We start from the raw sequence: 110664 nt of genomic DNA, 5'->3' as shown, positions 1-110664 counted from the left end.
GCCGACACCTCGGTGGTGATGGCGGCGGCGTCCGCCTCGGCCGCTTCCGCCAGCTCCGGCGACGGCGCGGCCTCCGCCTCGCCGACCAGGTCGGCTACCGGCGGTTGCGTTTCAACCGTGTCGTCTGGCAACATCCTTGCCGCCCCGGAATGCTTAGACCTTGTTCTGGTAGACGTAAGCTTGTTGCTTGATGGCCGATTTCATCTGGCGCTCCTGCTCGTCCAGCGATACCGGCGGACGGTCCCACAGCAGCGCGCGGCCTTTTTGCTGGCCTTCTTCCATGCCCGGATTCTTTTCCTTCAGCGCCTTGATGAACAGGGTGTGATCGGATTCGTACATCGAATGTTGTTTAGAGAGTTTCATATTTTCTAAGTGGGTGGATCAGCAACTTGTATTTTACCGCGCCGCGGCGGCCGGGCGCTAATTCTATCGCCGGCCTTCAGCCGGAAACGGCGGAATCGGGTATGCTCGGGACGTAATGTTGCATAGTTATCACGAAAAAATAGAAAAATGACCCATCGCCTGACGCCCAAAACCGTTTTCCTGCTGACTTTGCCTCCGCTGCTGTGGGCCGGCAACGCCATCGTCGGCCGCCTGGTGCACGACATGCTGCCGCCGGTGCTGCTCAATTTCCTGCGCTGGCTGATCGCGTTTTGCATCCTGCTGCCGCTGGCCGGGCCGGTGTTCCGGCGCGACGCCGGCATGTGGCGCTACTGGAAGCAGTACGCGCTGCTGGGCCTGCTCGGCATCGGCATGTACAACGCGCTGCAATACATGGCGTTGCAGAGTTCGACGCCGATCAACGTCACGCTGGTGGCGTCCGGCATGCCGGTGTGGATGATGCTGACCGGCTGGCTGTTCTTCGGCGTGCCGGTGAGCCGGCGCCAGGTGGCCGGCGCCGTGCTGTCGATCGCCGGCGTGGTGCTGGTGCTGGCGCGCGGCGAGTGGCGCCACGTGCTGGAACTGCGGCTGGTGGCGGGCGACCTGTTCATGATCCTGGCCACCATCGCCTGGTCGCTCTACAGCTGGCTGCTGACCCGCGCGAAGGAACCGGCCGCCATCCGCGCCGACTGGGCCGCCTTCCTGCTGGCGCAGGTGGCGTTCGGCGTGCTGTGGTCGGGCGGCTTCGCGGCCGGGGAATGGGCGCTGGGCGCGATCCCGGTGCAATGGAGCTGGACGCTGGCGGCGGCGCTGGTCTACGTGTCGGTCGGGCCGGCGGTGATCGCTTTCCGCTGCTGGGGCGCGGGCGTGCAGGCGGCCGGGCCGTCGGTCGGCGCGTTCTTCGTCAACCTGACGCCGCTGTTCACGGCCTTGCTGTCGTCTGCCTTCCTGGGCGAGGCGCCGCATGGCTACCATGTGGCAGCGTTCGCGCTGATCGTCGGCGGCATCATCGTCTCGGCGCGACGCTAGAATCCACTAGCCCGCCGCCGCCTTCAGCGCGTCGATAAACACCCGCACTTTCTGCGGCAGATGCGGCGAAGCAGGGAACACCGCGTGGATATCGCCCTCCGGCAGCGACCACTCGGGCAGCAGCCGCACCAGCCTGCCGGCGGCCACATCCTCCCGCACCGAGAACCAGGTCGCGCGCAGCACGCCGCCGCCGGCCAGCGCGGCGGCGCGGCAGGCATAGGCGGTGTTGGTCGAGAACACGATATTCTGCATCCGCACCTCGCTATGATTGCCGGCGCCGTCCTCCAGCGTGAACGTGGCCGGTTGCCGCAGCACCGTCAGCGCGATGCAGGGCAGCGGCGCCAGCGCCTGCGGGTTGGCCGGCATGCCGTGCCGCGCCACGAACTCCGGGCTGGCGACCAGCAGGCGCACCATGCCGCCGACGCGCGCCGCCATATAGCCCGAATCGGCCAGTTTGCCCAGCCGCACCGTCACGTCGATGCCCTCGGCGATCAGGTCGATCAGGCTGTCGCCGCAGACCAGCTCCACCTTCAGCGCCGGATAGCGCTCCCGCAGCTGCGTCAGCACGGGCGCCACCACCATCACGCCGTAGTCGATCGGCGCGGCCACCCGCAACGTGCCTTGCGGGATGTCGCGTCCGGTGCGGGCCTGCTCGATCGCCTGTTCGGCCTGCCGCAGCAACTGTCGGCTGGCTTCGTAGAATGCGCGGCCGGCCTCGGTCAGCGCCAGTTTGCGGGTCGAGCGCAGCAGCAGGCTGACGCCGACTTCGGTCTCCAGCAGCTGCATGTGCTTGCTGACCATGGACTTGGCCAGGCCGAGCCGCTCGCCGGCGGCAGTCAGCGAGCCCGATTCCACCACGGCGACGAAGGTGATCAGGCGGTTCAGGTTGATGGTGCTTAAATCGGCCATGGTGCGTGCGGAGAGTGATTGTCCACTTAGAGTGAACTGAGATTCCTGTTTTGTCCAGCTTATCAGCACGAAGCCGTCTGAATATACTGGCTGCATCTGTCCATCCACATAGGAAATCCATCATGAAGCTCTACGGCACGCCGCTTTCCGGCCACACCCACCGTGTGCGCTTGTTCCTCAGCCTGCTGAAGCTGCCCTACGAATTCGTCCAGATCGACATGAGGGCGGGGCAGAACCGCTCGCCCGAGCATCTGGCGCGCAGCCCGTTCGGCGAGGTGCCGGTGCTGGAGGACGGCGACGTGGTGCTGCCCGACTCGACCGCGATCCTGGTCTACCTGGCGTCCAAATACGACGACAGCGGCCGCTGGCTGCCGCGCGAACCGCTGGCGGCGGCCCAGGTGCAGCGCTGGCTGTCCAACGCGTCGGGCAAGATCGCCTACGGTCCCTGCACGGCGCGGCTGGTGACGGTGTTCGGCGCGCCGCTCGATCATGAGCGGGCACTAGCCATCTCGGTACGCCTGTTCGACGTGATGGAGGCGGAGCTGGCCGGCCGCCGTTACGCGGTGGGCGACCACGCCAGCATCGCCGACATCGCCGCGTTCAGCTACGTCGAGCACGCGCCGGAAGGCGGCGTGTCGCTCAAGCCGTATCCGAACATCCGCGCCTGGCTGGCCAACGTGCGCGCGCTGCCGGGCTTTGTGGCGATGCCCGCCACCAAAGCCGGCGTGGCGCCCGAAGGCATTTAAGCGAGGCCGGCCATGGACGCGTCCCCATTTCATGCCGGCGAGCTGACCATCCAGCAGCGCGTGGGCGTGCGCGAGCAGATGGCCGGTGCCGGCGCGGCCGGGGTGCGCGACTACATGCCCGATCAGCATCGCCAATTCTTCAGCGAGCTGCCGATGTTTTTCATCGGTGCGCTCGATGCTGAAGGGCAGCCGTGGGCCACGGTGCTGGCCAGCGATCCCGGCTTCGTATCGACGCCCGACGCGCGCACGCTGCACATCGCCGGCGGCATGCTGGCCGGCGATCCGTTGCAAGACCAGTTGGGCGTCGGCGTCCACTTCGGGGGATTGGGACTGGTGCCGTCCACGCGGCGGCGCAACCGCGTCAACGGCGTCATCACGTCGGTGGACGAGGGAGGCATGCGGGTGGCGGTGTCGCAAAGCTTCGGCAACTGCCCGCAATACATCCAAGACCGTGCCGCGACGCCGGCGCCGGCCGCGCGCGAAGTGCATGTGCTGCGCGGTGCCCAGCTGAGTGCGCAGGACCGAGAGCTGATCGCCCGCGCCGACACCTTCTTCATCGCCAGCGCCAATCTGGATGACAAGGCGGGCAAGGGCAAGGGGGCGGATGTCTCGCATCGCGGCGGACGTCCGGGCTTCGTGCGCATCGACGACGACCGCACCTTGACCTCGCCCGAATTCGTCGGCAACTTCTTCTTCAACACGACCGGCAACCTGCTCAGCCATCCGCGCGCGGGCTTGCTGTTCATCGACTTCGAACGCGGCGACATGCTGCACGTGGCGGTGGAAGCGGAGATTATCTGGGACGGTCCGCAAGTGCGGGCCTTCGCCGGCGCGGAGCGGCTGCTGCGTTTTCATGTGCGGCAAGTGGTGCGCAATGTCGGCGCGCTGCCGTTCCGCTGGAGCGCACCCAAACCCGCCGCGCAGGTAGCACGCACCGGCACCTGGGCCGAGGCGGACAGTGCGCTCGACGCCGCCGCGTTGACCGGCAAGTGGCGGCCGTTCACCGTGACCGAGGTTGTGCGGGAAAGCGACACTGTGCGTTCGTTTTACTTCGAACCCGCCGACGGTGTGGGCTTGGCCGCGCACGTGCCGGGCCAGTTTATTTCTGTACGCCTGGCTGCAGGCGCTGCGGGATCGGCCATGCCGCTGGTACGCAGCTACACCTTGTCCGATGTTCCGAATGGCCGCCGCTACCGCATCAGCGTCAAGCGCGACGGCGCCGTCTCCGCCTGGCTGGACGATCATCTGGCACCGGGTGCGCGCATCGAGTTGATGGGCCCCGGCGGCGACTTCACGTTCGAGGAGGGCACGCGACGCCCGGCCGTGCTGCTGTCGGCAGGCATCGGCATCACACCCATGATCGCCATGCTGAACGGCTTGCTGGTGAACGGCAGCCGCACGCGCCATCGGCACCCCATCCATTTCTTCCACGGCGCCCGCAACCGCCGCGAGCAGGCGTTCGGGGAGCATTTGCAAGCAATGGCGGCCGGACACCGCAATCTCAACGTCCACATACGCTACAGCGGCGAGGGCGACGCTGCCGCGTTCAACGGCGACATCGCCAACTGGAAGGCCAGCGCCGGTCGCATCGACCTGGCGTGGCTGAAAACGCAACTGCCATTCGACGACTACGATTTCTACCTGTGCGGTCCTGCGCCGTTCATGCAGCAGATGTACGACGGCCTGCGCAGCCTGAATGTCGCCGACGAACGCATACGGTTTGAAGCCTTCGGTCCGGCCAGTGTGCGGCGCGATGCAAGGTCGCCGGAGGTGGCCGCGGCCGTGCCGGTACAGTTCACCAGGTCGGGCATTTCGGCATTGTGGGACGGCAGCGCGGGCAGCCTGCTGGAGCTGGCCGAGTCCAAAGGCATACCGGCGGAATTCAGTTGCCGCTCCGGCGCGTGCGGTACCTGCGCGGTCGGCATCGGGTCCGGAGCGGTCAAGTACATCCGGGACTGCGGCGCTCAGGCGGATGCAGGGCAGGTGCTGATATGCTCCGCCATCCCGGCCGCCGGTAGCGCGGCCATCGCGCTGGACCTCTGACCTATAGCGACTTGATATAGCGCGGATCGACTTGCGCGCAGTAGCTGGCGCAGGCCTGGCGGGCGGCGTTGGCGGCGGCGTGCACCAGCATCTCGGCGTTTGAATGGAAGCACATCGAGACGATGATCGAAGGCGGTTCCGGCTGCACCGGCAGCTCGATAAACTCGCCGCTCTTGAGCGCGTCGACCACGAACAGGCTGGGGATGGCCGCCACGCCGTAGCCGTCCTTCACCAGCTGCACGATGGCCGCCACCGACGGCGAGCAGGTGATGCGCGTCTGCTCCAGCGGCACCATCGCCAGGTTGGCCATCTTGCTGACGATCTCCTCGATCATGCGCTGCGGCGCCGTGCCCCGTCCGAAAGTCAGGATGGGCAGCGCCAGCAGGCGCTGGTTCAAACCTTCCTTGCGCGTGTCGATCAAGCCCTTGCGGGCGATCCAGTGCAGCGGATACACCGCCAGCGCCTCGGAGACGATATCGCTGCTCTCCACGCCTTCCACCTGTATCACCAGATCGAGCTCGCGCGCCCGCAGGCGCCGTTCCAGCACGTTGCTCATGTCGACCGCCAGGTCCACTTCCAGCTCCGGGTACATCGTGTTCAATTCGCGGATGTACTGCGCCAGCCAGCTGTGCACCACCGATTCGATCACGCCGACCCGCAGGCGGCCGCGTATCGCGCTGTCCTTTTGCGCCGCCGCCACCAGCCGGCGCGTGGCGTCGACCACCGCCTTGGCCGGTGCCAGCAGATATTCGGCGTTGGCGGTCAGGCGGAAGTCCTTGCTGCTGCGGTCGATGAGTTCCGTCTGCAGTTCCTCCTCCAGCGTCTTGATGCGCAGCGAGATGGCGGCCGGCGTCGCATGCAGCGCGCGGGCCGTGGCGCGGAAGCTGCGCAGCTGGGCGAGGGTGACGAAGGTCTCGAGGAAGCGGGTATTCATGGGAAACAAGAATACCTTAACCGTCCGCACCAAGATAGCGCGGAGTGGTAAGAAAAACTATACAACAACAGCAAAAATAACTAGATGGCGTGTAGGGGTATTCAAGTTTATTCTTAACTCATGTAATTTTTTTACTGAATAAGCGAGCCACCCAATGACCCCACTTGAATTACGTCACAAGGTACGCAGCGGCGAATTCCGCCTGCCGACCGCCGGCTATTGCGGCCCGTACGCCCAGGCCAACCTGGTGATCCTGCCGCAGGCGCATGCCGACGATTTCCTGCTGTTCTGCCAGCGCAATCCGCGCGCCTGCCCGTTGCTGGCGGTCGGCGAACCGGGGCAGTGGAACGTGACCCGTCTCGGCGAGGACATGGACCTGCGCAGCGACACTCCCGGCTACAACATCTATCGCGGCGGCCAGCTGGCGTCGCAGACGCATGCGCTGCACGACGTCTGGCGCGACGACCTGGTGGTGTTCGCGATCGGCTGTTCGTTCTCGTTCGAGCAGATGCTGATCGAGGCCGGCATCCCACTGCGTCACATCAAGCAGCGCAAGAACGTCGCCATGTACCGCACCAATATCCGCAACCAGGGCGCCGGCCCATTCGGCGGCGAGATGGTGGTGTCGATGCGGCCGATGAAGGCCGCCGATGCGATCCGCGCGATCCAGATCACCAGCCGCTACCCGGCGGTGCACGGCGCTCCGGTGCACCTGGGCGACCCGTCGCTGATCGGCATCGCCGACATCGACCATCCAGAGTACGGCGATCCGGTCGAGATCATGCCTGACGAAATACCGGTCTTCTGGGCATGCGGCGTCACGCCGCAGGAAGCCATCCGCCATGCGCGCCTGCCGCTGGCGATCACCCACCAGCCGGGCTACATGCTGGTGACCGACATACTGAATTCATCCTTAGCAGCGTTCTAACTTAAAACCAAAGTGGCACCCAGGACGGACCCGCAGCGCGTGTCCGAACGGGGATTGCTACGCCAAACAAAAAGGGGAGCACCATGAATACCAGAGCACTAGCAACCACCCGGGAGGAGGGATTTTTCTCCTGGTTCCACGCATTGACCGGCAAGGAGCGCCGCACCTTCTGGAGCTGCAAGATCGGCTATGCGCTCGACGCGATGGACACGCAATTCCTCAGCTTCGTGATCCCGACGCTGATCGCCACCTGGGGCCTGTCCAAGGGCGACGCCGGCTTGATCGGCACCGTCACCTTGCTGACCTCCGCCGCCGGCGGCTGGATCGCCGGCATCCTGTCGGACCGCATCGGCCGCGTCAAGACGCTGCAGCTGACCATCCTGTGGTTCGCCTTCTTCACCGTGCTGTGCGGCCTGGCGCAGAACTTCCAGCAGCTGCTGGTGGCGCGCGGCCTGATGGGCTTCGGCATGGGCGGCGAATGGACCGCCGGCGCCATCCTGATCGGCGAGGTAATCCGCGCCAAGGACCGCGGCAAGGCGGTCGGCATGGTGCAGGCGGGATGGGCCATCGGCTGGGGCGTGTCGGCGCTGTTGTATGCGCTGATGTTCTCGCTGCTGCCGCCCGAATGGGCATGGCGCTCGCTGTTCCTGCTGGGGATACTGCCGGCGCTGTTCGTGATCTTCATCCGCCGCTTCGTCGATGAGCCGGAACTGTTCGTGGCGCAGCAGAAGGCGGTGGCGCCGGAAGACCGCGCCTCGTTCGCCCAGATCTTCGCGCCGAAAATGCTGAGCACCACCTTGCGCGCCGTCCTGCTGACCACCGGCGCCCAAGGCGGCTACTACGCCATCACCACCTGGCTGCCCACCTTCCTCAAGACCGAGCGCCACCTGACGGTGCTGGGCACCGGCGGCTACCTGGCGATGGTCATCGTCGGCTCGTACGTGGGCTACATCGTCAGCGCCTTCCTGACCGACTACCTGGGCCGCAAGAAGAACTTCATCCTGTTCGCCACCGGCTCGATGTGCATCGCCCTGGCCTACACCCGCCTGCCGGTGACCGACGGCGTGATGCTGTTCCTCGGCTTCCCGCTCGGTTTCTGCGTGTCCGGCGTGTTCAGCGGCATGGGCGCCTTCCTGACCGAGTTGTTCCCGACCTCGATTCGCGGCTCCGGCCAGGGCTTCAGCTACAACATGGGCCGCGCGATCGGCTCGCTGTTCCCGCTGATGATAGGCATGAGCAGCCAGTCGATGGCGCTGGGCGAGGCGATCGGCATCTTCGCCGGCACCGCCTACGGCGTGATGATCCTGGCCGCGCTGACGCTGCCTGAAACCGCCGGCAAGAAACTCGAATCCTGATTTAGACTGTAGAGGTAACACCATGAAAAACGACATCCCCGCTCAACAACTTCGCTGGCAGTTCTGGGTCGACCGCGGCGGCACCTTCACCGACATCGTCGCGCGTCGTCCGGACGGCAAGCTGGTGACGCACAAGCTGCTATCCGAGTATCCGGAGCGCTACGACGACGCGGTCACGCAAGGCATGCGCGACCTGCTCGGACTGAAGACGGGCGATCCGCTGCCGGCGGACCAGATCGAAGTGATCAAGATGGGCACCACCGTGGCCACCAACGCGCTGCTGGAGCGCAAGGGCGCGCGCACCGCGCTGGCGATCACGCGCGGCTTTGCCGACCAGCTGCGCATCGGCTACCAGGACCGGCCGGACATCTTCGCCATGCGCATCGACCTGCCGGACCTGATCTACGAGGAAGTGATCGAGATCGACGAACGCATCGGCGCGCGCGGCGAAGTGCTGGAAGCGCCGGATGAAGAGCGGCTGCGCGGCCAGCTGATGGCCTTGCGCGCAAAGGGCATCGACGCCATCGCCATCGTGCTGATGCACGCCTATCGCTATCCTCAGCACGAGCAGCGGCTGCGGGCGCTGGCGGAGGAGACGGGCTTCACGCAGATCTCCGTCAGCCACCAGGTCAGCCCGTTGATGAAGATCGTCGGCCGGGGCGACACGACGGTGGTCGATGCCTACCTGTCGCCGGTGCTGCGGGACTACGTGTCGCGGGTGTCGGCCGACACGGGCGACGTGCGCATCATGTTCATGCAGTCCAACGGCGGCCTGACGGACGCCGGCCGCTTCCAGGGCAAGGACGCGATCCTGTCCGGCCCCGCCGGCGGCATCGTCGGCGCGGTCAAGAGCTGCGAGGCGATCGGCCTGAAACAGGTGATCGGCTTCGACATGGGCGGCACCTCGACCGACGTCGCCCACTACGACGGCGCGTACGAGCGGGTGTTTGAAACCGTGGTGGCCGGCGTGCGGGTGCGTGCGCCGATGATGCACATCCATACCGTGGCGGCCGGCGGCGGCTCGATCTGCAGCTTCGAGAACGGCCGCTTCAAGGTCGGCCCGGAATCGGCCGGCGCCAATCCGGGGCCGGCCAGCTACCGCAAGGGCGGGCCGCTGACTGTCACCGATTGCAACGTGATGCTGGGCCGTATCCAGCCGGAGCACTTCCCGCACGTGTTCGGCCCCAACGGCGACCAGCCGCTGGACCGCGACGTGGTGGTGCGCGCCTTCGGCGAACTGTCCGAGCGCATCGCCCGTGAAACCGGCACCCGCCTGTCGCCATCGGCCGTGGCCGACGGCTTCCTGGCGGTGGCGGTCGACAACATGGCGCAGGCGATCAAGTCGATCTCGGTGGAGCGCGGCTATGACGTCAGTCGCTACGCCATGTGCTGCTTCGGCGGCGCCGGCGGCCAGCATGCCTGCCGCGTGGCCGACGTGCTGGGCATGACCAAGATCGTCATCCACCCGTTTGCCGGCGTGCTGTCCGCCTTCGGCATGGGTTTGGCCGATATCCGGGCGATGCGCGAGGGCGCCGTCGAGCAGCTGCTGAGCGAGGCGACGCTGGACCAGCTGGGTCCCAAGCTGGTGGAACTGGCGCGCGATGCCGCCACCGAACTGCTGGAACAGCAGGTGGCGCAGGACGATATCCGCGTCGAGCTGTGCGCGCGGCTGAAGTACCAGGACAGCGATTCGGCCTTCGTCATCCCGCTGGGCAGCGTGACCGAAATGGGCGAGGCCTTCGCGGCGCTGTACCGCGGCCGCTTCGGCTTCGTGATGGAAGGCCAGCCGCTGGTGATCGAATCGGTATCGGCCGAGGCGATCGGCGCCGGCGACGGCGCGGACTTCGTCATCGAAGTGCCGGCCGGCGGCGGTGCCGACTCGGCGGGCCGCGTCTACAGCTACGTCGACGGCCAGACCGTGCCGATCGCGCTGCACGTGCGCGCCGAGCTGGCGGTCGGCAGCCGCGTGACCGGTCCGGCGCTGATCCGCGAGGAGATCGCCACCACCGTGGTGGACGCCGGCTGGACCGCGCGCGTACTGCCCGACCACACGCTGATGCTGGAGCGCAGCGTGGCCGCCGGCAGCGCCCACAAGATGACCACCGCCGTGCATCCGATCTACCTGGAGATCTTCAACAACCTGTTCATGTCGATCGCCAAGCAGATGGGTACCACGCTGGAGAACACCGCCTACTCGGTCAACATGAAGGAGCGCCTGGACTTTTCCTGCGCGATCTTCGACCGCCACGGCAACCTGATCGCCAACGCGCCGCACATTCCCGTGCACCTGGGCTCGATGAGCGACAGCGTGCTGTGCGTGATCCGCCAGCATGCGGCGACGATGGCGCCGGGCGACGCGTATGTGCTCAACGTACCGTACAACGGCGGCACCCACCTGCCGGACATCACCATCGTCTGCCCGGTGTACGGAGACAGCGAGGCGCCGCTGTTCTACGTCGCCGCGCGCGGCCACCACGGCGACGTCGGCGGCATCACGCCCGGCTCGATGCCGCCCAACAGCACCAGCATCCTGGAAGAAGGCGTCCTGCTGGATAACATCAAGATCGTCGACCGTGGCGTGTTCCTGGAGCCGATGGTGCGCGAACTGTTCGCCGCCGGCCCTTGGCCGAGCCGCAACATCGACCAGAACATCGCCGACCTGATCGCGCAACTGGGCGCCTGCGAAACCGGCGCCAACGAGTTGCTGAAGGCGGCTTCCTGCTACGGCGAGGACGTGGTGCTGGCCTACATGCAGCACGTGCAGGACAACGCCGAAGCGGCGGTGCGCAAAGCCATCGGCGGCCTGCGCGACGCCAGCTTCTCGTACGAGATGGACGATGGCGCGGTGCTGAAGGTCAAGCTGACCATCGACCACGCCAGCCGCAGCGCGACGGTGGACTTCACCGGCACCAGCGGGCAGCGGCCGACCAACTTCAACGCGCCGCTGTCGGTCTGCAAGGCCGCCGTGCTGTACGTGTTCCGCACGCTGATCGACAGCGACATTCCGATGAACGAGGGCGTGCTCAAGCCGCTCAACCTGATCATCCCGGAAGGCTCGATGCTCAATCCTCGCTATCCGGCGGCGGTGGTGGCGGGGAACGTAGAGGTGTCGCAGTACGTCACCGACGCGCTGTACGGCGCGCTGGGCGTGATGTCGGCCTCGCAGGGCACGATGAACAACTTCACCTTCGGTAACGAGGAGCACCAGTACTACGAGACCATCGCCGGCGGTTCCGGCGCCGGTCCCGGCTTTGACGGCACGGCCGCCGTGCAGACCCACATGACCAACTCGCGCATGACCGATCCGGAAGTGCTGGAGTGGCGCTTCCCGGTGCTGGTTGAAACCCATGCGATCCGGCGCGGCAGCGGCGGCGAGGGAACGCAGCGCGGCGGCGACGGAGCATTGCGCCGCATCCGCTTCCTGGAGGCGATGACGGCCAACATCCTGGCCGGCCACCGCCGCATCGCGCCGTTCGGGCTGGAGGGCGCGGCGCCCGGCGCGCTGGGCCGCAACTGGGTCGAACGCGGCGACGGTTCGGTCGAGGAGTTCGGCGCCACGCACACCGCCGAGATGCAGGCCGGCGACGTGTTCGCGATCGAGACGCCGGGCGGCGGCGGCTTCGGTTCATAAGCTTTAAATAAGGCGGGATAGCCAGGGCTCGTTATCCCGTCTCCAACATCAGAGCCTATTCAAACGGGGATAAAAATGAAAAAGACTATGCTTGCGCTCATGCTGAGCGCATTGGCAGGGACGGCTGCAGCCCAATCCAACGTGACGGTGTACGGCATCGTCGACATGGCGGTGGTGCGCGAAAGCGGCGGTGTGGGCGCGGCCGCTTCCGCCACCAAGCTGACCAGCGGCGTGGAGTCCGGCTCGCGCCTGGGCTTCAAGGGCACCGAAGACCTGGGCAACGGCCTGTCGGCCATCTTCCTGCTGGAGAACGGCTTCCAGGCCGACACCGGCGCGATGGGGCAGGGCGGCCTGCTGTTCGGCCGCCAGGCCTACGTCGGGCTGCAGAGCAAGACCGCCGGCACGCTGACCCTGGGCCGCCAGTACACGCCGCAGTACCTGGCGGTGGCGGCGGTCGATCCGTTCGGTTCCGGCACGGCGGGCGACACCAAGAACCTGATGGCCTCGACCGGCAACAGCGCCAGCCGCATGGACAACGCGGTCAAGTACGCGTCGCCGGTGGTCAACGGCTTCAGCGCGGAAGTGGTCTACGGCGCCGGCGAAGTCGCCGGCGACAGCACGGCGCAGCGCCAGTTCGGCGGCGCGCTGGCCTACACCAACGGCCCGCTGGTGGTGCGCCTGGCCCATCACAACCGCAACAACAACACGGCCACGCTGAAGAACACCAGCAGCGCCAAGAACACCGTGCTGACGGCGCTGTACGACTTCGGCGTGGCGAAGGCGCACTTCGCCTACGGCGTCGACAAGGGATTGAACAGCGCCTTGCCGCGCAACCTGAACAACCCGTTCGGCTACGCCGTCGCGCCGACACCGACCACCGACAGCAATGTGGTGCTGCTGGGCGTGACGGTGCCGCAGGGCGTCGGCACCTGGCTGGCCTCCTACATCCGCAAGAACGACAAGACCAGCTTCAACCAGGATGCCGAGCAACTGGCGGCCGGCTATCGCTACAACCTGTCCAAGCGCACGGACCTGTATGCGGTGTACGCGTACATCCGCAACAAGAACGGCGCCGGCTACACGGTCGGCAGCGCAATCGAGGGCGGCACCGGCAACCGTGGCCTGAACCTGGGCATCCGCCACATCTTCTAGGCGGCCGCCATGCGCTCACCCGCCCATACCATCCACAGCTATTTGCTGGCGAAGGATGGCAATCGCCCGCACTTGATGGCCGAAGCGTTCAGCGAGGACGCCATGCTGTCGATGCAGGTCAACACTGAAAGCATCGCGTTTCCGCCGTTGTCGCAGGGACGCGAGGCCATAGCGGACGTGCTGGTGCGCCGCTTCGGGCAAAGCTACGAGAACGTCTATACGTTTTGCCTGACGCCGCCGCCGGGACAGCCGATTCCTGTCTTCAGTTGCGAATGGTTGGTGGCGATGACGGACAAGGGCAGCGGCAATGTGCGGGTGGGCTGCGGGCGCTACGACTGGCATTTCGAGGACCTCACCGGTCTGGCCGAGCGGCTGGCGATCACCGTGGAGGTGATGCAGATACTGCCGCCGGCCGCCCAGGAGCGGGTCATGAAATGGGTGGCTTCGCTGCCTTATCCGTGGTGCGCCACCGAAGCCGTCATCGCCCGCGCGGCGGATGTTGTCGGCGTGGGACCGGTGCTGGCCTGGCTGGCATCCAATAATCGACTTTTAAGAGATCGACTTTTAACCGAGGGAGTTGAAAAATGAAGAACCTGCTGAAATATCTGGTAGTGGGCTGCGCTGCGCTGATGTTCAATGGTGGCGCCGGCGCAGCGGAGAAGGGTACCGCCGACGAAGCGGTGGCGATGGTCAAGAAAGCCGGCGAGTTCCTGAAGAAGAACGGCAAGGAAAAGGCCTTTGCCGAGTTCAATAATCCGAAGGGACAGTTCATCCACAAGGATTTGTACATCTTCGCTTTCGGCGCCAACGGCGACGGCGTCGAACTGGCCAACGGCGCCAACATCAAGTTGGTGGGCAAGAACGTCAAGGAGATGAAGGATGCCGACGGCAAGTACCTGATCAAGGACATCCTGGCCTTGGGCACGGCGGCGGAGGGCAAGGGCTGGGTCGACTACAAGTGGCCCAACCCGGTCACCGGGCAGATCGACGGCAAGCGTACCTACGTGGAGCGGGTCGATGACGTGATCATCGGCTGCGGCGTCTACAAATAAGCGATGCTGGCGCTGAAGGTATTGCTGGTGCCGGTGTTTCTGCTGGCGCTGTCGCTTGCCGGCCAGCGCTGGGGACCGGCGGTGGCCGGCTGGCTGGCCGGGCTGCCGGTGGTGACCGGTCCCATCCTGTTCTTCCTGGCCGCCGAGCAGGGCACGGAATTCGCTGCCCACGCGGCATCGGCGGCGCTGTCGGCGGTGTTCGCGTCGGTGGTGTTCAGCGTCGCGTATGCGCACGCGGCGCGCCGCGCCGGCTGGCCGGTGGCGCTGCCGGCAGCCTTGGCGGGATGGGTGGCGGCGGCCTGGGGGCTCTCGTGGCTGCCGGTGTCCGCGGCGGCATCGCTGCTGGTGGCGCTGGCAACGCTGGCGGCCGCGCCGCGTCTGTTCCCGGCGGTGGCGGCGCCCGGCGCCCGCTCGCTGGCGGCGGCCGAGCTGCCGCTGCGGATGCTGGCCGGCGCGCTGCTGACGCTGGCCGTGACGCTGGCCGCGCGTATGCTCGGCGCGCACTGGAGCGGGCTGCTGGCGGTGTTTCCTATCCTGGGCATCGTGCTGGCCGTGTTTTCGCATCGGGCCCAAGGCATGGCCTTCGCCGCGGCGCTGCTGCGCGCCATGGCGGCGGGACTGTACTCGTTCGTGGCCTTCTGCTTCACGCTGTCGGTGACCCTGCCGCGACTGGGCCTGACGGCGGGTTTTGCGGCCGCCGTGCTGGCCGCGTTGGCGCTTCAGCTGGCGACCCGCCGCAAGCTGCCGGCCGCGCCTGCCGCCGGCTGAAGTGTCCAGCGTACCTGCCTGCCCGGTTTATCGCCACCCGGCTTGCCAGCATGCGTTGAATTCAATCGGCATGCCTGGGGATTCAGTGCTTGAGCGAACGGCGCATCACCAGCGGCGGCGGCTCCATCGGATTGGCGTGCGAGTATTCGAGTTCCTCGGCCAGTTCGAATTCGAAGGCGGTGTAGAAGTCGATCAGCTTGGGCTGGTCGCTGCGCACGGCGAGCCGCACTTCCTCGACGCCGGTGGCCAGGCCGTGATGGATCACCGCTTCCAGCAGGTGCTGCGACAGGTTGCCGCCCCGGTACTCGGGCAGCACGCCCATGCGGCAGATTTCCCACACGTCGGCATCCGAATCGAGCGGCAGCCAGCGCACCGAGCCCACCGGCCGCTCGTCGACCAGCAAAACAAAACCGCCGCCATCGCGCAGGTGTTCTGCGACGAGGACGGCGGTTTCGCGGTGGCCGCTGGAAGTGACGTTGACCTTGCCGGCCCACGCGGCGCGCGTGAGGTCGGCAATCAGCTTGGCATCGTCATTCGTTGCTTCACGTACCACGATGTTCATGCAGACGCCCTTAGCGGATACGCATGCCAGGCTCAGCGCCCGGCCACGGATTGAGGATGTAGATGCCAGGGTTGGCTTTTTCGTCCTTGGCCGAACCGGCCAGCACCATGCCTTCGGACACGCCGAACTTCATCTTGCGCGGCGCCAGGTTGGCCACCATCACGGTCAGCTTGCCGACCAAGTCTTCCGGCTGGTACATCGATTTGATGCCGGAGAAGACGTTGCGCAAGCGGCCTTCGCCGACGTCCAAGGTCAGCCGCAGCAGCTTGTCGGAACCGTCGACGTGCTCGCAGTTGACGATCTTGGCCACGCGCAGGTCGATCTTGACGAAGTCATCGATACTGATCTGCGGCGCCAGTTCTTCCACGCCTTCCGGCATCGGCGCGGCCGGCACCGCGGCCACGGCGGCAGGCTTGGCGGCCTTGGCTGCGGGAACCGGGGCCGCTGCGGCGGCCGCCTGCTGCGATGGGGCGTCGAACAGGTCTTCGATCATCTTGGCGTCGACGCGTGTCATCAGGTGCGAGTAGGCGCCGATGGTGCGGCCCAGCATCGCGGCCGAGACCGCGCCGCTGGCCACATCGGTATCGGCCCACATCAGCTGCTCGTCGTTGAGGAACTTGGCGACATTGGCGGCAACGCCCGGCAGCACCGGAGACAGCAGGATGGTCAGCTGGCGGAACAGGATCAGCGCGGTGGTGCAGACGTCGTGCAGTTCGGCCAGCTTGGCCTCGTCCTTGGCCAGTATCCACGGCTTGTTCTCGTCGACATACTGGTTGGTGATGTCGGCGATTTCCATGATCTCGCGCAGCGCCTTGCCGTATTCGCGCGCATCGAAGTTGGCCGAGATGCTGGCCTGGCGTTCGACGCCTTCAGCGGTGACCAGCGCGCGCTTGATCCAGCCCTGCGCGCCCTCGGACAGCGAGGTGGCCAGCTTGCCGTCGAACTTCTTGGCGATGAAACCGGCGCAGCGCGAAGCGATGTTGACGTACTTGCCGATCAAGTCGCTGTTGACACGGGCCACGAAATCGTCGCCGGTGAAGTCCAGGTCTTCCACTTTCGAGTTCAGCTTGAAGGCGATGTAGTAGCGCAGCCATTCCGGGTTCATGCCCAGGTTCAGGTAGCGCAGCGGCGAGATGCCGGTGCCGCGCGACTTCGACATCTTCTCGTTGTTGACGGTCAGGTGGCCGTGCACGTTGACCTTGAGCTTGTCGATCACCGGGTGGTTGGCGAAGTTCAGCATCGCCGGCCAGAACAGCAGGTGGAAGGACACGATATCCTTGCCGATGAAGTGGATCTGCTCGGTGGCCGGATCCTTCAGCAGCGCCTCGTAGTCGATGCCTTGCTTTTCGCAGTAGTTCTTCAGGCTGGCCAGGTAGCCGACCGGCGCGTCCAGCCAGACGTAGAAGAACTTGCCCGGCGCGTCGGGAATCGGGATGCCGAAGTAGGGCGCGTCGCGCGAGATATCCCAGTCGGCCAGCTTTTCGCCGGCTTCGCCCAGCCACTCGGACACCTTGTTGACCATCTCCGGCTGCAGGCGGCCCGGCGTATTCAACCAGTCCTTGAGGAACTGGTAGCAGCGCGGGTCGGACAGCTTGAAGAAGTACTGCTCCGAATCCTTGAGGATGGGCGTGGCGTTGGTGAACACCGAGAACGGGTTGATCAGTTCGGTCGGCTGGTAGGCCGCGCCGCACACTTCGCAGTTGTCGCCGTACTGGTCCTTGGCGTGGCACACCGGGCACTCGCCCTTGATGTTGCGGTCGGCCAGGAACATGCCTTTGACCGGGTCGTAGAAGCGCGGCACGATCTTGGTCTGGATCAGGCCGTTGTCGCGCAGCTTGCGGTAGATGCCCTGCGACAGCTCGACGTTTTCCGGCGAATCGGTCGAATACCAATTATCAAAGGCGATATGGAAACCGTCCAGGTACTGGGCGCGGCCGGCGGCGATCTTGGCCACGAATTCCTGCGGCGTGATGCCTTCCTTTTCGGCGGCGATCATGATCGGCGTGCCGTGGGTGTCGTCGGCGCCGACAAAGTGCACCACGCGTCGCGCGTCGCCGTCGCGCTGCATTCGCTGATACCGGACCCAGATGTCGGCCTGGATGTACTCCATCATGTGGCCAATATGGAAAGCGGCATTTGCGTAGGGCAGGGCAGTGGTGACAAACAGCTTGCGGGTCATGGTTGATGCACTTTGTGGGTGGAAAAAGAGCATTTTAACAGTGGAAGCGGCAAGCGCGCACTATGCGCTAGAATGAGGGCACATTTTACGGAGAGTTACATGAGCATCACAGTAGAAGACGTCAAAGCCGCGCTGTCCCAAATTATTGACCCAAATACAACAAAAGACTATGTCAGCGGCAAGGCCGTGAAGAATTTGAAGGTGGAAGGCGACGCCGTCTCGCTCGATATCGAGCTGGGCTACCCCGCCAGGAGCCAGTTCGACGCTGTTCGCGCCAGCGTGATCGCCGGCCTGCGCGCGCTGCCGGGCGTCGGCAACGTCAGCGTCAATGTCACGAGCAAGATTATTTCGCACACCGTGCAGCGCGGCCTCAAGCTGATGCCGAACGTGAAGAACATCATCGCCGTCGCCTCCGGCAAGGGTGGCGTCGGCAAGTCGACCACGGCCGTCAACCTGGCGCTGGCGCTGGCCGCCGAGGGCGCCTCGGTCGGCCTGCTGGACGCCGACATCTACGGCCCGTCGCAACCGATGATGCTGGGCGTCAGCGGCCGGCCGGAAACCAAGGACGGCAAGACCATGGAGCCGCTGGAAAACCACGGCGTGCAGGTATCGTCGATCGGCTTCCTGATCGACCCGGACGAGCCTATGGTGTGGCGCGGCCCGATGGTCACGCAGGCGCTGCAGCAGCTGCTGGAGCAGACCAACTGGCGCGACCTCGATTACCTGATCGTCGACATGCCGCCCGGCACCGGCGACATCCAGCTGACCTTGTCGCAGAAAGTGCCGGTCACCGGCGCCGTCATCGTCACCACGCCGCAGGACATCGCGCTGCTGGACGCGCGCAAGGGTTTGAAGATGTTCGAGAAGGTCGGCATTCCGATCCTCGGCATCGTGGAAAACATGAGCACCCATATCTGCTCGAACTGCGGCCACGCGGAGGAAATCTTCGGCGCCGGCGGCGGCGCGAAGATGTGCAAGGATTTCAACGTCGAGTTCCTCGGCGCCTTGCCGCTGACCATGGCGATCCGCGAGCAGGCCGATTCCGGCAAGCCGACCGTGGTTGCCGAGCCGGACGGCCAGGTCGCCGCCATCTACAAGGATATCGCCCGCAAGATCGCGGTGCAGGTCTCGGAGAAGGCCAAGGATATGACCAGCAAGTTCCCCAGCATTGTTATCAAGAACGACTAACCCCGGAGATTCAATATGAAATTGAAATCAGTAGTGGTCGCGGCCTTCCTCGCCGTTAGCGCCAGCGCGTTCGCCCAGCAGTCGGTATCGTTCGTCGAACCGGCGGACGGCGCCACCGTCAGCAGCCCGTTCAAGGTCAAGTTCGCCGTCAGCGGCATGGAAGTCAAGCCGGCCGGCGACATGACGGCCAACACCGGCCACCACCACCTGCTGATCAACGCCACGCCGGTCAAGGCCGGCGAGGTGATCCCCGCCGACGAAACCCACATTCACTTCGGCAAGGGCCAGACCGAGACCGAAGTCAAGCTGGCGCCGGGCACGTATACCTTGTCGATGCAGTTCGCCAACGGCCTGCACCAGTCCTACGGTCCCGGCATGAGCAAGTCGATCAAGGTCACCGTCAAGTAAGGGCAATGCAGCCCGACGCGCTCCGCATCCGCAAAGCCCCGCGCCAGCGCCGCGCCGTCCACACGGTCGACGCACTGCTGGAGGCGGCCGCGCTGGTGCTGGAGGAGGACGGGCTGGAGGGCTTCAACACCAACGCGGTGGCGCGCCGGGCCGGCGCCAGCGTCGGTTCGCTGTACCAATATTTTCCCAGCAAGGATGCCTTGACCCTGGCGCTGCTGCTGCGCGAGGACCGCGCCTTTCATGACGCGGCAAGCGCCACGCTGGAACTCCCCACCTTCCGCGAGGCGCTCACCGCTTTCATCGGCGTCACCGCGCGCCAGCAGCTGGCCCGGCCGCAGCTGGCGCTGTTGCTGGACCAGCAGGAAGACCGTCCCGAAATCCGTGCGGCGCTCAGCGGCAAGTTCCGCTTCCGCGCGCTGCTCAAGGAGATACTGGGCAAGCCTGGCGGCCCCGGTCACTTGCAAGACGAACAGCGCAGGGACTTCGCCGCCGCCGATCTGCTGGCGATGATGCGCGGCATGACCGATTCGGCCGGCGGCCGTGGCGAGCGCGATGTGGACGACCTGGCGTACCGCGTCGGCGCCGCCGTCTTCGGCTATCTGGACGCCGCGCCACGCCAAATGTGAGCAAACCTGTCGCCGCCACCTTCCCCGGCGCCTAAGTCCCTGTTTGTTCAACGGTTTTCCTGTTGCGCGACGGCGCCGGAAAGCGAGTTGATGGCGCTGTTTTCGGGCCGTATTCTGTTGTCTTCACAACAGGAGAAACACCATGAAATTCAACCATCTCAGCTTCCCATCGAACGACGTCGCCGCCACCACTGCTTTCTTCGTGGACCAATTGGGCTGCATGGCCGAACGTCACGGCGCCTTCACGGCGCTCAAGCGGGCCGGCTTCGACATCATCATTGAAGACGCCCGCGAGCGCGCCGTCGCCTGGCCGCACAACTTTCACCTCGGCTTTGAATTGTCCGCCGTCGAAGACGTGCGCGCATTGCACCGCCAGTTCAAGGAGGCGGGCGTGACGATGACAACCGATGTGTTCCATCACGAGCGCGGCTCGCGCTTCTTTTGCGAGGCGCCGGGCGGCCTGCTGTTTGAAATTAACACCCGGGCCGACGCGGAAGAGCGCTTCCGTGCCGGCTTCGAGCGCCAAGGACTCGCCGACGCGGTAAAATAGCTTCTTTTACACACTGCATTCCTACTTCGATGACTATTGCAACAGCCAAGCCAGTCCGCACCCGTTTCGCACCCAGCCCGACCGGCTACCTCCACCTCGGCGGCGCCCGCACGGCGCTGTACTCCTGGGCTTATGCCCGTCACTTCGGCGGCACCTTCGTGCTGCGCATCGAAGACACCGACCTGGAGCGCTCGACCCCGGAGGCTGTGCAGGCCATCATCGAAGGCATGGAATGGCTGGGCCTGAGCCACGACGAAGGCCCGTTCTACCAGATGCAGCGCATGGACCGCTACCGCGAAGTGGTGGCGCAGATGCTGGAGGCGGGCACCGCCTACCATTGCTACTCGTCGCCGGAAGAGGTCGAGGCGATGCGTGAGCGCATGCGCGAGGCGGGCGAGAAGCCGCGCTACGACGGCACCTGGCGCCCGGAGCCGGGCAAGACGCTGCCGGCCATTCCCGAAGGCCGCAAGCCGGTCGTGCGTTTCAAGAACCCGCTTGACGGCGAAGTGACCTGGGACGACTTCGTCAAGGGCACCATCACCATCGGCAACAAGGAACTGGACGACCTGGTCATCGCCCGTCCGGACGGCACGCCGACCTATAACTTCTGCGTGGCCGTCGACGACTGGGACATGCAGATCAGCCACGTGCTGCGCGGCGACGACCACGTTAACAATACGCCGCGCCAGATCAACATCCTGCGCGCGATCGGCGCGCCGCTGCCGCTGTACGGCCACCTGCCGATGATACTGGGCGCCGACGGCCAGAAAATGTCCAAGCGCAAGGACGCGGTCAACGTCATGGACTACCCGGCGCAGGGCTATCTGCCGGAAGCGATCCTGAATTACCTGGCGCGCCTGGGCTGGAGCCACGGCGACGACGAAGTGTTCTCGATGGAGCAGGTGATCGCATGGTTCGACGGCACCCACCTGTCGAACTCGGCGGCCCAGTTCAATATCGAAAAACTGAACTGGCTCAACAACCACTATATCAAGCAGGCCGACAACGAGCGCCTGGCCGCTTTGGCCAAGCCGCGCATGCTGGCAGCAGGCGCCATGTTCGACGGCGCGCCGGCGCTGCCGGCCGTGCTGGCGCTGATGAAGGAGCGCGTCAATACCGTCAACGAGCTGGCCGATGCGGCGATGCTGTTCTACCGCGAACCGCAGCCGGACGCCGCGCTGCTGGCCCAGCACCTGACCGACGCCGTCAAGCCGGCGCTGGCGCAGTTTGCCGACCGCTGCAAGACGGTGGAGTGGAGCAAGGAAGCGTTGGCCGCGATGATCAAGGAAGTGCTGGCCGCGAACACGCTGAAGATGCCGCAAATCGCCATGCCGCTGCGCCTGATCGTCACCGGCCAATTGCAAACGCCGGCCATCGATGCGGTGCTGCAGATCTTCGGCCGCGAGACCATCGTTGCGCGTCTGGCGAAGTTTTTGTAATAGTGAATTGATCCCTGTGCAAAGTTGCAAAAGGGTATTTGCATAGTACGGCATCCCTGCTATAATCTTGTCTCTCGCGCAAACGGGGGTATAGCTCAGCTGGGAGAGCGCTTGCATGGCATGCAAGAGGTCAGCGGTTCGATCCCGCTTACCTCCACCAGTTTGCAGAGATTTGTAGTGCCGTAGTTCCAGGGTCCCCATCGTCTAGAGGCCTAGGACATCACCCTTTCACGGTGAGTACGGGGGTTCGAATCCCCCTGGGGACGCCAGCGATGGCAAGCAGTAAAAATGTTTTTGCGCCCGGGGGGTATAGCTCAGCTGGGAGAGCGCTTGCATGGCATGCAAGAGGTCAGCGGTTCGATCCCGCTTACCTCCACCATCGCGCAGAAACGACGCAGTAACCGTAGTGCCAAGGTCCCCATCGTCTAGAGGCCTAGGACATCACCCTTTCACGGTGAGTACGGGGGTTCGAATCCCCCTGGGGACGCCAGCCTTGCCAGCTGACGAAACAGTAGTGCAGTGAACGTAGTACGACAGAAGACTTTCTGCGCCCGGGGGGTATAGCTCAGCTGGGAGAGCGCTTGCATGGCATGCAAGAGGTCAGCGGTTCGATCCCGCTTACCTCCACCATTAGCGCAGAGAGCACCGACATGTCCCCATCGTCTAGAGGCCTAGGACATCACCCTTTCACGGTGAGTACGGGGGTTCGAATCCCCCTGGGGACGCCAGGATTGCAAAAGCCGCCTCGAGCGGCTTTTTTGTTGCCCATTCGTTGTGTGACGGCCAATGTTTCGGGTTTTTCCTGTAAAAACAACGGCTTGGTATTGCCTTTGGCGAATTTCACTGCTATGATTCGCGCCTTGGAAAAGTCCCCATCGTCTAGAGGCCTAGGACATCACCCTTTCACGGTGAGTACGGGGGTTCGAATCCCCCTGGGGACGCCAGGATTTTTCCAGCAAGGTCAGTAACTCGGACAGATTTCTGTCCCCATCGTCTAGAGGCCTAGGACATCACCCTTTCACGGTGAGTACGGGGGTTCGAATCCCCCTGGGGACGCCAAACATGCAAAAAGCCGCCTTGAGCGGCTTTTTGCATTTCAGGGCCGGTGCCGCGGGATCACCACATGATGGGATTGTAGGGCGCCGGTATCGGCCAGCGGCCCACATGCAGCTGCGGCCATTGCGAGCCGTAGGCCATCTGCGACCTCGCCACGTCCAGCCCCAGCGGATCGTAGACCGCGCCGCCGCCCATCAAGCCGGCCATATTGCCGCCGAATTGACTGCCCAGCTGGCTTCCCAACTGCGCGCCCAGCTGAGACCCCAGCGTCGTCGCCGACATCGGCGCCATCACGCCGGCCTGCTGCGGCGCCACGGCTTGCGCCGGCTGTTGTACCGCCTGCGCCTGCAGGCCGACCGCCACCAGCACATCCGGCAAGCCGTAACCGGTGCGGCTCTGGTCGGCCAGGCTGACACGGTGCGCGCTGGCGCGGATGATCTGGAACAAGCGCTCGACACGCTCGGCGCCGCGCGCCTTGTACTGCGGGGTCTGGAAGTCCGGGTGGTGCGCCAGCGTCAGCGCGGCCAGTCCCGTCACGTGCGGAGTCGCCATCGAGGTGCCGTCCCAGGCCGCGAAATTATTCGGCGGCACGCAGGACGTGATCGCCACGCCCGGCGCGCACACCGCCACCTGCGGTCCGAAGCAGCTGAACTTGGCGGTGAAAAAGCCGTAGGCGTCGACGTTCTGGTCCAGCGTCTGCGCGTGGTAGCTGTCGGCCGGGAACTCGTCGAGCTTGCCGACCGCCGCCACCGCCAGCACATTCGGCGACGACGCCGGATACTGCACCGCGCCGCCCGAATTGCCGGCCGCCACGATGCAGGCGATGCCGGCCCGCTTGGCGCGCACGATCTGCTGCTCCAGCGCCTCCGACACTTCGGCCCCGCCCAGGCTCAGGTTGACCACGTCGATCTGCTTGTCGATGCAGTACTCCAGCGCGTCGATCAGCTGGCTGACCTGGCCACCGGGGAACAGCTTGCAGGCGTGCACTTCCGCCTCTGGCGCGAAGCCGCGGATGCCGGACGCGATGTCGGCCGCCGCGATCACGCCGGCGCAGTGCGATCCATGGCCCAGCGTGTCCTGGTCCCAGCCCTCGGGATTGGTTTTCTTGTTCAGCACGTCGAAGCCGGCCCGGATGCCGCGCAGGTTGTCATGCGTGGTGGCGGCGCCCGAGTCGATGATGGCGATCTTGATGCCCTGGCCCCGATAATTGCCGGGCAGCTGGTCCAGCCGCATCGCCTTCTGGCCCCAGCCGTAGGCGCGCTGGCGCGGGAAGCCCGCCAGCGCCGGCCAGTCCGACAGCGCGCGCAGCACCACCACATTGGCCTCGTCGGTGCTGATGTCGGGATCGCGCTGGTAGAAGCTCCAGTAGTCGGCCTTGGGCTTGACGTACAGGCCGCTCACCGATTCGGGTGTTTCGCCGAACAAGGTCAGCGTGACCCGGCCGTTGGCGTCGGTCACGCCGCTGGCCGGCAGCATGCTGCCGAACAGCGACACTTCGGCGTCGGCCAGCGGCACGCCGTCCTTGCCGGTCACGCTGATGGAGGCGTTCAGCACCGGACCGCCGCCCATGGTCGGCGTCACGCCGGTCACCAGCGAGGGCTGGCGCATCAGCGACGGTTCCATCAGCGCCAGGTGCTGGTCGCGTTCGACCAGCAGGCGGCCCTGGCCTTGCTGATGCAGCACGGCCGCTTTCTGTTCCGTCATGCGCGCCACCAGGACGCCCTGGCTGCCGCCCATGCCGTCGGCCAGCGCGCCCAGCACGGATTTCGGGCCGACCGTGTCGACCACCTCGATATCCTTGCTGCTGCGCAGCGCCTGTTCCAACGCCGAGAACTGCAGCGGTTGCAGGCCCAAGGTCTGCAAGCCTTCTATCTGGCGCGGGGCGATGACGAATTGTTTTTTGCGGGCGCCGACCACACGGCCGGTGCTGCTGGGGGCATCGCCGGCGCTATCGGCGGACGCGCGCGCTTCGTTGCCGCCGGCGCCGGATCCGCTGATCGAGCCGGAACTGCCGGCGGCCGAACTGCGGCTGGAGCGTCCGGCGTTTTCAGCCGGCGCGGCGGAGGGTTCGCCGCCAGAGGCGGCGGGGTCCGACGACATCGATGCGCCGTCGTTGGGAGTCTTGGCCATGGGTATTCCTTTCAAATCGGGTCGGCCTGCGCGCGGTCGAACATCGACAGCGGCTGGTCCGGTTCTATCGTCAATTGCTGGGAAGGCGTGCTGGCGCTGCTGAAATGCAGCGCCAGCACGCGGGCTTTGTCGGGACTGATTTCAACGACGGCCGTGTGCGGGCTGTCGCGCGGGCCGATCACGTCGACCACGGTAATTTCCGGGTCGACGTCGGCCAGCGCCAGGAAGTCGGTCAGCGGCGCACCGCCGGGGGCGTGGATCAGATAGCGTGCTTTGCCCGGTGTGGTCGGCGCGGCTTGCGCTTGTGTCATGGAGTTCTCCTTGAAAGTGCAACGCCCTCCGCGGCCGCAGCCGTCGGAGGGCAGGGGTGGCGCCCTGTGCGCCACCTCGTCATCATCCCGGGCCGGGCTTAGTGCAGCGTTTGCGGGCCGCCATACTGGGCGGTGTTGCCGGCGTTGGCCAGTTGGGTCTGCTGTGCCAGCTGTGCCAGTTGCGCCTGCTGCTGCGCATAGGCCGCCGTCACCGGATCGACGCCGAACGGCAGCATGCCGCCCAGTTGGCCGGCGATGCCGCCGATGGTGTTGCCCAGGCCGGCGTTACCGAACGCGCCGCCGATCGCGCCACCCAGCGGCTGGGCCACGCTCTTGATGATGTTGCCGAACCAGCCCTGCGGCGCCAGGCCTTGCAGTTGCGCCTGTTGCTGGGCATACGCCTGCGTGACCGGATCGGCACCGAACGGCAGCAACGGCGGAACGATGCCGCTGTTGCCGATGCCGGGGCTGCCGATGGTCGGCGTGGGACTGAAGATCGGCGGGCTGATCAACCCGCCGTACGGACGCTGCTGGTGCAGCAGGTTGCTGAAGAAGCCTTGCGGCGCCAGCGCCTGCTGCAGTTGAGCCTGTTGAGCTTGTTGTGCGTAGGCCTGCGCCACCGGGTCGGCGGAGAACGGCAGCATGCCGCCGAGCTGGCCGGCGATGCCGCCGATGGTGTTGCCCAGGCCGGCGTTACCGAACGCGCCGCCGATGGCGCCGCCCAGCGGTTGGGCCACGCTCTTGATGATGTTGCCGAACCAGCCCTGGGGGGCCAGTTGTGCCTGTTGAAGTTGTTGTAGTTGCTGCAGCTGAGCTTGTTGAGCGTAGGCCTGTGCCACCGGGTCGGCGGAGAACGGCAGCATGCCGCCAAGCTGACCGGCGATGCCGCCGATGGTGTTGCCCAGGCCGGCGTTACCGAACGCGCCGCCGATGGCGCCACCCAGCGGTTGGGCCACGCTCTTGATGATGTTGCCGAACCAGCCCTGCGGGGCCAGGCCTTGTTGTAGTTGCTGAAGTTGTTGTAGTTGAGCTTGTTGAGCGTAGGCCTGTGCCACCGGGTCGGCGGAGAACGGCAGCATGCCGCCAAGTTGGCCGGCGATGCCGCCGATGGTGTTGCCCAGGCCGGCGTTACCGAACGCGCCGCCGATGGCGCCGCCCAGCGGTTGGGCCACGCTCTTGATGATGTTGCCGAACCAGCCCTGCGGGGCCAGTTGCGCTTGTTGCAGCTGCTGTTGTTGCTGCGCTTGTTGTGCATAGGCTGCCGTCACGGGATCCACGCCCAGCGGCAGGAAAGAACCACCGATGCCGCCGGCCGCCTGGCCGATCTGGCTGCCCAGATTGGCATTGCCGAACAGGCCGCCGATGCCGCGGCCGATCAGGCCTCCCAGCGGCGCGCCCAGCAGGCCGCCCAGGAAACCCTGCGGCGCCAGGCCGCCCAGTTGCTGTTGTCCGTAGTATTGTTGATACTCGTTCATGACATCTCCTTTTGTTTGTGGTGTTGGCCAGCGCCGCCATGGCGTGTGCGCCCGCGCTGGAAGAATTTGGACCGGGAGGCGGGAGGATTAGTTTTGGTATTCTTGGTGGCTCCCATGCCTTAATCAGGTATCATCCGGCCTCACCATCAACACAGCGTTCCCATGACTTTCCGCCGCCTCGATCTGTTCTGCCGCGTCGTCGACAACTACGGCGACATCGGCATTTGCTGGCGCCTGGCCCGCCAACTGCAACGTGAGCACGGCCTCGCCGTCACGCTGTGGGTGGACGACCTGGCCAGCTTCCGCCGCATCTGTCCGGCGGTCGATGCCCATGCGGACAGGCAGCAGGTGGACGGCGTCCAGGTGCGCCACTGGCGCGATCAGGACGGCGTGTTCAGCCCGGCCGACGTGGCCGACATCGTCATCGAGTTCTTTGCGGTCGACATCCCGCCCGGCTATATCGAAGCGATGGCGCTGTGCGAGCCGCGCCCGGTGTGGTTCAACCTCGAAGGGCTGACGGCGGAAGAGTGGGTCGAGGGCTGCCACCGCCTGACGTCGCCGCATCCGCGCCTGCCGCTGACCAAGCATTTCTTCTTCCCGGGCTTCACCGAAAAAACCGGCGGCCTGCTGCGCGAGGCGGAACTCGAGGCCGAGCGCCTGCGCTTCCAGTCCGATCCGGCCGCCATGGCCGCCTCGCTGGCGCGCTTTGGCGTCGCGCCGGCCGAACTGGGGTCGACCAAGGTGTCGCTGTTCTGCTATCCGCACGCGCCGGTGTCGGCGCTGCTGGACGTGTGGCGCGACGGCGCCGAAGCCATCACCTGCCTGGTGCCGGAGGGCGTCGCGGCCGAAGCGGTGCAAGCCTTCCTCGGCGCCGACCCGGTGGCCGGCGCCAGCGCCACGCACGGCGCGCTGACCTTGCGCGTGCTGCCGTTCGTGCCGCAGCCGGACTACGACCGCCTGCTGTGGGCCTGCGACCTGAACTTCGTGCGCGGCGAGGATTCCTTCGTGCGCGCGCAGTGGGCCGGCAAGCCCTTCGTCTGGCACATCTATCCGCAGGACGAGGACCTGCACCACAAGAAGCTGCGCGCCTTCCTGCAGCGCTACGCCGGCGGGCTGGAGGCGCTGGCCGAATTTTCGCTGCGCTGGAACGGCGCGCCGGCGGCGGGGGAGCCGGCCGGCTGGTCCGCGCTGTGGCGGGACTTCCGCGCGCAGATGCCGCAAATGGCCGCGCACGCCGCCGCGTGGGAACGGCAAATGCTGGCGCACGGCGATCTGGCCGGCAACCTGATGCAATTTGCCGCCACGCTGAGATAGGCGCAGCGGGAAAAGCACGGTATAATGCCGGGTTAATCTCTAGCGCATTTTTACCCGATCAACCGTGAGCTGATGGCTTCCCGCCTGGCGACAGATGATTTTTACGCAACCTACTTTTTACGTACACTCTCTATGAAACCTGCAAAAGAAATTCGTGTTGGCAACATCATCATGGTTGACAGCAAGCCTATGATCGTTCTGCGTTCCGATGTGAACGGTTCGAGCCGCACGGGCTTCACGTACAAATGGAAGATGAAGAATCTTCTGACCAACACCCCGATGGAAAACGTCTTCCGCGGCGACGACAAGTTCGACGTGGTCGTGCTGGACAAGAAGCCGGTGACCTACTCGTACTTCGCCGACCCGCTGTACGTGTTCATGGACTCCGACTACGAACAGTATGAAATCGAAGAAGAAAACCTGGGCGACGCCCTGAGCTACCTGAAAGACGGCATGGAATGCGAAGCCGTGTTCTATGACGGCAAGGCCATCTCGGTCGAACTGCCGACCACCATCCAGCGCCAGGTCGTGTACTCGGAGCCTGCGGTCAAGGGCAACACTTCGGGCAACGTCCTGAAAGAAGCCAAGATCGAAAACGCCATCGAATCCAAGCAGCACACCGTTCAAGTGCCGCTGTTCGTGAGCCAGGACGACGTCATCGAAATCGACACCCGCACCAACGAATACAAGCGTATCGTTCGTAACTGATCGCTTTTCCTTGCAAAAAAAGCACGCTCGCGCAAGCCGGCGTGCTTTTTTTATTGGAAATAGGTAATTATTTGCCGATTTGTAATAATTTTTGTGGTGTAGGTTGCAACACGCTGATATATTTATGGCACGCAATAAATTGCGACTATTGGTGATCAGAGACTAACCACTCACGAGGATGGCATGGATCGCAGGGATTTCGTTCGAATCGGCTTGGCGGCGGGTGCGGCGGCCGGCGGCAATCGGGTGCTGGCGGCGCCGGGCACGAGTGCCAAGCTGGGCACCGGCGGCATCCTCGACGCCGGCGTGTGGGAACAGCAGCAGATGATGGAGGCCGGCAAGCTGACCTCGCACGCGCTGACCTCGCAATACCTGGCCCGCATCAAGACCATCGACAAGTCCGGCCCCCGCCTCAACGCCATCATTGAAATCAATCCCGAAGCGCTGAAGATCGCGCTGGAGATGGACCGCGAGCGCAACCTCAAGCGCGTGCGCGGCCCCCTGCACGGCATCCCGGTACTACTGAAAGACAACATCGCCACCGGCGACCGCATGAGCACCACCGCCGGCTCGCTGGCGCTGAACGGCGTGCGCGCCGCGCGCGACGCCCACGTGGCCGCGCAGCTGCGCGCGGCCGGCGCCGTCATCATCGGCAAGACCAACCTGAGCGAGTGGGCCAATATGCGCTCGACGCACTCGGTCAGCGGCTGGAGCGGTCGCGGCGGGCTGACGCTCAATCCCTATTCGCTGGACCGCAACTGCAGCGGCTCCAGCTCCGGCTCGGGCGCGGCGATCGCCGCCGGCCTGGCCACGCTGGCGGTCGGCACCGAGACCGACGGCTCGATCGTCTCGCCGGCCTCGATCTGCGGCCTGGTCGGCATCAAGCCGACCCTGGGGCTGGTCAGCCGCAGCGGCATCATCCCGATCGCGCATTCGCAGGACACGGCCGGCCCGATGGCGCGCAGCGTGGCCGACGCCGCGCTGATGCTGGCGGCGATGACGGGCGTGGACCCGAGGGACCCGGTCACGCAGGAAGGCGCAGGCAAGGCCGGCGACTACCGCGCCGCGTTGCGCACCGGCGCGCTGCAGGGCAAGCGCATCGGCGTGGCCCGCAATTTCTTCGGCAGCAACGACGAGCTGGACGCGGTGATCGAGAAGGCGCTGCAGGAACTGAAGGCGCAGGGCGCGGTGCTGGTCGATACCGAGGTGCCCAACACCAGCAAATACGGCGACAGCGAAACCGAAGTGCTGCTGTACGAATTCAAGGCCGACCTGGCCGCCTACCTGAAGGAATACGCGCCGGACGCGCCGGTGGCCAGCATGGCCGACGTGATCGCCTTCAACCAGAGAAACCACCAGAAGGAATTGCCGTTCTTCGGCCAGGAATACCTGGAGCGTTCCGAGGCGAAAGGCGACCTGGACACGCCGGCCTACCGCGAAGCGCTGGCCAACAACCATCGCTATGCGCGCGCCGAGGGACTGGACCAGGTCATGAAGGAGCACCGGCTCGACGCGCTGGTGGCGCCCACCGGCGGCCCGGCGTGGCTGACCGACTTCATCAACGGCGACCATTTCGGCGGCAGCTTCTCGTCGCCGGCGGCGGTGGCCGGCTACCCGCACATCACGGTGCCGGCCGGCTACGTGCACGGCTTGCCGGTGGGATTGTCGTTTGTGGGGGCGGCGTACACTGAAGCGTCCTTGATCGGCATGGCGTACTCGTACGAGCAGGCCACGCTGCACCGGCGCGCCCCGCAGTTCCCTCCTAGCGTTTCTCTGGCAGTTCGATAGCGCCGGCGATTTCCTCGGCCCCCTTCCAGGAGAGGCTTCTTTAATAAAAGTTATTATTAATACTCAATAATTATTTCCAATATTGCATTTCTTAATTTACAATGAAGTTGTTGGCGCGATATTTTTTTTGCGGCTGCCCAACCCATCAAAGTAAAAAGGAGGGGAAATGCATTTCACCACATCAATACTGCGCGCCATACGCGGTGGCATCCTGTCACTGGGCTTGGCAAGCGCTGCGCTGATGGCCGCGCCTGGCGCCAAGGCCGGCGTACTGATCGACTTCGAAAATATTCCATCCGGCACATTCAACCTGACCAGCATGCCGCTCGGCTACGATCTCAAACTCGGCAACCAGTACACGGAAATGGGGCCTTTTGATCCGTCCGTGATCTTGGGTGAAATCAAGAATTTCAACAGCGCGTGCGCGGATTCCAGTTGCCCGGCCGCGAACACCGGCCACTATTTTTCCACCGACCTCAGTAATGGAATGCAGATTTATTCGATGAGCCCGAATCTGGTGATCTCGTCGCTGGATGCCGCGATCACCGAATCGGCCACGTTCAATGGACAAGCCGCGGCGGGGTATATGTTGCAGGTCAGCGGCTTCACGATCTTCCCTGTGGAATCGAACACGGTCTTCGCAGCGCCATCCGCCAGCAGTTTCCAGTTCAGCCATTTCAACGTACCAAGCCTGACGACAGGACCGTACGGCACCTATGCGGTGACCATACGCGCCTTCGCTTGCGCCCAGGCCGGTTGCTCGCCGTATGCCGATGGCAACGTCTATCGCTGCGAGTCGGACAGCCCCGCCTGCAGTAATCCGGCTTACTTCAAGGAGGTCGCCGTGGCTATCGATAACGTTTATGTATCCAGCGTGCCGGAACCTGAAAGCTATGCCATGCTGCTTGCCGGCCTGGTGGGCATCGGTATTGCCGCGCGTCGGAAAAAGTTTTTTACACCACTGAAGGGGAAATAATGCAATTATTTAAAACGATGTTGTCCAACGCGCGTAGCAAACTATTATCGGTGACCGTGGCAGCCATGGCGGCGGCAGTTTTGCCTGCCGCGCATGCCGGTGCGGTGTTTGACTTCGAAAACGTTCCGCTGGGTTCGTTCACTGCTCCGAGCCTGGATCTGGGCTATGGACTGAAAGTCGGCAATGCGTATGCTTCCTACCCTGGTTTTCCAACCGATACGGTACTGGGTACGATCAAAGGCTTCAACAGCGCCTGCTCTGGTAGCACTTGCCCGGCCGCAAACACAGGCCACTACTTCTCGACCGAAGAGAGCGGCGGCATGACCATCTACGGCGGATCGCCTAACCTGGTGATCGCCTCGCTGGATATCGCGGTCCTGCAGTCGGCCACGTTCAACGGCGTGGCCGCAGCCGATTACATGGTGCAGATTAACGGCTTCACTATTTTCCCGGAGATCAGCGCGCGGGTGGTCCAGGGGCCGTCGACCGGTGCCTTCCAGTTCAGCCATGTTAACCTTACCGATCTGACCGCTGGACCCTATGGAACCTCGGGCATTACCGTTACCGCTTACGCTTGCGCCAAGGCGGGTTGCGTCTCAACGAGCAACGGACAGACCTACTACGCGGATGGCCAGGCCTACCGGTGCGACAGCGCGGTTTGCGGCAACGCGGCTGACTTTGTCCGGGTCTCGGCGGCGATCGACAATGTGTACGTCAGCAGCGTTCCGGAGCCAAGCACCTATGGGATGCTGGTTGTCGGGCTGATGGGTGTAGGTGCGCTGGCGCGCCGTCGCCGGAACAGCTGATCTGCGCGCAATTCAAAAACCGGCTTGCCGGTTTTTTTTCGTCAAATCACGACGCCCAGCTCGCGCAGGATCTGCTCCTTCATTTCCTGGAACTCGGGGCGGGACAGCTTGCGCGGGTGCGGGTGCGGCACTTCGAACATCGCCTGTATCTTTGTCGGACGCGGCGACAGCACCAGGATGCGGTCCGCCATGAACAGTGCTTCTTCCACGTCGTGCGTGATCAGTATCACCGTATGGCGTTCCTCTGAAAGGATGCGCAGCAGCTCGGTGCGCATCTTCAGGTTCATCAGCGCATCCAGCGCGGAGAACGGCTCGTCCATGTACAGGATCTCCGGCTTGACGACGAACGCCCGCGCCAGCTCCACCCGTTTCAGCATGCCGCCCGACAGTTCGTGCGGGTAGCTGTTTTCGAAGCCCTTCAAGCCCACCATGGCCGCGTAGTGATCGGCCAGCGCCGCCTTGTCGCCGTGGCCGTCGCCGTTCAGGCCGAACATCAGGTTCTGCTGCACCGTCAGCCACGGGAACACCGAGCCATGCTGCGAGATCGAGATGCCCTTGGGGCTCGGGCCGCGCCGCACCGTGCCGTCGATGCGCACCTCGCCCTCGCTCGGCGGCTCGAAGCCGGCGATGATCTTCATCAGCGTCGACTTGCCGCAGCCGGACGGGCCGACGATGGCGACGAATTCGCCATCCTTCACGTCCAGGCTGACGCCGCCGACCACCGGCAGTTCCTTGAAGTTTTTCTTGATGTCGTTGACGACGATTTTAGCGTCCATAGTTTTAGCGTCCATAGCGCCACCTTACCGATTTGAGGCCTTCGAGTTTGCGCATCACCGCGTCCAGTATCAGGCCGATGATGCCGATGATGATCATGCCGGCGATGACCAGGTCGTAGCGGTTGCCGGCGTTGCGTGAATCCATGATCAGATAGCCCAGGCCGGAGCGCAGCGCGATCATCTCGGCCGCCACCACCACCAGCCAGGCCACGCCCAGCGAGATGCGCATGCCGACGATGATCTCCGGCAGCACCGCCGGGATGATCACCTGGCGGAACAGCACCGTCTTCGACACGCCGAAGTTCTCGGCCGCCCGCAGGTAGCGCCGTTCGATGGTGTGCACGCCGGCGGCCGTCTGCACGATCATCGGGAACACGGAGGCGATGAAGATCAGGAAGATCGGCGACAGGTTGCCGACACCGAACCAAAGGATCGCCAGCGGGATCCAGGCGATCGGCGAGATCGGGCGCAGGATCTGGAAGATCGGATTGAGCGTGATGTAGGCGCCGTCCACGCGCCCCATCCACAGGCCCATCGGAATGGCGACCAGCGCCGCCAGGCCGAAGCCGGTGCCGACGCGGAACAGCGACGCGCCGATGTGCTCCCACAGCGTGCCGTCTTCGGCCAGCTCCAGCGTGCCGGTCACCACTTGCAGCGGCGTCGGGAAGATCACGCTTTCGGTCTGTACCACGACCACCCACCAGAGGGCGATCAGCGCGACCAGCACCGCCAGCGGCGGCAGGATTTTTTTCAGTTTTTCCATAACGTCCAGTTCATGTTGAGGGAATGTGCCGCCCGCAGCGCGCGCCACTTCAGGCGCGGCCAGCCGGCGGCCGGCATGGCGTCCACCACCACGCGCATTTGCCCGCTGGCGTGCGCGGTGCAGGCGAAGTCGTTGATGGAGACGGTTTCGAACGGCAGCCGGAAACTCTGCCCCGGCATGATCAGCACCGGTCCGAAGATCTGCGGCACGCTGTCCTTGTTGCGCAGCAGGAGCACGTCGTTGGCGCCCTGCGTCAGATGGATTTCGGACGGTAGGATCTCCACCTTGTCGCCGGCCATGCGGCGCGCCCAGGTGCCATTGGGGATTTCAAACAGTTCGTCGCGCGAGGGCAGGACGAGCGGCGCCAGCGCGGCCCAGATGCACAGCGCGGCAGCAGCCGCCAGCAGCAAGGCGGCGCCGGCCAGCGGCCAGCGATAGCGGCGGCGCGGCGGCGTACTCAATTCTTCAGCAGCAGTGTAGTGTCGTGCACCACGTCGGCGGCGGTGCGGCCGAACGGCAGCAGCGCGCGCAGGTTGCCCTTGCGATCGACGAAGTACAGATACGAGGAATGGCCGACGACGTAATCGGTCTTGCTCCCCTCGATCATCTTTTTGGTGGCGGTGATGCCGTAGTCCCGGCGCACGCGCTCCATCTGCTGTGGCGTGCCGGTGGCGCCGATGAAGGTCGGGTCGAAGGCGCGCAGGTAGTTCTTCATGCGTTCGGGCGTATCGCGCTCCGGGTCGACCGTCACATAGATCACCTGCAGCTGGGCGGCCTGCTCACCGAGCTGCTTGCGCGCGTCGGCCAGCATCGCCAGCGATACCGGGCACACATCGACGCAGGAGGTGTAGCCGAATTCCAGCAGCACCAGCTTGCCGCGGTATTGGCTCAGTTTCAGCTCCTTGCCGTCCGAGCCGCGCACGGTGAAGTCGGGCGCCATGCGCGGCGGATCGAATACGCCGGCTTTCAGTCCCAGCGTGTCGGCGGCATGGGCGCTCAGCGAGGTCGCCGCCATCGCCATCAGCAGCACGAGAGTCTTGATCATATGTTGATGGCCACCGGTTTGATGGCCTTGACGAAGCTCTCGTCCACATAGGATTCGTAGGGAATAGGGTGCTTGATGGTGCCGGCTTCGATCGACAGCTGCATCAACTCGTCGAATTCGGCGCGTATCATGCGCAGGTCGCCGTAGGTCACGCGGTCGGTCGGATTCTGCATCACGAAGCGCAGCACGTTCGGATCCTGGTTGAAGTACTTGCGGCCGGCGGCGATCGTGACCGCCTTTTCGCGGCTGGCCGGCCCGGAATCGAGCCAGTTGCCGGACGCCTGCACGAAGTTGACCAGCTCCTGCACCAGCGGGCGGTTTTCCTTGATCAGCTCTTCACGCACGGTCAGCACGCAGCAGATGTAGTTGCGCCATTCGTCGCGCGTCATCGCCAGCGGCCGCGCATAGCCGGCGCGCTGCGCCGCTGCGCCGAACGGCTCGCCGGTGCAGTAGCCGTCGACCGCCTTGGCGTACAGCGCGGCCGGCATGTCCGGCGGCGCCATCTCGACGATCTCGATATCCTTGGGCGTCATTTTTTCGCGCGCCAGCATTTTGCGCAGGAACAGGAAGTCCACCGCGAAGCGGCTTGGAATGGCGATGCGCTTGCCGCGCAGGTCGGCGAATTTCTTATAGGCGGAATCGGTGCGCACCATGATGACGGCGCCCGAACGGTGGCCCAGCGAGACGATCTTGACGGGGATGCGCTTGTCGGCCAGGTCCATCACCAGCGGCGCCAGCATGTAGGCGGCCTGGATGCGGCCCGTCATCAGCGATTCCTTGATCTCGGGCCAGCCGTTGTACTTGCTGTACTCGAAACCGCGCGGCAGCGCGCCCGGCTTGCCGGCGGCGGCGGCCTTCGCCATGCAGGCCACCGGCAGCGTCAGATTGCAGGTGACGGGCAGGCCGCCGACCTGGATCGGTGCATCGGCCGCGCGGGCGCTGGACGGCAGGATCAGCGGCAGCGCCGGCACGGCGGCCGACAGCAGGCCGCCCAGAAGTTGGCGCCGCAGTGGCGAATCGGGAGAAGAGTGGTCTTGGTTATCCATAGCGCTCAGCCGTGTGTAATACCGCAGTGTAATACATTATGTAATTGTACTACACCGGCTGAGGGTGTTTCAGGCTTAAAGTGCTTTTCTGACCAGTACGGGGTCGGCGCGATACACATCCGGCGCGATCCGCTTCAGGTTCTCGACTTTCGGCAGGTCGTTGAAGGCGATGTACGGATGGCTGGGATGCAGCGTCAGGAAGTTCTGGTGATAGGTTTCGGCCGGATAGAATTTCTTATCCAGTTCGATCTTGGTCGCCAGCGGCTTCTTGAATACGTGCGACGCATCGAGCTGCGCGATGTACTTTTCCGCCACGCTGCGCTGGACCGGCGACTGCGGGAAGATCGCCGAGCGGTACTGGGTGCCTGTGTCGGGCCCCTGGCGGTTCAGCTCCGTCGGATTGTGCGCCACCGAGAAGAAGATCTGCAGCAGCTTGCCATAGCTGATCTGCGTTGGATCGTAGGTGATTTTCACGGTTTCCGCGTGGCCGGTGTCGCCGCCGCTGACGGCGTCGTAGTTGGCGGTGCGGCTGTCGCCGCCGGCATAGCCGGAGACCGCGTTGCTGACGCCTTTGACGTGCTGGAACACGCCTTGCACGCCCCAGAAGCAGCCGCCGGCGAAGATGGCGGTGGCCGAGTGTTCGGTGGTTGCCGGTTCATCGACCGTCGGCGGCGCGATGACGACGGCGATTTCCGCCGATTCCGCCGGCTGTTGCCATAACGCGACACCGAAGATGCTGGCGCCCACCAGTACCAGCGGACCGCCCCAGTTTTTCAAGATGCTGTTCATATGTACTCCGTTTCAACCAAAGGTGAAGGCGTAGGCTTGTACGCCGGGATCGAGGAATTCAATGCTGAAGGTGCGGTCGGCGATGCTGCCGGACTGGCGCACCAGCTGGTACAGGCGCTGGCCGGTGATGGTGCCGGTGCCGTCGACGCCGACGTCGGTGCCGTGGTCCTTGCCCGGTGCGGCGCCGTCGATGGTCACGCGGAAGCGCACCGGCTTGCCATCCTTGCCGGGACCGAGCACCAGATGCAGGTCGCGGGCGTGGAAGCGGTAGACGATGCTGCCCCTGGCGTCGTTCAGCGTGACCTGGTCGGGCTGCGACAGCCAGTTGCCGGCCAGGCCCCACTGGTTCAGCGCCGGCTTGGCTGGTGCCGTGTACAGGCGGGCTTTGTCCGCAGCCTGTTTTTCAGCCGAGGCGAAGTTTTGTGCGCGCTCGTATCCCAGGTAGGTTTCCGGCGAAGCGACCTGGCTCATGTCGGCCGCCTGCTGGACGCCTTTCGCATCCTCCGCGCTGACGACGGTGTTGGTGACGTCCTTGCGGCCTGCCTCTTCCAGCAACTGCTGGATCACTTGTTCCGACTGGGCGTATTCGCCTTCGCCGAAATGGTGGTGGCGGATCTGGCCTTTGGCGTCGATGAAGTAGTGGGCAGGCCAGTACTGGTTGCCGAATGCGCGCCAGATGGCGTAGTTGTTGTCGACGGCGACCGGATAGGTGATGCCGAGATCCTTGATCGCCTTGCGCACGTTGCCGAGATCGCGCTCGAAGGCGAATTCGGGAGCATGCACGCCGATCACCACCAGGCCCTGGTCGCGGTATTTCTCCGCCCAGGCTTTCAGGTAGGGCATGGTGCGCAGGCAGTTGATGCACGAGTAGGTCCAGAAGTCGACCAGCACCACCTTGCCCTTCAACTGGGCGGCGGTCAGCGGCGAGGAGTTCAGCCACTCGACGGCGCCGGTCAGCTGCGGCAGTGTGCCTTCGACTTTGAGCGCGTCGGCATCGGCCGCCGCGCCGTGCATCGCCATCATGGCGGGGCCCTTGCCGGTCATCGCCGTGCGCGACATCATGGCGCCGCCGCTCATCATGGCTCCACCCTCAGGCGCCGCGCTGCGCGACATCATCGCCGCGCCTTGGCTGGCGGCTTGCTGCTGGTCGCGCGGCGACAGCGCATCGATCAGCTTCTGCTCCAGGCCCGCCGTCGCCACCGTCGACACCTTGGTCAGCAGGCCGGTATCGAGTCCGGTGGCGATCGCCGCCACGCCGCCCAGCATGGCCACGCCCAGACCGCGGCGCACCCATTCGCCGGCGCCCAGCGAGCGCTTCATCGCGCCGAAGACCTTGCCGCCGACGAGCAGCGCCAACGCCAGCGAAGTCGCCGCGCCTGCCGCATAGGCCAACAGCAGCAGCGTGGTGCCCACACTGGCGCCGTTCAATGCTGCGCCGGTCAGCACCAGGCCAAGCACCGGACCCGCGCAAGGCGCCCACAGCAAACCGGTCGCGATGCCGAGCAGGAACGACGCGCGTACGCCGGACCAGGCGCCAGCCATCGCGTCGCCGGACGCCGGGGCATTCGCCTGCTGCGCCTTGCTGGACAGCTTGTCGCCCAGCGCCACCAGCGGCTTGGTCAAGCGGTCCGCCAGGTGCGGGAACATCAGCGTCACACCGAAGAAGGCCATCAGCGCCATCGCCAGCCAGCGGCCGTACTGATTGGCCTGCACCACCCAGCCGCCGCCGACGGCGGCCAGCGTCGCCACCAGCGCGAAGGTCAGCGCCATGCCTGCCAACATCGGCAAGCCGCTGCGTACAAAAGGTTGTCCGGTACGGGCAAATACAAACGGCAGCACCGGCAGGATGCACGGGCTGAGTATCGTCAGCGCGCCGCCCAGGTAGGAAAGAAGGATCAGTAACATGGCATCCTCCGGTCAAGCCGCGCCGGGCGTGAAGCTCAGCGCCAGGCCGTCGATGCAATAACGCAGGCCGGTCGGTTCCGGGCCGTCGTCGAACACGTCGCCGAGGTGGCTGCCGCAGCGGCGGCACTGCACTTCGACGCCGCGGAAGCCCAACGCTGTGGTGCGGGCGGTGTAGACGCCGCGTTCCAGCGGCTTCCAGAAACTCGGCCAGCCGGTGCCGCTGTCGAATTTCGCGGCGGAAGAGAACAGCGGGTTTTGGCAGCCGGCGCAGAAGAATTTGCCGGCGCGATGTTCCTTGTACAGCGGGCTGCTGAACGGGCGCTCGGTGCCGCCGCGGCGCAGGATGTCATACTGGGCCGGAGTGAGGCGGGCGCGCCATTCGGCGTCGCTCAGGTTCACTTCCCAGGCGGGGGCCGGCGCGGCCTGCACCGCGCGCCATTTTAAAGCTGCGGCGCCTGCCATCAGGGCGGCACCGCTAGTCAGGAGAAATTTGCGTCTGGAAGTCATGAGAAGCTCCAAAGTTGGAATGTCGATGCAGCCATTGTTGTCCAGAAGGGCTGGCGAAATCCTCACGTAAACTTCAATTAATTGTGATACTTTCCAGGCCAGAAATCCCGCACAATGGCGCATTCCGACTTTTTCCGGCTCGACTGACCATGGATTTACCAAAACGCGTCCTGATCGTAGAAGATGATATGCCTATCGCCGATCTGCTGCGCCTGCATCTGCAAGACGAGGGCTATCAGGTCACCCATTGCGCCGACGGCAACCAGGGGCTGGCCCAGCTGCGCAACGGTGGCTGGGACGCGCTGATCCTCGACCTGATGCTGCCAGGCGTCGACGGCCTGGAAATCTGCCGCCAGGCGCGCGCCATGAAGACCTACACGCCGATCATCATCACCAGCGCCCGTTCCAGCGAGGTGCACCGCATCCTCGGGCTGGAGCTGGGCGCCGACGACTACCTGGCCAAGCCGTTTTCGGTGCTGGAGCTGGTTGCGCGCGTCAAGGCGCTGCTGCGCCGGGCCGACGCCATGGCCAAAAACCAGCGCAACGAGGGCGGGGCGCTGGAGCTCAACGGCGTGCGCCTCGATCCGGTGACGCGCCAGGCCGCCGTCGAAGGCCGCCCGCTGGACCTGACGCCGCGCGAATTCGACCTGCTGTACTTCTTCGTCAAGCATCCGGAAAAGGTGTTTTCCCGGCTCGACCTGTTGAACCAGGTGTGGGGCTACCAGCATGACGGCTATGAGCACACGGTCAACACCCATATCAACCGCCTGCGCGCCAAGATAGAAGCCGATCCGGCGGAGCCGAGCCGCATCCTGACGGTGTGGGGCAAGGGCTACCGTTTCGCCACAGGCGGCGCGGCATGAAGTCCGGATTTTCGCTGACACTGTCGCAGCGGCTGTCGCTGGTGTTCGCGGTGCTGCTGCTGGCTTGCTGCGGCGCGTCCGCGTGGCTGCAGATCCGCGCCAATATCATGCATGAGAAGGAAGTGGTGCAGGGCTTGTCGCGCGGCCTGGCGCGCAGCATCGCGCTCGATGCGCAACTGATGAACGCCGACAGCGATGCCGTAGCTTCCCCTGCGCCCGCGCCCGGCGCACCCGCCAGCGAAGGTCTCGGGCCCGAGGCCGTGCGCCGCCTGTTCGGCCAGCTGATGGTGGTCAATCCGAATGTCGAAGTCTACCTGCTCGACATGGAAGGCATGGTCGTCGGCCATGCCGCGCCGGCCGGCCACTTGCGGCGCAATCGCGTCGACCTTGAGCCTATCCGCCGCTTCCTCGACAAGCAACCCCTGCCGATACAGGGCGACGACCCGCGCAGCGAGAACGGCCGCAAGGTGTTCAGCGCCGCCGTGCTGCGCATGGGCGAGCGCAAGGTGGGCTACATCTACGTGGTGCTGCAAAGCGAGGAGCACGACCGCCTGGCGGCGCGCGCCGCCGCCAGTTCGGTGCTGCGCACCACGCTGTGGTCGATGGCGATCGTGGCCCTGCTTGGCCTGCTGGCCGGTTTGGTCGCCTTCCGCCTGATCACGCGGCCCTTGCACCGCCTGGCCGCGACCATGCAGCAGCTGGACACCAAGGCCGAGCAGCTGGTGCTGCCGCCGCCCGTCAGCGGCGGCCGGCGCGACGAGATCGCGATCCTGGAGCGCTCCTTCGGCGAGATGGCGGACCGCATCAACGAGCAGTGGCAGACGGTGCGCCAGCTCGATCACGACCGCCGCGAAATCGTGGCCAATATCTCGCACGACCTGCGTACGCCGCTGGGTTCCCTGCACGGCTACCTGGAGACGCTGTCGCTCAAGGACGACACGCTCGATGCGGCGGGGCGGCAGCGCTATCTCGGCATCGCGCTGGCGCAAAGCCGCAAGGTCGGGCGGCTGGCGCAGGCGCTGTTCGAACTGGCGCGGCTGGAGCATGGCTCGGTCGAACCGGAGATCGAAGCGTTTTCGCTCAGCGACCTGATACAGGATGTATTCCAGAAGTTTGAATTGCAGGCCGAGGAGCGCAAGGTGCGCCTGATGGCGACGCTGCCGCATCCGGCGCCGATGGTGCAGGCCGACCTGGGCATGATAGAGCGCGTGCTGACCAATTTGCTGGACAACGCGCTGCGGCATACGCCGGCCGGCGGCGAGGTGGAAATCGTCGTAGAACCGGCGCGTGATGGCAAGGTGCAGGTGACCGTCGGCGATACCGGGCCGGGTATCCCGGAGGCGATGCAGGAAGTGCTGTTCCGCCGCCCGTTCGCCTTGCGCGGCGAGCGCAGGGAAGGCGGCTTGGGCCTGCTGATCGTCAGCCGGGTGCTGCAGCTTCACGGCAGCAGGATCGAACTGCTCAGCGAACCGCAGCGCGGCGCCGTGTTCCGCTTTGCATTGGACGCGCAGGGCTAGCCGCGCGCCAGCATACAGCTCACATACAGCTTACGCGTCGATGAAGCGCATCTTGAAGTTGCGGCCCTTGATCGCGCCGAAGTCGCCGCCCAGCGGGTTGTTCTTGCTCAGGCGGTCGAACGCCTCGTAAGCGACGCGGCGGTCGATCGCCACATAGGTCTGGAATTCGAACACGTTGATCTTGCCCACTTGTTCCTTGGACAGGCCGGCGTCGCCGGTCAGTGCGCCCAGCAGGTCGCCGGGACGCAGCTTGTCCTTCTTGCCGCCCGAGATCACCAGCGTCATCATCGGCGCCGGATCGACGCCGTAGTCGTTTTCGTCCAGGCTGTCCAGGTCGAACCACTGCACCGGCGAGCCCTGGTATTCCTCGATCAGCTTGACCCACTTCTTCTCGTTCGGCGCGCACAGCGACAGCGCCAAACCTTTTTCATTGCCACGGCCGGTGCGGCCGACGCGGTGGATGTGGACTTCGGTATCCTTCGATACATCGACGTTGATCACCGCTTCCAGGTTCTGGATGTCCAGGCCGCGCGCGGCGACGTCGGTGGCCACCAGCACGGAACAGCTTCGGTTGGCGAACAGCACCAGGATCTCGTCGCGCTCACGCTGTTCCAGTTCGCCGTACAGCGCCAGCGCGGAGAAGCCTTTCGACTGCAGCTCCTCGACCAGTTCGCGGCACTGCACCTTGGTGTTGCAGAAGGCGATCGCCGACACCGGCTTGTAGTGGCCCAGCAGGCGGCTGACGGCGGTGTTGCGCTGGTCGAAGCCGATCTCGAAGAACAGCTGTTCGATCTGGCTGTTGTCGTGCTGCGCTTCGACCGTCACTTCGACCGGATCGACCAGGAAGGAATCGGTGGCGCGGCGGATGTCGTCCGGGTAGGTGGCCGAGAACAGCAGCGTTTGACGGCGTTTCGGGCAGGCGCTGACGATGCCGGCGATTTCGTCGTAGAAGCCCATGTCGGTCATGCGGTCGGCTTCGTCGAGCACCAGCGTTTCGACTTTCGACAGATCCAGCGTGGCGCGGCCCAGGTGGTCGCGTACGCGGCCCGGGGTGCCGACAACGATGTGGGCGCCGTGTTCCAGCGAGGCGATCTGCGGGCGCATCGGCGAACCGCCGGTCAGCACCAGCACCTTGACGTTGCCGGTGGCGCGGGCCAGGCGGCGCAGCTCATTGGCCACCTGGTCGGCCAGTTCGCGGGTCGGGCACAGCACCAGCGCCTGCACCGCGAACCATGCCGGATTCAGCTTGGCCAGGATGCCGATGCCGAAGGCGGCGGTCTTGCCGCTGCCGGTCTTGGCCTGGGCGATCAGGTCGCGGCCTTCCAGCACCGACGGCAGGCTTTGCGCCTGGATGGTCGTCATCTCCTTGTAGCCGAGCGAGTCGAGGTTGTCGAGGAGGGCGGGGGCCAGCGGCAGGCTGGAGAATGCAGTCGATGTCATGGTGTCGGACCTGTTCAAAAGGACGTAAGCACAGTCTAACAGGCTCCGTGCCGGCCCTGACGCTGTGAGGTGATTCGGATTTAGTTCGGAGCCCAGACCGGCAGGCCGGTCAGGTCGAGGGAGTCGTCGCGCACCCAGACCGGCAGGCCGGTGGTGTCGGTCGGCTCCAGCAGTTCGAGCTGCTCCTGCTTGAGCGTGGCGCGTTTGCCGCGCGGCGCCGGCGGGCGCTTTGCCTCCGGTTCGAGCGGCGCGGCGGGACCGAAGCCGGGCAGGTCGAACGTGGCGTTATCTTTTTTATCTCTCATCTGGAAAAAAACAAAAGCCCGGCTGCGGCAGTCGGGCTCAGTAAAATGTAATGCTTCAATGCGTGGGCGAAGTGTAACACAAAGCTTAAATCCAGCCCAAACTCAACGGAAGCTCAGCGTCCCCGTCAGGTCGCCCGGCGGCAGCGCATTGCGGGCGGCGAAGGCTTCGTTGCGCACCTTCAGGCCTTGCAGCAGCGGCAGGTCGTGCAGGCGCGTGATGAAGCGCAGGATCGAGGTGGTGTCGTAGAAGCTGTGGTCGACGGCGCCTTTTTTCGCGTACGGCGAAATGACGATGGCCGGAATGCGCGAGCCCGGGCCCCAACGGTCGCCTTTCGGCGGCGCCACGTGGTCCCACCAGCCGCCGTTTTCGTCGAAGGTGACGATGACGACCATGTCCTTCCACTGCGGCGATTTCTTCAGGTGCTCGATCACGTTGGCGATGTGGGCGTCGCCGGACTCCACGTCCGAATACCCGGCGTGCAGGTTCAGGTTACCTTGCGGCTTGTAGAAGGTGACCGCCGGCAGTTTGCCGGCCAGCGCGTCGGCGATGAATTTGTTCGAGATCGGGCTGTCGCCCAAGCCACCGTCGCGCAGGTGCTCGGCGCGGGCGGCGGTGCCCGGCGCGAACTGCTTGAAGTAGTTGAACGGCTGGTGGTGATACTGGAAGTTGGGCTTCTCGCCGCCGCCGCGCGCGTCCAGCGCCGCCTGCCACGCGCCGCCGTACCACGCCCAGCTGACCTTCTTGGCCGACAGCAGGTCGCCGATGGTGTCGTAGGTTTGCGGCGGCAGCGTGCCGGCGTCGTGCGGATCGGCCAGCAGCGGGTCGCCGTCGAAGGCGGGGCGGATGTAGCTCGGCTGGTAGGGCGGCGCCATGGTGTTGACCGCGTAGCCGTCCGGCGTGATCGCGCCGTTGTTGACGTAATGCGGATGGCCGTCCATCGCGGAGGCCGGGCTGTCCTTGGCGACGGACAGGCGGTAGCCCGTCGGGCCGTCGTCCAGCACGGCGATCTTTTTCTTGGCGGCGGTGTCCTTGGCGTTGAAGTATTCCGGCGTGCGGCCGGAGACCAGGAACTGGTGGTTCAGGTAGGAGCCGCCGAAGGCCGCCATGAAGAAGTTATCGCACAGCGTGTACTGTTCGGCGATCTTCCACAGGCCGAGGTTCTTGCTGGTTTCGCCGTAGTAGCCCATGACCATGCCGCCGGTATTGCCCCAGGCGGCGAAGCCGTCGTTTTTGCCCCCGTTGATCTGCATCTGGTTCTGGTAGAACAGGTGCCACAGGTCGCGCGTGATGACGGCTTCCGGCAGCGGCTTGCCTTCGGCGTCGACCAGTTTGAACGGGCCGTTCGGCAGGTTCTTGATGTCGTCTTCCTTGAGCGCGTACTTCTTGCCGCCGACATCCTGGGTATTGGGCACCATGCCGCCCCAGACCTTCGGCAGCGCCGGCAGCACCGAGCCGTCGAAGTCGCGCTGAAGGCAGGCGGCGGGCGGCACGGCCGACAGTGGCGCGGCGGTACCCGGGAAGTTGGCGAACAGGTTGTTGAAGCTGCGGTTTTCCAGGTAGATCACGACCACGTTCTTGACGCTGGCCTTGAGCTTGGCGTCCAGCGAACCTTTGGCCGGCTGTTTGGCCGGCGCGGCGGTGGCCAGCGTGGGCAGGGAAGCGGCCATGCCGGTTGCGGCTGCGGCCTGGAAGATGCGTCGGCGTGAAGGGTTGGCGGGAACGTCCTGATCCTGCTGTGCTGCTACCTGAACTTGATCGTTCACACACGCCTCCTAGGCTAACCAAAAAGGACAATTGTGACAGTTTTATGACAACTTGTGTACATCAAGGGAGGAGCAATTTGATACGATTGCTGACGTCATGCGCGCATTGCGCTGTGACCTCGGCGAACTTGCTGGCGTTGCGAGCACGCCAGTCAACGGACCGAACATGGTCGGCCAAAACAACGCCGGTCACATGATGATGGGGGGCGGCCACGGTGGGTACTTCGAATGGATAGCCTTTGGTCTGATTGGTGACGGGGCAGCAGATGGCCCGGCCGGCTGCCGCATTGTAGCTGGCGACCGAAAGTACCAAGGCTGGCCGGCGGCCTGCCTGTTCATGTCCTGCCTGGGGCGTAAAGTCCAGCCACACGACATCGCCGCGATCGGGGATGTAGGCCTTTGTCACCATGCTTCGTTCCCTGTGGCCTGATCCTCCAGCAAAGGGCTGTGGCGATTCTCGGGAGTTATCCGTGCGATCAGGTCTTCAAGGTTTTCGGCGGCAGGTTCGAGAAGCAGTCGCCCGGGCTCTGTTTTTAAATCGAGCTTCTGGCCTATCTGAAGACCCGCCTCCTTCAATGCCGCGGCAGGAATCCGCAGCGCGGCGCTATTGCCCCATTTTTGAATTTCAACCAGCATTTCCGCCTCCGTCAAATGTTTCTACATTGTAGATACAGTCGGGCATAAATTTCGAGACTGAAAAAGAAAAAGCCGTTGATTCTTGAGAAGAATCAACGGCTTACCGAATCTGGTTGCGGGGACAGGATTTGAACCTGTGACCTTCGGGTTATGAGCCCGACGAGCTGCCAGACTGCTCCACCCCGCGTCTGAGGCCCGAATTATACACAGCCCTTTTGCATTCCGCAAGGGTCAAAATAAGAGCCACTTATATTTCGATAATTTTTTTAAGTGGCCCTTATGTTTATCGCATTCTACGCGGCCGCCAGGCGCCACAGCGACGTCACCTCGGCGGCACGGGCGGCGTGCAGGGGATCGGTGGTGTCGGCGGCGCGCGGGTGGGTCGGGCGGACGTCGTGGCGGTCGACGACCTTCAGGCCGGCGGCGGCGATCCATGCCATCAGTTCCTCGCGCGGGCGCAGGCCCAGGTGCTCGGCCAGGTCGGACAGGATCAACCAGCCTTCGCCGCCCGGCGTCAGGTGCGCCGCCAGACCGGCCAGGAAGCCGCGCAGCATGCGGCTGTCCGGATCGTAGACGGCGTATTCGATCGGCGAGCTCGGACGCGCCGGCACCCACGGCGGATTACACACCACCAGCGGCGCCCGGCCTTCGGGAAACAGGTCGGCTTCCAGCAGCTCGACCTGGCCGTCCAGGCCCAGCCGCGCCAGGTTTTCGCGCGCGCAGCTCAGCGCGCGCTGGTCCTGGTCGGTGGCGATGATGCGCGCCACGCCGCGCTTGGCCAGCACCGCCGACAGCACGCCGGTACCGGCGCCGATGTCGTAGGCCAGCTTGACGCCGGCCGGCAGCGGCGTGTTCGCCACCAGTTCCACGTATTCTCCCCGCACCGGCGAGAACACGCCGTAATGCGGATGGATGCGCGCATCCAGCGCAGGAATCTCGACTCCGGTGCGGCGCCATTCATGCGCGCCGATCAGACCAAGCAGCTCGCGCAGCGAGGCGACGAAGGGCTCCTCGAAGCGGCCGTAGGCTTCGTTGCAGGCCAGTTGCACGTCCGGCGCGCGGCGCAGGGGGATGGTGTAGCCGGCGTCGAACGGAATCAGCAGCATGGCCAGCGTACGGGCGCGCTGCGATTGCGCCTGGCGGTGCAGGTGGAACGCTTCGGTCGGCGTGGCGGGTGTCTTGGCCGGCTTGGCTTTCTTGGCCGGCTTGCTTTTGTGGTCGGCGCGGCGCGCCAGGGCCTGCAGCAGCTGGCGGGCGTTCTGGAAGTCGCCGCGCCACAGCAGGGCGGTACCTTCGCAGGCCAGGCGGTAGGCCACGTCCGCGTTGGTGCGGTCGTCGGCGATCATCACCCGTTTCGGCGGCGGCATGCCGGCTTCGGAGCGCCAGCGGGCGCTGTGCTGCACGCCGTTTTCCTCCCAGTGGATCTGTTGCTGCGTCGGGGAGGCGGTGGTTTGTGCGGGCATGTCGGGGCAATCGGTAGGAAGAATAAGCGGCAAAAACACCGGCGACGGGACTCATCCCTGCCGGTGTTCTTGTAATGAGGTGCTTATTATACTTGGCGGTCAGGCTGTGGCGGCTTTGGCGTCCGGCGTGGCATCGCTGGCGGCGGGCGCGGCGACCGGATCGGCGGCCTGCGCGCCGTAGGCGTCGGCGGCGGACTTGGCCTTGTCGGCGCTGGACGGGGCGCTGTAGGTATTGGTGTCCTTGCTGTCGACCAGGTTGAGCAGGCGCAGCGACAGGTTGCGCAGCGTGTTGCGGTCGATGCCGTTGCTGGTCTGGCTGTTCTTGTCGTCGCCGGTCGACAGCGCGGTCTGCAGGTCGCGGCCGATCAGTTTGAACAGGTCGGCCAGGGTGCCGGGGAAGTCGATATTCGGTACCTGCACGGTCGGCAGGTTGTCGCTGCCGGCGCTGTTGGAGGCCACCGGCTTGTTGCCGGCGGCCTGGGTGTCCGGCTGCTGGGCCGCGCCGGAGGACTGGCTGGCGCCGGCGGTCAGGTCGTAGTTGTACTGGACTTCCACCTCGAAGTCGAATTTGCGGCCGTCGGCCGTGGTGATCGTGCCCTTGCCGATGAAGTGCGAGCTGTCGCTCAGCTGGAAGGCGGCGGCGTCGCTGCTGCCGTTCGGGCCGGAACTGTGCTGGACCGCCACGCCGAAGCTCGATTCGGTTTCAAGGCTGGCCGAGTCGAAATCGATGACCGCGCCCTTGGCGGCGTCGCCGAACAGCGAGTTGGTGAAGCTGCTGAGGAAATTCTGGGCGAAATCGACGGTGGCATTGCCTACCGACGCCACGTGTTTTTGCAGGTCGAGGCCGTCGCTGGACAGCGAAGTCGGCGCCGAATCCGTGCTCTTGGCCAGCTTGCCGGCGCTCGTGGCGCTGCTCTTGCTATCGCCGTATGGATTGGCGGCGTGGGTGGACGCCGGCAAGGAGCGGGCGCCAAGGGCGGGGATGGTAGACATGGCAAATTCCGTTTGATATTACTTCTATAACGGTATCCCCGCCGATTTCTTGAGGGCCGCGTGCAGATTTAATGATGGTGGGTCCAGCCTTCCGGCGCCGCCAGGTAGGAGGCGACGGCTTCTTTCTGGCCGATGGCGTGGTGTTTGACCTCGCCGCACTGGCAAATTCCCAGGTAAGGCTGGATGTGCGAGCAAGCCGATACTTTTTGCAGGCGGACTTGGACGGCCTTGGCGCATTTGGCGCATTTGAAGGTCAGGGTGCGTGGTGCTTTTAACATGATTGCGCTTTACGGGTGACGGCAAAGGCGGGATTTTATCACTCAGGCGTAGATGTCGAGCTTGGGCGGCACCAGCGGTTCCTGGCCATAGGTCCGCTGAACTTTGGACGTGGCCTGCTCGACCTGCTGCGTCGCCAGTTCGGCACGGGCCTGCAATTCCAGTTGCGCCGCCTGCGCCGCGACGGCGCGGTCGGCGCCGGACGGATCGGCCGGCGCCAGCGCTGCGGCCTGGATGGTGCGGGCGCGCTCGATGGCCTCTTGCGGCGTGCGCCCGGGCGAGGTGTCGATATGGACTTCGCCGCCGATGGCGTAGTCGACGCCGTTCGGCCCGCGCTGGTAGGTGTAGGAGGCGCCCGAAGTGGCCAGTCCGCCCGCCGTCGCCAGGTGGGCCTGTTCGTGCTGGCGCACTTCGGTGTCGCGGGCCTTGAGCTGGGAAACCAGGGCCAGCGCCTCGGGCGTCAGGTTGGTGGCCGTGTCGCTGCCGGAGAAATTGGTGTTCGGCGAGGAGGCGGTCGACGCCGAGGCCGGCCCCGCCGGCGTGATGGACGACGGCACCTGCGCCGGCTGCTTTTCGCGGGCCGGTGGCGGGCTGGCGGAACTCGGTGATATGGCGCCGATGCTCATGATGCCTGGATGATAGCGCAATTTTTTATGGACGGCTTCGCGTCAACTGATTTGGCGCCGCCGCGTTGAAGGACTACCTAGGGATTAATCTTCCACACAAGAGGCAAGACCATGGACCAGAAACAGCAGCCGAGCAAGGAAACCGTACGACAGTGGTTGCAGACGCAGATAGAGGAACGGCGTCCTCCGCCGGACGCCAAGCAGATCCGGCGCGAGCTGGGTTGGGAGATGTTAAAGATGGAACGTCGCGACCAGGATCTCAGTCGCTGATGGTGGCGATCAGCGTGTGCAGCAGCTGGTTGACTTTGGCGCCCATCGCATCGGAGCCGTAGTCGCCGGCGGTGACCACCACCGTCAGGTCCAGCTCCGGCACGATGAAGATGCGCTGGCCGCCGTTGCCGAAGGCGGCGCTCCAGGCGGTGCGATGGCCGTGCCAGGCGGCCGTGCCGGTCCACCACTGATAGCCGTAATGCAGTTCGTCCGGCTGGTTGCCCGGACTCTTGAAGCCCACGCTCAGGCGCGGCTTCAGCGACTCCGCCACCCATTCCTCGGCGACGATCTGCCTCCCGTTCCAGCGGCCCTGGTTCAGCATCAGCCGCCCCAGTTTGGCCATGTCGCGCGGACGCATGCGCAGTCCGGCAAACGGCATCGGCCTGCCGCGCAGGTCGGTCACCCATTCCCAGCGCGCGATGCCCAGCGGCTCGAACAGCTCGGTCCTGGCGACGTCGACCCACGACAGGCCGCTGACGCGCGCGACGATGTCGGCCAGGATGTTGGTGCCGCCGCCGTTGTAGTTCCAGACGGTGCCGGGCGGCGCGACGATGGGCCGCTCCAGCACGTAGCGCACGCGGTCGGATTTCCAGAACAAGCGCAACTCGTTGTTGGGTTGCGCGCCTTCGTCCCATTTCCAGCCGCCGCTCATCGTCAGCAGGTGCTCCACGTTGATGGCGCTCAGCTGCGGTGAGCGCAGGTCCTGGTCTTCGGGGTAGTAGTCCAGCACAGGCGTGGAGAGCGAGGCGATTTTGCCGCGCTGTTTTTCGATGCCGACCAGCAGGCTGATGACGCTCTTGCCGATCGAGCGCGTGTCGTGCAAGGTGTTGGGTCCGAACTCCACGGTTGCCGCGAACGGCGGCCAGACGCCCAGTCCCCGTTGCAGCGAACGGTCCTTGCCGCTGCGGTACATCTCCGCCACCAGCTTGCCGTGGCGTTCGATGACGATGCTGTGAATATTGTCCCGGCCCCGATCCAGCGCGGTCAGCGTGACGCACAGCGCGTTGGCGTCGAAACCCGATGCGCCGGGCACGGACAGTTCCCAGCCATCGGTCTGCAACGTCGGGGCGTAACAGGCCGCCTCGCAGACCGCCGGCAGCGCGATCGACAGACAGCAGCACAGACGAAGCAGCAAATTCATGGATGGCCTTGAATTATCAATAAAGCACTATTCTACTGCACGGTGACTGAACTTTTGCCGCCTGCGGACGGTTGTACCAATATTTTTGTGGAAATACGCTCAGTCATTTCCTGCACGTGCGAGATCACGCCGACCTTGCGGCCCATCGCCTGCAGCCCGTCCAGCGCATCCATGGCGACGCGCAGCGTCTCGGCGTCCAGGCTGCCGAAGCCTTCGTCGATGAACAGCGACTCGACGCGCACGCGGTTCGACGACAGCGACGCCAGTCCCAGCGCCAGCGCCAGCGAGACCAGGAACGATTCGCCGCCGGACAGCGAATGCACCGAACGCATTTCGCCGCCCATGTCCTGGTCGCGAACCAGCAGCGCGAGGGACGGGGCGGCGGCATTCTGGATGCGCTCCAGCTGGTAGCGGCGCGCCAGATGGTTCAGGTGCGCGTTGGCATAGCCGAGCAGCACGTCCAGCGTGAACTGCTGCGCGTAGTTACGGAACTTCTTGCCGTCGGCCGAGCCTATCAGCTCATTCATGCGCGACCAGCGCTGTTCGATCGCTTCCTGTTGCGCGATGTCGGCCAACATCGCTTGCGATTGCCGGCGCTTGGCGTCGTCCTGCGCCAGCGCGAGCTGCAGGGCGGCGGCGCTGTCGTGGGCGGTCTTGCGTTCGGCCGCCAGCTGGTTGAGCGCATCGGCCAGCGCGGCGATGGGGTTTTGTTCGGCGTCCAACTGCGGGGCCGGCGGTGCGGAGAGCTGGTGCTGTTCGCGCTGGCGCAGACGCTCCTTGAGGATGGTGGCGGCGTTGTCGGCGTTGCGCTCTATGGCCTGCAATGCGGTGCGTTCGGCTTCGATGTCGGCGGTCGTATGCGACAGCAGTTCGTGCAGATGGGCGAGGTCGCGCAGGTCGGCATCTGGCTGGCGCTGCTGGAATGCGTCGAGCCAGTCGGACAGTCTGGCCGCAGCGGCGGCAGCGCCCGCATGCAGCGTCGTCAGGCGGTTGGCGGCTTGCGCCAACGCTTCGTCGGCGCGGGTGCGGGCCTGCGCCGCTTGCTGCGCGGCCGTTTGCAGATCGGCCAGCTGCGACTTCGCGGCATCGATGGCGACGTTGAGCGCGGCTTCGACGTCGCGCACTTCCTTGCCGCCCCAAAGCGCCATGCGCTGCTGCTGCATGTCCTTGAGTGCATCGTCGGCGGTTTTATAGGCGCCGCGAGCGGCCAGGGCATCATGCCCGGCCTTGGCCTGTGCGTCTTTCAGCGCCTTCAATTCGATGTCGAGGTTGGCGAGGATAACGGCGCGTTCGTCGTGCGCGGCGCGTTGGCCCAGCCATTGTTTGCTCTCGGCCCGGCGCGCCTCATGGAATCGGGCGGGGCCGGCTTTCCATTCGTCCTTCCAGTCTTCGCTGGGGAGGTCGCTCCCGCTGAAGGCCGCGTCCAGGTCGGACAGCAAACCGCTTAGTGTGAGCGCCACCTCGATGCGCTGTTCGTCCAGGGCCTTGTGCTCGGTGTTCGCGAGCGCCAGCGCGGTCTGTGCGTTCGACGCCACGCCTTGCAGGCGCGCGTGTTCCGCCGCCGCCGTGTCGCAGGCGGCTCGCGCCTGGTCGCGGGCAATGCGGGCGGCGTGCAGCGCGTGCTCTTGCCGTTCGATGGCTTGCAGTTCGTCGCGCACCAGTTCAAGTTGCGCGACAAACCAGCCGGTACGCTCAGGCTCGGGCGGCAACGCCGTCGTCGACATTGCGTGGGCCTGCCACGCGGCGGCGATGCGCTCCAGCGCCTGTCCCACGGTGCGGCTCTCGGCGGCCAGCGCGTTCAGCTGCTCCAGGCAGGCTTGTTTGGTCGCCCGCTGGGCCGCCTGCTGGTTGACGTTGGCCTCCATCCGCCGGCGGCAGCGTGTGACTTCCGCCTGCAGTTCGGCCAGCATCGCGTGCAGGCCGCCGTCGTCGTGCCGGTATGGATGCTCGTGCGCGCCGCACACGGGGCAGGGCGTATCGTCCTCCAGCGCCGCGCGCAGCGTTTCGACCGTCTCGCCGCATGCGGCTTCCGCCAGTTTCAGTGAGCGTTCAGCCTGGGAGAACGTGGCGAGGATGGCGACGCCTTCCTGTTCCGCCGTCGTGAGCTGAACCTCGGCCGCCGCCATCGCCTCGCGCAGCTGTGCGGACTGCGATTCGATGTGCGCGCTGCGCGTCTGCCGCGCGTCCAGCTCGATCCAGATTTTCTCCGCGCCGGCCAGCAGGTCGCGGCGCTGTTCCATGTTGTGGCGCGATGTCTGCAATTGCTCGGCGGAGAACGCGGCCAGCGCGCGCACTGCTTCCTGGCGCTGCGCTTCCAGCGTCTGCAGGGTGGCGGCCGAAACCGCCAGTTTGGCGCCGGCCTCGGTCGCGTCGTCATGATGCGCCTTGGCGTTGCGCTGCACGCGGGCCAGCGCGGCGGCCAGCTTTTCCGCCTGCGATGTGGCTTGGCCGGCCTGCGCGAACAGTACGTCCCAGCGCTCCCACGACTGCGCCAGCGTTTGCCATTGCTTGTGCTGCGCAAGCCAGGCGAGTCCGGCGTCGTGCTGCGCCGACAGGCGGTCGCGTTCATCCTGGCGGGATTGCAGCGCGGCCCGCGCGGCGGTGTCGGCATGATCGGCCGCTTCACCGGCGGCGGCCGCCTGGCGCCAGGCCGGCAGCATCGCTTCGATGCGGGCATCCAGCGCCTTGGCGCGGTCCAGATGCGGCGCTGCGGCGCGTTGTGCCGTTTCGGCTTCCTGCAGCCGCGCGGCGGCCTGAGTCTGCGCCGCGGCGGCGTGCTCCAATGCCTGCGCCGCTGTTGCCGCATCCCGGGTGCCGGCGTCGATGGCGCCTTGCGTGCCGGCGATCTCGGCGTCGATGCGGCGGATATCGTCAGCCAGCGGGCGCGCCGGCTGCACGGCGGCGATGCGGGCCAGCGCCGCGCGCCGTGGCGCGGCCGCATCGACATCGGCGATAGCCGTCTGGCTGGCTTGTTGCGCAAGCTGCTCGTCTTCCGCCAGTTGGCCGGCCTGCTTGTGCCAGCGCAGTTCGTGTTCCAGCTCCGTCTTGCGCTGATCCAGTGCCTGCAGCGCCGCAGTGGCGGCGGCGCCTTGCGCCTCCAGTTCGGTGCGCTCGTCGGTGCTCATCGGTTTCTGGTCGGCCAGCCGCACGTTGAGCCGCAGCAGGGCCGCCTGTTCCAGCTTGGCGCGCTCGAACGCGCGCATCGAAATCTCGGTGTAGACGGTGCTGCCGGTCAGCGTTTCCAGCAGTTCGCCGCGCTCGTTGTCCTCGGACTTGAGGAAGGCCGAGAATTCATTCTGCGCCAGCAGCACCGCGCGCGTGAACTGTTCGAACGACAAGCCGATGCGTTTTTCGATTTCCGCTTTTACTTCGGTCTTGGTGCCGCCGATCGGCTGCAGCGCGGGCAGCAGGTGCAGCGTCATGGCGGTGGGCTGCAGCGCGCCTTCGGCCTTGGTGCGCGAGCGCCGCACGCTCCAGCGCGCGCGGTAGGAGGCGCCGTCGTTGCCGACGAAATCCACTTCGGCATGGCCTTCCGCCGTGCCCCGGCGCAGCAGCGTGCGGGTGTCCTGCGTCGACACGGTTTCCGCGCCGACGTCGGTCAGCATGCTGCGGCCTGCGACCTTCAACAGACGCGGCGTGGCGTCGTACAAGGCCAGGCACAGCGCGTCGAGCAGGGTGCTCTTGCCGGCGCCGGTCGGGCCGCTGATGGCGAACAGGCCGGTCGATGCCAGCGGCTCCTGCTCGAAGTCCACACTGAATTCGCCCGCCAGCGAGGCCAGGTTCTTGCCGCCGATTTTCAGGATTCTCATGGCAGCCTCGGTGGCAGCATGAGCTCCGCGAACGCGCTCAGTTGATCGGGCGGGGCATCGTTGTCGAAGCGCTGCCGGTAAAGCTGGCGGAAAATGTCGTCCGGCTTGAGCTGCTCCAGCTGGTCCAGCGTCATCACGTCGTCGTCGATGGACGAGCCGCGCGCCGCGCTGGACGTTTCGATCTTGGCCAGCCGCACCGGCTTGCCGTCCAGCGCCGCCTCGATGCGCGAACGCAGGCCTGGTTCCGGCGCATCGAGCAGCACGCGCACTTCCAGGAAGGGCTGGCGCTCCGGCGGCGCTTCGTCGACGGCCAGCGCCGCCAGTTCTTCCAGCACCTGCGGCAGCAATGCCGGCTTGGCCGGAACCCGCAGCAGCTCGACCGCGCGCGGCACCGGCAGTGGCACGATCTCGCGCACGGCGGCGCCGTCGATATCGATGCGCAGGACCTGGTGCTGGTAGCCCACCTCGGCGAACGACAGCGGAATCGGGCTGCCGCAATAGCGGATGTGCTGCTGCTTGCCGACGCTTTGCGCCAGGTGCAAATGGCCCAGCGCCGCGTAGACGATGGCCGGATCGAAGATCCCGGCCGGCAGCATCTCGGTGCCGCCGATGACGATGCGGCGCTCGGAATCGTTGGACATCTGGCCGTCGACCATATGACAGTGGCCCATGGCCAGTATCGCCTGGCCGTCCTGGCGCCTGGCCAGCGCCAGTTCCAGCGCCTGGCGGTAGAGTAGGGCGATGCCGGCCAGATAAGGATCGGCGGCGGTATCCTCGATGCGCGGCACGTCGCCGGGACGCAGGAAGGGCACGGCCAGGCACCAGGCCTCGACCGCGCCGCTACGGCCGGTCAGCGGCAGCACCAGCTGTTCCAGGTTGATATCGCCGTCGGCGTCGCGCTGCACGGTGCCGACCACGCGCGTGCCGTGCGCTTCCAGCAGTGGTCCCGGCGCCTCCAGCCGGCTCGGCGAATCGTGGTTGCCGGCGATGACGATCAGGTTCAGGTGCGGCACCCGCTCCCTGGCCTGCTGCAGGAAACGGTACAGCTGCTTTTGCGACGCGGACGACGGATTGGCGTTGTCGAAGATGTCACCGGCGATCAGCAGCGCGTCCGCCTGTTCGGCGACGAGCGTGTCCAGCAGCCAGTCGAGGAAGCGCTGGTGCTCGTAATGACGCTCGAAATTATGGAGGGATTGGCCAAGATGCCAGTCGGAGGTGTGCAGCAGACGCATGAAAATGTGTAATCAAAACAGCCGGGAAGCGCACAATATAGCGCAAGACGGGTCCGGATGAGTTGATAAAGATGGACTACCCGCCATCTATGCCGCATTGGTGGCCGGCGGCGGCATCACCGCGCCGGCGCGATAGGTGTTGCGGCCGGCCTGTTTGGCCTCGTACAGCAGCATGTCGGCGCGGTTCAGCAGCTCGGCCGGCGACACTTCCTCGTCGCGGTAGTAGGTCAGGCCGATGCTGGCCGACACCGATACCACCTTGCCATCGAGGTCGAACGGCGCCTGCATCGCGCTGACGATCTTGGCGGCCAGCGCGGCCGCGTCGTCGACCCGCCCGATGCGCTCCATGATGATGGTGAACTCGTCGCCGCCGAGGCGGGCGATGGTGTCGCTGGCGCGCATGGTGTGCGTCAGCCGCGCCGAGAATGCCTTCAGCAGGGCGTCGCCGACGCTGTGGCCATAGGTGTCGTTGACCGGCTTGAAGCGGTCGATATCCATGTACATGACCGCCATCAGGCCGCCGTGTTCGCGGCTGGCGTTCATCGCATCGTGCAGTTTTTGCAGAAAGCCGGCGCGGTTGGTCAGACCGGTCAGCGCGTCGACCTGCGACAGCTTGAGCAGGCGCTGTTTCTCGCGCTTTTGCGCCGTGACGTCCTGGCGCATGACGTGGAAACCGATCACGCTGAGGCCTTCCTCGTCCATCTGCGGGATGTAGACCACTTCGAAGGTGCGTTCGGTGATGCCGCTGATGTCGTCCTCCTCGAACGTCAGCGTCTCTCCGGCCAGCGCGCGCTTGACGTAGGGCTCCAGGAAGGCGTAGCGCTCGGCGCCCATGGTCTGCTCGACGGTCTTGCCCAGCACGGCGACGCCGGTGCGGTTGAATTCACGCTCGTAGGCCAGGTTGTGGAAGCGGTAGATTTCCTCGGAATCGATATACGCCACCATCGCCGGCAGCGTGTCGGCGATGGTGCGCAGGCGCGACTCGCTTTCGCGCAGCGCCATGACCGACTTGCGTACGTGGGTGATGTCGTCCACCGTGCCGACGTAGCCATAGACCTTGCCGTCGACCACCATGGCGGCGATCTTGAACGAGACCCAGATGATCATGCCGTCCGGGTGCACGCAGCGCACCGTATCCTGGTAGGGCACGCGGGTCTGCGCCATGTGGTTCAGCGCCGCCTTCAGCACCGCGCGGTCGTTGGGATGGATGGCGCGCATCCAGGAATCTCCCAGCGCTTCCTGGCGCGTCAGGCCGGTGATGAATTCGAAGGTGCGGTTGACATAGGTGCAGCGGCCGGCGGCGTCGGCGCGCATCAATCCCAGCGGCGAGGCGTCGTTGACGGCGGCCAGCTCCGCCTGGTTTTTGCGCATGGCCAGCTCGGCCTCCTTGCGCGGCGTGATGTCGCGCGTGGTCACGGCGACGCCGTCGTCGATGGCGACGATCTGGTGGTGCAGCCAGTGGTGGCCCGCCGCCGGCAGGAAGTCCGCCTCGAACTCCTCTTCCAGCGGCCGGCCGCTGGCCAGCACCTTCTTGAATTTCTCCACGAAGCCGTGGCTGTGCAGCGCCGGCAGCACCTCGAGCAGCCGCTTGCCCTTGAGCTCTTCGCTGGTGCTGCCCAGCAGGACGGCGCCGCGCTCGTTCAGGTCGGTGATGGTGAAATCGACGATTTCCTTGCCCGGGCCGCGCACGTGGCAGGCCTTGAACAGGTACACCGCGTCCATGCTGGCGTCGGCCGCCGCGCGCAGCATGGTCTGCGCCTCGCTGATCATGCGGGTGCTGCGGCGCAGCCGGCGCGCCTGCTGCATCAGCAGGCCGCAAAACAGCAGCACCAGCAGCGAGGCCACCGTGACGGCGGCGTAGTACATGTCGCGGTGGTGTTCGAAGCGCGTCAGCGCCGAGCGCACCGGATTGCCGACCACCGCCATCAGCAGGTAGCGCGGCATGTCGGTGTAGCCGTAGATGCGGTCGACGTTGTCGAAGGGCCGGGTCGGCACCAGCTCTTCCTGCGCGTGGCTGCCTTGCCGCACGGTGAAATCGATGGCGTCGCTGATGATGAGCTGCTCGTCGACGCGGGCGGTGGACATGCCGTTGTCGCGGCTGATCAGCATCACCGCGCCGCCGGGATCGACGTTCAGGCGGTCGTAGTCCTCGACGAAATTGGCCGGGTCCATCATCACCAGGATCACGCCGGCGAACGCGCCGTTGCGGTCGTTGAGCCGGCGCGAGATCTGGATCTGCCATTTCTTGGTCCGCGGCTCGACCACCGGCGTGGCCACCTGCGGCGTATCGGCCGGATTGTCGGCATGCTTGCGGAAGAACGGCTGGTCGGCCATGTTCGGCGGGAAGTAGGCGTTGCGGCTGTCGAGCAGGCGGCCGTCGGACCCCAGCAGCGCCAGCGGCAGCTCCAGCTTGGACGGCAGCAGCGAATCGAGCAGGCCGTTCTTGCGGGTGAACTCGGCCAGCCGCAGCGCGCCGCCGGTTTCCTCGAACTTGAGCTTGAACAGCTGGGTGGCGTGGTCGGTCTGGCGCAGCAGGTGGTTGGTGTGCTCGGCCAGCGTGCGCGCCAGCGACTGGCTGTGCAGGCCGGCCTCGTAGCGGGCGGTTTGCAGTTCCTGGCCGAGCTGGTAGTCCACCGCCGTCCACATCGTCGCCAGCAGCGCCAGCGCAAACACCGGCAGCAGTATCGCGCGATACAGTTTGCGTAATAAGACCAGCGTCGGGCGTGCGGAAGTGCGATTCATCTCTGGCTTGTTTTCCTTGCGAGGGGAGCATGAACGCCATGTGTGGATATTCTGCACGGAAATATCCGGTTTGTGGCCCGCCAGTCAAAAAAAATCGTCTTCCGTTCACAGGCAATGTTGATTTCTTTATTAGAATAGCGCTCATGACAGAATTGATAATCAGCCTGGCGGCCGCGCGGGCGTTGCATCTGGCGGCGCAGGGCATGCTGCAGCCGCGCCGCCGCAAGGCGCGCAAGGCCGACGTGTTGGAAACGATACGCCAGATGGGCGTGCTGCAGATCGATACCATTCATGTGGTCGCGCGCAGTCCCTACCTGGTGCTGTGGAGCCGGCTGGGCGATTATCCTCAGCCGTGGCTGGAACAGTCGCTGGCCGAAGGTGAATTATTTGAATACTGGGCGCACGAGGCTTGCTTCGTGCCGGTCGAGGACTATGGCCTGTACCGCCACCGCATGCTCGATCCGGAGGCGATGGGCTGGAAGTACTCGGCCACCTGGATGAAGGAGCGCCGCGCCGACGTCGACAAGGTGCTCGAGCATATCCGCGCCAACGGCCCGACCCGTTCGTCCGACTTCGAGCGCACCGACGGCGAAAGCGGCGGCTGGTGGAGCTGGAAACCGGAAAAACGCTCGCTCGAGGTGCTGTTCACCACCGGCGCGCTGATGATCTCCGCGCGCCACAACTTCCAGCGCATCTACGACCTGGCCGAGCGTGTGCTGCCGCACTGGGACGACGGCCAGCTGCCGGCGCTGGACGACACGCGCCGCGCGCTGGTGCTGAAGGCGGTCAAGGCGCTGGGCTGCGCCCGCGCGCCGTGGATCAGCGACTACTTCCGCACCAGGCCGCCGCGCCTCGATCCGGAAACCCTGGTCGAGGAGGGCGCCCTGCTGCGCGCCTGGGTCGACGACTGGGACGATCCGATCTATGTCCATCCCGATCACGCCGGGCTGCTGCAAGCCGCCGCCGCCGGCACGCTGGCGCCGACCCTGACCACCATCCTGTCGCCGTTCGATCCGGTGGTGTGGGACCGCCGCCGCGCGCAGGAGCTGTTCGATTTCGACTACCGGCTCGAATGCTATACGCCGGCCGAGAAGCGCCGCTACGGCTACTTCACGCTGCCGATACTGCGGCGCGGAGCGCTGGTCGGCCGGGTCGACGCCAAGGCGCACCGGCGCAACGGCATGTTTGAACTGAAGTCGCTGGCGCTGGAGCCTGGAGTGCGCGTGAGCGACCGCTTCGTGCGCGACGTCGCCGGCGCGCTGCAGCGGCTGGCCAACTGGCACGAGTGCCCGGAGGTGCGGATCGCGCAGGCCACGCCGGACAGCTTCGCGCCGCTGCTGCGGGCCGCGCTCAATAATGAAAATGACAAGGAAGCCGCATAATGACTTTGCCCACCGCGCCCGCCAGCCTGCTCGGCCCCGACGGCCAGCCGCGCTTCGGCCGCTACGCCGGACAGGTCGGCCGCATCGACTGGAGCGAACTGGCCGCGCCGTTCGCCCGCAGCCGCCTGTGGCGCCGCTTCCATCACAAGCGGTGGCACTACGTCGCGCTGTGCACCGAGCGGATCTTCTGCGCGGTCGCCATCGTCGACCTGGGCTGGACCAGCACCGCCTTCGCCTACGCCTTCGACCGCGACGACGGCGACATGCTGGCCAATTTCTCGCAGGACGGCTTGCCTGGCCTGTCGGCGCGGCTGGCCAACCACGCCGGCGAATCGAGTTTGTTCAGGACGCGCAAGAGCCGCATCGCCATCGACAGCAACGGCGACGGCAGCTTCAACCTCGAACTGCGCTGCGAATACCTGGAGATCGACGCCAGCTTCGGCCCCGGCGCTTCGCCGTTGCTGCTGGCTTCCGGGCCGATCGCCCGCGGCTCGGTGCATGCGACGCAGAAGTCGTCCGGCCTGCCGCTGAGCGGCGAAGTGCGCACCTTCCGCGACGACTACGACCTGGCCGGTGGCGTGGCCAGCTTCGACTACTCGAACGGCCTGCTGGCGCGCAACACCGACTGGCGCTGGGCTTCGGCGCATAATCTGGAGATGGGTTTCAACCTGCAGGCCGGCTATTTCGGCGGCCACGAAAACGCGCTGTGGCTGGACGGCCAGGTGCATGCGCTGGCGCCGGCGCATTTCATCTATGATAAGAGCGACGCGCTGTCGCAGTGGCACATCTTCACCGAGGACGACTTGCTGGAGCTGTATTTCGTGCCCGAAGGCGCGCGCCGCGACAACAAGAACCTGGTGGTGGCGGCCAGCAAGTACCTGCAGCCCATCGGCACCTTCACCGGCTGGGTGCGCAGCGCGCCGGACCAGCCCAAGCGCGTGGTCACGCAGATGATGGGCGTGACCGAGGACCATACCTCACGTTGGTAGACTGCCGGAGGCGCCAGCCATGAGCATCAGGAATCTCGACCATTTGTTCCAACCCGCTTCGGTGGCGGTGATCGGCGCGTCCGATAATCCACAGCGCATCGGCACCAAGGTACTGGCCAACCTGGTGGATGCCGGCTTCGGCACGGTCTGGCCGGTCAATCCCAAGCACCAGTCGCTGCGCGGCATGCCTTGCTACGCCAGGGTGGCGGCGCTGCCGTCGGCACCCGACCTGGCGATCCTGTGCACGCCGCCTGCCACCATTCCCGGCCTGATCGCCGAACTGGGCGCGCGCGGCACCAGGGCCGCCATCGTCATGACGGCGGGGCTGGGCCAGATCAGGAACGGTAGCCGCACCATCGAGCAGGCCATGCTGGACGCGGCCAGGCCGCACCTGCTGCGCATCCTCGGTTCCGGCAGCGTGGGCCTGCAATCGCCGGCGCTGGGGCTCAACGCCAGCTTCACCCACATCGCCGCCGACAGCGGCAAGCTGGCCTTCGTATCGCAATCGGGCGCGCTGGGCACGGCGGTGCTGGACTGGGCCAGCCTGCGCGGCATCGGCTTCTCGCGCTTTGTCGCCATGGGCGATGGCGCCGACGTCGATTTCGGCGACCTGCTCGACTACCTGGCGGCCGACGCCGGCACCGAGGCGATCCTGCTGTGCATCGAGCATGTCAGCTGCGCGCGCAAGTTCATGTCGGCCGGCCGGCTGGCGGCGCGCGGCAAGCCGGTGATCGTGCTGAAAGTGGGGCGCGACGCCGCGCCCGGCGCCGACCTGGTGTTCGACGCCGCGATCCGCCGCGCCGGCATGCTGCGCGTGTACTCCACCGAGGATTTGTTCGACGCCGTCGAGACGCTGGCGCGCCAGCGGCCGCAGCGCGGCGAGCGGCTGGCGGTGCTGACCAATGGCGGCGGCCTGGGCCTGATCGCCGCCGATGCGCTGGCATGCGGCGGCGCGCAACTGGCGCCGTTGTCGGACGACACCCTCAAGCGCCTGAAGCTGGCCGAGGCGCCGCAGGCCAATCCGGTCGACCTGCTGGCCGACGTGCCGGTCGAGCGCTACACCGGCGCGGTCGAGGCGCTGCTGCGCGAAACGCAGGCCGACGCGCTGCTGTTCCTGCACGCGCCCACCGCCATGGTGTCGAGCACTTTGATCGCCGAGGCGGTGGCGCCGCTGATGCTGGCGGCGCGCAAGAACGTGCTGTCCTGCTGGCTGGGCGGGCGCTCGGTGGCCGCCGCGCGCAAGATCTTCGCCGATGCCGGCCTGGCCACCTACGACACGCCGGAAAAGGCGGTGCACGGCTTCCTGCAGATCGCCCAGTACCGCCGCAACCAGGAGCTGCTGATGGAGGTGGCGGCCGCTTCCGCCGCCACCGGCGCGCCCGAACGCGCGGCGGCGCAGGCGCTGGTGGCGTCGCAACTGGCGGCCGGCCGCAGCGAGTTGTCCGACAACGATGCGCGCGCGCTGCTGTCGGCGTACGGCATCGCGCTGGCCACGCCGCAGCAGGCCGCGCTGGCCGGCCAGACGCTGGCGGTGGCGCGTATCCAGATCGTCGCCGATCCGGTGTTCGGGCCGGCGGTATTCTTCGGCCAGGGCGGCATCGCGGCGGAAGTGGCGGCCGACCGCGCCGCCGGGCTGCCGCCGCTGAACATGGTGCTGGCGCGCGACATGGTCGGCCGCACGCGCGTGGCGCGCCTGCTGGCGCAGGGCCAGACCGCGGCCGACGCCGAGGCGCTGTGCCGCACGCTGGTGCAGGTGGCCGACATGGTGGCCGACCTGCCGCAACTGGCGGAACTGGACCTGAATCCCTTGCTGGCGCTGGGCGGCGGCGTGGTGGCGCTGGCCGCGCGGGTGCGCCTGGCGCCGGCGCGCGCGGAAAAGACGCTGGCGATCCGCCCGTATCCGCAGGCGCTGGAACAGCCGCTGGACTGGCGCGGCAGCCGCATCCTGCTGCGGCCGATCCGGCCCGAGGACGCGCCGCAGCATCAGGTGTTCTTCAACGCGCTCGATCCGGACGACGTGCGGCTGCGCTTTTTCTCGGCGATGCGCGAGCTGCCGCCGGCCCAGCTGGCGCGGCTGACGCAGATCGACTACGACCGCGCGATGGCCTTCATCGCCACCCGCACCGGCGCCGACAACAAGCCGGAAACGCTGGGCGTGGTGCGCGCCATCGCCGACGCCGACAACCAGTCGGCCGAATTCGCCATCATCGTGCGCTCCGACCTGAAAGGGCAGGGGCTGGGCTATATTTTGTTCCAGAAGCTGGTCGATTACTTCCGCAGCCAGGGCACTGCAGAGATCGTTGGCGACGCCTTGTCGGAGAACCTGGGCGTGCAAAAACTGGTGCGCGATTTCGGCGGCGTGGTTTTACCGCATCCTGAAGCGGGAATGGTGCGGCTCCAATTGCCTTTACGATAGCATTCCTGCCGAGCTTGATATATATTGGGCATGTCGGCTATACACAAATCATATAAGCGCAGGCCAAGTTTGTTTTAGGTCAAAGCGCACCTGTCGGGTTTATTTACACTTTCACTTCCGCTTGTGCCGCCCAATCAGGGGATGTGCGTAACTTCAGCTTTGGGAGTCAGAATGTTAACCGCCACATATACACTGGTAGCACTGTCGGTCGAGCACTCGAGTGTTCGCCTCAGTCTGCAGTCTTTTCAAAAATATGTGCGTTCGACATTGATGCATCAGAACAGCATCTCTTTGTCGCAACTGGAGTATGCCTGCGAGAATTTGAACACGCTGTACCAGGCCTGCCATTGGCGCAAGACCGAGATGTACCTGATCCCCGCGCTGCGCGAGGCGACCGAGCGCGCCGATCATTTGCTGGACGAACTGAACCGGCTGAACCAGTCGGCGCTGGCGGCCATCCGCACGCTGCAGGAAAAACTGGGCACGCTAGCCGACGTGCGCGACGAGCACGTCAACCAGATTTGCGAAAGCATCGAAACGTTTTGCACTTCGCTGCTGAAGCGGCTGGAGAAGGAAGAGCAGGAACTGTTTTCCATCGCCCGCAGCGCGATCGCCGGCGAAACCTGGTTCTCGATCGCCAATCAGTTGATGATGCATGACAAGCACCTGGAAGAAATGAAGCGCACCGGCGTACCGTCGGCCGAGGCCGCCAAACCGAAGGCCAGGGTGGCCGCCGTGCGCACGCTGTCCAGCGGCTTGCGCACCGATAAGGATGGCCAGATCAGTATTCCTGGCCTGCAAGTATTGCCGACTATAAGCCTGGAGCCCAGCCCGGACCATCTCCGGCCGCAGCCGGTTACCGCCAAATAGCACACGCTTCGGGCAAATTCCCATTGCTTTGCTATGATGGTGGTTTTAGCCATTTCATAGCGCACCATGTTCGAATTCATCTTCAAGCGCACTAACGACCAGACGGCCGATCCGCAGGCTGACGGCGCAGCATCCGGGCAGGGCGCCGGCGAGGCCGCGTCCGCCGCATCGGTGAGCCGCCGCGACGAGCAGGCGCAGCTTGCCGCCACGCTGGCCGGTGACGAGGCTGCGGCCGTGGCGCTGATCCTGCACAGCGAATTCGCCGGCGTGCGGCTGGCGGCGGCCGAACATGTGCGGTCGCAGCAATTCCTCGAGCAGGTGCAGCAGGCGATGCGCAATACCGACCGCCGCGTCGCCAAGCTGATGCAGGGCCGGCTGGAAGCGATCCGCTATCAGCAGGCCGAGCAGCAGAAGGCGCAGGCCTGCCTGGATCTGGCGAATAAATTGTTGCAGGACGAAAAGTTGACACCGAATCAGGTGGCCGAGCTGGACCGGCAGTGGAAGATCACCGCGCCGGTGCCGTCGCTGGCCGAGCCGTACGCCGTCGCGCGCGCCGCGCTGGCCGCCCGGCTGGAGGCGCAGGTCAATCTGCAGCGGACCATTATCGATGCGATGGCCGCGGTGCGCCAGTTGCCGTCGGCCGGACTGCCGCAGGACGAGGCCCTGCAGGCGCTGGAACTTCACACCGTCGCCCTGGCGGACTACCAGGCCGCGCCCGAACACAATGCGCTGCCCAAGCATCTGCTGAGCGACTATGCGCAGGCGGTCGAGCAAAGCCGTGCAGCCCTGGCGGCGCCGGTGCCGCGCGCCGCCGCGCCGGAAGCCCCGGCAGCGCCGGAGGCCGCCGACGGTGCCGCCGCTGCTTCTCCCGCAGCCGCCAATACGCCACCGGCCGCGCGCGAGCCGAAAAAGGATAACCCGCGCAATCCGGCCAAGGCCGCCGCGCCGAAGGAAACCGACAAGAAGTTCCTGGAAACGCTGGATGCGATGGAAGCCGCGCTGGAGCAGGGCCATCTGCACGCCGCCGCCGACCACGACAAATGGCTCAAGGAGCACAAGACCCGCTTGTCGCCGGCCCAGACCGACCGCCTGAACCACGTCCGCGCCGAGCTCAAACGCCTGGGCGACTGGGCGCGCTGGGGCGGCAACGTCTCGCGCGAGGAACTGGTCAAGGCGGTGGAAGACTTGCCGGCGCTGGGCCTGGCGATGAGCGAACTGGCCAAGAAGGTCGGCAGCATGCGCGACCGCTGGAAGGCGCTGGACGCCGTCTCCGGCCACGCGCCCAAGAGCTTGTGGGAGCGTTTCGACAACGCCTGCACCACCGCCTACGCGCCGGCCGCCGCCCACTTCAAGCAGCTGGCCGAGGAACGCCACGCCAACGCCGCCAAGGCCCAGGCGCTGATCGATGAGACCCGCGCCATGGCCGCCAGCGCCGCCGGCGAAGGCGCCGACCTGAAGAATGTCGCCGCCGCCGGCCAGCGCCTGCGCCAGGTGTGGGGCCGCCTCGGCACCATCGACCGCAAGGAAAAACGCAAGCTCGACCAGGCCTTCGACAAGGCGCTGGCGCAGATGCTGGCGCCGTTGGCCGAACAGCGCAAGGTCGAGACCGCCAAGCGCGAAGAGCTGATCGCCGAAGCGGAGCAGATGCAGGCCACGGACCGCCACACGCTGGACAACCTGCGCCGCCTGCAGGAACGCTGGCAGGAACAGGCCAAGGCGCTGCCGCTGGAACGCAAGGCCGAGCAGGCGCTGTGGCAGCGTTTCCGCGCGGCCTGCGACGCGATCTTCGCCAAGCGCAAGGAGACCGCGCACGCCGCCGATCACGAGCGCAAGGCGCACCTGCACGCGCGCGAGGCGATTTGCAAGGAACTGGAAAGCGCCACCTTCACCGGCGACGACAAGGCGCAACTGGCGGCCATCACCAAGGCGCTGCGCGACGCCGCCTCGGCCTGGAGCGGGACCGGCAGCGTGCCGCGTTCGGCGGAAGCCCGCATCACCCAGCGTTACCAGGCCGCCGTGGCGTCGGTGCAGAGCCAGGCAGACGCCATCAAGCGCCGCGCCGGCGCCGCCCAGGCCAACGCGCTGCGCGACAAGCTGCGGCTGTGCCAGGCGCTGGAAAGCGCCATCGGCGCGGGCGAGACCGCCATCGACGGCGCCGACTGGCAAGCACGCTGGGCCGCGTTGCCGCCGCTGGCCGCCGATTACGAACGCGCGCTGCATGGCCGGCTCAGCGCCGCCCTGGGCGCGCTGGATGGCAAGCTTGGCGCTTACGCCGAGCAGCTGGAGCGCAACCGCGCCAAGCTGCTGGACGAAGTGCTGCGGCTGGAGATCGTGGCCGGCGTCGACAGCGGCGCCGAATTCGCGCGCGAACGCCTGAAGATGCAGGTCGAGGTGCTGCAATCGTCGCTGAAATCCGGACAGAAACCGCAGGGCGCCGGCGCCGCTTACCTGCAGCTGTGCGCCATGCCGGCGCTGGCCGACGATCGCACCGCCAGCCGCATCGAGCAGCTGTTCCGCCGCATCGGCGCCTCGGAGCGTGCATGACCGCGACCGGTAACCAGGTCCAGGTACGCATCCAGACCGAGGATTTCGACCTCTCCACCGAGTTGGCGCAACTGCGCGCCGCCAACCCCAAGATTGGCGCTATCGTGACGTTTGTCGGCACCGTGCGCGACCTGAACGACGGCGCCAGCGTGGCGGAGATGGAGCTGGAACACTATGCCGGCATGACCGAGCAGTCCATCCAGGCCATCATCGAGCAGGCCTCCCGGCGCTGGCCGCTGTTCGGCGCGCTGGTGATCCACCGGGTCGGGCCGCTCAAGCCGATGGAGCAGATCGTGCTGGTGGCGGTGACGTCGGCGCATCGCGGCGAGGCCTTCGCCGCCTGCGAATTCATCATCGACTACCTGAAGACCGAAGCGCCGTTCTGGAAAAAAGAGCAGACGCCGGACGGCGCGCGCTGGGTCGACGCCCGTGTCAGCGATGACGCGGCGCTGAAAAAATGGAGCACACCGAGCTGATTTGATGTAAGTCATGGATTTGTTGAATAAATAGGTGTCTCCTTGAAAACTGATCGCACATCCCTATGTATGCGATAAGTTAAATATATCGGAGCAATTCCATGCGGCAAGACAAACTCACCACCAAACTCCAGGAAGCCCTGTCGGACTCGCAGAGTCTGGCCGTGGGCAACGACAATCAATACATCGAACCGGTCCACCTGCTGACGGCGCTGCTGAACCAGAGCGACGGCAGCGCGCGTTCGCTGCTGCAGCGCGCCGGCGTCAACGTCGGCGGCCTGACCAAGGCGCTGGGCTCCTCGCTGGAGCGCCTGCCCAAGGTGTCCGGCACCGGCGGCGACGTGCAGGCCAGCCGCGAGCTGGTCTCGGTGCTGAACCTGGCGGACAGGGAAGCGCAGAAGCGCGTCGACCAGTTCATCTCCAGCGAGATGGTGCTGCTGGCGCTGACCGACGACAAATCGGACGCCGGCACGCTGGCGCGCGAGAACGGCCTGACCCGCAAGTCGCTGGAAGCGGCCATCGACACCGTGCGCGGCGGCGCCAAGGTCGATACGCAGGAGGCCGAAGGCCAGCGCGAGGCGCTGAAAAAATACACGCTGGACCTGACCGAGCGCGCCCGCGCCGGCAAGCTCGATCCGGTGATCGGCCGCGACGACGAGATCCGCCGCGCCATCCAGGTGCTGCAGCGCCGTACCAAGAACAATCCCGTGCTGATCGGCGAACCCGGCGTCGGCAAGACCGCCATCGTCGAAGGCCTGGCGCAGCGCATCGTCAACAACGAGGTGCCCGATTCGCTCAAGGGCAAGCGCGTGCTGTCGCTGGACATGGCGGCGCTGGTGGCCGGCGCCAAGTACCGCGGCGAGTTCGAGGAGCGGCTCAAAGCCGTGCTGAAGGAACTGGCGATGGACGAGGGCCAGACCATCGTCTTCATCGACGAGATGCACACGATGGTCGGCGCCGGCAAGGCCGACGGTGCCATGGACGCGGGCAATATGCTCAAGCCTGCGCTGGCGCGCGGCGAGCTGCACTGCGTCGGCGCGACCACCCTGGACGAGTACCGCAAATACATCGAGAAGGATGCCGCGCTGGAGCGCCGCTTCCAGAAGATCCTGGTCGACGAGCCGTCGGTGGAAGCCACCATCGCCATCCTGCGCGGCTTGCAGGACAAGTATGAGCTGCACCACAAGGTCGCCATCTCTGACGCTGCCATCATCGCGGCGGCGGAACTGTCGCACCGCTACATCACCGACCGCTTCCTGCCCGACAAGGCGATCGACCTGATCGACGAGGCCGCGTCCAAGATCAAGATCGAGATCGACTCCAAGCCGGAGGTGATGGACAAGCTGGAACGCCGCCTGATCCAGCTGAAGATCGAGAAGGAAGCCGTCAAGAAGGAAAAGGACGAAGCCTCGCGCCGCCGCCAGGACCTGATCGACGAGGAGATCGTCAAGCTGGGGCGCGAACTGAACGACTACGAGGAAATCCTCAAGGCCGAGAAGGCGGTGGTGCAGGGCAGCACCCACATCAAGGAAGAGATCGACCGCATCAAGCTGCAGATGGAGCAGGCCACCCGCGAGAGCAACTGGCAGCGCGTGTCGGAACTGCAGTACGGCCGCCTGCCCGAGCTGGAAGCGCAACTGAAGCAAGCCGAGAGCGTGAGCGCCAAGGAAGGCGAGGCGGCCAAGCCGAAACTGCTGCGCACCGAAGTCGGCGCCGAGGAGATCGCCGAGGTGGTGTCGCGCGCGACCGGCATTCCGGTGTCGCGCATGATGCAGGGCGAGCGCGACAAGCTGCTGCACATCGAAGAGAAGCTGCACGAGCGCGTGGTGGGGCAGGACGAGGCGATCGACGCCGTGTCCGACGCGATCCGCCGTTCGCGCGCCGGGTTGTCCGATCCGAACCGTCCGTATGGTTCCTTCATGTTCCTGGGGCCGACGGGCGTCGGCAAGACCGAGCTGTCGAAGGCGCTGGCCGGCTTCCTGTTCGACACCGAGGAATCGATGATACGCATCGACATGAGCGAATTCATGGAGAAGCACTCGGTGGCCCGCCTGATCGGCGCGCCGCCGGGTTACGTGGGCTACGACGAGGGCGGCTACCTGACCGAGGCCGTGCGCCGCAAGCCGTACAGCGTGATCCTGCTCGACGAGGTGGAGAAGGCGCATCCGGACGTGTTCAACGTGCTGCTGCAGGCGCTGGACGACGGCCGCATGACCGACGGCCAGGGGCGCACGGTGGACTTCAAGAACACCGTCATCATCATGACGTCCAACCTGGGCTCGCACAAGATCCAGGCGATGGAGGAATCCGACCCGGGCGTGGTGAAGCTGGCGGTGATGGCCGAGGTGCGCTCGCATTTCCGTCCGGAGTTCATCAACCGTATCGATGAAATCGTCGTGTTCCACGGCCTCGATGAGAAGAACATCGGCGCCATCGCCAAGATCCAGCTGGCGATCCTGGAGCAGCGCCTGGCCAAGATGGAGATGACCTTGACGATCACCGAGGCGGGGCTGCACAAGATCGCGGAAGCGGGCTACGATCCGGTGTACGGCGCGCGGCCGCTGAAGCGGGCGATCCAGCAGCAGATCGAAAATCCGCTGTCGAAGATGATCCTGCAGGGCCGCTTCGGTCCGAAGGACACCATCCACATCGACGCCGATCCGGTCAGCGGAGAGCTGGCCTTTACCTGAGCTTAGCGGGCTAGTGGTGGACGATGCGGTTGCGGCCGTCGCGTTTGGCGCGGTACAGCGCGTCGTCCGCCCGTTTCAGCACATCTTCGTAGGAACTGTCGCCGGGTAGCAGTTCGCTCAAGCCGCCGCTGATAGTGGCGCCGCGGCCCAGCGTGCCCAGCTCGCGCAGGGACTCCGCCACTTTTAGCCGCAGCCGCTCGGCGATCGGCATCGCCTGCTGCCAGCGGGTGTGCGGCATCAGGATCACAAATTCGTCGCCGCCCAGCCGCGCGGCGAAGTCGGTGCTGCGCAGTTCATGCCGGCACACCTCGGCCGTGGTGACGATCGCCTTGTCGCCGCTCAGGTGGCCGTATTCGTCGTTGATGCCTTTGAATTGGTCGATGTCGAAGATCAGCACCGAAGTCGGCGTCTCGTAGCGGGCGTACAGCTCGTAGTGCTCGGTCAGCGCGGCCATCAGCTTGCGCCGGTTCGACAGTCCCGTCAGCGAATCGGTTTCGCTCTGCATGCGCAGCAGCGCCTCCAGCTTCTTGCTGGCGGTGATATTGCTGGCGACCCACAGCACCGCTTCTTCTCCCTGCACCAGGTGACCCAGCGCCTGCACGCGCCCCTCGAACCATACCGTGTCTTCCGGGCCGTCGCTGTCCAGGCCCTTGACGTCGGCGCGGGCGAGTTGATACTCGACCGCGTGCAAACCGGGGCTGTCCAGGGCATGGGCGATCTGCTCGATGAACCAGCCGGCCTTGTCGCGGTTCAGCACCTCCGGGATGCTTTTGCCGACCAGGCTGCTGCCGTCGTGATAGTAGCGGGCGTCGGTGCCGCCAAACAGCGCCGCGTAGCGGCCGCTGCGCGTGATGATGAATGCCGGATCCGGCAGCGCGGCCAGCAGCGCGGCGATCTGCCCGGTCGAGAGTTGCGACAAATCCGTCATGCGGTCCCGCTGTTCCAGTTGTTGAGTTTTCACTTATATACCGTACTTTCGTCCAAGACAACGTTAACGGTACATTTCTGAAAAACTTGACCAAATATCTATTTTTGTCCGAAAAAAGCGGTCGGCGTGCTGCCGAAGGTCTTCTTGAACATCGCAGAGAACGCCGACTGGCTGGCGTAGCCCAGTTGCGCGGCCACCTGCGACAGCGGCACGCCGCGCGTGATCAGCGGGGCGGCGTGCGCCAGCCGGACCTGCTGGCGCCATTGGCTGAAGCTCATGCCCAGCTCGCGCTCGAACAGGCGCGTCAGCGTGCGCTCGGAGGCGCCGACCCGAGCCGACCAGGCTTCCAGCGTCAGCTCGGCGCCGGGATCGTCGATCAGCGCGTTGCACAGGGTTTTCAGGCGCTTGTCCTGCGGCAGCGGCACGCGCAGCGGGCGCTCGGCGCAGCGCGGCAGTTCGTCGAGGATCATGTCGGCCAACAGCTGTTCGCGGCTGGATTGCTCGTGCTGGTCGTGCTGTTCGAACGCGGCCATCAGTTCACGCAGCAGGCCGGACACTTCGACCACCTTGCAGTCGTCGGCAAAGGGCGAGCGGCTGGCGTGCACGCACAGCGGCCGCAGGCGGGTCGGCTCCAGCACGGTGACCGCGTGCATCACGTCCGGCGCGATCCAGACGGCGCGCTGCGGCGGCACGATCCAGCTGCTGTTGTTGGCGGTCACCCGCATCACGCCTTGCAGCGCGTAGGTGAACTGGCCCCACGGGTGATGGTGCGGCAGCAGCACGGCGTCGGCAGGCAGGTCGCGGCCCGACATGGTCAGCGGCCGGGCCGGGGTGGGATAGTCGCAATCCCAGTTGAACTGCGTGTGCGTGACGACAGGGATGGGCATGGCGGAAATTCGATAAATGTTGACTCTCTATCTTAAATCAGCCGGGGCCGAAATGCTTACACTGTGTTTTCTTTTTCAGCAGGGGAACGGTATGGACGACAAATCGTTGCTGCGGCAGGACGCCAGGGTCATCGGCCTGGTCGGGCTGGCGCATGGCACGTCGCACTTTTATCACGTGATCATGGCGGCGCTGATTCCCTGGCTGAAACCGGAATTCCACCTGAGTTATTCCGAGCTGGGCTTGCTGATGACCGTGTTCTTCGTGGTCTCGGGCATCGGCCAGGCGCTGGCGGGATTTGTGGTGGACCGCTTCAGCGCCCGGGCGGTGCTGTTCGGCGGCATCTCGCTGCTGGGCTTGTCGGTGGTGCTGCTGTCGAGCGCACACAGCTATGTACAGCTGATGCTGGGCGCCTTGCTGGCCGGCTGCGGCAACAGCGTGTTCCATCCGGCCGACTACACGCTGCTGAACCAGCGCGTGTCCAAGGCGCGGCTGGCGCATGGTTTCTCGGTGCACGGCATCAGCGGCAATATAGGCTGGGCTGTGTCGCCGCTGTTCCTGACCTACGTAGCCGCCCGCACAGACTGGCGCACCGCGCTGCTGTGCGCGGCGTTGCTGCCGCTGAGCGTGTTGGCGCTGCTGGTATGGAATCGCCATGCGCTGCGTCCCGAAGCTGCCGCCGAAGTTGCCGCATCAAGTGCAGCATCCGGTAAAACGTCCGGCACGCTGGGTTTCCTGCGGCTGCGTGTCGTATGGATGTGCTTTGCCTTCTTCCTGATCTCCGCCGTGGCGCTGGCCGGCATCCAGACCTTTGCCGCCACCAGCCTGGTGAGTCTGTACGGCATGTCGCTGGCCTGGGCCACCGCAGCCTATACATCGTACATGGTGGCCTCGGCGTTCGGCATGCTGTACGGCGGCTTCCTCGGCGCCGGCAGCCGCCATCACGACCGCATCATCATCGTCGCCTTCGGCACTGCCGCCGTGCTGGCGTTGATACTGGCCGCCGCCGTGGTGCCGGCCTGGGCGGCCGTCATGCTGATGGCGCTGATCGGTTTGGTGACCGGCATCTCTGGTCCGTCGCGTGATTTGATGATACGCGGCGCGGCGCCGGCCAACGCCACCGGTCGCGTGTTCGGCGTTGTCTATTCCGGGCTCGACAGCGGCTTGGCGCTCGGCCCGCTGCTGTTCGGCGCGCTGATGGACGCCAACCATCCGGCTGGCGTGTTCATCGGCATCGGCGTGTTCCAGGCGCTGGTGATATTGACCACGATAGGCGTCGGCGGCAGGCGCCGTATGGCCGGGATTCCCGAGGCGATATAGTTTCGACAGCGTCGCGCAGGGTTCACAGTTCTCGGAAAAACGTATCAATATTCAAGCCAGCGTGCCATGATTGCCTATCGATTTTTTTGCACGGGCGCATCGGATTGTCTTGCAAAATAGAAGCGACAGGCGCGGCGATGTGCGGTTTTTTTTGGGGAGATATGATGCTTGCAAACATGAAGGTTGCAACCCGGCTCGGGCTTGGCTTTGGCGCTGTCATCGTCCTGCTGCTGGTGCTGTCGGTCATCAGCCTGATGCGCCTGGCGGTGCTCAACGACGGCATTCGCCGCATTACCGAGGACCGCTATCCCAAGGTCATACTTTCGAATGAAATGATCAAGCAAACCATCGACAACGGCCGCCAGCTGCGCAGCATGCTGCTGGCCAGCAGCGACGAGGAGCGTGAAAAATTCAAGGGTGTCGTGGCCGCTAACCGCGGCAAGATTGCCGACGAGCTGTCCAAGCTGGACAAGCTGATCGGCACCGAAAAAGGCCGCCAGATGTATCGCGACATCGTCGACAAGGGCAATCTGCTGACCCCCAAATACGACCAGTTGTATGCGCTGGCCAAGTCCGACCCGAAGCGCGCGGTGGAATACATGAAGGGCGACTTTGTCGAAGCCAACAACGCCTATTGGGGCGCGTTGGAAACCATCGCCAAGTACGAGAGCGAGCAGATGGACAAGGAGACGCAAGGGGCAGATGACGTCTACGCCGCCACGCGCCAGCTGGTGATACTGCTGTCGGCGGCGGCGGTGCTGGCGGCGGTGGCGATCGCCTGGCTGATCACGCGCGACCTGGTGCGGCGCCTGGGCGGCGAGCCGGGCTACGCGGCGGACCTGATGGCGCGCATCTCGCAAGGCGATCTGAACGCCGAGGTGGTGACGCGGCCGGGTGACCGCGGCAGCATGCTGTATGCCGTCAAGGAAATGATGGGCAAGCTGCGCCAGGTGGTGGACGGCCAGCGCAGCGTGGTGGCGGCCGCCAACCGCGGCAATTTCGAGGCGAGGGTCGACCTCAACGGCTTGCAGGGCTTCCAGCGCGAAATGGGCGAAGGCTTGAACCAGCTGGCCACCACCACCGGCGCCAGCATCGCCGACGTGGTGCGGGTGATGGGCGCCATGTCCGAAGGCGACCTGACCAAGACCATCGACAAGGACTACGAGGGTGCGTTTGGCGAACTGAAGGAATACGCCAACAACACGGTGGCCAAGCTGGCGCAGGTGGTTAGCGAAGTCAACAACAACGCCGAAGCGCTGGCGGCGGCGTCCGAGGAAGTCAGCGCCACCGCGCAGGCGCTGGCGCAGGCGGCCTCCGAGCAGGCCGCCAATGTCGAGGAAACCTCGGCCTCGGTGGAGCAGATGACGGCCTCGGTGGCGCAGAACACCGAGAACGCCAAGGTCACCGACGCCATGGCAAGCAAGGCCTCCGGCGAAGCGAGCGAGGGCGGCGAGGCGGTGCGCTCGACCGTGGCGGCGATGAAGCAGATCGCGGCCAAGGTCTTGATCATCGACGACATCGCTTACCAGACCAATCTGCTGGCGCTGAACGCGGCGATCGAGGCGGCCCGCGCCGGCGAGCACGGCAAGGGCTTTGCCGTGGTGGCGGCCGAGGTGCGCAAGCTGGCCGAACGCAGCCAGGTGGCGGCGCAGGAAATCGGCCAGGTGGCCAGCGGCAGCGTCGAGCTGGCCGAGCGGGCCGGGCAGATGCTGGGCTCGATGGTGCCCAACATTAAGAAGACCTCGGACCTGGTGCAGGAAATCACGGCCGCCTCGGAAGAACAGTCCGCCGGCCTGACGCAAATCAACTCGGCCATCAGCCAGCTGAGCCAGACCACCCAGCAGAACGCGTCCGGCTCGGAAGAGCTGGCCTCGACAGCCGAACAAATGAGCAGCCAGGCCGAGGAATTGCAGCAGACCATGGGCTTCTTCTCGATCGGCGGCGGCGCGCGGACGCCGGCGCCGCAGCGCGGCAGCGTCAGGCTGATGCGGCCGCGGCAGGCGTCGAGCCTGCGCACGCTGGCCAGCGGCCAAAGCATGCTGGAGCCGGACGAAGCGGACTTCGTGCGGTATTAACTTTTGTGCAGGTTGAACAGTCGCGGTCTTTCGGCATAGAATCGGTGCCATCTTTATAACGCCGAGGACCATGATGAATTTTGCCACCACCGATTTATGCGACGACAACAGCAAGCTGCTGGACGACGGCCGGCTGGCCGTGCTGCCGCCGGTCTTCCTCCACTTCGGCAAGCACGTGCAGTTCTCAGGCCGCGTCACCACGCTGAAGGTGCATGAAGACAATGCGATCGTGCGCGCGATGCTGGAAACACCGGGCGACGGCAACGTACTGGTGATCGACGGCGGCGGCAGCATGCGTCGCGCGCTGGTCGGCGGCCAGCTCGGCCTGCTGGCCCAGGACAACGGCTGGTCCGGCATCGTGGTCGATGGCTGCATCCGCGACACCGACGAACTCAACTCCTGCGAAATCGGCGTGCGCGCGCTGGGCGCCCATCCGCAAAAGAGCAGCAAGAAGGGCGCGGGTGAGCGCAACCTGCGGGTGCACATCGCCGGCGTGCCGGTCAACCCGGGCGACTGGATCTACGCCGACGCCGACGGCATCCTGGTGGCGCAGCAAAAACTGTTCTGACTCCCTCCTTCTTTTCTTGCCGCCCAACAAATTCAAGCAATCTGTTGGGCGCTACTATCAATCTCTCCTGTTTTTTCATCTGACGAAAATGCCGTTCCACATCGCGAAATTTGATGTGTGAGCGCAGCATGATTTTCTTCCATGGAGAGAAATTTCTTTCCGTATCGTGGAAAATAATAATTAACCAGTTGATTTGTATGGGTTTTAATTTAGTTATATGTCTTATATAAGACTATTGGTGCCGAGCACAAAAAGGTCTACCATTTGTTTAACAGATGTCGCATTTAACTAAGGAGAACACCATGGCAACTCGTGAACAGCAAATCGCAGCCCTGCAGAAAGACTGGGATAGCAACCCGCGCTGGAAGGGCGTCACCCGCACCTACACGGCCGAGGATGTGGTACGCCTGCGCGGTTCCCTGCAGATCGAGCACACGCTGGCCAAGCGTGGTGCGGAAAAGCTGTGGGACCTGGTCAACAACGAGCCCTTCGTCAATGCGCTGGGCGCGCTGACCGGCAACCAGGCCATGCAGCAAGTCAAGGCCGGCCTGAAGGCGATCTACCTGTCCGGCTGGCAGGTTGCGGGCGACGCCAACCTGGCCGGCGAGATGTACCCGGACCAGTCGCTGTATCCGGCCAATTCGGTGCCGATGGTCGTCAAGCGCATCAACAACACCTTCCAGCGCGCCGACCAGATCCAATGGTCCGAAGGCAAGGATGACATCGACTTCTTCGCGCCCATCGTGGCCGATGCGGAAGCCGGCTTCGGCGGCGTGCTGAACGCCTACGAGTTGATGAAGTCGATGATCGACGCCGGCGCCGCCGGCGTGCACTTCGAAGACCAGCTCGCTTCAGTCAAGAAATGCGGCCACATGGGCGGCAAGGTGCTGGTGCCGTCACGCGAAGCCGTGGAAAAACTGACGGCGGCCCGGCTGGCGGCCGACGTCATGGGCACCTCGACGCTGGTGATCGCTCGCACCGACGCCGAGGCGGCCGACCTGCTGACCTCGGACGTGGACGACAACGACCGCCCGTTCTGCACCGGCGAGCGCACCGTCGAGGGCTTCTACAAAGTCAGGCCGGGCATCGACCAGGCGATTTCCCGCGCGCTGGCTTACGCGCCGTACGCCGACCTGGTCTGGTGCGAAACCGGCAAGCCGGACCTGGCCTTCGCCAAGCAGTTCGCCGATGCCGTGCACGCCAAATTCCCGGGCAAGATGCTTGCCTACAACTGCTCGCCGTCGTTCAACTGGAAGAAAAACCTGGACGACGCCACCATCGCCAAGTTCCAGAAAGAACTGGGCGCCATGGGCTACAAGTTCCAGTTCATCACGCTGGCCGGTTTCCACGCGCTGAACTACGGCATGTTCAACCTGGCGCACGGTTACGCGCGCCGCCAGATGTCGGCCTTCGTGGAGCTGCAGGAAGCCGAGTTCGCCGCAGCCGAGAAGGGCTTCACCGCGGTCAAGCACCAGCGCGAAGTCGGCACCGGCTACTTCGATGCGGTGACCCAGACCATCCAGAACGGCCAGTCGTCGACCACCGCGTTGCACGGCTCGACTGAAGACGAGCAATTCTTCGACAAGAAGGTGGCCTGAGGGAAGGCCGCAGCGTAGAGGGACTTGCCGGCGCTGCGGCTGTTTTACTTCAGGGTTGCTGTTGATGCTGCTGCAGGTGGTGACGAAGGCGCCGCTGGAACTCGTCGATATCGTCAACCGTGGCCAGGTCGTCGTCCACGTCGATCATGTGGGTGCTGTGGCCGGGAGCGAACGACACGCTGGCTTCCACATCGCCCTTTTTCTCCGACAGGGAATGTCCCTGGACGGCGCCCAGCACGTTGCCGTGCGCATCCGTTACGATGGTCATCTTCATGACATGCCTCCGCCTTGCAGGTTGTGGAAGGCGCCACCCACGCCCTGGTTGTGGATCTGCACGAAATAGGTGGCGTTGCCGTCGTTTTCCTTGCGCTTGCTTTGCTGGTCCGCCATGTGCACCGCGCCCTGGTTGGGCGCCTTGACATCGGCCGAGGCAAACTGCGTGCCGTGATCGCTGCCGTAGCTGTAGCTCCAGAACGCCGTTTGGCCGGGCGCCAGGAAGGTCAGCGGACCTACGTTATTGAAAGACATGATCTCCTCCTTGAAAAGTCTCCGCGCATGCAAATGCAGCGCGGCAGTTCCATGCTAGCCCCCACACTGGCGCACGCTTTGATGCAAACGATGTGTGCGCTTTTTTGGCTGGATCGCCTTTCTAGTGGATAATGCGGGATTGTTCCGCACCACCCATTTAGGAAATACCAAGCTTATGTTGAGTTACCGCCACGCCTTTCACGCGGGTAATCACGCCGATGTGTTGAAGCATTTCGTGACCATCCAGTTGCTGCAGTATCTGAATCAAAAAGATACCGCATACAGCTACATCGACACCCACTCCGGCGCCGGCGTGTACGCGCTCGACGGTACGTTCGCCTCCAAGAACGCGGAATACGATACCGGCATCGGCCCGCTGTGGGAACGCACCGACATGCCTGCGGCGGTCAAGGAATATGTCGACCTGGTGCGCGCCATGAACCCGAGCGGCAAGATGCGCTACTACCCCGGTTCGCCGTACATCGCCGACCAGGTCGCGCGCGAGCAGGACCGCCTGCGCCTGTTCGAGCTGCATCCGGCCGATTCGAAACTGCTGGCCGATAACTTCCGCAAGCTCGAAGAGCACGCGGCGCAACAGGGCATCCGTCCGACCACGCGCGGCAAGCGCGTGCTGATCACCCGTGGCGACGGCTTCCAGGCGCTGAAGGCGCTGCTGCCGCCGCCGTCGCGCCGCGCGCTGGTGCTGATCGATCCGCCGTATGAAGACAAGATGGACTATAAGAAGGTCAAGGACACGCTGGCCGACGCGCTGGTGCGTTTCCCGACCGGCACCTATGCCGTCTGGTACCCGCTGCTGCAGCGCATGGAGTCGCGCCAGTTCGCCGACAAGCTCAAGCAGCTGCAGGCGTCGAGCTGGCTCAACGTCGTGCTGACCACCAACACGCCGATGCCGGACGGCTTCGGCCTGCACAGCAGCGGCATGTTCATCCTCAATCCGCCGTACACGCTGGAGCCGATGCTGAAGGAAGCCATGCCCTACCTGGTCAAGGTGCTGGGCAAGGACTCCGGCGCGCGCTTCACGCTCGAGAGCGGCACACCGACGGCTACGCGCAACAACGCCGTGCGCCGCCCCGTTACACGATAGAAAAATGTTGTCAGGACGGTATAGTACGGTTAGTCTGGTGGATAGCGGGCCGCTGCAGGAGACAGCCGCCCGGTAATCAAGCAGATTGCAGATTGGGAGCTTCCCATGATGATGACGACTACGCCGGTACCGTCCAACTTTGCTGACAATTTCTTTTTGGCGCGCCAGCCTATCCTCAATCGGGGACAGCGGCTGGTGGCCTACGAATTGCTGTTCCGCGACGCGCGGCAGCGCAACGAAGCCGACGTCACCGACGATGCGGAAGCGACCGCCACCGTCATCGCGCATGCCTCCGAGCTGGGCATGGGGCAGGTGGTCGGCGACCAGATGGCCTTCGTCAACGTCGACGCCGTCGGGCTGATGAGCGACTTCATCCGCTTCCTGCCGAACGATAAAGTCATCCTTGAAATCCTTGAAACGGTGAAGGCCACGCCGGAAGTGATGGACCGCGTGCGCGAGCTCAAGCAGGCCGGCTTCAAGTTCGCGCTGGACGACGTGATCGGCCATTCCGAGGACGTGCAAAAGCTGCAGCCCTTGTGCGACGTCATCAAGGTCGACATCAAGGACATGCAGCCGGGCACCTTGCAGGCGCTGGCGCGGGTGCTGAAGAACCCCAGGCAAAAGCTGCTGGCCGAGAAAGTCGAGACCATCGAGGAGTTCCAGCAATGCATGGAGCTGGGCTTCGAATATTTCCAGGGCTATTATTTTGCGCGGCCGGTGATCCTGAGTGGCAAGAAGATCTCGCCGTCGCAGCGCAGCGTGCTGCACCTGCTGGATTTGCTTAACACGGACGCCACCAGCCAGGAGATCGAGCGCAGCGTCAAGCACGATGCGCTCATCACGCTGAACCTGCTGCGGCTGGTGAACACGCCGGCGGTGGGCGCCCGCTACAGGATCAACTCGGTCGGCCATGCGTTGATGGTGCTGGGCCGGCGCCAGCTGCAGCGCTGGCTGCAGATCCTGCTGTACGTGAAGAACGGCGGCACGCAGGAATTCACGTCTCCGCTGCTGCAACTGGCCACCACGCGCGGCAAGACGATGGAGCTGATGGTCGAGCACCTGCGGCCGGGGCAGCGCGTCAGCGCCGACATCGGCTTCACGGTGGGGGTGATGTCGCTGATGGACACGCTGTTCTCTATCCACATGCGTGACGTGCTCGACAGCGTCAACGTGCTGGACGAGGTGCGCGCCGCGTTACTGCATCGCAGCGGCGACTACGGCAGCATGTTGAACCTGATCGAGCACATCGAAAAAGCCGGCGATGGCAAGACGCTGGCGCCGCTGCTGCACCAGCTGGCGCTGAAGCCGTCCGAACTGTACGCGATCCAGCTGGCCGCCATCGAATGGGTGACCGAGTACGCCCGCCACATCTGACCCCGGATTTTATTGGCCCAGCAGCAGGAACACGGTGGGCTTCTTGTGGAAGTCGGGCGCCTTGGCGGTTTTCCATTGGGCCGCCGTCATCGTGCGGATGGTTTCCGATGGCAGGCTGAGGTCGGTCGCCACGCAGACCAGCGTGCCCGGCGCGCAGGCCGTCACCAACGCTTCCAGCATGGCGGCGTTGCGGTATGGCGTTTCGATGAACAGCTGTGTCTGCTTTTCCTTGCGCGAGCGCTGCTCCAGCTCCTTGATGCGGACGGCGCGCTGCGCGGCGTCGGTCGGCAGGTAGCCGTTGAAGGCGAAGCTCTGTCCGTTCAGGCCGCTTGCCATCACCGCCAGCAGCAGCGACGACGGCCCGACCAGTGGCCGCACCGGGATGTTGTGCTGGTGCGCCAGCCGCACCAGGTCGGCGCCGGGGTCGGCCACCGCCGGCACGCCGGCTTCCGACACCAGGCCGCCATCCTGTCCCGCCAGCAGCGGCGCCAGCAGGCCCGCCAGCGCGGCGGCCGGGGTGTTGACGTTGAGTTCGGAAATCTTGATCTCTTGCAGCGGCTTGGCCAGCGGATGCTGGGCGTTCACCAGTTTTAAAAACGCGCGCGCCGTCTTGGCGTTCTCGGCGACGAAGTAGTCGAGTTGCGAGGTGATGCGCTGCACCTGTTCGGGCAGCACGTTGGCGAGCGCTTCGGTCTCGCCCAGGGTGTTCGGTATTAAGAAGAGGGTGCCGGGCATAAAAATCTTTAGGTATTGAAAAAGGAGACGCCAATCCTGCGCAGCATGCCTGTCAGCGCGATCAAAGGCAAGCCGGTGAGGGCGGTCGGGTCGCTGCTGTCGATGCGCTCGAGGATGGCGATGCCCAGCGCCTCGTTCTTGGCGCTGCCGGCGCAGTCGTACGGCTGTTCGATGCGCAGGTAGGCGTCCAGCTCGGCGTCCGGCAGGTCGCGGAAGGTGACGGCGGTCCGGATATCCTCGACCTGCGCCTGGCCGTTCCGCCCGTCAAACACGCACAGCGCGGTGTGGAAGATCACTTCGCGGCCGCGCATCTTCCGCAGCTGGGCCAGCGCGTTGGCGTGGTTGCCCGGCTTGCCGATCTGCTCGCCGTCCAAAGTGGCGACCTGGTCGGAGCCGATGACGATGTAGCCCGGCATCTTGGCGGCCACGGCGGCGGCCTTCTCGCGCGCCAGCCGCAGCGCGGTGGCGCTGGGCGATTCGCCGGCCAGCGGCGTTTCGTCGATGTCCGGCACCGCGACCTCGAACGGCAGTTGCAGCCGTGATAACAATTCCTTGCGATAGGCCGAACTGGAGGCGAGTACGAGTAAACTTGATGTCATGAGGGGAATGTTATATGCTCTGTCGCCGGTAACGCCAGCGGCAAAAAGAACGAAAAAAACGCTAAGGCTTTGACTTGATGACGAAAACCCTGCTATTATCGCAGGTTTTCCGGGGAAATTTTCTGTAATGAATGCTATTGTGATCGACGCCTTTGATTTTTGTCGGAGCAACGGCAGCAGAGAAGGCGTGACGCCCGTTGCCGAAATGACCCGTTTGACCAAGGATTGCGCCGATAATTCCGGCACGATTTCCTGGAAGGTAGTAGGGGGCACCAGCAAGATGGGCTTCCCGCAGATGACGCTGTCGGTATCCGGCACCGTGCAACTGGTCTGCCAGCGCTGCCTGACGCCTTATGCTCACACCATCGACGCCTCGACGCTGTTGATGCTTGGTAAGGATGATGAGCAGGCGGATGAAATTGAAGAAATGATCGACGACGAGACGATCGATGTCATCGTCGGCAGCCGCAGTATGGAGCTGATGGATCTGGTGGAAGACGAAGCGCTGCTGGCCCTGCCGCATACGCCGAAACACGATGTCTGCCCCGATTCCGCCCTGCTGGACAAGGCAAAAAGCGAGAAGTTGTCGCCGTTCGACGCCCTCAAGGGCCTCAAATCCGAATAAGTAGTGTTGTAAAGAACGTGTCAAACGCGTGTAGTAAATCGAGTATGGCAAGTCAGCAGTGAAATGTAGTAAATCTCAGTTTAACTATGCCGGTTCAGTTTTGCCGGCAGGATACTCGATTCGCATGTATTTGCTGGTCGAATGTGTTAAAATTTTAGAACTTATGTATTAGGAGTCATTAACATGGCAGTTCAACAGAACAAGAAGTCCCCATCGAAGCGCGGTATGCACCGTTCGCACGATTTCCTGGTTGCTCCACAACTGGGCATCGAGCCAACCACCGGTGAAACCCACCTGCGTCACCACATCAGCCCTAACGGCTTCTACCGTGGTCGTAAAGTCCTGAAAACCAAAAACGACGAGTAATCGACGCTTTTGCTGGACTCGGAAATAGGCGGTGCTGCGTGGTTGACTCGCATGCATCGCTTTTTCTTTTTCTTCGGCTGCAATCCTCTTTTGCACACCGTCATTTTGAAACGCGTAGACCTGGACAGTGTAGGTCCGCAGCTTGCCGCAGCTTGCCCCGCAAGGGCTGGAGCGTGGTACTGAATCAAAACAAATGACAATCAAAATTTCTATCGACTGCATGGGCGGAGATCACGGCCCGTCGGTCACTATCCCCGCAGCTATTTCCTTCGTCAAACGCGAACCAGATGCTGAACTGATACTAGTCGGTTTGGAAGACGTCATCCGCGCCGAATTGAAGAAGCATCACGCCGACGCGCATCCACGCCTGAGCGTGGTGCACGCCTCCGAACAAGTCACCATGGACGATCCGCTCGAAGTGGCCCTGCGCCGCAAGAAGGATTCGTCGATGCGCGTGGCCATCGAGCAGGTCAAGGACGGCAAGGCGCAGGCGTCGGTCTCGGCCGGCAACACCGGTGCGCTGATGGCCGTGGCCCGCTACGTGCTCAAGACCATGACCGGCGTCGACCGTCCGGCCATCTGCAGCATCATGCCGAACCAGAAGGGCGGCCCGACCTACATGCTGGACCTGGGCGCCAACGTCGACTGCGAACCGCATCACCTGCACCAGTTCGCCATCATGGGTTCGGTGCTGGTGTCGGCGATGGAAAATATTCCTCGCCCGACCCTGGGCCTGCTGAACGTGGGTACCGAGGACATCAAGGGCAACGACGTGGTCAAGGCCACCAGCAAGCTGCTGCAGGCCGACCATGAGCGCGGCGCGCTGAACTTCTATGGCAACGTCGAGGGCAACGACATCTTCAAGGGCACCACCGACATCGTCGTCTGCGACGGTTTCGTCGGCAATGTCACGCTGAAGGCGGTCGAGGGCGTAGCCCGCTTCTTTGCCGACACGGTCAAGTCCGAATTCACCCGCAATCCACTGACGATGCTGAGCGCTCTGATCGGTCGCGGCGCCTTGAATTCGATCAAGAAGCGCCTGTCGCCGTCGCGTTATAACGGTGCCAGCCTGCTGGGTTTGCGCGGCCTGGTGTTCAAGAGCCATGGCGGCGCCGACGCATATTCCTTTGAATGGGCGATCAAGCGGGCGTATGATGCTGCAAAAAATGATGTGTTGCCGCATATTTCGACGTTGATCGCCGAGCTCATGCCGCGTAACACCGAAACTCCGGAAGTACCTAGCTCAACTATTTAGTGGACGGTAGAACGGCATGACTTTGTACAGCAAAATTATCGGCACCGGCAGCTATCTGCCGGAGAAGCGCGTGACCAACCAGGAACTGGCTGATCAACTCGCCGCCAAAGGCATCGAGACCTCTGACGAATGGATCGTCAGCCGCAGCGGCATTTCGGCGCGTCACTTCGCTGAGCCGGAACAGAAATCGTCGGACCTGGCGGTCAACGCCGCCAAGAAGGCGCTGGAGATGGCCGGCCTGCAGCCGAACGACATCGACCTGATCGTGCTGGCCAGCTCGACGCCGGACTTCTTCGGCAGCTTCCCCAGCACCGCCTGCATCGTGCAGAAAAAACTGGGCATGACCAACAACAGCGCGGCAGTCGACGTGCAAGCCGTGTGCAGCGGCTTCGTCTACGCCGTCTCCACCGCGGACGCCTTCATCCGCGCCGGCGTGCACAAGAACGTGCTGGTCATCGGCTCCGAAGTGTTTTCGCGCATCCTCAATTTCGACGACCGCACCACCTGCGTGCTGTTCGGCGACGGCGCCGGCGCCATCGTGCTGAGCGCGTCGGAAGAGCCGGGCATCCTGGCCACCAAGCTGCATGCGGACGGCCGCCATTCGGACATCCTCAGCATTCCAGGTTCGGTCGACGGCGGCGCCGTTGCCGGCAGCGCCTTCCTGTACATGGACGGCCCGGCGGTGTTCAAGCTGGCCGTGTCGGTGCTGGAAAAGGTCGCCCACGAGGCGCTGGACAAGGCCAATATGACGGCCGACCAGATCGACTGGCTGATCCCGCACCAGGCCAATCTGCGCATCATGAACAGCACGGCCAAGAAGCTGGGCTTGCCGGCTGAAAAAATGGTGGTCACCGTGGACCAGCATGGCAATACCTCGGCCGCGTCGATCCCGCTGGCGCTGGACGTCGCAGTGCGCGACGGCCGCATCCAGAAGGGCCAGAACATCATGATGGAAGGCGTCGGCGGCGGCTTCACGTGGGGCGCTGTCCTGGCGCGTTTCTGAGCCCCTTTTTAAGCCTGGATTAGAATTAGAGTTCTAACGAGCTCGGCGGTAGTAATGCTGTCACGATGGCATGCTAGCGTGCTCACAATTATTATCAGACGGACCAAGTATGACTAAATTTGCTTTTGTATTCCCGGGCCAGGGTTCGCAGGCGATTGCGATGATGGACGGCTTCGCCGGCAATCCGGTGGTGGCGCAAACCATCGCCGAAGCGTCCGACGCGCTGCAGTTCGACCTGGGCAAGCTGATGGCCGAAGGCCCGAAGGAAGAGCTGGACCTGACCACCAACACGCAGCCGGTCATGCTGACCGCCGCCGTGGCCGTCTATCGCGCGTGGATCGCCGCCGGCGGTCCGCTGCCGTCCGTCGTTGCCGGCCACAGCCTGGGTGAATATTCCGCGCTGGTGGCTGCCGGCGTGATTGCCTTCAGGGATGCCGTGCCGCTGGTGCGCTTCCGCGCGCAGGCGATGCAGGAAGCCGTGCCGGTCGGGCAGGGCACGATGGCCGTGGTGCTGGGCCTGTCGGACGAAGACGTCCGCGCCGCCTGCGCCGAAGCGGCCGCCGCCGCCGCGGGTTCCGTGGTCGAGGCGGTCAACTTCAACGCCCCCGCGCAAGTGGTCATCGCCGGCGACACCGCCGCCGTCGAGCGCGCCTGCGAAATCGCCAAGGCCAAGGGCGCCAAGCGCGCCATGAAGCTGCCGGTGTCGGCGCCGTTCCACTCGTCGCTGCTGAAGCCGGCCTCGGACCGCCTGCGCGACTACATGGCCGGCCTGACTTTCTCGGCGCCGCAAATCACGCTGATCAACAACGTCGACGTTGCCGTGCTGAGCGATCCGGCCTCGATCAAGGACGCGCTGGTGCGCCAGGCCGCCTCGCCGGTGCGCTGGGTCGAAACCATGCAGAAAGTCGCCGCCGAAGGCATCACGCAAGTGGTCGAATGCGGCCCGGGCAAAGTGCTGATGGGCTTGACCAAGCGCATCGATGCCACGCTGGTGGGCGACGCGATTACCGATCAAGCCTCGTTGGAGCGCGTCTTGAGCTTGCTCAAGTAAGCAGCGGCGACTTCAGGCAGACTCCATCAACACAGAAGGACATCCATGAATTTAGCAAATCAAGTAGCGCTGGTCACCGGTGCATCGCGCGGCATCGGCAAGGCCATTGCCCAGGAACTGGCGCGCCAGGGCGCCAAGGTGATCGGCACCGCCACCACCGAAGCGGGCGCGGAAGCGATCAGCGCCTACCTGGCCGAGATCGGCGCCGAAGCGGGCAAGGGCATGGTCTTGAACGTCACCGACGCCGAGCGCTGCGCCGCCGTCATCGACGAGATCGGCAAGACCTTCGGCGCCGTCGGCATCCTGGTCAACAACGCCGGCATCACGCAGGACCAGCTGGCCATGCGCATGAAGGACGAGGAGTGGGACAACGTCATCGCCACCAACCTGAGCTCGGTCGGCCGCCTGTCGCGCGCCGTCTTGCGCGGCATGATGAAAGCTAAGACTGGGCGTATCATTAACATCACTTCGGTGGTGGCGTCCTCCGGCAATCCTGGCCAGATGAATTACGCCGCCGCCAAGGCCGGCGTGGAAGGCATGGGCCGCGCGCTGGCGCGCGAAATCGGCAGCCGCAACATCACCGTCAACAGCGTGGCGCCGGGCTTCATCGACACCGACATGACCAAAGCGCTGGGCGAAGAGCAGCATGCCGCCCTGCTGACGCAAATTCCTCTGGCGCGCTTGGGCAAGCCTGAGGATATCGCTGCGGCCGTCGCCTTCCTGGCGTCGCCGCAAGCGGCCTATATTACCGGTACCACCCTTCACGTGAACGGCGGTATGTACATGAATTGACGGGTTGCGGCTTCGGATTGAAGCCGATTCTTGTCTTTTAGCAGTGATTTCGGAATAGTTGTCGACAAAATCGCAGCACTCACCGAAATTAGTTTTTCAGTGCGCAAACCTGATAAAATGCGCGCTTTCCGTAACAAACAAAATGGAGCCATAACATGTCGGATATCGAACAACGCGTTAAGAAAATCGTCGCTGAGCAACTGGGCGTCGCCGAAGCAGACATCAAGATCGAATCCTCGTTCGTCGACGACCTCGGCGCAGACTCCCTGGACACCGTGGAACTGGTGATGGCCCTGGAAGATGAATTCGAAATGGAAATCCCTGACGAACAAGCAGAAAAAATCACCACCGTGCAGCAAGCGATCGACTACGCTACCGCTCACGTCAAGGCGTAATTTCTGCCCGATCGACTTTAGGAGAATCGCTTGAGAGGTTCTAAAAACCGTCGTGTTGTCGTTACCGGCCTGGGCGCCGTGACCCCGATCGGCAATAACATTGCTGAGACCTGGGCCGCGGCTGTCGAGGGCAAGTCCGGTATCGCCACCATCACCAAGTTTGACGCAACAGCTTTCAGCACCCGCTTTGCCGGCGAAGTCAAAGGCTTCAACATCGAGGACTATATCTCGGCCAAGGAAGCCCGCCACATGGATACCTTCATCCATTACGGCATGGCGGCCGGCATCCAGGCTGTGCAGGACTCCGGCGTGGTCGTCACCGAAGAGAATGCCGATCGCATCGGCGTCATCATCGGTTCCGGTATCGGCGGCCTGCCGATGATCGAAGAACAGAAGGAAGACTACGACAAGCGCGGTCCGCGCCGTATCTCGCCGTTCTTCGTGCCTGCCTCGATCATCAACATGATCTCGGGCAACCTGTCGATCAAGTACGGCATGCGTGGTCCTAACCTGTCGATCGTGACGGCTTGCACCACCGGCCTGCACTGCATCGGCGCGGCAGCCCGCATGATCGAGTACGGCGATGCCGACGTCATGGTGGCCGGCGGTGCGGAATCGACCGTGTCGCCGCTGGGCCTGGGCGGTTTCGCCTCGGCCAAGGCGCTGTCGTCCCGTAACGACGATCCGGCGACCGCATCCCGTCCATGGGATACGGACCGCGACGGCTTCGTGCTGGGCGAAGGCGCCGGCGTGATGGTGCTCGAAGAGTACGAACGCGCCAAGGCACGCGGCGCCAAGATCTATGCGGAACTGGTCGGCTTCGGCATGAGCGCTGATGCTTACCACATGACCTCGCCTTTGGAAGATGGCAGCGGCGGCAGCAAGTCGGCGCAAGCCGCGCTGGCCAACGCCGGCATCAACCCGGACCAGGTGCAGTACGTGAACGCGCACGGCACCTCGACGCCGCAGGGCGACGTGGCTGAAGTGCAGGGCATCAAGCGCACCTTCGGTGACCACGCCAAGAAGCTGGTGGTCAATTCGACCAAGTCGATGACCGGCCACCTGCTGGGCGGCGCCGGCGGCCTGGAAGCAGTGTTTACGGTGCTGGCGATCCACCATCAGGTGTCGCCTCCGACCATCAACCTGTTCAACCAGGACCCGGCGTGCGACCTGGACTTCTGCGCCAACGTGGCCCGTCCGATGAAGATCGAGTATGCAGTCAAGAACTCGTTCGGCTTCGGCGGCACCAACGGCAGCCTGGTGTTCGGCAAGATCTAAGCTTCAAAAAGTTCGACCCCGCGTTGAACTAATCCCCGCAATCCCTGTCTAAACAGGGTGAGCGTGGATTCGGCGCCGGCATTCGCCGGCGCCAGAATTGCCCGGCCTTCGCGGCCGGCGCTTCCGAATGGAATCCCCCTGTTTGATTGACTGTTGTTTGCCAGGCCTCGTCTGCCATGTCGATTGCGGTCTCTGTCATCGTTCGCCCCTCGTCCGGCCTGCGCGCGCTGCATGCCGGCTTGTGCTGTTGCGTGATGGCCTCGTCCGTCCTCTGCCTGGACGCGGGCTGGGCTGCGCCATTGCTGTGCGGGTTGGCCGGGTTGGCCGGCCTGCTGGCGGGCCGCTCGCGGCGTATTGTGCGCCGGCTTGATATATCCGGTGTCGGGCAGTTGCGGCTGACGGTATACCAAGAGAACGGGGCGCCATTGCGCCTGCTGGAGGGTTCGACCTTATGGCCGGGCCTGCTGCTATTGCGGCTGGGCGGGGATGACGGCGATGTGCGGCTGCTGCTGGTGCTGCCCGATAGTGTGACGCGAGCCGATTGGCGCGTCCTGTCGCTGGCGTGCCGGGCGATCGCCGCACGGGCTGAAATAAAACCGCAAACACTGTGAACTTCTTGCAGCGAGCTAACTCTATAGCATATGGCTATAAGTATCGGCTACGCTGCAGGCCATCGAGGAATGCAGGAGTGACGACAGAACGTGAGTGTGACCAGGTACTGGTCGACCGGGTCCGTGCCGGTGACAAGCAGGCGTTCGACATGCTGGTGGCGAAATACCAACGCCGCCTGATGCGTCTGCTGTCGCGTATAGTGCACGATCCGGTCGAAGCCGAGGATGTGGTGCAGGAGACTTTTATCAAGGCGTATCGCGCGTTGCGGCATTTCCGCGGCGACTCCGCCTTTTATACCTGGCTGTATCGTATCGGCATCAATACCGCCAAGAATTTTCTGGCGACGCAGGGGAGGCGTACGCCTACGTCGACCGAAGCCGACGCCGAACATGCTGAAGCATTTACCGATGGCGAGCATTTGCGCGACATCAACACGCCGGAATCCATGCTGGCGAGCAAGCAGATCGCCCAAACCGTCAATGCGGCGATGGATGCCTTGCCCGTGGATTTGCGTACCGCGATCGCCTTGCGCGAGATCGAGGGGCTGAGCTATGAGGAAATTTCCGACATCATGGCCTGTCCCATCGGCACCGTGCGCAGCCGCATTTTTCGCGCCCGCGAAGTCATCGCTGAAAAACTGAAACCCTTGCTGGATATGCCGATTGACAAGCGCTGGTAAGGATGGAATGATGGCAATTGTCATTGGTTTTTGGCAATGCGCGTGCAAACGGCGCAGCGGATTTGTTTTGACATGGCGGGAAACGCGATGGATACCCAGAAAAGACTGCACGAAAACATCTCGGCGCTGGCCGATGGTGAGCTGCCGGACGGCGAGCGCGAACTGGCGATGGCCGCGCTCGGCACTGCGGAAGGGCAGGCCGCGTGGAATGCTTACCATCTGATCGGAGACGTGCTGCGCGACCAGGCCAGCGGCGCGCTCAGCAACGGCTTCAGCGCCAGTCTGGCGACCCGCCTCGCGGCTGAAGCCCCCCTGACGCCATCGCCTGCGCCCGCCGGGCGCGCCGCTGCCGACTCCTCCGCCGACTCCGCCGCGCCGCCGGCGGGCCAGTCCAAGTCTCGGGCGGACGTCATTTTGCCCTGAACCGCATACTCTTATAAAATCTTTGAGCGCGCTTTACGGCGACTTTTCGCTTACCATACGCTAGCCTCGCGTCGTGCGACCCCGCCGAGGGACGTTTGCGTTCCGGAACTTTACAAAGATTGATACTTTCCATGAAAAATAATATCTCCGTTGGTGGTAAAACTCCTTGTAGTAAAACCCTGTTGGCGCTGCTGGTCGGCGCAAGCGTATGGATGTCGCCCGCCGTGCTCGGCCTGGCTGCCGCCACGGCCGCCGCGCCGGTGACCGGCGCCGTCATCGGCCTGCCCGACTTTGCCGACCTGGTCGACCGCGTCGGTCCGGCCGTGGTCAATATCCGCACCACGGAACGTCTGAAGCTGGGCGGGCGCAACGGCGCCGAGGGCCAGCCGGGCGACGAGGAAATGCAGGAATTCCTGCGCCGCTTCTTTGGCGGCGCGCTGCCGCAACCGGGCGTCCCGGGCGGCAAGGGCGCGCCGCGCGGCCGCCGCCAGGCGCCGTCCGACGAGCCGGTGCAGCGCGGCGTCGGTTCCGGCTTCATCCTGTCGGCCGACGGCTATGTGATGACCAATGCCCACGTGGTCGACGGCGCCGACGAAGTGTTCGTCACGCTGACCGACAAGCGCGAATTCAAGGCCAAGGTGCTGGGCGCCGATGCGCGCACCGACGTCGCCGTGCTGAAGATCGAGGGCGACAAGCTGCCGTTCCTGGTCATGGGCGATTCGGACAAGATCCGCGTCGGCGAATGGGTGATCGCGATCGGCTCGCCGTTCAACCTGGAAAACACGGTCACCGCCGGCATCATCTCGGCCAAGCAGCGCGACACCGGCGACTACCTGGCGCTGATCCAGAGCGACGTCGCGGTCAACCCGGGCAACTCGGGCGGCCCGCTGATCAATATGCGCGGCGAAGTCATCGGCATCAACTCGCAGATCGCCACGCTGTCCGGCGGCTACAACGGCATTTCCTTCGCGGTGCCGATCGACGAGGCGATCCGCGTGTCGGAACAGCTGAAGAAGAGCGGCAAGGTCACGCGCGGCCGCATCGGCGTGCAGATCGGCGAAGTCAGCAAGGAAGTGGCGGAATCGCTGGGCTTGAAGAGCGCGCAGGGCGCGGAAGTGTCGCTGGTGGAGCCGGGCGGTCCCGCCGACAAGGCCGGCATCAAGGCGGGCGACATCATCCTGAAGTTCAACGGCGTGCCGGTGAACCGCTCGTCCGACCTGCCGCGCCTGGTGGGCGGCACCGCGCTGGCCAGCAAGGCCATCGTGACGGTGTGGCGCAAGGGCCAGCAGCTGGACCTGCCGGTGACCGTGGCCGAGCTGGAGGCGGAAAAGACCGCCAAGGCGGGCAAGGGCAAGGGTGGCAAGGCCGAGCCGGAGGCAACGGTCAAGGCCAATGCGCTGGGCTTGAAGGTCAGCGACCTGACGGCCGAGCAGAAGAAGGAGTTGGGCGTCGATGGCGGCGTGGTGGTGGACTCGGCCGAGGGCGTGGCAGGCCGCGCCGGCGTGGCCGAGGGCGACGTGCTGCTGCAGGTGAACAACATCGAGATCAAGGACGCCAAGCAGTTCAACGCGGCCGTGGCCAAGCTCGATCCGAAGAAGGCCTCGGTGCTGCTGGTGCGCCGCGGCGAGGTGACGCAGTACATTTCCGTGCGCCCCAGCGTGAAGTAAGGAGCAAGCCCCGCCGGCCGCCGGCGGGGCGTTTTCGATGCATTTCACCCTCTATTCCCGCAGCTACTGCCACCTGTGCCAGGACATGCTGGACGCGCTGATGCGCCTGCAGAGCCCGGAGCGCCCGATCACCGTCGATGTCATCGACGTCGATGGGGACGACGCGCTGGTGGCCCGTTTCGACGAGCTGGTGCCCGTGCTGTACGCCGACCTGGCCGCTCCGGAACTGTGCCATTACTTCCTGGACGAGGCCAAAGTCCTGGAAGTGCTCAACAAATAAGCGCCCCGGGGGCGAAAATGCATTTCACGTTGCATAAGTCGGCCTTTCCCCTCTGAAATCCGGTAAAATGCGGGGTTAGCTGTCATCAAGGCGCTCGCCAGGGCATTACCGCCCCGCACGGAGCGCTTTTTTTGTATTGCGCAAGGTATCGTGTACCGGTCGCGCCCTGTCGTTTCAAACCCGTTTTTGAATATTTGTTAATGAACAACATACGCAATTTTTCCATCATCGCCCACATCGACCACGGCAAATCGACCCTGGCGGACCGCATTATTCAATTGTGCGGCGGTTTGTCCGAACGCGAGATGGAGTCGCAAGTGCTCGATTCGATGGATCTGGAGCGCGAACGCGGCATCACGATCAAGGCGCAAACGGCCGCCCTGCAATACAAGGCCCGCGACGGCCAGATGTACAACCTGAACCTGATCGACACGCCCGGCCACGTCGACTTCTCGTATGAAGTGTCGCGCTCGCTGTCGGCCTGCGAAGGCGCGCTGCTGGTGGTCGACGCCTCGCAAGGCGTGGAAGCCCAGACCGTGGCCAACTGCTACACCGCGCTCGACCTGGGCGTGGAAGTGGTGCCGGTGCTGAACAAGATCGACCTGCCCAACGCCGACCCGCCGACCGCCATTGCCGAGATCGAAGACGTGATCGGCATCGAAGCGGGCGACGCCGTGCACTGCTCGGCCAAGACCGGCCTGGGCGTCGAAGACGTGCTGGAATCGATCATCGCCAAGGTGCCGCCGCCGAAGGGCGACCCGGACGCGCCGCTGCAGGCGCTGATCGTCGACTCGTGGTACGACGCCTACGTCGGCGTGGTCATGCTGGTGCGCGTGATGAACGGCACGCTGAAGCCGAAGGACAAGATCAAGCTGATGGCCACCGACTCGCTGCAGCTGGTGGAAGACGTCGGCATCTTCGCGCCGCGCTCGGTCTCGCTGCCGCAGCTGTCGGCCGGCCAGGTGGGCTTCATCATCGCCGGCATCAAGGAATTGAAGGCCGCCAAGGTGGGCGATACCGTCACCCTGGCCAACCGTCCCGCGGCGGCGCCGCTGCCTGGCTTCAAGGAAGTGCAGCCGCAGGTGTTCGCCGGCCTGTTCCCGGTCGAGGCCAACCAGTACGACGCGCTGCGCGACTCGCTGGAAAAACTCAAGCTGAACGACGCCGCGCTGATGTACGAGCCGGAAGTGTCGCAGGCGCTGGGCTTCGGCTTCCGCTGCGGCTTCCTCGGCCTGCTGCACATGGAAATCGTCCAGGAGCGCCTGGAGCGCGAATTCGACATGGACCTGATCACCACGGCGCCGACCGTGGTGTACGAAGTGGTGATGCGCGACAACAGCATCGTCAAGGTCGACAATCCGTCGAAGATGCCGGAGCCGACCAAGATCAACGAGATCCGCGAGCCCATCGTCACCGTCAACCTGTACATGCCGCAAGAGTACGTCGGCTCGGTGATCACGTTGTGCATCGGCAAGCGCGGCGTGCAGATGGACATGGCCTACCATGGCCGCCAGGTCAAGCTGGTGTACGAAATGCCGATGGGCGAGATCGTGCTGGACTTCTTCGACAAGCTCAAGTCGACCTCGCGCGGCTATGCCTCGATGGACTACGAGTTCAAGGAATACCGCGCCTCCGACGTGGTCAAGGTGGACATGCTGATCAACGGCGAGAAGGTCGATGCGCTGGCCATCATCGTGCACCGCTCGAACAGCGCGTATCGCGGCCGCCAGGTGGCGGCCAAGATGCGCGAGCTGATCCCGCGCCAGATGTTCGACGTGGCGATCCAGGCCGCCATCGGCGTCAACGTGATCTCGCGTGAAAACGTCAAGGCGCTGCGCAAGAACGTGCTGGCCAAGTGCTACGGCGGCGACATCAGCCGCAAGAAGAAACTGCTGGAGAAGCAGAAGGCCGGTAAAAAACGCATGAAGCAAGTGGGCTCGGTAGAGATTCCACAAGAAGCATTCCTGGCAATCTTACAAGTGGACGACAAATGAACCTGCAAGTGATCTTGGGTAATTTTGCTTTAATTCTGTTCGTACTGATGGTGATCACCGGGGTGATCTGGTTCCTCGATGTGTTCTACCTGGCCAAGCAGCGCCGTGCCGCCGCCGACCGCGCGCTGGCCGACTACGACGCCCGCAACGCCAAGCTGACCGCCGACGGCATCAAGGTCGACAACGCCGGCAACCGCGCGGCGATCGAGGCCAACCTGCTGCGCCAGCCGACCTGGATCGAATACTCGGGCAGCTTCTTCCCGGTGATCGCGCTGGTGTTCTTCCTGCGCTCGTTCCTGTACGAGCCGTTCAAGATCCCGTCGTCGTCGATGGTGCCGACCCTGCTGGTGGGCGACCTGATCCTGGTGAACAAGTTCACCTACGGCATCCGCCTGCCGGTGATCAACCAGAAGATCGTGCAGATCAACGATCCGCAGCGCGGCGACGTGATGGTGTTCAAATATCCGCTGGATATGACCCAGGATTACATCAAGCGCGTCATCGGCGTACCGGGTGATAAAATCACGTATGAAAACAAGCGCTTAACGGTCAACGGCGTGGAAGTGAAGTACACTCCACTGGACGATTACCTGGACGACGAGCATCTTGTTTATAACAAGCAATTCACGGAAAACCTGACCGGCGTCAACCACCGCATCCTCAACAACGAGGCGGCGCCCACGCTGAGCCTGGATGGCGTGAAGAAGTTCCCGCACAGCGAAAACTGCACCTACAAGTACGAAGGCTTTACCTGCGTAGTTCCGCAAGGCAACTACTTCATGATGGGCGATAATCGCGACAACAGCGCGGACAGCCGCTACTGGGGCTTCGTGCCGGACAAGAATATTGTTGGAAAAGCATTTTTCGTGTGGATGAACCTGGGTAACCTGCGCCGCATCGGCAGCATCCATTAATCCGCGGTGAAAGGGCATATGATGATGCAAACAGGCTTGAAGCGGCAGAACGGCATTTCCCTGGTCGGACTGATCATCGTGCTGGCGGCGCTGGGTTTCATCGGCGTGCTGGCCCTGAAGATCGTGCCGACCTACACCGAGTACCGGGCGATCCAGAACGCCATCGTCACTGCCAAGGCCACCGGCGGCTCGGTGATCGAGATCCAGAAATCGTTCGACGCCAGCGCCACCACCGGTTACATCAGCTCGATCACCAGCCGCGACCTGATCATCGGCAAGGAAAACGGCGAGATGGAAATCAGCTTCGCCTACGAAAAGAAAATCCCGCTGGTCGGACCGGCCAGCCTGTTGCTGGAGTACCAGGGCACGACGTCGAAAACCGCCGCCGCCCCCGCCAAGACCGATCAATAAGACACTAGTCAGCTAAAACAGAACCGAACAGAACAATGAATCTTCAGTTATTGCAAAACCGTTTAGGCTACACGTTCCAGGATGCTGGCCTGCTGCAGCAGGCCTTGACGCACCGTAGCCACAGCAGTTTGCATAACGAACGACTCGAATTCCTGGGCGATTCGATCCTGAACTGCGTGGTGGCCTCGATCCTGTACGAGCGCTACGTGGCGATCGACGAGGGCGACCTGTCGCGCCTGCGCGCCAACCTGGTCAAGCAGCAGTCGCTGTATGAAATCGCCCAGAAGCTGGAGCTGTCGCAGTTCCTGCGGCTCGGGGAAGGGGAGTTGAAATCGGGCGGCTTCCGCCGTCCCTCGATCCTGGCCGACACGCTTGAGGCGCTGTTAGGCGCCATTTTTTTGGATGGCGGCTTCAACCCCGCGCGCGACGTGATCCGCGCCTTCTACATCCCCATCCTGGACACGGTCGATCCGCAAACGCTGGGCAAGGACGCCAAGACGCTGCTGCAGGAATTCCTGCAAAGTAAGAAGATTTCGCTGCCGCTGTACAATGTGGTGGCCACCCACGGCGCCGCGCACAGCCAGGAATTCGAAATCGAATGCCTGGTGCCCAAGCTGGGCATCCAGGTCTACGGACGCGGCGGCAGCCGCCGCGCCGGCGAACAGGCCGCCGCCAAGCTGGCGCTGGAAGTGGCCGAACAAGCGTTGCTGAAGACTCCGGCCGCCGGCCGCAAGACCAAGCCGCGCGCCGCCCAGCTCAAGCTGGCCGGCATCGCCACCGTGCAGACGAACGAGGCGCCGGTTGATCCCAAGCCGTCGCCACCGCCTGCCAAAGCAGCAAACAAGTAAAGAGAAATAAAATGAATACCGAAACGACCTCCGCCAACTTCCGTTGTGGCTATATCGCCATCGTGGGCCGCCCGAACGTGGGCAAATCGACCCTGATGAATACGCTCATCGGCGCCAAGGTCAGCATCACCTCGCGCAAGGCGCAAACCACGCGCCACCGCATCACCGGCATCCAGACCCATGACGATGCCCAGTTCATCTACGTCGACACGCCTGGCTTCCAGACCCGCCACGCGAACGCGCTGAACAAGACGCTGAACAAGACCGTCACCAACACCTTGATCTCGTCGGACCTGATCCTGTACGTGATCGAGGCGGGCACCTTCGGCCCGGCCGACCAGCAGGTGCTGGACCTGCTGCCGACCGAAGTGCCGGTGGTGCTGGTCATCAACAAGGCCGACCGGGTCAAGGACAAGGCGGTGCTGCTGCCGTTCGCCCAGCAGGTCGCGGCCAAGTTCAACTTCGCCGCCATCGTGCCGGTGTCGGCCAAGCTGCGCTTCCAGCTGGACGGCCTGGAAAAAGAGATCAAGAAATTCCTGCCGGAGAACCAGCCCATCTTCGGACCGGACGACATCACCGACCGCAGCGAGAAATTCCTGGCCTCCGAGATCGTGCGCGAAAAACTGTTCCGCTTTGTCGGCGACGAGCTGCCTTACACCAGCACCGTGCTGATCGAGCAGTTCGAGCAGGAGGGCGACCTGCGCCGCGTGTTCGCCGCCATCCTGGTCGAGCGCGACACGCACAAGTCCATGATCATCGGTAACAAGGGCGCGCGCCTGAAGGAAGTGTCCACGCAGGCGCGGCTGGACATGGAAAAGCTGTTCGGCGGCCCCGTGTACCTGGAAATCTGGGTCAAGGTCAAATCCGGCTGGGCCGACAACGAAGCGGGTCTGCGCGCCTACGGCTACGAATAAAGAGAGGCGATGTCCACCACCACGCTAGACGCCGACATCGCAGCGGCACCCGCACCAGTCGCGGAGCGTGAGGTGGTGCCCGCCGCGGCGGCTCCCGCCCCCAAGCGCCCGCGCGCGCCGTCGCGCGAGCGCACCTTCGGCACCAAGGTCGCCGGCCAGCCGGCCTTCGTGCTGCACAGCTATCCGTACAAAGAAACCAGCCTCATCATCGACCTGTTCACGCGCGACTTCGGCCGCGTGGCCTTGATCGCGAAGGGCGCCAAGCGCCCGCACTCGCAGCTGCGCGGCGTGCTGCAAACCTTCCAGCCATTGTCCTCCAGCTGGGTCGGCAAATCCGAACTGCGCACCTTGACCGACGCCGAATGGGTGGGCGGCATGCTGCCGCTGGAGAAAACCGCGCTGCTGTGCGGCTTCTACCTGAACGAATTGCTGGTCAAGCTGCTAGCCCGCGACGACGCGCATCCGGCCCTGTTCGACCACTACGTCGCCACGCTGAACCAGCTTGCGCACAACGAGCCGGCGCCCATCGTCTTGAGAAAATTCGAACGAGCCCTACTTAAGGAGACAGGCGTCTCCGCCGACCTGACCCGCTGCACCGAAACCCGCCGCGCCGTGCAGGCCGACGTGGTCTACGTGGTGGACCCGGAACGCGGCCCGCGCCCCGAGCGCGCGTCCGATCCCTGGCCCCGCGTGGCCGGCAAGACCTTGCTCGACATGGAGCGCGAAGACTACCAGGACAGCGCCACGCAATCGCAGAGCAAGCAGCTGATGCGCTTCCTGCTGGCGCACCACCTGGGCGGCGCGCCGCTGAACACCCGGCAGATCCTGATTGATTTGTCGCAGTTATAACGACTAAACGGTATAAAACAATGAGCTTCCTGCAACCAAGCGGCACCATCATCGACCTCGGCGTGAACATCGACCACGTCGCCACCCTGCGCAACGCGCGCGGCACCAGCTATCCCGACCCGATCCGCGCCGCGCTGCTGGCCGAGCAGGCCGGCGCCGACTGCATCACGCTGCATCTGCGCGAAGACCGCCGCCACATCAAGGACGCCGACGTCATCGCGCTGGCGCCGCGGCTGCTGACGCGCATGAACCTGGAAGCGGCCGTCACGCAGGAGATGATCGACTTCGCCTGCAAGATCCGGCCGTCCGACGTCTGCCTGGTCCCGGAAAAGCGCACCGAAGTCACCACCGAAGGCGGCCTCGATGTGGTCACCCATTTCAACGCCGTGCAGGCCGCCGTCAAGCAGCTGCAGGCCGAAGGCATCCGCGTCAGCCTGTTCATCGACGCCGATGAAAAGCAGATGGACGCCACCGCCGCCATCGGCGCGCCGGTGATCGAGCTGCACACCGGCCGCTACGCCGACACCGAAGGCGCCGAGCAGGCCGCCGAACTGGAACGCATCCATCGCGGCGTGCTGTATGGCGTGGCGAAAGGCCTGAAGGTCAACGCCGGCCACGGCCTGCACTACACCAACGTGCAGGCGATCGCCGCGATCCCGGAGATCGCCGAGCTCAATATCGGCCACGCCATCGTCGCCCACTCGGTGTTCGTCGGCTGGGAGAACGCCGTGCGCGAGATGAAGGCCATCATGGTGTCGACCCGCCTGGGCGCGCGGAAATGATCTACGGCATAGGCACCGACATCTGCAAGATTCCCCGCATCGAGGAAGCGCTAGCTCGCCACGGCGACCGCTTCGCGAAAAAGATACTGGGCCCGCAGGAGATGGAAAAGTATTTGGCGCGCAAGGCCAAGAACCCGGTGCGCGGCATCCGCTTCGTGGCCACGCGCTTTGCCGCCAAGGAGGCGTTTGCCAAGGCCATCGGCCTGGGCATCCGCATGCCGATGACCTGGCCGGCCGCGCAGATGCTCAATCACCCCAGCGGCAAGCCGATGATCGTCTGCAGCGGGGTGCTGAAGGAATTCATGGAAAAGAATAAGCTGACGACACAGGTGACGGTCAGCGACGAGGAGGAATACGCCGTCGCTTTCGTCATCGTGGAACAGCAACAATAAGCAAGCCAACTGAGACAAGCAATGAGCGAAGTGGAAACAAGCGCGCCCGATCCGCGCGAACAAGTGCTGGCCACCGTGGCCAAGCTGCCCAACCTGCCGGGCGTGTACCGCTATTTCGACGCCGAGGACAAGGTGCTCTACGTCGGCAAGGCGCGCGACCTGAAGAAGCGCGTGTCCAGCTACTTCCAGAAAAACCTCAGCAGCCCGCGCATCGCCATGATGGTCGAGCGCATCGCCCGGCTGGAAACCACCGTCACCCACAGCGAAGCCGAAGCGCTGATCCTCGAGAACAACCTGATCAAGGCGCTCAGCCCGCGCTTCAACATCCTGTTCCGCGACGACAAATCGTACCCCTACCTGAAGATCACCGGCGGCGACGCGCCGCGCATGGTCTACTACCGTGGCGCGGTCGACAAGAAGAACCAGTATTTCGGACCGTTCCCCAGCTCGTGGGCGGTCAAGGAATCGATGCAGATCCTGCAGAAGGTGTTCCTGATCCGCACCTGCGAGGACAGCGTCTATTCGAACCGCACGCGCCCCTGCCTGCTGCACCAGATCGGCCGCTGCAGCGGGCCCTGCGTCGATTTGATCAGCAAGGAAGACTACAAGGTCGACGTCGAAAACGCCGCCCGCTTCCTGCGCGGACGCCAGAGCGAAGTGATGGAAGACCTGGAAAAGAAAATGCACGCCTACGCCGCAGAGCTCAAATTCGAGCAGGCCGCCGCGGTGCGCAACCAGATCCAGTCGCTGTCGCGCGTGCTGCACCAGCAAAGCATGGAGACCACCGGCGACGCCGACGTCGACATCATCGCCGTGCTGGTGCAGGGCGGCCGCGCCTGCGTCAACCTGGCCATGGTGCGCGGCGGCCGCCACCTGGGCGACCGCGCCTATTTCCCCAACCATATCGGCGACGCCGCCGCCATCGCCGAGGAACCGATCGAGGTCGAGGTGCTGGCCGCCTTCCTGGTCCAGCACTACACCGAGAAATTCATCCCCGGCACGCTGATCCTGAATATCGAATTCGACCACCCGGCGCTGATGCAGGCCTTGCAGGAGCAGTGCGGCCACCGCATCAACCTGATCTTCCAGCCGCAGGACCAGCGCCGCAAATGGCTGGAACTGGCGCAGAAGGGCGCCGAGATCTCGCTGGCGCGGCTGCTGCAGGAGCAGGGCTCGCAGCAGTCGCGCACGCGCGCGCTGGTCGAGGCGCTGCAGCTGGAGCCGGAAGACATCGACGCCTTGCGGGTGGAGTGCTTCGACATCTCGCACACGCAGGGCGAGGCCACGCAGGCCTCGTGCGTGGTGTTCCATCACCACCAGATGCAGAACGGCGAATACCGCCGCTACAACATCAACGACATCACGCCCGGCGACGATTACGCGGCGATGCGCCAGGTGCTGATGCGCCGCTACGAAAAGGTGGCCAACGGCGACGGTGTCATGCCGGACGTGGTGCTGATCGACGGCGGCAAGGGCCAGATCGAAATGGCGCGCCAGGTGTTCGCCGAGCTGGGGCTGGACATCAGCCTGATCGTCGGCGTGGCCAAGGGGGAAGGGCGCCGGGTCGGCCTGGAGACGCTGATGTTCGTCGACGGCCGGGCCTCGCAGGAGCTGGGCAAGGAATCGGCGGCGCTGATGCTGGTGGCGCAGATCCGCGACGAGGCGCACCGTTTCGCCATCACCGGCATGCGTGCCAAGCGCGCCAGGACGCGCCAGACCTCGCGCCTGGAAGAGATCGAGGGCATAGGCGCCAAGCGCCGCCAGCGCCTGCTGGCGCGTTTTGGCGGCCTGCGCGGCGTGGTCGACGCCAGCATCGAGGACTTGAAGCAGGTTGAAGGCATCTCCAGCGCCTTGGCGGAAGAGATCTACAAACAGCTCCATTGAGTGTTCGGCAACAGTGCGCTGGTTTAATGTGCTGCGGCAAGGTAGACTAGCGGCGCATTACAAATTTTCACGGCTGCACTAATTTCCGAGCTTATGCCTTTCAATATACCGATACTGTTGACCTGGTTGCGCGTTGCGCTGATTCCGCTGGTGGTAGGCGTTTACTACCTGCCCACCACCGTCCTGCCCGTGGCGGATCAAAACCTGGCGGCCACGCTGGTGTTCATCGTCGCCGCGATCACCGACTGGTTCGACGGTTTCCTGGCCCGGCGCTGGAACCAGACCTCGGCCTTCGGCGCCTTCCTCGACCCGGTGGCCGACAAGCTGATGGTGGCCGGCGCCTTGCTGGTGCTGGTGCAGCTGGACCGCGCCAACGCCGTGCTGTCGTTCATCATCATCGGCCGCGAGATCGCCATTTCGGCGCTGCGCGAATGGATGGCGCAGATCGGCGCCTCCAAGTCGGTGGCGGTCAGCTCGCTGGGCAAGATCAAGACCACGGCGCAGATGACGGCGATCCCGCTGCTGTTGTTCCACGACGTGCTGTGGGGCGCCATCGACACCCAGTTCTGGGGCTCGCGCCTGCTGGAAGTGGCGGCCGTGCTGACGGTCTGGTCGATGTTCTACTACCTGCGCCTGGCATGGCCGCTGATCAAGGAAAAATCCGGCCAGCTCTAATCGCGGGTCAAAACTAAATAAACAATATTTTTTATTCGACAAAGTTTTTGCCATTGACAGCCTGCTCAGATCCTCTATAATGCTGGCCTGTTGTTGATGACGGCGACGCGGGAGTAGCTCAGTTGGTAGAGCGCAACCTTGCCAAGGTTGAGGTCGAGAGTTCGAGACTCTTCTCCCGCTCCAGGTAATCGATAACAACGTAGTACTGGCAATAACAGCAGCTAGCTGCTATGATGTCGGACTCCAATGCGGGAGTAGCTCAGTTGGTAGAGCGCAACCTTGCCAAGGTTGAGGTCGAGAGTTCGAGACTCTTCTCCCGCTCCAGTTCCCCGGAACTCGGCTGGCGTAGTATAAAATGTAACTCCTATGCGGGAGTAGCTCAGTTGGTAGAGCGCAACCTTGCCAAGGTTGAGGTCGAGAGTTCGAGACTCTTCTCCCGCTCCAGAATTTCGGATGGCAGCGCATAACCCGCTGTTATCTTGGTCAACAGTTTCCTCTGGCGAGGTAGCAAAGCGGTTATGCAGCGGCCTGCAAAGCCGCGTAGATGGGTTCGACTCCCATTCTCGCCTCCAAAACACTCCACGCGGGAGTAGCTCAGTTGGTAGAGCGCAACCTTGCCAAGGTTGAGGTCGAGAGTTCGAGACTCTTCTCCCGCTCCAGTATGTAGAAGGGCAGCCAGATCTGGGCTGCCCTTTTTTCATGTCAAGTTCAATCATCGCGCATGCGTTGACCTACCTGCACGGATTGTCTGTAAGCCTCGTTTTGATCCACAGATAAAATTTGGTCTGCAAACGCTGGCTAATGACGCGGCGGTTCACCAAGGCGCAAAAGTGCTATTTGACCGAGCGCGACATATCGACTGCGACGCTGCGTTTGCTGGGAGCGCCGAAAAGTGCTTCTACCATCGGGTCGCGCCGAATCGTCAGCTTGTTGGCGCGCAGCGGCAGGCTGATATCGTCGATCAGACGGTGGATGCGGCTGCCTTCGCGACTGATTGTGACGCTCAAGGTGGGGCCGCAGTAGTTGTCGATCATCATAAGTTCCATGTTCTTTCTCCTAAGCCAGCTAGGCGCCTGCGCCAGGCTGGACGTTTCTATTGTTTCGGGTGCCGATGCCGGGGGCAATCGGCAAGTAGTACTAGTCACGCCTACTTCTTATGCCGTGGTCAGCTTGTCCGGTGACAGCATAGGCCGCCGGAACCTCGGGGCACTGACAGGCGGGGGCTCCGTGGCGACGGTCGTCAGCGCTAGGATGTGGCGACGCGCCTGCCCCGCGCAGCGGCAATACAGCGCCACGTACGTCTGGTACGCTGCCAACGCCGGCCACGCATCGGGCAGCAGTTCCTGCGGTAGCAGCGGATCGCTGCGGCGACAGTGCTGGTAGCCGTGACTGACTAGCAGCCGCAACAGGAAGGCCTGCTCGTCGCTGATGGCGCCAGGTTGATCGAGCAGCCCGCGCAGATGCTCGAAGCGTTGCAGGAATTGCTGGTAGAGCTCGGCGATGCCGTCGAGGTCCCAATCGGTGCAGCCGAACAGTGGCTGGCTAGTGGCTGCGGCCAGTTGTGCGCCGCTCACGTCGAACAAAGCCAGTCCCAGTTCCTCCGCTGCCGGCATGGTGCCGTCCAGTGCGCTGCGATATGCGCTCGGCCGCGCCAGCAAGTTCGGCGCCAGCAAGCAGTAGTCCAGGGCCAGCAAGCGTTTGCGCGTGGTGGCATAGCGCGCGGCGTTGATGCCGCCGGTGTTGACCAGGATGGTCCAGTCTTCGGCAAAGCTGCGCTCCGGCGGGATGTTGTGGCGCTGGCGCGCGGCCCATACCGCCGCCGCCGTGGCCGGGGCCAGCTGGCACAGGCTACGGCGGCCGTGGCGTTCGACCCGCAGCGCCTGGTGATCGGCCAGCCGGCACAGCGCGGTGCGGATCGCCCGTTCCTGGAAGCCCAGCGGTTGCATCAGCGCGATGGCGCTGCCCAGCCATTGGCTCTTTTGCCCGAACAGCTGGGCTTCGCTGAACATCAGTATCAGCATGGTGTTCAGGCGCGGCCTGGCTTGCAGCAGGCAGGTTTCGATGTGGCTTGCGGTGGTGTTGCTCATGTGGTTGCCGTGACGGTTAAAGGTGGCGTGGAGGGCGGACGCAGGCGCCGGTACAGGCGGAGCGCAGTGGCCAGGTTGTACCAGAGCCACAGGCAGGAGCAGCCCATCAGCGCGGCGGCCGGCCGTGCCAGCAGGTCCGGACGCCAGCAGGCGGCGGCCAGCATCAGCAAGGCCAACGCATGGGCGAGGAATTGCCGCTGCGCGGCGCGCTCGGGAATGATCTTGTTGATGCCGGGAAGCTTGGGCTGGCCGGGCGCGGCGCTTTCCTGCAGGTGGTACCAGGTCAGGAAGGGCACGATCTTGTACAGCATGCCGGCGATGGCGGACAGCGCGAAGCCGGCGATCAGCAGCACGCCCAGCAACAGCGGCCGCAGGTTGTCGTGGGCGTCGCCAGGCCACAGCCACAGCGCCAGCGCCGCCAGCAGGCTGGCCATGGCCGTGCGCCAGTACAGCGTGGTGGGATCGGTGCTGGGACGCTTGCGGCGCGCCAGCAGGCTCAGCGTGACGGCGCCGAACGCCGCGTAGCCGGCCGCCAGCAGCAACAGGCAGGTTTGATGGAACAGCTGCGCCGGTCCGCGCAGCCCGCTGCTGATCGACGCCGACGCCAGCAGCAGGAACATGGTGGTGGCAAAGCCGCCGGTCAGCAGCGGCGGGTAGGGCGGCGTCACCATGAACATCGGCACCACCTGGTAGGCGATGGCGATCACCAACAAGCCCACCCAGCCCAGCAGGCCCCACATCGCGTGCAGGTCGGTCAGGCGTTGCAGCGGCAGGCCCTCCAGCGCGGGGAAGGCGAAGGCGCCGGCCAGCAGGCCGCCCAGCAGGGTCGTGATCGCCAGCGAGGCTAACGACAGCCGTATGCCCGGCAGCACCGGGCCGGCGCCGGGGCCGCGCCGCCACAGCGCGAGCGTGCAGGCGGCGACGAACAGCAGCAAGGTCGCCAGCAGCAGCGTCAGCGCGCAGCGGAACAGCAGGGCTTGCTCCCGCCAGAAGGCGGCCGCCAGCACCAGCGTGCCCAGGCACAGACCGAGGTGGACCACGGCGCCCACTACACCGACCCGTGGCAGCGCCACGCCGGCCACCACCGGCAGCAACTGCAACAGCGCGCCCACCATCGTCATGCTGAGGCAACCGAGCACCATCAGATGCGTCAGCGCCAAGGTCAACGGCGACCAGCGCGTCAGCAGCGCGGCCGGGCCTTGCCACGCCACCAGCGCGGCCGCCAGCGCCGCAAACAGCGGCGCGCTCAGGAAATAGCGCAGCGGCAGCGACAAACGGGGATTGAGGTCGAACGACAGCGCGCGTTGTGGAGCGTCGGCGGATTTCATGCGGCGGGCGCGTCGGGAACCAGCCAGATCAGCACTTCGTAGCGAAAGTCCGGTTGCGGCGTGGTGCGGTGCGCATAGCCGTAGCGCCGCAGGATCTGGTACAGCGGCAGCGGATCGCGGTCGATCAGCACACGCAGGTGTTCGTCGGGGCCCAGCTGGTCGAGCGCGTCGAGGATGCGCACCATCGGTTCCGGCGGCTCCAGGCCGCCTACATCGAGCAGGCGCACGTTGGCGGCGGCTTCCTGTAGCGAGCTCATACCGCCACCTCGGCGTCCGCCGTGGTCCGCTCCAGATAGTCCATGCTGGCGATGATGGCGTCGGCCTGCTCGTGCAGCACGCGGTCGGCCAGCGGATAGAGCACACCTTCCTCCTTCAGGTTGTGCTGGCGCATCAGCACGCGCAGCGTGTCGGCGTGGTCGAAGTAGCTGTCGCTGTCGCGCTGCGCCAGCGCGGCGCCCATGTTGCGCAGGGTGTCGCGCATCTGCCCGTGTTCCATGCGCATGACGCTGGTCGGGCCGCCGGCGTTCTGCATCACGCGCTCCAGCCGCGCAAACAGCACCCGTTCCTCCTTGTGCAGGTGGCGTTCGAACTGCCACAGGAAGGTGGCGAAACCGGTGGTGGCGGCGGCCCAGTCGCGGCCGGCGATGCTGGCTTCGGTAAGGTTGTACAGCTCGTCGCAGTGGCGATGATCCTGTTCGAGGTAATGGGCGATCGTTTGCATGGGCTAGTCCTTGAGAATGTGCAAGACCATTGTCCCACCGGCACAAGCTTAATTTCTTTGATTCAAATCAAGGATTTCAGGCATGACGGCGCGATACAGTTCGTTCGCCGTTTGGCGATGAACTTTTACCCATGCTTGAGCCTTATGAAACCTTTCGATATTCCCCCAGCCGCCGGCCAGCGCCCGATAGAGCTGGTGTGCCCGGCCGGCAGTCTGCCGGCGCTCAAGACCGCCGTCGATCACGGCGCCGATTGCGTGTACCTGGGTTTTCGCGACGCCACCAACGCCCGCAACTTCGCCGGCCTCAACTTTGACGACGCCGCCATCGCGGCCGGCATCGCCTACGCGCACGAGCGCGGCTGCAAGGTTCTGCTGGCGCTGAACACCTATCCCCAACCGGACACCAGCGCGCTGTGGCGCAGCGCCATCGACCGCGCCGCCGCGGCCGGCGTCGACGCCGTGATCCTGGCCGACCCCGGCTTGATGCGCTACGCCTGCGACCACCATCCAATGCTGCGCCTGCATCTGTCGGTGCAGGGCTCGGCCACCAGCGCCGAGGCGATCAATTTCTACCACCAACACTTCGGCATCGCCCGCGCGGTGCTGCCGCGCGTGCTGTCGCTGGCCCAGGTCGAGCACGTGGTGCGCAACACCGGGGTCGAGATCGAAGTGTTCGGCTTCGGCAGCCTGTGCGTGATGGTCGAGGGCCGCTGCGCGCTGTCGTCCTATGTGACCGGTGAATCGCCCAACACCCACGGCGTCTGCTCGCCGGCCAAGGCGGTGCGCTGGCATCAGAGCGCGAACAGCCTGGAGTCGCGCCTGAACGACGTGATGATCGACCGCTATACGCCGCAGGAGAACGCCAGCTATCCCACGCTGTGCAAGGGCCGCTTCGAGGTCGACGATGAAACCTACTACGCGGTCGAGGAGCCGACCAGCCTGAACACCCTGGAACTGCTGCCGCAGCTGCTGGAGATGGGCGTGCGCGCGGTCAAGATCGAAGGCCGCCAGCGCAGCCCGGCCTACGTGGCGCAAGTCACGCGTGTGTGGCGCGAGGCGCTCGACCAGTGCCTGGGCAACGCCGCGCGCTACTCGGTCAAGCCGGGCTGGATGTCGGAACTGAACACCCTGGCGGAGGGGCAGCAGCACACGCTGGGCGCCTACCACCGTTCGTGGAAATGAAAGCTGGAGTCGCCATGTTGAAACTTGCCTTAGGGCCGCTGCTGTACTACTGGCCACGCGCCCAAGTGATGGAATTTTATGAAGAAATGGCCGCCACCCCGGTCGACATCGTCTACCTCGGCGAGACCGTGTGCTCGCGCCGCCACGAGCTGCGCAGCGCCGACTGGCTGGCGATCGCCGACCTGCTGGCCGCGCGCGGCAAGCAGGTGGTGCTGTCGTCGCTGGCGCTGATCGAGTCGAGCGCCGACCTGGGCGCGCAGCGCCGGCTGGCGGCCAACGGCCACTACCGGGTCGAAGCCAACGACATGGCCGCCGTGCACCTGCTATCCGGCCAGGGCGGCTTCATCGCCGGCCCGCACCTGAACGTCTACAACCCGCCGACGCTGGCGCTACTGCACGAACTGGGCGCGCGGCGCTGGGTGATGCCGCTGGAGATGGGGCGCGCCGGCCTGGGCCACATGCAGCGGCAGCGCCCGGACGGCATGGAGACCGAGGTGTTCGCCTTCGGCCGCATGCCGCTGGCGTTCTCGGCGCGCTGCTTCACCGCGCGCAACCGCAACCTGCCCAAGGACGACTGTCGCTTCAGCTGCATCGACCATCCGGACGGCCTGATGATGCGCACCCGCGAGCAGCAGGACTTCCTGGTGCTGAACGGCATCCAGAGCCAGTCGGCGCTGGTGTACAACCTGGTCAACGAAGTGGCGCAGATGCGGGCGCTGGGCGTCGATGTCGCGAGGTTGAGCCCGCAATCGCAGCACATGCCGCAGATCATCGCCGCCTTCGACGCCGCACGCGGCGGCGCATCGACGGCCACGCCGACGGTGCAGGCGATGGAAGGCTTGCTGCCGGCCGCCGCCTGCAACGGTTACTGGTACGGCCGACCCGGTCTTGACTATCACATGGAGCGTGCCGCATGAATCCCGTCGCCATGAACCTAACCGGCGGCGCGCTGCCGCTGCCGGCGCCCCTGGCGGCGCTGGGCCGCTTGTTGCCTGCCTATCCCGGCGCGCTGCTGTGCGTGGCCGCGCTCAACCTGGTGCTGCGTCCGCATCTGCCGGAGGATGTGCGCGCCAGCCTGCGCGGCAAACATCTGCGCGTCTGCGTCAGTGATGCCGGCGTGGCGTTCGACTTCACGTGGCGCGGACAAGGCTTCGCGGCCGTGCGCGCGCAAGGCGAGGCCGACCTGGAGATCGGCGCCTGCATGCGCGACTTCATCGCGCTGGCGCGGCGTGAACTGGACCCGGACACCTTGTTCTTCTCGCGCCGCCTGTCGATGCAGGGCGACACCGAACTGGGTCTGCTGGTCAAGAATACCCTGGATGGGATCGCGCTGCCGCTGACGGAATTGAGCAAGCAGGCCTTGACCCGCTTGCTCGACAGCCTGCCGGGACGGCGCCCGCGCTAGTGGTTGCGGCGCATGCTGAAACGGGGGAACAGCGGCTCGATATCTTGGAGCAGCTCGCCCCCCGGATAGCCGGCCACCGCGCTGGTCAGCAGCGCCTGGTCCTGGCAGCCGTTGGCGCGGAACTCCTGCAGCACATAATGCTCGACGCCGAGCGCCGACAGCGTCCGCGCCAGCGCCACCAGCTGCGTCGGTGGCAGTTGCACCGGATGCACGGTGGTGCGGCATTCGTATGCAACGCCGCTGGCCTGCACGGCGGCGATGCTGGCCCGCACCGGATCGCCGCTGCCGGGCACGCCGGTCACGATGGGATACAGCGAGAACGGCGCCTTGACGTCCAGTCCCACCCAATCCACCAGAGGCAGCACGCTGGCCAGCCGGTCGGGATAGATGCCGGCCGTTTCCAGTCCGACCCGGAAGCCCAGCGCGCGCACCTGGGCGATGGCATCGCCCAGCGCCGGGTCCATGGTGGCCTCGCCGCCGCAGAACACTACCGCGTCCAGCAAGCCCACGCGCCGCGCCAGCGCGGACAGGATATCGTCCCATGGCAGCGGACTGGCGCCGGTGCGCGGCTGAAGATGCGGGTTGTGGCAATAGCCGCAGCGCCACGGACAGCCCTGCACGAACACCACGGCCGACAGCAGGCCGGGGTATTCGGTGGCGCTGAACGGCGTGTAGCCGCCCACCTTGAGCGTGGCGGCGCCCATGTCAGCGGCTGGCGTTCACAGCGGCTTCGCTGAAGAATTTGCGCTCGTGGAATTCCCCCTGCTTGCCGATGTTGAAGGAGGCCAGCGGGCGGTGGTAGCCCATCACGCGGGTCCAGATTTCGCAAGGCTGGCGTTCGGCGTTGTCCAGTTCGGCGATGGTGGTTTGCGGCAGATTGTTCATGGCATTTCCTTGGTTGAGATAAAAAAGGTCAGACATTGACGGCCTGTTTGCGCGCCAGCAGTTCGGCGTCGCATTTCGGGCAGTACGGGTGGCTGCCGTTCAGGTAGCCGTGTTTGGGGCAGATCGAGAACGTCGGCGTGACCGTGATGTAGGGCAGGCGGAAGCGGCTCAGCGCGCGCCGCACCAGCGAGCGGCAGGCATCGGCGCTGGTCAGCGCTTCCGTCATGTACAGGTGCAGCACGGTGCCGCCGGTATATTTGCGCTGCAATTCGTCCTGCTGCTCCAGCGCCTGGAACGGATCGTCGGTGTAGCCGACCGGCAGCTGCGAGGAGTTGGTGTAGTAGGGCATCTCGGCCGTGCCCGCCTGGCGGATGGCCGGATAGCGCTTGCGGTCTTCCTTGGCGAAGCGATAGGTCGTGCCCTCGGCCGGCGTGGCTTCGAGGTTGTACATGTGGCCGGTCTCGGCCTGGAACTCGACCATGCGCGCGCGCACGTGGTCCAGCAGGCGCAGCGCCAGTGCGCGGCCCCACTCGCTGGTGATATCGTGTTCGCCGCTCGGGTCGAAGTTGCGCACCATCTCGTTGACGCCGTTCACGCCCAGAGTGGAGAAGTGGTTGCGCAGCGTGCCCAGGTAGCGCTTGGTATAGGGGAACAAGCCGTTGTCCATGTGTCGCTGGATCACCTTGCGCTTGATCTCCAGGCTGTCGCGGCCCAGCTCCAGCAGCCGGTCCAGCGCGGCCAGCAGGCCGGCCTCGTCGCCGCGGTGCAGATAGCCGAGGCGGGCGCAATTGATGGTCACCACGCCCAGCGAGCCGGTTTGCTCGGCCGAGCCGAACAGGCCGTTGCCGCGTTTGAGCAGCTCGCGCAGGTCGAGCTGCAGGCGGCAGCACATCGACCGTATCATATTGGGCTTGAGCTCGGAGTTGATGAAGTTCTGGAAGTAGGGCAGGCCGTAGCGCGCCGTCATCTCGAACAGGCGTTCGGCGTTCGGGCTGTCCCAGTCGAAGTCCTCGGTGATGTTGTAGGTCGGGATCGGGAAGGTGAAGGCCCGGCCCTTGGCGTCGCCGGTCATCATGATTTCGATGTAGGCATGGTTGATCAGGTCCATCTCGGCCTGCAATTCACCGTAGGCGAACGGCATGTCCTCGCCGGCGATGCGGGGGATTTGCTCGCGCAGGTCTTCCGGGCAAACCCAGTCGAAGGTCAGGTTGGTGAACGGCGTTTGTGTGCCCCAGCGCGACGGCACGTTGAGGTTGTAGATCAGCTCCTGCATGTACTGCTTGACCTCGTCGTAGCTGAGGCCGTCCTTGCGCACGAAGGGCGCCATGTAGGTGTCGAAGGAGCTGAACGCTTGCGCGCCGGCCCATTCGTTTTGCAGCGTGCCGAGGAAGTTGACGATCTGGCCGATCGCGCTCGACATGTGGCGCGGCGGGCTGGATTCGACCTTGCCGGGGACGCCGTTGAGGCCTTCGTTGAGCAGCGTGCGCAGCGACCAGCCGGCGCAGTAGCCGGCCAGCATGTCGAGGTCGTGGA

Annotated in this window: 105 protein-coding genes, 14 tRNA genes and 1 pseudogene (2 of these 120 cut by a window edge); 75 read left to right on the top strand and 45 right to left on the bottom strand. The window is 64.7% G+C overall.

Annotated features, from left to right (window positions below):
• Positions 1–134 carry the 5' end (the start) of a segregation and condensation protein A gene (locus ACSQ3S_RS23150; protein ID WP_176651676.1) on the bottom strand. It extends 772 nt beyond the left edge of the window, so only the first 134 of its 906 coding nucleotides appear in the window; its start codon is at positions 132–134; the stop codon falls past the left edge of the window.
• Positions 135–153: 19 nt separating this feature from the next.
• The gene (locus tag ACSQ3S_RS23145) at positions 154–363 is read right to left on the bottom strand and encodes a DUF3460 family protein (protein WP_176651675.1); all 210 of its coding nucleotides are present in this window, start codon (positions 361–363) and stop codon (positions 154–156) included.
• A gap of 147 nt (positions 364–510) precedes the next feature.
• Here ACSQ3S_RS23145 and ACSQ3S_RS23140 point away from each other — a divergent pair, with 147 nt between their 5' ends.
• Positions 511–1410, top strand: coding sequence for a DMT family transporter (locus ACSQ3S_RS23140; protein ID WP_436143908.1), 900 nt, complete (start codon positions 511–513; stop codon positions 1408–1410).
• A gap of 6 nt (positions 1411–1416) precedes the next feature.
• On the opposite strand, the gene ACSQ3S_RS23135 is transcribed toward ACSQ3S_RS23140, so the two are convergent.
• The gene (locus ACSQ3S_RS23135; protein WP_436143907.1) at positions 1417–2319 is read right to left on the bottom strand and encodes a LysR family transcriptional regulator; all 903 of its coding nucleotides are present in this window, start codon (positions 2317–2319) and stop codon (positions 1417–1419) included.
• 122 nt (positions 2320–2441) lie between these two features.
• On the opposite strand from ACSQ3S_RS23135, the gene ACSQ3S_RS23130 reads away from it, so the two are divergent.
• Both ACSQ3S_RS23130 and ACSQ3S_RS23125 read left to right on the top strand, forming a co-directional pair.
• Complete coding sequence (locus tag ACSQ3S_RS23130) at positions 2442–3065, top strand: glutathione S-transferase family protein (protein WP_413449158.1); 624 nt, start codon at positions 2442–2444, stop codon at positions 3063–3065.
• Positions 3066–3077: 12 nt separating this feature from the next.
• Positions 3078–5108 (top strand): 2Fe-2S iron-sulfur cluster-binding protein, encoded by a 2031-nt coding sequence (locus ACSQ3S_RS23125; RefSeq protein WP_436143906.1) that lies wholly within the window; start codon positions 3078–3080, stop codon positions 5106–5108.
• 1 nt (position 5109) lies between these two features.
• On the opposite strand, the gene ACSQ3S_RS23120 is transcribed toward ACSQ3S_RS23125, so the two are convergent.
• On the bottom strand, positions 5110–6042 hold the full coding sequence (locus tag ACSQ3S_RS23120) for a LysR family transcriptional regulator (protein WP_176651670.1): 933 nt from the start codon (positions 6040–6042) through the stop codon (positions 5110–5112).
• A 154-nt stretch (positions 6043–6196) separates the two neighbouring features.
• On the opposite strand from ACSQ3S_RS23120, the gene ACSQ3S_RS23115 reads away from it, so the two are divergent.
• From ACSQ3S_RS23115 to ACSQ3S_RS23085, 7 genes are all read left to right on the top strand, one after another.
• The gene (locus ACSQ3S_RS23115; RefSeq protein WP_436143905.1) at positions 6197–6970 is read left to right on the top strand and encodes a putative hydro-lyase; all 774 of its coding nucleotides are present in this window, start codon (positions 6197–6199) and stop codon (positions 6968–6970) included.
• Between the two features lie 83 nt (positions 6971–7053).
• On the top strand, positions 7054–8325 hold the full coding sequence (locus tag ACSQ3S_RS23110) for an MFS transporter (RefSeq protein ID WP_176651668.1): 1272 nt from the start codon (positions 7054–7056) through the stop codon (positions 8323–8325).
• Positions 8326–8347: 22 nt separating this feature from the next.
• Positions 8348–11956, top strand: a complete 3609-nt coding sequence (locus ACSQ3S_RS23105) for a hydantoinase B/oxoprolinase family protein (protein WP_436143904.1) — start codon at positions 8348–8350, stop codon at positions 11954–11956.
• A 75-nt stretch (positions 11957–12031) separates the two neighbouring features.
• Positions 12032–13108 carry a porin gene (locus ACSQ3S_RS23100; RefSeq protein WP_436143903.1) on the top strand — a complete coding sequence of 359 codons (1077 nt, stop codon included), beginning with the start codon at positions 12032–12034 and terminating at the stop codon, positions 13106–13108.
• A 9-nt stretch (positions 13109–13117) separates the two neighbouring features.
• Positions 13118–13696: a hypothetical protein gene (locus tag ACSQ3S_RS23095; RefSeq protein WP_413449153.1), complete on the top strand. Its 579-nt coding sequence runs from the start codon at positions 13118–13120 to the stop codon at positions 13694–13696.
• A complete protein-coding gene (locus ACSQ3S_RS23090; RefSeq protein WP_436143902.1) occupies positions 13693–14160 on the top strand; it encodes a cache domain-containing protein in 468 nt (155 codons plus the stop codon). Before ACSQ3S_RS23095 ends, ACSQ3S_RS23090 begins: the two co-directional genes overlap by 4 nt.
• 3 nt (positions 14161–14163) lie before the next feature.
• Positions 14164–14928 (top strand): hypothetical protein, encoded by a 765-nt coding sequence (locus ACSQ3S_RS23085; protein ID WP_436143901.1) that lies wholly within the window; start codon positions 14164–14166, stop codon positions 14926–14928.
• Between the two features lie 82 nt (positions 14929–15010).
• Here the strand turns inward: ACSQ3S_RS23085 and ACSQ3S_RS23080 are convergent, their stop codons facing one another.
• Both ACSQ3S_RS23080 and metG read right to left on the bottom strand, forming a co-directional pair.
• Positions 15011–15490, bottom strand: a complete 480-nt coding sequence (locus tag ACSQ3S_RS23080; protein WP_176651662.1) for a GNAT family N-acetyltransferase — start codon at positions 15488–15490, stop codon at positions 15011–15013.
• Positions 15491–15500: 10 nt separating this feature from the next.
• Positions 15501–17726 (bottom strand): annotated as a pseudogene (metG, locus tag ACSQ3S_RS23075) (methionine--tRNA ligase); the annotation flags it as partial.
• 15 nt (positions 17727–17741) lie between these two features.
• Here metG and apbC point away from each other — a divergent pair.
• The 13 genes from apbC to ACSQ3S_RS23010 all read left to right on the top strand — a co-directional run bounded on the left by apbC (position 17742) and on the right by ACSQ3S_RS23010 (position 22939).
• Entirely contained in the window at positions 17742–18857 is a 1116-nt protein-coding gene (gene apbC, locus ACSQ3S_RS23070; RefSeq protein ID WP_353403020.1) for an iron-sulfur cluster carrier protein ApbC, read from the top strand.
• Positions 18858–18872: 15 nt separating this feature from the next.
• Positions 18873–19265 carry a DUF4399 domain-containing protein gene (locus ACSQ3S_RS23065; RefSeq protein WP_176651659.1) on the top strand — a complete coding sequence of 131 codons (393 nt, stop codon included), beginning with the start codon at positions 18873–18875 and terminating at the stop codon, positions 19263–19265.
• A 5-nt stretch (positions 19266–19270) separates the two neighbouring features.
• On the top strand, positions 19271–19891 hold the full coding sequence (locus tag ACSQ3S_RS23060) for a TetR/AcrR family transcriptional regulator (RefSeq protein ID WP_436143900.1): 621 nt from the start codon (positions 19271–19273) through the stop codon (positions 19889–19891).
• 142 nt (positions 19892–20033) lie between these two features.
• Entirely contained in the window at positions 20034–20441 is a 408-nt protein-coding gene (locus tag ACSQ3S_RS23055; protein WP_413449151.1) for a VOC family protein, read from the top strand.
• 29 nt (positions 20442–20470) lie between these two features.
• Positions 20471–21880 (top strand): glutamate--tRNA ligase, encoded by a 1410-nt coding sequence (gltX, locus tag ACSQ3S_RS23050; protein ID WP_436143899.1) that lies wholly within the window; start codon positions 20471–20473, stop codon positions 21878–21880.
• An 84-nt stretch (positions 21881–21964) separates the two neighbouring features.
• A tRNA-Ala gene (locus tag ACSQ3S_RS23045) sits at positions 21965–22040 on the top strand.
• 33 nt (positions 22041–22073) lie between these two features.
• Positions 22074–22149, top strand: a tRNA-Glu gene (locus ACSQ3S_RS23040).
• Positions 22150–22183: 34 nt separating this feature from the next.
• Positions 22184–22259: transfer RNA gene (locus tag ACSQ3S_RS23035), tRNA-Ala, on the top strand.
• 35 nt (positions 22260–22294) lie between these two features.
• Positions 22295–22370: transfer RNA gene (locus tag ACSQ3S_RS23030), tRNA-Glu, on the top strand.
• Between the two features lie 64 nt (positions 22371–22434).
• Positions 22435–22510, top strand: a tRNA-Ala gene (locus ACSQ3S_RS23025).
• Between the two features lie 22 nt (positions 22511–22532).
• A tRNA-Glu gene (locus ACSQ3S_RS23020) sits at positions 22533–22608 on the top strand.
• Positions 22609–22748: 140 nt separating this feature from the next.
• Positions 22749–22824 (top strand) — tRNA-Glu (locus ACSQ3S_RS23015).
• 39 nt (positions 22825–22863) lie between these two features.
• Positions 22864–22939: transfer RNA gene (locus ACSQ3S_RS23010), tRNA-Glu, on the top strand.
• Between the two features lie 57 nt (positions 22940–22996).
• On the opposite strand, the gene ACSQ3S_RS23005 is transcribed toward ACSQ3S_RS23010, so the two are convergent.
• The 3 genes from ACSQ3S_RS23005 to ACSQ3S_RS22995 form a co-directional block, all read right to left on the bottom strand.
• Positions 22997–25066, bottom strand: coding sequence for a S8 family serine peptidase (locus ACSQ3S_RS23005; RefSeq protein WP_436143898.1), 2070 nt, complete (start codon positions 25064–25066; stop codon positions 22997–22999).
• A gap of 11 nt (positions 25067–25077) precedes the next feature.
• On the bottom strand, positions 25078–25377 hold the full coding sequence (locus tag ACSQ3S_RS23000) for a hypothetical protein (RefSeq protein WP_176651654.1): 300 nt from the start codon (positions 25375–25377) through the stop codon (positions 25078–25080).
• Between the two features lie 98 nt (positions 25378–25475).
• Positions 25476–26852, bottom strand: coding sequence for a hypothetical protein (locus ACSQ3S_RS22995; protein WP_436143897.1), 1377 nt, complete (start codon positions 26850–26852; stop codon positions 25476–25478).
• A gap of 162 nt (positions 26853–27014) precedes the next feature.
• Between ACSQ3S_RS22995 and earP the strand changes: the two genes are divergently transcribed.
• From earP to ACSQ3S_RS22970, 5 genes are all read left to right on the top strand, one after another.
• Positions 27015–28166 (top strand): elongation factor P maturation arginine rhamnosyltransferase EarP, encoded by a 1152-nt coding sequence (earP, locus tag ACSQ3S_RS22990; protein WP_353403027.1) that lies wholly within the window; start codon positions 27015–27017, stop codon positions 28164–28166.
• 132 nt (positions 28167–28298) lie between these two features.
• On the top strand, positions 28299–28874 hold the full coding sequence (locus ACSQ3S_RS22985; protein ID WP_176651652.1) for an elongation factor P: 576 nt from the start codon (positions 28299–28301) through the stop codon (positions 28872–28874).
• A 183-nt stretch (positions 28875–29057) separates the two neighbouring features.
• A complete protein-coding gene (locus ACSQ3S_RS22980) occupies positions 29058–30662 on the top strand; it encodes an amidase (protein ID WP_436143896.1) in 1605 nt (534 codons plus the stop codon).
• A 166-nt stretch (positions 30663–30828) separates the two neighbouring features.
• Positions 30829–31638, top strand: a complete 810-nt coding sequence (locus tag ACSQ3S_RS22975; RefSeq protein ID WP_436143895.1) for a PEP-CTERM sorting domain-containing protein — start codon at positions 30829–30831, stop codon at positions 31636–31638.
• Positions 31638–32444 (top strand): PEP-CTERM sorting domain-containing protein, encoded by an 807-nt coding sequence (locus tag ACSQ3S_RS22970; protein ID WP_436143894.1) that lies wholly within the window; start codon positions 31638–31640, stop codon positions 32442–32444. The genes ACSQ3S_RS22975 and ACSQ3S_RS22970 overlap by 1 nt, the downstream gene beginning before the upstream one ends.
• 41 nt (positions 32445–32485) lie before the next feature.
• Here the strand turns inward: ACSQ3S_RS22970 and ACSQ3S_RS22965 are convergent, their stop codons facing one another.
• The 8 genes from ACSQ3S_RS22965 to msrB all read right to left on the bottom strand — a co-directional run bounded on the left by ACSQ3S_RS22965 (position 32486) and on the right by msrB (position 39275).
• On the bottom strand, positions 32486–33235 hold the full coding sequence (locus ACSQ3S_RS22965) for an ABC transporter ATP-binding protein (RefSeq protein ID WP_436143893.1): 750 nt from the start codon (positions 33233–33235) through the stop codon (positions 32486–32488).
• Positions 33225–33983, bottom strand: coding sequence for an ABC transporter permease (locus ACSQ3S_RS22960; protein ID WP_353403030.1), 759 nt, complete (start codon positions 33981–33983; stop codon positions 33225–33227). Before ACSQ3S_RS22960 ends, ACSQ3S_RS22965 begins: the two co-directional genes overlap by 11 nt.
• A complete protein-coding gene (locus ACSQ3S_RS22955) occupies positions 33971–34444 on the bottom strand; it encodes a cupredoxin domain-containing protein (RefSeq protein ID WP_353403031.1) in 474 nt (157 codons plus the stop codon). The genes ACSQ3S_RS22960 and ACSQ3S_RS22955 overlap by 13 nt, the downstream gene beginning before the upstream one ends.
• Positions 34441–35028 (bottom strand): SCO family protein, encoded by a 588-nt coding sequence (locus ACSQ3S_RS22950; RefSeq protein WP_353403032.1) that lies wholly within the window; start codon positions 35026–35028, stop codon positions 34441–34443. Before ACSQ3S_RS22950 ends, ACSQ3S_RS22955 begins: the two co-directional genes overlap by 4 nt.
• The gene (locus ACSQ3S_RS22945; protein ID WP_353403033.1) at positions 35025–36074 is read right to left on the bottom strand and encodes an ABC transporter substrate-binding protein; all 1050 of its coding nucleotides are present in this window, start codon (positions 36072–36074) and stop codon (positions 35025–35027) included. The genes ACSQ3S_RS22950 and ACSQ3S_RS22945 overlap by 4 nt, the downstream gene beginning before the upstream one ends.
• Before the next feature lie 75 nt (positions 36075–36149).
• Entirely contained in the window at positions 36150–36863 is a 714-nt protein-coding gene (gene msrA, locus ACSQ3S_RS22940; RefSeq protein WP_436143892.1) for a peptide-methionine (S)-S-oxide reductase MsrA, read from the bottom strand.
• Positions 36864–36875: 12 nt separating this feature from the next.
• Positions 36876–38768, bottom strand: coding sequence for a cytochrome c biogenesis protein DipZ (locus tag ACSQ3S_RS22935; RefSeq protein WP_436143891.1), 1893 nt, complete (start codon positions 38766–38768; stop codon positions 36876–36878).
• 12 nt (positions 38769–38780) lie between these two features.
• Positions 38781–39275, bottom strand: coding sequence for a peptide-methionine (R)-S-oxide reductase MsrB (msrB, locus tag ACSQ3S_RS22930; protein ID WP_436143890.1), 495 nt, complete (start codon positions 39273–39275; stop codon positions 38781–38783).
• 149 nt (positions 39276–39424) lie between these two features.
• Here msrB and ACSQ3S_RS22925 point away from each other — a divergent pair, with 149 nt between their 5' ends.
• A complete protein-coding gene (locus ACSQ3S_RS22925; RefSeq protein ID WP_176651643.1) occupies positions 39425–40138 on the top strand; it encodes a response regulator transcription factor in 714 nt (237 codons plus the stop codon).
• Positions 40135–41655 carry a sensor histidine kinase gene (locus ACSQ3S_RS22920; protein WP_413448683.1) on the top strand — a complete coding sequence of 507 codons (1521 nt, stop codon included), beginning with the start codon at positions 40135–40137 and terminating at the stop codon, positions 41653–41655. Before ACSQ3S_RS22925 ends, ACSQ3S_RS22920 begins: the two co-directional genes overlap by 4 nt.
• A gap of 30 nt (positions 41656–41685) precedes the next feature.
• On the opposite strand, the gene dbpA is transcribed toward ACSQ3S_RS22920, so the two are convergent.
• The 10 genes from dbpA to ACSQ3S_RS22870 all read right to left on the bottom strand — a co-directional run bounded on the left by dbpA (position 41686) and on the right by ACSQ3S_RS22870 (position 49158).
• On the bottom strand, positions 41686–43095 hold the full coding sequence (gene dbpA / locus ACSQ3S_RS22915; RefSeq protein WP_176651641.1) for an ATP-dependent RNA helicase DbpA: 1410 nt from the start codon (positions 43093–43095) through the stop codon (positions 41686–41688).
• Between the two features lie 80 nt (positions 43096–43175).
• Positions 43176–43400: a hypothetical protein gene (locus tag ACSQ3S_RS22910; protein WP_176651640.1), complete on the bottom strand. Its 225-nt coding sequence runs from the start codon at positions 43398–43400 to the stop codon at positions 43176–43178.
• Between the two features lie 102 nt (positions 43401–43502).
• Entirely contained in the window at positions 43503–45164 is a 1662-nt protein-coding gene (locus ACSQ3S_RS22905; RefSeq protein WP_436143889.1) for an acid phosphatase, read from the bottom strand.
• A gap of 61 nt (positions 45165–45225) precedes the next feature.
• Positions 45226–45573, bottom strand: coding sequence for an endoribonuclease MazF (mazF, locus tag ACSQ3S_RS22900; protein ID WP_436143888.1), 348 nt, complete (start codon positions 45571–45573; stop codon positions 45226–45228).
• Positions 45567–45800: an AbrB/MazE/SpoVT family DNA-binding domain-containing protein gene (locus tag ACSQ3S_RS22895; RefSeq protein ID WP_436143887.1), complete on the bottom strand. Its 234-nt coding sequence runs from the start codon at positions 45798–45800 to the stop codon at positions 45567–45569. The genes mazF and ACSQ3S_RS22895 overlap by 7 nt, the downstream gene beginning before the upstream one ends.
• Positions 45801–45910: 110 nt before the next feature.
• Positions 45911–45987, bottom strand: a tRNA-Met gene (locus tag ACSQ3S_RS22890).
• Between the two features lie 106 nt (positions 45988–46093).
• Complete coding sequence (locus tag ACSQ3S_RS22885) at positions 46094–47263, bottom strand: N5-glutamine methyltransferase family protein (RefSeq protein WP_176651636.1); 1170 nt, start codon at positions 47261–47263, stop codon at positions 46094–46096.
• Between the two features lie 99 nt (positions 47264–47362).
• Complete coding sequence (locus ACSQ3S_RS22880; protein ID WP_436143886.1) at positions 47363–48256, bottom strand: hypothetical protein; 894 nt, start codon at positions 48254–48256, stop codon at positions 47363–47365.
• Between the two features lie 68 nt (positions 48257–48324).
• Positions 48325–48534 carry a hypothetical protein gene (locus ACSQ3S_RS22875; RefSeq protein ID WP_176651634.1) on the bottom strand — a complete coding sequence of 70 codons (210 nt, stop codon included), beginning with the start codon at positions 48532–48534 and terminating at the stop codon, positions 48325–48327.
• Positions 48535–48576: 42 nt separating this feature from the next.
• Positions 48577–49158 (bottom strand): putative metalloprotease CJM1_0395 family protein, encoded by a 582-nt coding sequence (locus ACSQ3S_RS22870; RefSeq protein ID WP_436143885.1) that lies wholly within the window; start codon positions 49156–49158, stop codon positions 48577–48579.
• Between the two features lie 111 nt (positions 49159–49269).
• Here ACSQ3S_RS22870 and ACSQ3S_RS22865 point away from each other — a divergent pair, with 111 nt between their 5' ends.
• Entirely contained in the window at positions 49270–49428 is a 159-nt protein-coding gene (locus ACSQ3S_RS22865; RefSeq protein WP_176651632.1) for a hypothetical protein, read from the top strand.
• Here ACSQ3S_RS22865 and ACSQ3S_RS22860 read toward each other — a convergent pair.
• The 4 genes from ACSQ3S_RS22860 to ACSQ3S_RS22845 form a co-directional block, all read right to left on the bottom strand.
• On the bottom strand, positions 49418–50569 hold the full coding sequence (locus ACSQ3S_RS22860) for a serine hydrolase domain-containing protein (protein WP_436143884.1): 1152 nt from the start codon (positions 50567–50569) through the stop codon (positions 49418–49420). The genes ACSQ3S_RS22865 and ACSQ3S_RS22860 overlap by 11 nt on opposite strands.
• Positions 50570–50601: 32 nt before the next feature.
• The gene (locus tag ACSQ3S_RS22855; protein WP_436143883.1) at positions 50602–54378 is read right to left on the bottom strand and encodes an AAA family ATPase; all 3777 of its coding nucleotides are present in this window, start codon (positions 54376–54378) and stop codon (positions 50602–50604) included.
• Positions 54375–55610 (bottom strand): exonuclease SbcCD subunit D C-terminal domain-containing protein, encoded by a 1236-nt coding sequence (locus tag ACSQ3S_RS22850; RefSeq protein WP_436143882.1) that lies wholly within the window; start codon positions 55608–55610, stop codon positions 54375–54377. The genes ACSQ3S_RS22855 and ACSQ3S_RS22850 overlap by 4 nt, the downstream gene beginning before the upstream one ends.
• An 87-nt stretch (positions 55611–55697) precedes the next feature.
• On the bottom strand, positions 55698–58352 hold the full coding sequence (locus ACSQ3S_RS22845; protein ID WP_353403051.1) for a sensor domain-containing diguanylate cyclase: 2655 nt from the start codon (positions 58350–58352) through the stop codon (positions 55698–55700).
• Between the two features lie 143 nt (positions 58353–58495).
• Here ACSQ3S_RS22845 and ACSQ3S_RS22840 point away from each other — a divergent pair, with 143 nt between their 5' ends.
• From ACSQ3S_RS22840 to clpB, 7 genes are all read left to right on the top strand, one after another.
• Positions 58496–59734 (top strand): winged helix-turn-helix domain-containing protein, encoded by a 1239-nt coding sequence (locus ACSQ3S_RS22840; RefSeq protein ID WP_436143881.1) that lies wholly within the window; start codon positions 58496–58498, stop codon positions 59732–59734.
• Positions 59734–60723: a DUF2804 domain-containing protein gene (locus ACSQ3S_RS22835; RefSeq protein WP_436143880.1), complete on the top strand. Its 990-nt coding sequence runs from the start codon at positions 59734–59736 to the stop codon at positions 60721–60723. The genes ACSQ3S_RS22840 and ACSQ3S_RS22835 overlap by 1 nt, the downstream gene beginning before the upstream one ends.
• Positions 60724–60742: 19 nt before the next feature.
• Positions 60743–63139: a bifunctional acetate--CoA ligase family protein/GNAT family N-acetyltransferase gene (locus tag ACSQ3S_RS22830; protein WP_436143879.1), complete on the top strand. Its 2397-nt coding sequence runs from the start codon at positions 60743–60745 to the stop codon at positions 63137–63139.
• Between the two features lie 270 nt (positions 63140–63409).
• A complete protein-coding gene (locus tag ACSQ3S_RS22825; protein ID WP_436143878.1) occupies positions 63410–64009 on the top strand; it encodes a hypothetical protein in 600 nt (199 codons plus the stop codon).
• A gap of 66 nt (positions 64010–64075) precedes the next feature.
• The gene (locus ACSQ3S_RS22820; RefSeq protein ID WP_436143877.1) at positions 64076–66553 is read left to right on the top strand and encodes a DUF349 domain-containing protein; all 2478 of its coding nucleotides are present in this window, start codon (positions 64076–64078) and stop codon (positions 66551–66553) included.
• Positions 66550–67029: a molybdopterin synthase catalytic subunit MoaE gene (gene moaE, locus ACSQ3S_RS22815; protein WP_176651622.1), complete on the top strand. Its 480-nt coding sequence runs from the start codon at positions 66550–66552 to the stop codon at positions 67027–67029. Before ACSQ3S_RS22820 ends, moaE begins: the two co-directional genes overlap by 4 nt.
• A 101-nt stretch (positions 67030–67130) precedes the next feature.
• Positions 67131–69719, top strand: coding sequence for an ATP-dependent chaperone ClpB (gene clpB, locus ACSQ3S_RS22810; RefSeq protein ID WP_353403057.1), 2589 nt, complete (start codon positions 67131–67133; stop codon positions 69717–69719).
• Between the two features lie 10 nt (positions 69720–69729).
• On the opposite strand, the gene ACSQ3S_RS22805 is transcribed toward clpB, so the two are convergent.
• Together ACSQ3S_RS22805 and ACSQ3S_RS22800 are read right to left on the bottom strand one after the other, a co-directional pair.
• Positions 69730–70680 carry a GGDEF domain-containing protein gene (locus ACSQ3S_RS22805; RefSeq protein ID WP_436143876.1) on the bottom strand — a complete coding sequence of 317 codons (951 nt, stop codon included), beginning with the start codon at positions 70678–70680 and terminating at the stop codon, positions 69730–69732.
• Positions 70681–70745: 65 nt separating this feature from the next.
• A complete protein-coding gene (locus ACSQ3S_RS22800) occupies positions 70746–71534 on the bottom strand; it encodes an AraC family transcriptional regulator (protein ID WP_436143875.1) in 789 nt (262 codons plus the stop codon).
• Positions 71535–71625: 91 nt separating this feature from the next.
• On the opposite strand from ACSQ3S_RS22800, the gene ACSQ3S_RS22795 reads away from it, so the two are divergent.
• The 4 genes from ACSQ3S_RS22795 (at position 71626) to aceA (ending at position 77093) form a co-directional block, all read left to right on the top strand.
• On the top strand, positions 71626–72852 hold the full coding sequence (locus tag ACSQ3S_RS22795) for an MFS transporter (RefSeq protein ID WP_436143874.1): 1227 nt from the start codon (positions 71626–71628) through the stop codon (positions 72850–72852).
• A gap of 164 nt (positions 72853–73016) precedes the next feature.
• Positions 73017–74927, top strand: a complete 1911-nt coding sequence (locus ACSQ3S_RS22790) for a methyl-accepting chemotaxis protein (RefSeq protein ID WP_436145070.1) — start codon at positions 73017–73019, stop codon at positions 74925–74927.
• Between the two features lie 73 nt (positions 74928–75000).
• The gene (gene rraA, locus ACSQ3S_RS22785; RefSeq protein WP_176652121.1) at positions 75001–75495 is read left to right on the top strand and encodes a ribonuclease E activity regulator RraA; all 495 of its coding nucleotides are present in this window, start codon (positions 75001–75003) and stop codon (positions 75493–75495) included.
• Between the two features lie 302 nt (positions 75496–75797).
• Entirely contained in the window at positions 75798–77093 is a 1296-nt protein-coding gene (aceA, locus tag ACSQ3S_RS22780; RefSeq protein WP_176651618.1) for an isocitrate lyase, read from the top strand.
• A gap of 49 nt (positions 77094–77142) precedes the next feature.
• Here aceA and ACSQ3S_RS22775 read toward each other — a convergent pair whose 3' ends face one another.
• Both ACSQ3S_RS22775 and ACSQ3S_RS22770 read right to left on the bottom strand, forming a co-directional pair.
• Positions 77143–77367 (bottom strand): hypothetical protein, encoded by a 225-nt coding sequence (locus ACSQ3S_RS22775; protein ID WP_176651617.1) that lies wholly within the window; start codon positions 77365–77367, stop codon positions 77143–77145.
• Complete coding sequence (locus ACSQ3S_RS22770; protein WP_176651616.1) at positions 77364–77621, bottom strand: hypothetical protein; 258 nt, start codon at positions 77619–77621, stop codon at positions 77364–77366. Before ACSQ3S_RS22770 ends, ACSQ3S_RS22775 begins: the two co-directional genes overlap by 4 nt.
• Positions 77622–77796: 175 nt before the next feature.
• Between ACSQ3S_RS22770 and ACSQ3S_RS22765 the strand changes: the two genes are divergently transcribed.
• Both ACSQ3S_RS22765 and ACSQ3S_RS22760 read left to right on the top strand, forming a co-directional pair.
• Positions 77797–78726, top strand: a complete 930-nt coding sequence (locus ACSQ3S_RS22765; protein ID WP_176651615.1) for a 23S rRNA (adenine(2030)-N(6))-methyltransferase RlmJ — start codon at positions 77797–77799, stop codon at positions 78724–78726.
• A gap of 105 nt (positions 78727–78831) precedes the next feature.
• On the top strand, positions 78832–80100 hold the full coding sequence (locus tag ACSQ3S_RS22760; protein ID WP_176651614.1) for an EAL and HDOD domain-containing protein: 1269 nt from the start codon (positions 78832–78834) through the stop codon (positions 80098–80100).
• A 9-nt stretch (positions 80101–80109) separates the two neighbouring features.
• On the opposite strand, the gene ACSQ3S_RS22755 is transcribed toward ACSQ3S_RS22760, so the two are convergent.
• The gene (locus tag ACSQ3S_RS22755) at positions 80110–80835 is read right to left on the bottom strand and encodes an SAM-dependent methyltransferase (RefSeq protein WP_413448670.1); all 726 of its coding nucleotides are present in this window, start codon (positions 80833–80835) and stop codon (positions 80110–80112) included.
• An 8-nt stretch (positions 80836–80843) separates the two neighbouring features.
• Complete coding sequence (locus tag ACSQ3S_RS22750) at positions 80844–81434, bottom strand: Maf-like protein (protein ID WP_436143873.1); 591 nt, start codon at positions 81432–81434, stop codon at positions 80844–80846.
• Positions 81435–81561: 127 nt separating this feature from the next.
• Here ACSQ3S_RS22750 and ACSQ3S_RS22745 point away from each other — a divergent pair, with 127 nt between their 5' ends.
• From ACSQ3S_RS22745 to ACSQ3S_RS22610, 28 genes are all read left to right on the top strand, one after another.
• On the top strand, positions 81562–82059 hold the full coding sequence (locus ACSQ3S_RS22745; RefSeq protein ID WP_436143872.1) for a YceD family protein: 498 nt from the start codon (positions 81562–81564) through the stop codon (positions 82057–82059).
• Between the two features lie 183 nt (positions 82060–82242).
• Positions 82243–82425 (top strand): 50S ribosomal protein L32, encoded by a 183-nt coding sequence (gene rpmF / locus ACSQ3S_RS22740; protein ID WP_008449924.1) that lies wholly within the window; start codon positions 82243–82245, stop codon positions 82423–82425.
• A 193-nt stretch (positions 82426–82618) separates the two neighbouring features.
• Positions 82619–83680 carry a phosphate acyltransferase PlsX gene (plsX, locus tag ACSQ3S_RS22735; protein WP_176651610.1) on the top strand — a complete coding sequence of 354 codons (1062 nt, stop codon included), beginning with the start codon at positions 82619–82621 and terminating at the stop codon, positions 83678–83680.
• Between the two features lie 16 nt (positions 83681–83696).
• Complete coding sequence (locus tag ACSQ3S_RS22730; protein WP_353403069.1) at positions 83697–84683, top strand: beta-ketoacyl-ACP synthase III; 987 nt, start codon at positions 83697–83699, stop codon at positions 84681–84683.
• Positions 84684–84792: 109 nt separating this feature from the next.
• Positions 84793–85734, top strand: a complete 942-nt coding sequence (gene fabD, locus ACSQ3S_RS22725) for an ACP S-malonyltransferase (RefSeq protein ID WP_436143871.1) — start codon at positions 84793–84795, stop codon at positions 85732–85734.
• A 45-nt stretch (positions 85735–85779) separates the two neighbouring features.
• Entirely contained in the window at positions 85780–86526 is a 747-nt protein-coding gene (gene fabG, locus ACSQ3S_RS22720) for a 3-oxoacyl-ACP reductase FabG (protein ID WP_176651608.1), read from the top strand.
• A gap of 155 nt (positions 86527–86681) precedes the next feature.
• Complete coding sequence (gene acpP / locus ACSQ3S_RS22715) at positions 86682–86921, top strand: acyl carrier protein (RefSeq protein WP_008449912.1); 240 nt, start codon at positions 86682–86684, stop codon at positions 86919–86921.
• Between the two features lie 30 nt (positions 86922–86951).
• Positions 86952–88199 (top strand): beta-ketoacyl-ACP synthase II, encoded by a 1248-nt coding sequence (fabF, locus tag ACSQ3S_RS22710; protein ID WP_176651607.1) that lies wholly within the window; start codon positions 86952–86954, stop codon positions 88197–88199.
• A gap of 176 nt (positions 88200–88375) precedes the next feature.
• Positions 88376–88810, top strand: a complete 435-nt coding sequence (locus ACSQ3S_RS22705) for a protein YgfX (RefSeq protein WP_176651606.1) — start codon at positions 88376–88378, stop codon at positions 88808–88810.
• A gap of 77 nt (positions 88811–88887) precedes the next feature.
• The gene (rpoE, locus tag ACSQ3S_RS22700) at positions 88888–89490 is read left to right on the top strand and encodes an RNA polymerase sigma factor RpoE (RefSeq protein WP_176651605.1); all 603 of its coding nucleotides are present in this window, start codon (positions 88888–88890) and stop codon (positions 89488–89490) included.
• Between the two features lie 87 nt (positions 89491–89577).
• Complete coding sequence (locus ACSQ3S_RS22695; RefSeq protein ID WP_353403071.1) at positions 89578–89913, top strand: sigma-E factor negative regulatory protein; 336 nt, start codon at positions 89578–89580, stop codon at positions 89911–89913.
• Positions 89914–90125: 212 nt separating this feature from the next.
• Positions 90126–91580 carry a Do family serine endopeptidase gene (locus tag ACSQ3S_RS22690; protein WP_176652119.1) on the top strand — a complete coding sequence of 485 codons (1455 nt, stop codon included), beginning with the start codon at positions 90126–90128 and terminating at the stop codon, positions 91578–91580.
• A gap of 37 nt (positions 91581–91617) precedes the next feature.
• Positions 91618–91860, top strand: coding sequence for a glutaredoxin family protein (locus ACSQ3S_RS22685; RefSeq protein WP_353403072.1), 243 nt, complete (start codon positions 91618–91620; stop codon positions 91858–91860).
• A 200-nt stretch (positions 91861–92060) separates the two neighbouring features.
• Entirely contained in the window at positions 92061–93854 is a 1794-nt protein-coding gene (gene lepA, locus ACSQ3S_RS22680; RefSeq protein ID WP_176651602.1) for a translation elongation factor 4, read from the top strand.
• The gene (gene lepB, locus ACSQ3S_RS22675; protein ID WP_176651601.1) at positions 93851–94768 is read left to right on the top strand and encodes a signal peptidase I; all 918 of its coding nucleotides are present in this window, start codon (positions 93851–93853) and stop codon (positions 94766–94768) included. The genes lepA and lepB overlap by 4 nt, the downstream gene beginning before the upstream one ends.
• Positions 94769–94792: 24 nt before the next feature.
• Positions 94793–95179: a DUF4845 domain-containing protein gene (locus ACSQ3S_RS22670; protein ID WP_436145069.1), complete on the top strand. Its 387-nt coding sequence runs from the start codon at positions 94793–94795 to the stop codon at positions 95177–95179.
• 50 nt (positions 95180–95229) lie between these two features.
• Entirely contained in the window at positions 95230–96027 is a 798-nt protein-coding gene (rnc, locus tag ACSQ3S_RS22665) for a ribonuclease III (protein WP_413448666.1), read from the top strand.
• Between the two features lie 11 nt (positions 96028–96038).
• Positions 96039–96941: a GTPase Era gene (gene era, locus ACSQ3S_RS22660; protein ID WP_176651599.1), complete on the top strand. Its 903-nt coding sequence runs from the start codon at positions 96039–96041 to the stop codon at positions 96939–96941.
• Positions 96942–96950: 9 nt separating this feature from the next.
• Positions 96951–97790: a DNA repair protein RecO gene (gene recO / locus ACSQ3S_RS22655; protein ID WP_176651598.1), complete on the top strand. Its 840-nt coding sequence runs from the start codon at positions 96951–96953 to the stop codon at positions 97788–97790.
• Positions 97791–97810: 20 nt separating this feature from the next.
• A complete protein-coding gene (pdxJ, locus tag ACSQ3S_RS22650) occupies positions 97811–98572 on the top strand; it encodes a pyridoxine 5'-phosphate synthase (RefSeq protein WP_176651597.1) in 762 nt (253 codons plus the stop codon).
• Positions 98569–98964 carry a holo-ACP synthase gene (acpS, locus tag ACSQ3S_RS22645; protein ID WP_353403075.1) on the top strand — a complete coding sequence of 132 codons (396 nt, stop codon included), beginning with the start codon at positions 98569–98571 and terminating at the stop codon, positions 98962–98964. Before pdxJ ends, acpS begins: the two co-directional genes overlap by 4 nt.
• Positions 98965–98985: 21 nt before the next feature.
• Positions 98986–100848, top strand: coding sequence for an excinuclease ABC subunit UvrC (gene uvrC, locus ACSQ3S_RS22640; RefSeq protein ID WP_436143870.1), 1863 nt, complete (start codon positions 98986–98988; stop codon positions 100846–100848).
• 93 nt (positions 100849–100941) lie between these two features.
• The gene (pgsA, locus tag ACSQ3S_RS22635) at positions 100942–101523 is read left to right on the top strand and encodes a CDP-diacylglycerol--glycerol-3-phosphate 3-phosphatidyltransferase (protein ID WP_176651594.1); all 582 of its coding nucleotides are present in this window, start codon (positions 100942–100944) and stop codon (positions 101521–101523) included.
• Between the two features lie 107 nt (positions 101524–101630).
• Positions 101631–101706 (top strand) — tRNA-Gly (locus tag ACSQ3S_RS22630).
• 65 nt (positions 101707–101771) lie between these two features.
• A tRNA-Gly gene (locus tag ACSQ3S_RS22625) sits at positions 101772–101847 on the top strand.
• 44 nt (positions 101848–101891) lie between these two features.
• Positions 101892–101967: transfer RNA gene (locus tag ACSQ3S_RS22620), tRNA-Gly, on the top strand.
• 54 nt (positions 101968–102021) lie between these two features.
• A tRNA-Cys gene (locus ACSQ3S_RS22615) sits at positions 102022–102095 on the top strand.
• Positions 102096–102106: 11 nt separating this feature from the next.
• Positions 102107–102182, top strand: a tRNA-Gly gene (locus ACSQ3S_RS22610).
• A gap of 174 nt (positions 102183–102356) precedes the next feature.
• Here the strand turns inward: ACSQ3S_RS22610 and ACSQ3S_RS22605 are convergent.
• The 5 genes from ACSQ3S_RS22605 to ACSQ3S_RS22585 form a co-directional block, all read right to left on the bottom strand.
• The gene (locus tag ACSQ3S_RS22605) at positions 102357–102569 is read right to left on the bottom strand and encodes a hypothetical protein (RefSeq protein ID WP_436143869.1); all 213 of its coding nucleotides are present in this window, start codon (positions 102567–102569) and stop codon (positions 102357–102359) included.
• A gap of 108 nt (positions 102570–102677) precedes the next feature.
• Complete coding sequence (locus ACSQ3S_RS22600) at positions 102678–103610, bottom strand: PaaX family transcriptional regulator C-terminal domain-containing protein (RefSeq protein WP_436143868.1); 933 nt, start codon at positions 103608–103610, stop codon at positions 102678–102680.
• Positions 103607–104938, bottom strand: a complete 1332-nt coding sequence (locus ACSQ3S_RS22595) for a permease (protein ID WP_436143867.1) — start codon at positions 104936–104938, stop codon at positions 103607–103609. Before ACSQ3S_RS22595 ends, ACSQ3S_RS22600 begins: the two co-directional genes overlap by 4 nt.
• Positions 104935–105195, bottom strand: coding sequence for a DUF2249 domain-containing protein (locus ACSQ3S_RS22590; RefSeq protein WP_436143866.1), 261 nt, complete (start codon positions 105193–105195; stop codon positions 104935–104937). The genes ACSQ3S_RS22595 and ACSQ3S_RS22590 overlap by 4 nt, the downstream gene beginning before the upstream one ends.
• Complete coding sequence (locus ACSQ3S_RS22585) at positions 105192–105659, bottom strand: hemerythrin domain-containing protein (RefSeq protein ID WP_436143865.1); 468 nt, start codon at positions 105657–105659, stop codon at positions 105192–105194. The genes ACSQ3S_RS22590 and ACSQ3S_RS22585 overlap by 4 nt, the downstream gene beginning before the upstream one ends.
• Positions 105660–105803: 144 nt before the next feature.
• Here ACSQ3S_RS22585 and ubiU point away from each other — a divergent pair, with 144 nt between their 5' ends.
• From ubiU to ubiT, 3 genes are read left to right on the top strand one after another with little or no spacing between them, the layout of a single operon-like run.
• Positions 105804–106841, top strand: a complete 1038-nt coding sequence (gene ubiU / locus ACSQ3S_RS22580) for a ubiquinone anaerobic biosynthesis protein UbiU (RefSeq protein WP_436143864.1) — start codon at positions 105804–105806, stop codon at positions 106839–106841.
• Between the two features lie 14 nt (positions 106842–106855).
• Entirely contained in the window at positions 106856–107758 is a 903-nt protein-coding gene (gene ubiV, locus ACSQ3S_RS22575; RefSeq protein ID WP_436143863.1) for a ubiquinone anaerobic biosynthesis protein UbiV, read from the top strand.
• Positions 107755–108246 (top strand): ubiquinone anaerobic biosynthesis accessory factor UbiT, encoded by a 492-nt coding sequence (ubiT, locus tag ACSQ3S_RS22570; protein WP_436143862.1) that lies wholly within the window; start codon positions 107755–107757, stop codon positions 108244–108246. Before ubiV ends, ubiT begins: the two co-directional genes overlap by 4 nt.
• On the opposite strand, the gene ACSQ3S_RS22565 is transcribed toward ubiT, so the two are convergent.
• The 3 genes in view from ACSQ3S_RS22565 to ACSQ3S_RS22555 are tightly spaced (at most 28 nt apart) and all read right to left on the bottom strand, a layout consistent with a single transcriptional unit that may run on beyond the window.
• Positions 108243–108950, bottom strand: coding sequence for an anaerobic ribonucleoside-triphosphate reductase activating protein (locus ACSQ3S_RS22565; protein ID WP_436143861.1), 708 nt, complete (start codon positions 108948–108950; stop codon positions 108243–108245). The two genes, ubiT and ACSQ3S_RS22565, sit on opposite strands and share 4 nt — an antisense overlap.
• 1 nt (position 108951) lies before the next feature.
• A complete protein-coding gene (gene nrdD / locus ACSQ3S_RS22560; RefSeq protein WP_020706364.1) occupies positions 108952–109131 on the bottom strand; it encodes an anaerobic ribonucleoside-triphosphate reductase in 180 nt (59 codons plus the stop codon).
• Between the two features lie 28 nt (positions 109132–109159).
• Positions 109160–110664 carry the 3' portion of a ribonucleoside triphosphate reductase gene (locus tag ACSQ3S_RS22555; protein WP_436143860.1) on the bottom strand. 505 nt of this gene lie beyond the right edge of the window, so only the last 1505 of its 2010 coding nucleotides appear in the window; its start codon lies beyond the right edge, outside the window — the gene reads right to left on this strand; the stop codon is at positions 109160–109162.

This window comes from Duganella sp. LjRoot269 (assembly GCF_964254095.1).
Taxonomy (GTDB): Bacteria; Pseudomonadota; Gammaproteobacteria; order Burkholderiales; family Burkholderiaceae_D; genus Rugamonas; species Rugamonas hordei.
This window is presented reverse-complemented; position numbering and strand designations above follow the sequence as displayed.

Bases quoted from the DNA above. Each gene is read 5' to 3' on its own strand.
- ACSQ3S_RS23145 (WP_176651675.1), bottom strand. From the start codon at position 363: ATGAAACTCTCTAAACAACATTCGATGTACGAATCCGATCACACCCTG.
- ACSQ3S_RS23140 (WP_436143908.1), top strand. From the start codon at position 511: ATGACCCATCGCCTGACGCCCAAAACCGTTTTCCTGCTGACTTTGCCT.
- ACSQ3S_RS23135 (WP_436143907.1), bottom strand. From the start codon at position 2,319: ATGGCCGATTTAAGCACCATCAACCTGAACCGCCTGATCACCTTCGTC.
- ACSQ3S_RS23130 (WP_413449158.1), top strand. From the start codon at position 2,442: ATGAAGCTCTACGGCACGCCGCTTTCCGGCCACACCCACCGTGTGCGC.
- ACSQ3S_RS23125 (WP_436143906.1), top strand. From the start codon at position 3,078: ATGGACGCGTCCCCATTTCATGCCGGCGAGCTGACCATCCAGCAGCGC.
- ACSQ3S_RS23120 (WP_176651670.1), bottom strand. From the start codon at position 6,042: ATGAATACCCGCTTCCTCGAGACCTTCGTCACCCTCGCCCAGCTGCGC.
- ACSQ3S_RS23115 (WP_436143905.1), top strand. From the start codon at position 6,197: ATGACCCCACTTGAATTACGTCACAAGGTACGCAGCGGCGAATTCCGC.
- ACSQ3S_RS23110 (WP_176651668.1), top strand. From the start codon at position 7,054: ATGAATACCAGAGCACTAGCAACCACCCGGGAGGAGGGATTTTTCTCC.
- ACSQ3S_RS23105 (WP_436143904.1), top strand. From the start codon at position 8,348: ATGAAAAACGACATCCCCGCTCAACAACTTCGCTGGCAGTTCTGGGTC.
- ACSQ3S_RS23100 (WP_436143903.1), top strand. From the start codon at position 12,032: ATGAAAAAGACTATGCTTGCGCTCATGCTGAGCGCATTGGCAGGGACG.
- ACSQ3S_RS23095 (WP_413449153.1), top strand. From the start codon at position 13,118: ATGCGCTCACCCGCCCATACCATCCACAGCTATTTGCTGGCGAAGGAT.
- ACSQ3S_RS23090 (WP_436143902.1), top strand. From the start codon at position 13,693: ATGAAGAACCTGCTGAAATATCTGGTAGTGGGCTGCGCTGCGCTGATG.
- ACSQ3S_RS23085 (WP_436143901.1), top strand. From the start codon at position 14,164: ATGCTGGCGCTGAAGGTATTGCTGGTGCCGGTGTTTCTGCTGGCGCTG.
- ACSQ3S_RS23080 (WP_176651662.1), bottom strand. From the start codon at position 15,490: ATGAACATCGTGGTACGTGAAGCAACGAATGACGATGCCAAGCTGATT.
- apbC (WP_353403020.1), top strand. From the start codon at position 17,742: ATGAGGGCACATTTTACGGAGAGTTACATGAGCATCACAGTAGAAGAC.
- ACSQ3S_RS23065 (WP_176651659.1), top strand. From the start codon at position 18,873: ATGAAATTGAAATCAGTAGTGGTCGCGGCCTTCCTCGCCGTTAGCGCC.
- ACSQ3S_RS23060 (WP_436143900.1), top strand. From the start codon at position 19,271: ATGCAGCCCGACGCGCTCCGCATCCGCAAAGCCCCGCGCCAGCGCCGC.
- ACSQ3S_RS23055 (WP_413449151.1), top strand. From the start codon at position 20,034: ATGAAATTCAACCATCTCAGCTTCCCATCGAACGACGTCGCCGCCACC.
- gltX (WP_436143899.1), top strand. From the start codon at position 20,471: ATGACTATTGCAACAGCCAAGCCAGTCCGCACCCGTTTCGCACCCAGC.
- ACSQ3S_RS23005 (WP_436143898.1), bottom strand. From the start codon at position 25,066: ATGGCCAAGACTCCCAACGACGGCGCATCGATGTCGTCGGACCCCGCC.
- ACSQ3S_RS23000 (WP_176651654.1), bottom strand. From the start codon at position 25,377: ATGACACAAGCGCAAGCCGCGCCGACCACACCGGGCAAAGCACGCTAT.
- ACSQ3S_RS22995 (WP_436143897.1), bottom strand. From the start codon at position 26,852: ATGAACGAGTATCAACAATACTACGGACAACAGCAACTGGGCGGCCTG.
- earP (WP_353403027.1), top strand. From the start codon at position 27,015: ATGACTTTCCGCCGCCTCGATCTGTTCTGCCGCGTCGTCGACAACTAC.
- ACSQ3S_RS22985 (WP_176651652.1), top strand. From the start codon at position 28,299: ATGAAACCTGCAAAAGAAATTCGTGTTGGCAACATCATCATGGTTGAC.
- ACSQ3S_RS22980 (WP_436143896.1), top strand. From the start codon at position 29,058: ATGGATCGCAGGGATTTCGTTCGAATCGGCTTGGCGGCGGGTGCGGCG.
- ACSQ3S_RS22975 (WP_436143895.1), top strand. From the start codon at position 30,829: ATGCATTTCACCACATCAATACTGCGCGCCATACGCGGTGGCATCCTG.
- ACSQ3S_RS22970 (WP_436143894.1), top strand. From the start codon at position 31,638: ATGCAATTATTTAAAACGATGTTGTCCAACGCGCGTAGCAAACTATTA.
- ACSQ3S_RS22965 (WP_436143893.1), bottom strand. From the start codon at position 33,235: ATGGACGCTAAAACTATGGACGCTAAAATCGTCGTCAACGACATCAAG.
- ACSQ3S_RS22960 (WP_353403030.1), bottom strand. From the start codon at position 33,983: ATGGAAAAACTGAAAAAAATCCTGCCGCCGCTGGCGGTGCTGGTCGCG.
- ACSQ3S_RS22950 (WP_353403032.1), bottom strand. From the start codon at position 35,028: ATGATCAAGACTCTCGTGCTGCTGATGGCGATGGCGGCGACCTCGCTG.
- ACSQ3S_RS22945 (WP_353403033.1), bottom strand. From the start codon at position 36,074: ATGGATAACCAAGACCACTCTTCTCCCGATTCGCCACTGCGGCGCCAA.
- msrA (WP_436143892.1), bottom strand. From the start codon at position 36,863: ATGAACAGCATCTTGAAAAACTGGGGCGGTCCGCTGGTACTGGTGGGC.
- ACSQ3S_RS22935 (WP_436143891.1), bottom strand. From the start codon at position 38,768: ATGTTACTGATCCTTCTTTCCTACCTGGGCGGCGCGCTGACGATACTC.
- msrB (WP_436143890.1), bottom strand. From the start codon at position 39,275: ATGACTTCCAGACGCAAATTTCTCCTGACTAGCGGTGCCGCCCTGATG.
- ACSQ3S_RS22925 (WP_176651643.1), top strand. From the start codon at position 39,425: ATGGATTTACCAAAACGCGTCCTGATCGTAGAAGATGATATGCCTATC.
- ACSQ3S_RS22920 (WP_413448683.1), top strand. From the start codon at position 40,135: ATGAAGTCCGGATTTTCGCTGACACTGTCGCAGCGGCTGTCGCTGGTG.
- dbpA (WP_176651641.1), bottom strand. From the start codon at position 43,095: ATGACATCGACTGCATTCTCCAGCCTGCCGCTGGCCCCCGCCCTCCTC.
- ACSQ3S_RS22910 (WP_176651640.1), bottom strand. From the start codon at position 43,400: ATGAGAGATAAAAAAGATAACGCCACGTTCGACCTGCCCGGCTTCGGT.
- mazF (WP_436143888.1), bottom strand. From the start codon at position 45,573: ATGGTGACAAAGGCCTACATCCCCGATCGCGGCGATGTCGTGTGGCTG.
- ACSQ3S_RS22895 (WP_436143887.1), bottom strand. From the start codon at position 45,800: ATGCTGGTTGAAATTCAAAAATGGGGCAATAGCGCCGCGCTGCGGATT.
- ACSQ3S_RS22885 (WP_176651636.1), bottom strand. From the start codon at position 47,263: ATGCCCGCACAAACCACCGCCTCCCCGACGCAGCAACAGATCCACTGG.
- ACSQ3S_RS22880 (WP_436143886.1), bottom strand. From the start codon at position 48,256: ATGTCTACCATCCCCGCCCTTGGCGCCCGCTCCTTGCCGGCGTCCACC.
- ACSQ3S_RS22875 (WP_176651634.1), bottom strand. From the start codon at position 48,534: ATGTTAAAAGCACCACGCACCCTGACCTTCAAATGCGCCAAATGCGCC.
- ACSQ3S_RS22870 (WP_436143885.1), bottom strand. From the start codon at position 49,158: ATGAGCATCGGCGCCATATCACCGAGTTCCGCCAGCCCGCCACCGGCC.
- ACSQ3S_RS22865 (WP_176651632.1), top strand. From the start codon at position 49,270: ATGGACCAGAAACAGCAGCCGAGCAAGGAAACCGTACGACAGTGGTTG.
- ACSQ3S_RS22860 (WP_436143884.1), bottom strand. From the start codon at position 50,569: ATGAATTTGCTGCTTCGTCTGTGCTGCTGTCTGTCGATCGCGCTGCCG.
- ACSQ3S_RS22855 (WP_436143883.1), bottom strand. From the start codon at position 54,378: ATGAGAATCCTGAAAATCGGCGGCAAGAACCTGGCCTCGCTGGCGGGC.
- ACSQ3S_RS22850 (WP_436143882.1), bottom strand. From the start codon at position 55,610: ATGCGTCTGCTGCACACCTCCGACTGGCATCTTGGCCAATCCCTCCAT.
- ACSQ3S_RS22845 (WP_353403051.1), bottom strand. From the start codon at position 58,352: ATGAATCGCACTTCCGCACGCCCGACGCTGGTCTTATTACGCAAACTG.
- ACSQ3S_RS22840 (WP_436143881.1), top strand. From the start codon at position 58,496: ATGACAGAATTGATAATCAGCCTGGCGGCCGCGCGGGCGTTGCATCTG.
- ACSQ3S_RS22835 (WP_436143880.1), top strand. From the start codon at position 59,734: ATGACTTTGCCCACCGCGCCCGCCAGCCTGCTCGGCCCCGACGGCCAG.
- ACSQ3S_RS22830 (WP_436143879.1), top strand. From the start codon at position 60,743: ATGAGCATCAGGAATCTCGACCATTTGTTCCAACCCGCTTCGGTGGCG.
- ACSQ3S_RS22825 (WP_436143878.1), top strand. From the start codon at position 63,410: ATGCATCAGAACAGCATCTCTTTGTCGCAACTGGAGTATGCCTGCGAG.
- ACSQ3S_RS22820 (WP_436143877.1), top strand. From the start codon at position 64,076: ATGTTCGAATTCATCTTCAAGCGCACTAACGACCAGACGGCCGATCCG.
- moaE (WP_176651622.1), top strand. From the start codon at position 66,550: ATGACCGCGACCGGTAACCAGGTCCAGGTACGCATCCAGACCGAGGAT.
- clpB (WP_353403057.1), top strand. From the start codon at position 67,131: ATGCGGCAAGACAAACTCACCACCAAACTCCAGGAAGCCCTGTCGGAC.
- ACSQ3S_RS22800 (WP_436143875.1), bottom strand. From the start codon at position 71,534: ATGCCCATCCCTGTCGTCACGCACACGCAGTTCAACTGGGATTGCGAC.
- ACSQ3S_RS22795 (WP_436143874.1), top strand. From the start codon at position 71,626: ATGGACGACAAATCGTTGCTGCGGCAGGACGCCAGGGTCATCGGCCTG.
- ACSQ3S_RS22790 (WP_436145070.1), top strand. From the start codon at position 73,017: ATGCTTGCAAACATGAAGGTTGCAACCCGGCTCGGGCTTGGCTTTGGC.
- rraA (WP_176652121.1), top strand. From the start codon at position 75,001: ATGAATTTTGCCACCACCGATTTATGCGACGACAACAGCAAGCTGCTG.
- aceA (WP_176651618.1), top strand. From the start codon at position 75,798: ATGGCAACTCGTGAACAGCAAATCGCAGCCCTGCAGAAAGACTGGGAT.
- ACSQ3S_RS22775 (WP_176651617.1), bottom strand. From the start codon at position 77,367: ATGAAGATGACCATCGTAACGGATGCGCACGGCAACGTGCTGGGCGCC.
- ACSQ3S_RS22770 (WP_176651616.1), bottom strand. From the start codon at position 77,621: ATGTCTTTCAATAACGTAGGTCCGCTGACCTTCCTGGCGCCCGGCCAA.
- ACSQ3S_RS22765 (WP_176651615.1), top strand. From the start codon at position 77,797: ATGTTGAGTTACCGCCACGCCTTTCACGCGGGTAATCACGCCGATGTG.
- ACSQ3S_RS22760 (WP_176651614.1), top strand. From the start codon at position 78,832: ATGATGATGACGACTACGCCGGTACCGTCCAACTTTGCTGACAATTTC.
- ACSQ3S_RS22755 (WP_413448670.1), bottom strand. From the start codon at position 80,835: ATGCCCGGCACCCTCTTCTTAATACCGAACACCCTGGGCGAGACCGAA.
- ACSQ3S_RS22750 (WP_436143873.1), bottom strand. From the start codon at position 81,434: ATGACATCAAGTTTACTCGTACTCGCCTCCAGTTCGGCCTATCGCAAG.
- ACSQ3S_RS22745 (WP_436143872.1), top strand. From the start codon at position 81,562: ATGAATGCTATTGTGATCGACGCCTTTGATTTTTGTCGGAGCAACGGC.
- rpmF (WP_008449924.1), top strand. From the start codon at position 82,243: ATGGCAGTTCAACAGAACAAGAAGTCCCCATCGAAGCGCGGTATGCAC.
- plsX (WP_176651610.1), top strand. From the start codon at position 82,619: ATGACAATCAAAATTTCTATCGACTGCATGGGCGGAGATCACGGCCCG.
- ACSQ3S_RS22730 (WP_353403069.1), top strand. From the start codon at position 83,697: ATGACTTTGTACAGCAAAATTATCGGCACCGGCAGCTATCTGCCGGAG.
- fabD (WP_436143871.1), top strand. From the start codon at position 84,793: ATGACTAAATTTGCTTTTGTATTCCCGGGCCAGGGTTCGCAGGCGATT.
- fabG (WP_176651608.1), top strand. From the start codon at position 85,780: ATGAATTTAGCAAATCAAGTAGCGCTGGTCACCGGTGCATCGCGCGGC.
- acpP (WP_008449912.1), top strand. From the start codon at position 86,682: ATGTCGGATATCGAACAACGCGTTAAGAAAATCGTCGCTGAGCAACTG.
- ACSQ3S_RS22705 (WP_176651606.1), top strand. From the start codon at position 88,376: ATGTCGATTGCGGTCTCTGTCATCGTTCGCCCCTCGTCCGGCCTGCGC.
- ACSQ3S_RS22695 (WP_353403071.1), top strand. From the start codon at position 89,578: ATGGATACCCAGAAAAGACTGCACGAAAACATCTCGGCGCTGGCCGAT.
- ACSQ3S_RS22690 (WP_176652119.1), top strand. From the start codon at position 90,126: ATGTCGCCCGCCGTGCTCGGCCTGGCTGCCGCCACGGCCGCCGCGCCG.
- ACSQ3S_RS22685 (WP_353403072.1), top strand. From the start codon at position 91,618: ATGCATTTCACCCTCTATTCCCGCAGCTACTGCCACCTGTGCCAGGAC.
- lepA (WP_176651602.1), top strand. From the start codon at position 92,061: ATGAACAACATACGCAATTTTTCCATCATCGCCCACATCGACCACGGC.
- lepB (WP_176651601.1), top strand. From the start codon at position 93,851: ATGAACCTGCAAGTGATCTTGGGTAATTTTGCTTTAATTCTGTTCGTA.
- ACSQ3S_RS22670 (WP_436145069.1), top strand. From the start codon at position 94,793: ATGCAAACAGGCTTGAAGCGGCAGAACGGCATTTCCCTGGTCGGACTG.
- era (WP_176651599.1), top strand. From the start codon at position 96,039: ATGAATACCGAAACGACCTCCGCCAACTTCCGTTGTGGCTATATCGCC.
- recO (WP_176651598.1), top strand. From the start codon at position 96,951: ATGTCCACCACCACGCTAGACGCCGACATCGCAGCGGCACCCGCACCA.
- pdxJ (WP_176651597.1), top strand. From the start codon at position 97,811: ATGAGCTTCCTGCAACCAAGCGGCACCATCATCGACCTCGGCGTGAAC.
- acpS (WP_353403075.1), top strand. From the start codon at position 98,569: ATGATCTACGGCATAGGCACCGACATCTGCAAGATTCCCCGCATCGAG.
- uvrC (WP_436143870.1), top strand. From the start codon at position 98,986: ATGAGCGAAGTGGAAACAAGCGCGCCCGATCCGCGCGAACAAGTGCTG.
- pgsA (WP_176651594.1), top strand. From the start codon at position 100,942: ATGCCTTTCAATATACCGATACTGTTGACCTGGTTGCGCGTTGCGCTG.
- ACSQ3S_RS22605 (WP_436143869.1), bottom strand. From the start codon at position 102,569: ATGGAACTTATGATGATCGACAACTACTGCGGCCCCACCTTGAGCGTC.
- ACSQ3S_RS22600 (WP_436143868.1), bottom strand. From the start codon at position 103,610: ATGAGCAACACCACCGCAAGCCACATCGAAACCTGCCTGCTGCAAGCC.
- ACSQ3S_RS22595 (WP_436143867.1), bottom strand. From the start codon at position 104,938: ATGAAATCCGCCGACGCTCCACAACGCGCGCTGTCGTTCGACCTCAAT.
- ACSQ3S_RS22590 (WP_436143866.1), bottom strand. From the start codon at position 105,195: ATGAGCTCGCTACAGGAAGCCGCCGCCAACGTGCGCCTGCTCGATGTA.
- ACSQ3S_RS22585 (WP_436143865.1), bottom strand. From the start codon at position 105,659: ATGCAAACGATCGCCCATTACCTCGAACAGGATCATCGCCACTGCGAC.
- ubiU (WP_436143864.1), top strand. From the start codon at position 105,804: ATGAAACCTTTCGATATTCCCCCAGCCGCCGGCCAGCGCCCGATAGAG.
- ubiV (WP_436143863.1), top strand. From the start codon at position 106,856: ATGTTGAAACTTGCCTTAGGGCCGCTGCTGTACTACTGGCCACGCGCC.
- ubiT (WP_436143862.1), top strand. From the start codon at position 107,755: ATGAATCCCGTCGCCATGAACCTAACCGGCGGCGCGCTGCCGCTGCCG.
- ACSQ3S_RS22565 (WP_436143861.1), bottom strand. From the start codon at position 108,950: ATGGGCGCCGCCACGCTCAAGGTGGGCGGCTACACGCCGTTCAGCGCC.
- nrdD (WP_020706364.1), bottom strand. From the start codon at position 109,131: ATGAACAATCTGCCGCAAACCACCATCGCCGAACTGGACAACGCCGAA.